The 113,835-nt window shown below is 63.7% G+C and carries 120 protein-coding genes and 3 pseudogenes (1 of these 123 only partly in view); 61 read left to right on the forward strand and 62 right to left on the reverse strand.

The features are described 5' to 3' along the window. The 4 genes from ACWEO2_RS17255 to ACWEO2_RS17270 form a co-directional block, all read left to right on the forward strand. Nucleotides 1–265: hypothetical protein (locus tag ACWEO2_RS17255; protein ID WP_452406197.1), on the forward strand; the 265-nt coding region annotated here is incomplete at its 5' end. Between the two features lie 185 nt (nt 266–450). After that, complete coding sequence (locus ACWEO2_RS17260; RefSeq protein WP_452406198.1) at nt 451–759, forward strand: PadR family transcriptional regulator; 309 nt, start codon at nt 451–453, stop codon at nt 757–759. Continuing rightward, entirely contained in the window at nt 756–1,112 is a 357-nt protein-coding gene (locus tag ACWEO2_RS17265; RefSeq protein WP_452406199.1) for a DUF1048 domain-containing protein, read from the forward strand. Before ACWEO2_RS17260 ends, ACWEO2_RS17265 begins: the two co-directional genes overlap by 4 nt. 1 nt (nt 1,113) lies before the next feature. Further along, the gene (locus tag ACWEO2_RS17270; protein ID WP_452406200.1) at nt 1,114–1,440 is read left to right on the forward strand and encodes a DUF1048 domain-containing protein; all 327 of its coding nucleotides are present in this window, start codon (nt 1,114–1,116) and stop codon (nt 1,438–1,440) included. Between the two features lie 179 nt (nt 1,441–1,619). Here ACWEO2_RS17270 and ACWEO2_RS17275 read toward each other — a convergent pair whose 3' ends face one another. Both ACWEO2_RS17275 and ACWEO2_RS17280 read right to left on the reverse strand, forming a co-directional pair. Continuing rightward, the gene (locus ACWEO2_RS17275) at nt 1,620–3,059 is read right to left on the reverse strand and encodes a carboxylesterase/lipase family protein (RefSeq protein WP_452406201.1); all 1,440 of its coding nucleotides are present in this window, start codon (nt 3,057–3,059) and stop codon (nt 1,620–1,622) included. A gap of 21 nt (nt 3,060–3,080) precedes the next feature. Continuing rightward, nucleotides 3,081–3,986: an MBL fold metallo-hydrolase gene (locus tag ACWEO2_RS17280; protein ID WP_452406202.1), complete on the reverse strand. Its 906-nt coding sequence runs from the start codon at nt 3,984–3,986 to the stop codon at nt 3,081–3,083. 99 nt (nt 3,987–4,085) lie between these two features. Here ACWEO2_RS17280 and ACWEO2_RS17285 point away from each other — a divergent pair. The 3 genes and pseudogenes from ACWEO2_RS17285 to ACWEO2_RS17295 all read left to right on the forward strand — a co-directional run bounded on the left by ACWEO2_RS17285 (nt 4,086) and on the right by ACWEO2_RS17295 (nt 6,942). Continuing rightward, nucleotides 4,086–5,014 (forward strand): annotated as a pseudogene (locus ACWEO2_RS17285) (helix-turn-helix domain-containing protein). 101 nt (nt 5,015–5,115) lie between these two features. Then, nucleotides 5,116–5,898 carry a hypothetical protein gene (locus tag ACWEO2_RS17290; protein ID WP_452406203.1) on the forward strand — a complete coding sequence of 261 codons (783 nt, stop codon included), beginning with the start codon at nt 5,116–5,118 and terminating at the stop codon, nt 5,896–5,898. A gap of 57 nt (nt 5,899–5,955) precedes the next feature. Further along, the gene (locus ACWEO2_RS17295; RefSeq protein ID WP_452406204.1) at nt 5,956–6,942 is read left to right on the forward strand and encodes a potassium channel family protein; all 987 of its coding nucleotides are present in this window, start codon (nt 5,956–5,958) and stop codon (nt 6,940–6,942) included. 219 nt (nt 6,943–7,161) lie between these two features. Here ACWEO2_RS17295 and ACWEO2_RS17300 read toward each other — a convergent pair whose 3' ends face one another. After that, nucleotides 7,162–8,382: a cytochrome P450 family protein gene (locus ACWEO2_RS17300; RefSeq protein ID WP_452406205.1), complete on the reverse strand. Its 1,221-nt coding sequence runs from the start codon at nt 8,380–8,382 to the stop codon at nt 7,162–7,164. Between the two features lie 10 nt (nt 8,383–8,392). Next, the gene (locus tag ACWEO2_RS17305) at nt 8,393–9,655 is read right to left on the reverse strand and encodes a cytochrome P450 (protein WP_452406206.1); all 1,263 of its coding nucleotides are present in this window, start codon (nt 9,653–9,655) and stop codon (nt 8,393–8,395) included. Nucleotides 9,656–10,729: 1,074 nt separating this feature from the next. Between ACWEO2_RS17305 and ACWEO2_RS17310 the strand changes: the two genes are divergently transcribed. Beyond that, nucleotides 10,730–11,872: a lipase family protein gene (locus ACWEO2_RS17310; protein WP_452406207.1), complete on the forward strand. Its 1,143-nt coding sequence runs from the start codon at nt 10,730–10,732 to the stop codon at nt 11,870–11,872. 968 nt (nt 11,873–12,840) lie between these two features. Here ACWEO2_RS17310 and ACWEO2_RS17315 read toward each other — a convergent pair. Then, nucleotides 12,841–13,365, reverse strand: coding sequence for a hypothetical protein (locus ACWEO2_RS17315; RefSeq protein ID WP_452406443.1), 525 nt, complete (start codon nt 13,363–13,365; stop codon nt 12,841–12,843). On the opposite strand from ACWEO2_RS17315, the gene ACWEO2_RS17320 reads away from it, so the two are divergent. The 3 genes from ACWEO2_RS17320 to ACWEO2_RS17330 all read left to right on the forward strand — a co-directional run bounded on the left by ACWEO2_RS17320 (nt 13,326) and on the right by ACWEO2_RS17330 (nt 14,944). Next, a complete protein-coding gene (locus ACWEO2_RS17320) occupies nt 13,326–14,036 on the forward strand; it encodes a phosphotransferase family protein (RefSeq protein ID WP_452406208.1) in 711 nt (236 codons plus the stop codon). The two genes, ACWEO2_RS17315 and ACWEO2_RS17320, sit on opposite strands and share 40 nt — an antisense overlap. Before the next feature lie 102 nt (nt 14,037–14,138). Beyond that, nucleotides 14,139–14,297, forward strand: a complete 159-nt coding sequence (locus ACWEO2_RS17325; RefSeq protein WP_452406209.1) for an MmyB family transcriptional regulator — start codon at nt 14,139–14,141, stop codon at nt 14,295–14,297. A gap of 404 nt (nt 14,298–14,701) precedes the next feature. Next, the gene (locus tag ACWEO2_RS17330; protein ID WP_452406210.1) at nt 14,702–14,944 is read left to right on the forward strand and encodes a phosphopantetheine-binding protein; all 243 of its coding nucleotides are present in this window, start codon (nt 14,702–14,704) and stop codon (nt 14,942–14,944) included. Nucleotides 14,945–15,046: 102 nt separating this feature from the next. Here the strand turns inward: ACWEO2_RS17330 and ACWEO2_RS17335 are convergent, their stop codons facing one another. The 7 genes from ACWEO2_RS17335 to ACWEO2_RS17365 form a co-directional block, all read right to left on the reverse strand. Further along, complete coding sequence (locus ACWEO2_RS17335; protein ID WP_452406211.1) at nt 15,047–15,784, reverse strand: glutamine amidotransferase; 738 nt, start codon at nt 15,782–15,784, stop codon at nt 15,047–15,049. A gap of 25 nt (nt 15,785–15,809) precedes the next feature. Then, complete coding sequence (gene ehuA, locus ACWEO2_RS17340; protein WP_354953766.1) at nt 15,810–16,574, reverse strand: ectoine/hydroxyectoine ABC transporter ATP-binding protein EhuA; 765 nt, start codon at nt 16,572–16,574, stop codon at nt 15,810–15,812. 4 nt (nt 16,575–16,578) lie between these two features. Next, complete coding sequence (gene ehuD, locus ACWEO2_RS17345) at nt 16,579–17,247, reverse strand: ectoine/hydroxyectoine ABC transporter permease subunit EhuD (RefSeq protein ID WP_452406212.1); 669 nt, start codon at nt 17,245–17,247, stop codon at nt 16,579–16,581. Further along, the gene (locus tag ACWEO2_RS17350; protein ID WP_452406213.1) at nt 17,247–17,972 is read right to left on the reverse strand and encodes an amino acid ABC transporter permease; all 726 of its coding nucleotides are present in this window, start codon (nt 17,970–17,972) and stop codon (nt 17,247–17,249) included. Before ACWEO2_RS17350 ends, ehuD begins: the two co-directional genes overlap by 1 nt. Nucleotides 17,973–17,976: 4 nt before the next feature. After that, the gene (gene ehuB, locus ACWEO2_RS17355) at nt 17,977–18,864 is read right to left on the reverse strand and encodes an ectoine/hydroxyectoine ABC transporter substrate-binding protein EhuB (protein WP_452406214.1); all 888 of its coding nucleotides are present in this window, start codon (nt 18,862–18,864) and stop codon (nt 17,977–17,979) included. A gap of 178 nt (nt 18,865–19,042) precedes the next feature. Next, complete coding sequence (locus ACWEO2_RS17360; RefSeq protein ID WP_452406215.1) at nt 19,043–20,152, reverse strand: tartrate dehydrogenase; 1,110 nt, start codon at nt 20,150–20,152, stop codon at nt 19,043–19,045. Beyond that, a complete protein-coding gene (locus ACWEO2_RS17365) occupies nt 20,149–21,621 on the reverse strand; it encodes an NAD-dependent succinate-semialdehyde dehydrogenase (RefSeq protein WP_452406216.1) in 1,473 nt (490 codons plus the stop codon). Before ACWEO2_RS17365 ends, ACWEO2_RS17360 begins: the two co-directional genes overlap by 4 nt. A gap of 129 nt (nt 21,622–21,750) precedes the next feature. Here ACWEO2_RS17365 and ACWEO2_RS17370 point away from each other — a divergent pair, with 129 nt between their 5' ends. Together ACWEO2_RS17370 and ACWEO2_RS17375 are read left to right on the forward strand one after the other, a co-directional pair. Next, complete coding sequence (locus ACWEO2_RS17370) at nt 21,751–22,998, forward strand: aspartate aminotransferase family protein (RefSeq protein ID WP_452406217.1); 1,248 nt, start codon at nt 21,751–21,753, stop codon at nt 22,996–22,998. Between the two features lie 16 nt (nt 22,999–23,014). After that, on the forward strand, nt 23,015–23,509 hold the full coding sequence (locus ACWEO2_RS17375) for a DUF3830 family protein (protein WP_433679770.1): 495 nt from the start codon (nt 23,015–23,017) through the stop codon (nt 23,507–23,509). A gap of 3 nt (nt 23,510–23,512) precedes the next feature. On the opposite strand, the gene ACWEO2_RS17380 is transcribed toward ACWEO2_RS17375, so the two are convergent. Together ACWEO2_RS17380 and ACWEO2_RS17385 are read right to left on the reverse strand one after the other, a co-directional pair. Next, nucleotides 23,513–24,898 carry an amidase gene (locus ACWEO2_RS17380; RefSeq protein ID WP_452406433.1) on the reverse strand — a complete coding sequence of 462 codons (1,386 nt, stop codon included), beginning with the start codon at nt 24,896–24,898 and terminating at the stop codon, nt 23,513–23,515. Between the two features lie 28 nt (nt 24,899–24,926). Beyond that, nucleotides 24,927–25,892, reverse strand: coding sequence for a D-2-hydroxyacid dehydrogenase (locus ACWEO2_RS17385; RefSeq protein WP_452406218.1), 966 nt, complete (start codon nt 25,890–25,892; stop codon nt 24,927–24,929). An 85-nt stretch (nt 25,893–25,977) separates the two neighbouring features. Between ACWEO2_RS17385 and ACWEO2_RS17390 the strand changes: the two genes are divergently transcribed. From ACWEO2_RS17390 to ACWEO2_RS17400, 3 genes are read left to right on the forward strand one after another with little or no spacing between them, the layout of a single operon-like run. Continuing rightward, nucleotides 25,978–26,718, forward strand: coding sequence for a maleate cis-trans isomerase family protein (locus tag ACWEO2_RS17390; protein WP_354953770.1), 741 nt, complete (start codon nt 25,978–25,980; stop codon nt 26,716–26,718). A 14-nt stretch (nt 26,719–26,732) separates the two neighbouring features. Further along, complete coding sequence (locus tag ACWEO2_RS17395) at nt 26,733–27,464, forward strand: maleate cis-trans isomerase family protein (RefSeq protein ID WP_452406219.1); 732 nt, start codon at nt 26,733–26,735, stop codon at nt 27,462–27,464. Beyond that, a complete protein-coding gene (locus ACWEO2_RS17400; protein WP_452406220.1) occupies nt 27,451–28,122 on the forward strand; it encodes a GntR family transcriptional regulator in 672 nt (223 codons plus the stop codon). The genes ACWEO2_RS17395 and ACWEO2_RS17400 overlap by 14 nt, the downstream gene beginning before the upstream one ends. Before the next feature lie 463 nt (nt 28,123–28,585). On the opposite strand, the gene ACWEO2_RS17405 is transcribed toward ACWEO2_RS17400, so the two are convergent. After that, nucleotides 28,586–28,819 carry a hypothetical protein gene (locus tag ACWEO2_RS17405; RefSeq protein ID WP_452406221.1) on the reverse strand — a complete coding sequence of 78 codons (234 nt, stop codon included), beginning with the start codon at nt 28,817–28,819 and terminating at the stop codon, nt 28,586–28,588. A 397-nt stretch (nt 28,820–29,216) separates the two neighbouring features. Here ACWEO2_RS17405 and ACWEO2_RS17410 point away from each other — a divergent pair, with 397 nt between their 5' ends. Both ACWEO2_RS17410 and ACWEO2_RS17415 read left to right on the forward strand, forming a co-directional pair. Further along, nucleotides 29,217–29,990, forward strand: a complete 774-nt coding sequence (locus ACWEO2_RS17410) for a DUF5919 domain-containing protein (protein ID WP_452406222.1) — start codon at nt 29,217–29,219, stop codon at nt 29,988–29,990. Nucleotides 29,991–29,993: 3 nt separating this feature from the next. Next, nucleotides 29,994–30,464, forward strand: a complete 471-nt coding sequence (locus ACWEO2_RS17415; RefSeq protein WP_452406223.1) for an NUDIX hydrolase — start codon at nt 29,994–29,996, stop codon at nt 30,462–30,464. On the opposite strand, the gene ACWEO2_RS17420 is transcribed toward ACWEO2_RS17415, so the two are convergent. Beyond that, nucleotides 30,441–31,022, reverse strand: coding sequence for an HD domain-containing protein (locus ACWEO2_RS17420; protein WP_452406224.1), 582 nt, complete (start codon nt 31,020–31,022; stop codon nt 30,441–30,443). The two genes, ACWEO2_RS17415 and ACWEO2_RS17420, sit on opposite strands and share 24 nt — an antisense overlap. Before the next feature lie 17 nt (nt 31,023–31,039). On the opposite strand from ACWEO2_RS17420, the gene ACWEO2_RS17425 reads away from it, so the two are divergent. Next, nucleotides 31,040–31,600 carry a hypothetical protein gene (locus tag ACWEO2_RS17425; RefSeq protein WP_452406225.1) on the forward strand — a complete coding sequence of 187 codons (561 nt, stop codon included), beginning with the start codon at nt 31,040–31,042 and terminating at the stop codon, nt 31,598–31,600. Between the two features lie 167 nt (nt 31,601–31,767). Here the strand turns inward: ACWEO2_RS17425 and ACWEO2_RS17430 are convergent, their stop codons facing one another. Further along, nucleotides 31,768–32,148 carry a phage tail protein gene (locus ACWEO2_RS17430; RefSeq protein ID WP_452406226.1) on the reverse strand — a complete coding sequence of 127 codons (381 nt, stop codon included), beginning with the start codon at nt 32,146–32,148 and terminating at the stop codon, nt 31,768–31,770. Nucleotides 32,149–32,401: 253 nt separating this feature from the next. Continuing rightward, the gene (locus tag ACWEO2_RS17435) at nt 32,402–33,586 is read right to left on the reverse strand and encodes a lipase family protein (RefSeq protein ID WP_452406227.1); all 1,185 of its coding nucleotides are present in this window, start codon (nt 33,584–33,586) and stop codon (nt 32,402–32,404) included. 80 nt (nt 33,587–33,666) lie between these two features. On the opposite strand from ACWEO2_RS17435, the gene ACWEO2_RS17440 reads away from it, so the two are divergent. The 6 genes from ACWEO2_RS17440 (at nt 33,667) to ACWEO2_RS17465 (ending at nt 39,758) form a co-directional block, all read left to right on the forward strand. Continuing rightward, nucleotides 33,667–34,968: a TetR/AcrR family transcriptional regulator gene (locus ACWEO2_RS17440; protein WP_452406228.1), complete on the forward strand. Its 1,302-nt coding sequence runs from the start codon at nt 33,667–33,669 to the stop codon at nt 34,966–34,968. Beyond that, complete coding sequence (locus ACWEO2_RS17445; RefSeq protein WP_354961550.1) at nt 34,965–35,906, forward strand: SDR family NAD(P)-dependent oxidoreductase; 942 nt, start codon at nt 34,965–34,967, stop codon at nt 35,904–35,906. Before ACWEO2_RS17440 ends, ACWEO2_RS17445 begins: the two co-directional genes overlap by 4 nt. Continuing rightward, on the forward strand, nt 35,896–37,536 hold the full coding sequence (locus tag ACWEO2_RS17450) for an AMP-binding protein (RefSeq protein WP_452406229.1): 1,641 nt from the start codon (nt 35,896–35,898) through the stop codon (nt 37,534–37,536). Before ACWEO2_RS17445 ends, ACWEO2_RS17450 begins: the two co-directional genes overlap by 11 nt. Before the next feature lie 407 nt (nt 37,537–37,943). Continuing rightward, complete coding sequence (locus tag ACWEO2_RS17455; protein ID WP_452406230.1) at nt 37,944–38,312, forward strand: hypothetical protein; 369 nt, start codon at nt 37,944–37,946, stop codon at nt 38,310–38,312. A gap of 319 nt (nt 38,313–38,631) precedes the next feature. Then, nucleotides 38,632–39,117 (forward strand): hypothetical protein, encoded by a 486-nt coding sequence (locus ACWEO2_RS17460; protein WP_452406231.1) that lies wholly within the window; start codon nt 38,632–38,634, stop codon nt 39,115–39,117. Continuing rightward, on the forward strand, nt 39,114–39,758 hold the full coding sequence (locus ACWEO2_RS17465; protein WP_452406232.1) for a hypothetical protein: 645 nt from the start codon (nt 39,114–39,116) through the stop codon (nt 39,756–39,758). Before ACWEO2_RS17460 ends, ACWEO2_RS17465 begins: the two co-directional genes overlap by 4 nt. 35 nt (nt 39,759–39,793) lie before the next feature. Here the strand turns inward: ACWEO2_RS17465 and ACWEO2_RS17470 are convergent, their stop codons facing one another. From ACWEO2_RS17470 to ACWEO2_RS17490, 5 genes are all read right to left on the reverse strand, one after another. After that, on the reverse strand, nt 39,794–39,970 hold the full coding sequence (locus ACWEO2_RS17470; RefSeq protein WP_452406233.1) for a hypothetical protein: 177 nt from the start codon (nt 39,968–39,970) through the stop codon (nt 39,794–39,796). Continuing rightward, complete coding sequence (locus ACWEO2_RS17475; RefSeq protein WP_452406234.1) at nt 39,971–40,435, reverse strand: hypothetical protein; 465 nt, start codon at nt 40,433–40,435, stop codon at nt 39,971–39,973. 96 nt (nt 40,436–40,531) lie between these two features. Beyond that, nucleotides 40,532–42,073 (reverse strand): hypothetical protein, encoded by a 1,542-nt coding sequence (locus ACWEO2_RS17480; protein ID WP_452406235.1) that lies wholly within the window; start codon nt 42,071–42,073, stop codon nt 40,532–40,534. After that, nucleotides 42,064–42,690 (reverse strand): hypothetical protein, encoded by a 627-nt coding sequence (locus ACWEO2_RS17485; protein WP_452406236.1) that lies wholly within the window; start codon nt 42,688–42,690, stop codon nt 42,064–42,066. Before ACWEO2_RS17485 ends, ACWEO2_RS17480 begins: the two co-directional genes overlap by 10 nt. A 450-nt stretch (nt 42,691–43,140) precedes the next feature. Continuing rightward, nucleotides 43,141–44,277 carry an FAD-dependent oxidoreductase gene (locus ACWEO2_RS17490; protein ID WP_452406237.1) on the reverse strand — a complete coding sequence of 379 codons (1,137 nt, stop codon included), beginning with the start codon at nt 44,275–44,277 and terminating at the stop codon, nt 43,141–43,143. Nucleotides 44,278–44,398: 121 nt separating this feature from the next. Between ACWEO2_RS17490 and ACWEO2_RS17495 the strand changes: the two genes are divergently transcribed. Beyond that, a complete protein-coding gene (locus ACWEO2_RS17495) occupies nt 44,399–45,124 on the forward strand; it encodes a TetR/AcrR family transcriptional regulator (RefSeq protein WP_452406238.1) in 726 nt (241 codons plus the stop codon). A 558-nt stretch (nt 45,125–45,682) separates the two neighbouring features. On the opposite strand, the gene ACWEO2_RS17500 is transcribed toward ACWEO2_RS17495, so the two are convergent. Then, nucleotides 45,683–46,633 (reverse strand): helix-turn-helix transcriptional regulator, encoded by a 951-nt coding sequence (locus ACWEO2_RS17500; RefSeq protein ID WP_452406239.1) that lies wholly within the window; start codon nt 46,631–46,633, stop codon nt 45,683–45,685. A 223-nt stretch (nt 46,634–46,856) separates the two neighbouring features. Between ACWEO2_RS17500 and ACWEO2_RS17505 the strand changes: the two are divergent. From ACWEO2_RS17505 to ACWEO2_RS17555, 11 genes and pseudogenes are all read left to right on the forward strand, one after another. Next, nucleotides 46,857–47,320 (forward strand): annotated as a pseudogene (locus ACWEO2_RS17505) (alpha/beta hydrolase); the annotation flags it as partial. 57 nt (nt 47,321–47,377) lie between these two features. Next, nucleotides 47,378–48,220 (forward strand): alpha/beta hydrolase, encoded by an 843-nt coding sequence (locus tag ACWEO2_RS17510; protein WP_452406240.1) that lies wholly within the window; start codon nt 47,378–47,380, stop codon nt 48,218–48,220. Between the two features lie 188 nt (nt 48,221–48,408). Beyond that, on the forward strand, nt 48,409–49,071 hold the full coding sequence (locus tag ACWEO2_RS17515; protein ID WP_452406241.1) for a class I SAM-dependent methyltransferase: 663 nt from the start codon (nt 48,409–48,411) through the stop codon (nt 49,069–49,071). 342 nt (nt 49,072–49,413) lie between these two features. Continuing rightward, nucleotides 49,414–50,295, forward strand: a complete 882-nt coding sequence (locus tag ACWEO2_RS17520; protein ID WP_452406242.1) for an alpha/beta fold hydrolase — start codon at nt 49,414–49,416, stop codon at nt 50,293–50,295. A gap of 140 nt (nt 50,296–50,435) precedes the next feature. Beyond that, on the forward strand, nt 50,436–51,449 hold the full coding sequence (locus ACWEO2_RS17525) for a GlxA family transcriptional regulator (RefSeq protein ID WP_452406243.1): 1,014 nt from the start codon (nt 50,436–50,438) through the stop codon (nt 51,447–51,449). Nucleotides 51,450–51,875: 426 nt separating this feature from the next. Further along, on the forward strand, nt 51,876–52,163 hold the full coding sequence (locus tag ACWEO2_RS17530) for a WXG100 family type VII secretion target (protein WP_452406244.1): 288 nt from the start codon (nt 51,876–51,878) through the stop codon (nt 52,161–52,163). Continuing rightward, on the forward strand, nt 52,160–52,465 hold the full coding sequence (locus tag ACWEO2_RS17535) for a WXG100 family type VII secretion target (protein WP_452406245.1): 306 nt from the start codon (nt 52,160–52,162) through the stop codon (nt 52,463–52,465). Before ACWEO2_RS17530 ends, ACWEO2_RS17535 begins: the two co-directional genes overlap by 4 nt. 103 nt (nt 52,466–52,568) lie before the next feature. Beyond that, nucleotides 52,569–53,069, forward strand: a complete 501-nt coding sequence (locus ACWEO2_RS17540; protein ID WP_452406246.1) for a hypothetical protein — start codon at nt 52,569–52,571, stop codon at nt 53,067–53,069. Next, on the forward strand, nt 53,018–53,752 hold the full coding sequence (locus ACWEO2_RS17545; protein ID WP_452406247.1) for a hypothetical protein: 735 nt from the start codon (nt 53,018–53,020) through the stop codon (nt 53,750–53,752). The genes ACWEO2_RS17540 and ACWEO2_RS17545 overlap by 52 nt, the downstream gene beginning before the upstream one ends. Nucleotide 53,753: 1 nt before the next feature. Continuing rightward, nucleotides 53,754–54,221 carry a hypothetical protein gene (locus ACWEO2_RS17550; protein ID WP_452406248.1) on the forward strand — a complete coding sequence of 156 codons (468 nt, stop codon included), beginning with the start codon at nt 53,754–53,756 and terminating at the stop codon, nt 54,219–54,221. A 2,719-nt stretch (nt 54,222–56,940) separates the two neighbouring features. Beyond that, nucleotides 56,941–57,084: a hypothetical protein gene (locus ACWEO2_RS17555; RefSeq protein WP_452406249.1), complete on the forward strand. Its 144-nt coding sequence runs from the start codon at nt 56,941–56,943 to the stop codon at nt 57,082–57,084. Nucleotides 57,085–57,149: 65 nt separating this feature from the next. Here the strand turns inward: ACWEO2_RS17555 and ACWEO2_RS17560 are convergent, their stop codons facing one another. Then, the gene (locus tag ACWEO2_RS17560; protein ID WP_452406250.1) at nt 57,150–58,184 is read right to left on the reverse strand and encodes a hypothetical protein; all 1,035 of its coding nucleotides are present in this window, start codon (nt 58,182–58,184) and stop codon (nt 57,150–57,152) included. 318 nt (nt 58,185–58,502) lie between these two features. Between ACWEO2_RS17560 and ACWEO2_RS17565 the strand changes: the two genes are divergently transcribed. Beyond that, on the forward strand, nt 58,503–58,823 hold the full coding sequence (locus ACWEO2_RS17565; protein ID WP_452406251.1) for a hypothetical protein: 321 nt from the start codon (nt 58,503–58,505) through the stop codon (nt 58,821–58,823). Between the two features lie 503 nt (nt 58,824–59,326). Beyond that, nucleotides 59,327–59,863, forward strand: a complete 537-nt coding sequence (locus ACWEO2_RS17570; protein WP_452406252.1) for a hypothetical protein — start codon at nt 59,327–59,329, stop codon at nt 59,861–59,863. Nucleotides 59,864–60,353: 490 nt separating this feature from the next. Here ACWEO2_RS17570 and ACWEO2_RS17575 read toward each other — a convergent pair whose 3' ends face one another. Next, entirely contained in the window at nt 60,354–60,755 is a 402-nt protein-coding gene (locus tag ACWEO2_RS17575; protein ID WP_452406253.1) for a hypothetical protein, read from the reverse strand. Nucleotides 60,756–61,153: 398 nt separating this feature from the next. Between ACWEO2_RS17575 and ACWEO2_RS17580 the strand changes: the two genes are divergently transcribed. Beyond that, nucleotides 61,154–61,720, forward strand: coding sequence for a DUF4236 domain-containing protein (locus ACWEO2_RS17580; protein WP_452406434.1), 567 nt, complete (start codon nt 61,154–61,156; stop codon nt 61,718–61,720). A gap of 120 nt (nt 61,721–61,840) precedes the next feature. After that, the gene (locus tag ACWEO2_RS17585) at nt 61,841–63,289 is read left to right on the forward strand and encodes a hypothetical protein (RefSeq protein ID WP_452406254.1); all 1,449 of its coding nucleotides are present in this window, start codon (nt 61,841–61,843) and stop codon (nt 63,287–63,289) included. Between the two features lie 351 nt (nt 63,290–63,640). Here ACWEO2_RS17585 and ACWEO2_RS17590 read toward each other — a convergent pair whose 3' ends face one another. Continuing rightward, nucleotides 63,641–66,352, reverse strand: coding sequence for an ATP-dependent DNA helicase (locus ACWEO2_RS17590; protein ID WP_452406255.1), 2,712 nt, complete (start codon nt 66,350–66,352; stop codon nt 63,641–63,643). Between the two features lie 492 nt (nt 66,353–66,844). On the opposite strand from ACWEO2_RS17590, the gene ACWEO2_RS17595 reads away from it, so the two are divergent. The 3 genes from ACWEO2_RS17595 to ACWEO2_RS17605 all read left to right on the forward strand — a co-directional run bounded on the left by ACWEO2_RS17595 (nt 66,845) and on the right by ACWEO2_RS17605 (nt 72,154). After that, the gene (locus tag ACWEO2_RS17595; protein ID WP_452406256.1) at nt 66,845–67,696 is read left to right on the forward strand and encodes a hypothetical protein; all 852 of its coding nucleotides are present in this window, start codon (nt 66,845–66,847) and stop codon (nt 67,694–67,696) included. A 1,872-nt stretch (nt 67,697–69,568) separates the two neighbouring features. Further along, the gene (locus ACWEO2_RS17600) at nt 69,569–70,771 is read left to right on the forward strand and encodes a DNA cytosine methyltransferase (RefSeq protein ID WP_452406257.1); all 1,203 of its coding nucleotides are present in this window, start codon (nt 69,569–69,571) and stop codon (nt 70,769–70,771) included. Then, entirely contained in the window at nt 70,772–72,154 is a 1,383-nt protein-coding gene (locus ACWEO2_RS17605; protein WP_452406258.1) for a hypothetical protein, read from the forward strand. Between the two features lie 114 nt (nt 72,155–72,268). On the opposite strand, the gene ACWEO2_RS17610 is transcribed toward ACWEO2_RS17605, so the two are convergent. From ACWEO2_RS17610 to ACWEO2_RS17750, 29 genes and pseudogenes are all read right to left on the reverse strand, one after another. Beyond that, complete coding sequence (locus tag ACWEO2_RS17610) at nt 72,269–72,709, reverse strand: very short patch repair endonuclease (RefSeq protein WP_452406259.1); 441 nt, start codon at nt 72,707–72,709, stop codon at nt 72,269–72,271. Between the two features lie 135 nt (nt 72,710–72,844). Next, nucleotides 72,845–73,168, reverse strand: a complete 324-nt coding sequence (locus tag ACWEO2_RS17615; protein ID WP_452406260.1) for an LtfC-like domain-containing protein — start codon at nt 73,166–73,168, stop codon at nt 72,845–72,847. A 12-nt stretch (nt 73,169–73,180) separates the two neighbouring features. Beyond that, a complete protein-coding gene (locus ACWEO2_RS17620) occupies nt 73,181–73,981 on the reverse strand; it encodes a hypothetical protein (RefSeq protein WP_452406261.1) in 801 nt (266 codons plus the stop codon). A 9-nt stretch (nt 73,982–73,990) separates the two neighbouring features. Next, on the reverse strand, nt 73,991–74,281 hold the full coding sequence (locus ACWEO2_RS17625) for a hypothetical protein (protein WP_452406262.1): 291 nt from the start codon (nt 74,279–74,281) through the stop codon (nt 73,991–73,993). A 3-nt stretch (nt 74,282–74,284) separates the two neighbouring features. Then, on the reverse strand, nt 74,285–75,235 hold the full coding sequence (locus ACWEO2_RS17630; RefSeq protein ID WP_452406263.1) for a glycoside hydrolase family 25 protein: 951 nt from the start codon (nt 75,233–75,235) through the stop codon (nt 74,285–74,287). An 82-nt stretch (nt 75,236–75,317) separates the two neighbouring features. Next, nucleotides 75,318–75,911, reverse strand: a complete 594-nt coding sequence (locus ACWEO2_RS17635) for a phage gene 29 protein family protein (protein ID WP_452406264.1) — start codon at nt 75,909–75,911, stop codon at nt 75,318–75,320. Nucleotides 75,912–76,211: 300 nt separating this feature from the next. Next, a complete protein-coding gene (locus ACWEO2_RS17640; RefSeq protein ID WP_452406265.1) occupies nt 76,212–77,135 on the reverse strand; it encodes a hypothetical protein in 924 nt (307 codons plus the stop codon). A 546-nt stretch (nt 77,136–77,681) separates the two neighbouring features. Next, on the reverse strand, nt 77,682–77,972 hold the full coding sequence (locus ACWEO2_RS17645) for a hypothetical protein (protein ID WP_452406266.1): 291 nt from the start codon (nt 77,970–77,972) through the stop codon (nt 77,682–77,684). 460 nt (nt 77,973–78,432) lie between these two features. After that, complete coding sequence (locus ACWEO2_RS17650) at nt 78,433–78,936, reverse strand: Gp37-like protein (protein ID WP_452406435.1); 504 nt, start codon at nt 78,934–78,936, stop codon at nt 78,433–78,435. Further along, on the reverse strand, nt 78,827–80,197 hold the full coding sequence (locus tag ACWEO2_RS17655; protein WP_452406267.1) for a Gp37-like protein: 1,371 nt from the start codon (nt 80,195–80,197) through the stop codon (nt 78,827–78,829). The genes ACWEO2_RS17650 and ACWEO2_RS17655 overlap by 110 nt, the downstream gene beginning before the upstream one ends. Continuing rightward, nucleotides 80,182–81,111: a hypothetical protein gene (locus ACWEO2_RS17660; protein ID WP_452406268.1), complete on the reverse strand. Its 930-nt coding sequence runs from the start codon at nt 81,109–81,111 to the stop codon at nt 80,182–80,184. The genes ACWEO2_RS17655 and ACWEO2_RS17660 overlap by 16 nt, the downstream gene beginning before the upstream one ends. Beyond that, nucleotides 81,108–81,722 carry a hypothetical protein gene (locus ACWEO2_RS17665; protein WP_452406444.1) on the reverse strand — a complete coding sequence of 205 codons (615 nt, stop codon included), beginning with the start codon at nt 81,720–81,722 and terminating at the stop codon, nt 81,108–81,110. The genes ACWEO2_RS17660 and ACWEO2_RS17665 overlap by 4 nt, the downstream gene beginning before the upstream one ends. A gap of 12 nt (nt 81,723–81,734) precedes the next feature. Beyond that, nucleotides 81,735–81,938 (reverse strand): annotated as a pseudogene (locus tag ACWEO2_RS17670) (transglycosylase SLT domain-containing protein); the annotation flags it as partial. Nucleotides 81,939–84,692: 2,754 nt separating this feature from the next. Further along, complete coding sequence (locus ACWEO2_RS17675) at nt 84,693–85,136, reverse strand: hypothetical protein (RefSeq protein WP_452406269.1); 444 nt, start codon at nt 85,134–85,136, stop codon at nt 84,693–84,695. An 8-nt stretch (nt 85,137–85,144) separates the two neighbouring features. Next, nucleotides 85,145–85,468 (reverse strand): hypothetical protein, encoded by a 324-nt coding sequence (locus tag ACWEO2_RS17680; RefSeq protein ID WP_452406270.1) that lies wholly within the window; start codon nt 85,466–85,468, stop codon nt 85,145–85,147. 81 nt (nt 85,469–85,549) lie between these two features. Next, nucleotides 85,550–86,278, reverse strand: a complete 729-nt coding sequence (locus tag ACWEO2_RS17685; protein ID WP_452406271.1) for a phage tail tube protein — start codon at nt 86,276–86,278, stop codon at nt 85,550–85,552. A 72-nt stretch (nt 86,279–86,350) separates the two neighbouring features. After that, nucleotides 86,351–86,695 (reverse strand): hypothetical protein, encoded by a 345-nt coding sequence (locus ACWEO2_RS17690; RefSeq protein WP_452406272.1) that lies wholly within the window; start codon nt 86,693–86,695, stop codon nt 86,351–86,353. 74 nt (nt 86,696–86,769) lie between these two features. Next, nucleotides 86,770–87,135, reverse strand: coding sequence for a phage tail termination protein (locus tag ACWEO2_RS17695; protein ID WP_452406273.1), 366 nt, complete (start codon nt 87,133–87,135; stop codon nt 86,770–86,772). Beyond that, nucleotides 87,135–87,431 carry a hypothetical protein gene (locus ACWEO2_RS17700; protein WP_452406274.1) on the reverse strand — a complete coding sequence of 99 codons (297 nt, stop codon included), beginning with the start codon at nt 87,429–87,431 and terminating at the stop codon, nt 87,135–87,137. Before ACWEO2_RS17700 ends, ACWEO2_RS17695 begins: the two co-directional genes overlap by 1 nt. Nucleotides 87,432–87,450: 19 nt before the next feature. Beyond that, nucleotides 87,451–87,807, reverse strand: coding sequence for a hypothetical protein (locus tag ACWEO2_RS17705; protein ID WP_452406275.1), 357 nt, complete (start codon nt 87,805–87,807; stop codon nt 87,451–87,453). Further along, nucleotides 87,807–88,211, reverse strand: a complete 405-nt coding sequence (locus tag ACWEO2_RS17710) for a hypothetical protein (RefSeq protein ID WP_452406276.1) — start codon at nt 88,209–88,211, stop codon at nt 87,807–87,809. The genes ACWEO2_RS17705 and ACWEO2_RS17710 overlap by 1 nt, the downstream gene beginning before the upstream one ends. Next, nucleotides 88,208–89,281, reverse strand: coding sequence for a P22 phage major capsid protein family protein (locus ACWEO2_RS17715; protein WP_452406277.1), 1,074 nt, complete (start codon nt 89,279–89,281; stop codon nt 88,208–88,210). Before ACWEO2_RS17715 ends, ACWEO2_RS17710 begins: the two co-directional genes overlap by 4 nt. A gap of 9 nt (nt 89,282–89,290) precedes the next feature. Further along, nucleotides 89,291–89,953, reverse strand: a complete 663-nt coding sequence (locus ACWEO2_RS17720; RefSeq protein ID WP_452406278.1) for a hypothetical protein — start codon at nt 89,951–89,953, stop codon at nt 89,291–89,293. Nucleotides 89,954–90,037: 84 nt separating this feature from the next. Beyond that, nucleotides 90,038–91,609 carry a hypothetical protein gene (locus tag ACWEO2_RS17725; RefSeq protein ID WP_452406279.1) on the reverse strand — a complete coding sequence of 524 codons (1,572 nt, stop codon included), beginning with the start codon at nt 91,607–91,609 and terminating at the stop codon, nt 90,038–90,040. Next, nucleotides 91,599–92,906, reverse strand: a complete 1,308-nt coding sequence (locus tag ACWEO2_RS17730; RefSeq protein ID WP_452406280.1) for a PBSX family phage terminase large subunit — start codon at nt 92,904–92,906, stop codon at nt 91,599–91,601. The genes ACWEO2_RS17725 and ACWEO2_RS17730 overlap by 11 nt, the downstream gene beginning before the upstream one ends. Continuing rightward, a complete protein-coding gene (locus tag ACWEO2_RS17735; RefSeq protein ID WP_452406281.1) occupies nt 92,903–93,559 on the reverse strand; it encodes a helix-turn-helix domain-containing protein in 657 nt (218 codons plus the stop codon). Before ACWEO2_RS17735 ends, ACWEO2_RS17730 begins: the two co-directional genes overlap by 4 nt. Further along, nucleotides 93,535–93,876 carry a P27 family phage terminase small subunit gene (locus ACWEO2_RS17740; protein ID WP_452406282.1) on the reverse strand — a complete coding sequence of 114 codons (342 nt, stop codon included), beginning with the start codon at nt 93,874–93,876 and terminating at the stop codon, nt 93,535–93,537. Before ACWEO2_RS17740 ends, ACWEO2_RS17735 begins: the two co-directional genes overlap by 25 nt. A gap of 272 nt (nt 93,877–94,148) precedes the next feature. Continuing rightward, on the reverse strand, nt 94,149–94,535 hold the full coding sequence (locus ACWEO2_RS17745) for a hypothetical protein (protein WP_452406283.1): 387 nt from the start codon (nt 94,533–94,535) through the stop codon (nt 94,149–94,151). Continuing rightward, on the reverse strand, nt 94,522–95,232 hold the full coding sequence (locus ACWEO2_RS17750; RefSeq protein WP_452406284.1) for a hypothetical protein: 711 nt from the start codon (nt 95,230–95,232) through the stop codon (nt 94,522–94,524). The genes ACWEO2_RS17745 and ACWEO2_RS17750 overlap by 14 nt, the downstream gene beginning before the upstream one ends. 625 nt (nt 95,233–95,857) lie before the next feature. Here ACWEO2_RS17750 and ACWEO2_RS17755 point away from each other — a divergent pair. The 3 genes from ACWEO2_RS17755 to ACWEO2_RS17765 all read left to right on the forward strand — a co-directional run bounded on the left by ACWEO2_RS17755 (nt 95,858) and on the right by ACWEO2_RS17765 (nt 98,038). After that, complete coding sequence (locus ACWEO2_RS17755; protein ID WP_452406285.1) at nt 95,858–96,703, forward strand: hypothetical protein; 846 nt, start codon at nt 95,858–95,860, stop codon at nt 96,701–96,703. A gap of 96 nt (nt 96,704–96,799) precedes the next feature. Then, on the forward strand, nt 96,800–97,537 hold the full coding sequence (locus ACWEO2_RS17760; RefSeq protein WP_452406286.1) for a DUF2786 domain-containing protein: 738 nt from the start codon (nt 96,800–96,802) through the stop codon (nt 97,535–97,537). 66 nt (nt 97,538–97,603) lie between these two features. Beyond that, nucleotides 97,604–98,038: a hypothetical protein gene (locus tag ACWEO2_RS17765; RefSeq protein WP_452406287.1), complete on the forward strand. Its 435-nt coding sequence runs from the start codon at nt 97,604–97,606 to the stop codon at nt 98,036–98,038. Between the two features lie 74 nt (nt 98,039–98,112). Here ACWEO2_RS17765 and ACWEO2_RS17770 read toward each other — a convergent pair whose 3' ends face one another. Then, on the reverse strand, nt 98,113–98,865 hold the full coding sequence (locus ACWEO2_RS17770; RefSeq protein WP_452406288.1) for an HD domain-containing protein: 753 nt from the start codon (nt 98,863–98,865) through the stop codon (nt 98,113–98,115). Nucleotides 98,866–99,103: 238 nt separating this feature from the next. Here ACWEO2_RS17770 and ACWEO2_RS17775 point away from each other — a divergent pair, with 238 nt between their 5' ends. The 9 genes from ACWEO2_RS17775 to ACWEO2_RS17815 all read left to right on the forward strand — a co-directional run bounded on the left by ACWEO2_RS17775 (nt 99,104) and on the right by ACWEO2_RS17815 (nt 105,126). Beyond that, nucleotides 99,104–99,538, forward strand: a complete 435-nt coding sequence (locus ACWEO2_RS17775) for a hypothetical protein (protein ID WP_452406289.1) — start codon at nt 99,104–99,106, stop codon at nt 99,536–99,538. After that, complete coding sequence (locus ACWEO2_RS17780) at nt 99,535–100,224, forward strand: hypothetical protein (protein WP_452406290.1); 690 nt, start codon at nt 99,535–99,537, stop codon at nt 100,222–100,224. Before ACWEO2_RS17775 ends, ACWEO2_RS17780 begins: the two co-directional genes overlap by 4 nt. A 285-nt stretch (nt 100,225–100,509) precedes the next feature. After that, entirely contained in the window at nt 100,510–101,862 is a 1,353-nt protein-coding gene (locus ACWEO2_RS17785) for a hypothetical protein (RefSeq protein WP_452406291.1), read from the forward strand. A gap of 10 nt (nt 101,863–101,872) precedes the next feature. Further along, nucleotides 101,873–102,778, forward strand: a complete 906-nt coding sequence (locus ACWEO2_RS17790) for a phosphotransferase family protein (protein ID WP_452406292.1) — start codon at nt 101,873–101,875, stop codon at nt 102,776–102,778. A gap of 87 nt (nt 102,779–102,865) precedes the next feature. Beyond that, nucleotides 102,866–103,036, forward strand: a complete 171-nt coding sequence (locus ACWEO2_RS17795) for a hypothetical protein (protein ID WP_452406293.1) — start codon at nt 102,866–102,868, stop codon at nt 103,034–103,036. Further along, nucleotides 103,033–103,575, forward strand: a complete 543-nt coding sequence (locus ACWEO2_RS17800) for a DNA-directed RNA polymerase subunit beta (RefSeq protein ID WP_452406294.1) — start codon at nt 103,033–103,035, stop codon at nt 103,573–103,575. Before ACWEO2_RS17795 ends, ACWEO2_RS17800 begins: the two co-directional genes overlap by 4 nt. Nucleotides 103,576–103,849: 274 nt before the next feature. Next, nucleotides 103,850–104,197, forward strand: a complete 348-nt coding sequence (locus ACWEO2_RS17805) for a hypothetical protein (protein WP_452406295.1) — start codon at nt 103,850–103,852, stop codon at nt 104,195–104,197. 144 nt (nt 104,198–104,341) lie between these two features. Further along, nucleotides 104,342–104,692 (forward strand): DUF4254 domain-containing protein, encoded by a 351-nt coding sequence (locus tag ACWEO2_RS17810; RefSeq protein WP_452406296.1) that lies wholly within the window; start codon nt 104,342–104,344, stop codon nt 104,690–104,692. Next, nucleotides 104,689–105,126: a hypothetical protein gene (locus ACWEO2_RS17815; RefSeq protein WP_452406297.1), complete on the forward strand. Its 438-nt coding sequence runs from the start codon at nt 104,689–104,691 to the stop codon at nt 105,124–105,126. Before ACWEO2_RS17810 ends, ACWEO2_RS17815 begins: the two co-directional genes overlap by 4 nt. A gap of 228 nt (nt 105,127–105,354) precedes the next feature. Here the strand turns inward: ACWEO2_RS17815 and ACWEO2_RS17820 are convergent, their stop codons facing one another. Continuing rightward, on the reverse strand, nt 105,355–105,891 hold the full coding sequence (locus tag ACWEO2_RS17820) for a hypothetical protein (RefSeq protein ID WP_452406298.1): 537 nt from the start codon (nt 105,889–105,891) through the stop codon (nt 105,355–105,357). 235 nt (nt 105,892–106,126) lie between these two features. Between ACWEO2_RS17820 and ACWEO2_RS17825 the strand changes: the two genes are divergently transcribed. Together ACWEO2_RS17825 and ACWEO2_RS17830 are read left to right on the forward strand one after the other, a co-directional pair. Further along, nucleotides 106,127–106,603 (forward strand): DUF4254 domain-containing protein, encoded by a 477-nt coding sequence (locus tag ACWEO2_RS17825; protein ID WP_452406299.1) that lies wholly within the window; start codon nt 106,127–106,129, stop codon nt 106,601–106,603. A 51-nt stretch (nt 106,604–106,654) separates the two neighbouring features. Next, nucleotides 106,655–107,185 carry a hypothetical protein gene (locus ACWEO2_RS17830; protein ID WP_452406300.1) on the forward strand — a complete coding sequence of 177 codons (531 nt, stop codon included), beginning with the start codon at nt 106,655–106,657 and terminating at the stop codon, nt 107,183–107,185. 129 nt (nt 107,186–107,314) lie between these two features. Here the strand turns inward: ACWEO2_RS17830 and ACWEO2_RS17835 are convergent, their stop codons facing one another. Beyond that, the gene (locus ACWEO2_RS17835; protein ID WP_452406301.1) at nt 107,315–108,076 is read right to left on the reverse strand and encodes an ESX secretion-associated protein EspG; all 762 of its coding nucleotides are present in this window, start codon (nt 108,074–108,076) and stop codon (nt 107,315–107,317) included. Continuing rightward, nucleotides 108,073–109,836, reverse strand: coding sequence for a hypothetical protein (locus tag ACWEO2_RS17840; protein ID WP_452406302.1), 1,764 nt, complete (start codon nt 109,834–109,836; stop codon nt 108,073–108,075). Before ACWEO2_RS17840 ends, ACWEO2_RS17835 begins: the two co-directional genes overlap by 4 nt. 197 nt (nt 109,837–110,033) lie before the next feature. Between ACWEO2_RS17840 and ACWEO2_RS17845 the strand changes: the two genes are divergently transcribed. The 3 genes from ACWEO2_RS17845 to ACWEO2_RS17855 all read left to right on the forward strand — a co-directional run bounded on the left by ACWEO2_RS17845 (nt 110,034) and on the right by ACWEO2_RS17855 (nt 113,215). Beyond that, complete coding sequence (locus ACWEO2_RS17845; protein ID WP_452406303.1) at nt 110,034–110,354, forward strand: hypothetical protein; 321 nt, start codon at nt 110,034–110,036, stop codon at nt 110,352–110,354. A 10-nt stretch (nt 110,355–110,364) separates the two neighbouring features. Next, nucleotides 110,365–112,638, forward strand: coding sequence for a TPR repeat region-containing protein (locus tag ACWEO2_RS17850; RefSeq protein ID WP_452406304.1), 2,274 nt, complete (start codon nt 110,365–110,367; stop codon nt 112,636–112,638). 175 nt (nt 112,639–112,813) lie between these two features. Continuing rightward, complete coding sequence (locus tag ACWEO2_RS17855) at nt 112,814–113,215, forward strand: hypothetical protein (RefSeq protein WP_452406305.1); 402 nt, start codon at nt 112,814–112,816, stop codon at nt 113,213–113,215. A 4-nt stretch (nt 113,216–113,219) separates the two neighbouring features. On the opposite strand, the gene ACWEO2_RS17860 is transcribed toward ACWEO2_RS17855, so the two are convergent. Then, entirely contained in the window at nt 113,220–113,828 is a 609-nt protein-coding gene (locus ACWEO2_RS17860) for a DUF3558 domain-containing protein (RefSeq protein WP_452406306.1), read from the reverse strand. Beyond that, on the reverse strand, nt 113,825–113,835 hold the final stretch of the coding sequence (locus ACWEO2_RS17865; RefSeq protein WP_452406307.1) for a hypothetical protein. The gene runs 388 nt beyond the window's last position; the window shows 11 of its 399 coding nt (coding positions 389–399); its start codon lies beyond the right edge, outside the window — the gene reads right to left on this strand; it ends in the stop codon at nt 113,825–113,827. Before ACWEO2_RS17865 ends, ACWEO2_RS17860 begins: the two co-directional genes overlap by 4 nt.

A 113,835-nucleotide genomic window follows, 5' to 3' on the forward strand; every position in this document is an offset into this window, starting at 1 on the left:
GTGCGGTAGCTACCGCACAGGGCCGAGTCGTATTCGGGGTCGGTCGACTCTGCAGGCCGCGCCCCGCTCCAACCGCCTGGTCAGCACCCTGCGGCAACTCTCCGAACGCCCGCAGGAACTACCGGCTGAAATGCGCGTGCGAAAGCCCGACCGCCCGTTCCATATCGACGCGGCTCGCGGTGATCCCGACGGCCTCGCCGCGCCGCGGGTCCTACACGCAATGGGCCTGGCTCGAATCGATGAGCTCGCCGCTGATGCCCGATGAGCGCGAACCCCACGACCGTCGTGAGCACCGCTGCCCACGCCCGACCGGACCCATGGCCGCTCCGTGACGACCTCTACGAGAGGGGTCTCTCGACATCTACTCTGTGATACAGTCTAGTGGTAGTCAGTAGCACTGAATAGTGCGTCTTCGATCGAAAGAGGCCCGCTACGGACAATTTGACGGAAATGCTGAAAGGTACGCTCGAAGGCTGCGTCCTCGAGATCATCGACACCGAGGAGACATATGGTTACGCCATCACGCGCCGACTGAATGGACTCGGTTTCGCAGACGTCATCGAAGGGACGGTCTACACCATTCTGGTGCGGTTGGAGAAGAACGGGTTGGTCGATGTTTCAAAACGACCGTCCGAAGTCGGCCCGCCGCGCAAGTTTTACACACTCAACGATGCTGGACGCAAAGAACTCGCGACATTCTGGACGAAATGGGAATACGTATCATCACGCATCAATGATCTCAAGGAAAGCAACAAATGAATTTCTGGGAGACAATCACAGGCAGCGATCTCACCAGGGACTTCAGAGCCTTCGAAGCTCGAGCCAAGGCCCTCCCGACCGAGTATCAAGCGGCGTGGGAAGAGATCGTGACCCATCTCTTCCCCTACGGAGACTTCACGGGTCGCAATTTGATGCCGATTCTCGACGGCGCTCTGGGGCTGCTCGAGGAAACAGCGTCGGATGGTCAGAGTGTCCGCGAAGCACTGGGCGACGACATCAAAGGCTTCTGTGCGGCGATTGCTGGCGAAGAAGGAGCCAAAAGTCATTGCGACAAGTGGCGCGAGCAGCTGAACAAGAACGTCGCAAGGAAACTGGGCCGGCTAGGAGGATAAGGTGGGCATCCACGACATCATCGAAGGTAAGAGACAGTGGCGGGCGCATATGGCGCGGGTCAAGGCCCTCCCGCCCGATTACCAGATCGTTTACAAGGAGCTTCAAAAGTACTTTTTCAAGATCGGTCCGGTCGAACTGCTCGACGGGAGCTTGCTCTCGGGGATTGTCGATTTCTTCGAGGAAGGGGTCGCGGCCGACAAAGGAGTCATGGAACTCATCGGCAATGATGTCGCGGCTTTTGCCGATGATCTGGTAAAAGACTCACGGACCTACGCCGACATCTATCAGGAGTCCGTGGCAGCAAAGAAGTCCAAGGGAACGAGATGATCTTCATCGTCTCGCACGGACTGAATCGGTCGCCCACTACTTCCACTTCGACCTGCAACGATTCACCGTCCTCCGCAAGGTGAGTTCGGCGCGAACCGTCCTCTATAACCACAGCCGAACAGTGACGGCGTGACCGGTTTGTCCAGGCGTCGGCAACAGGTTGGGCACCTGTCGCAAGCTCAGCATCCGAGGGTCTGCACCACTGGTCGTTGCGGATCGTAGGTGGCCCACCCCGGGTTTCCGGTTCCGGCGAACGCAACCCAGGCAGTGTGTATCTGAGCCGCGAGGCCGGCCAGGGCGGGGTTGGGGCCGAGCAGGGCCGTGTCGCTGTGCAGCCACGGCTTGTCGGCAATGTCGAACACGAAAGGCAGCTCGACGGTGTGGGCGGCACCGAGTCGTCCGTGCAGGGCCGTCGAGCGGTACCCGAACGAATAGACGTGTGTGCGGCCGCCCGAGATCCGCGCGTGGGCCTGCGCCATGCGCGCCGTTCCGGCCCCGAACAGAGCCTCCCCGAGCATGGCGGAGCGTAGTTCGCCCGTTGTCGCATCGGGCCGTGCTGCGCGGTGCGCGGCGATGGCGGTGATCGGGTCCGCGTGCACCCGTGCGGCGATGGCGAGTACGTCGGCCTCCGTAGCGGACTCCAGGTTGCCCTGCGGCACGAGGTAGAGGTGCCCCTCCTCGGTGTTGGTGCCGATGAGCAGGTCGACGTCGGCGGCGGAGCCGTCGGCGAGACCGTCGGCGGGCTGGACCGGCAGGACCAGGCTGAACGAGCTGAGCCCGACCAGCGGGTCCGTGGCGGTGCTGGTGCGAAGATCGAGGCCGCCCAATGCGGGCAGGATCTCCAGGAAGCGCTCGTCCGGGATCGCGGCGAACGCCTCGGCGGTCGGTTCGACCCCCAGCGCGGCGGCCGCCGCAGCGGTGATCCGCTGCGCCTGTTCCGGAATGAAAGCACCTGTGCCGCTGCCACTTTGGATGATCGCCCGGCGGAACAGACCTTTCGCCTCCGGTGTCGCGAGTAGCGCACCGGTGAGCGTGGCTCCCGCGGACTGGCCGAAGATCGTGACATTTTCCGGGTCACCGCCGAACGCTGCGACCGTGTCCCGCACCCAGTTGAGTGCGGCGAGCACGTCGAGCAGCCCGCGGTTGGGAGGCGCGCCCGCCAGGTCGAGGAAACCGGGGATGCCGAGGCGGTAGTTCACGGTCACGAGGACGACGCCGTCGCGGGCGAAGGCGCTGCCGTCGTAGAGCGCGGCGCGAGTCGAGCCGCTGACGAACCCACCGCCGTGCACGAACACCATGACGGGGCGTCTGCCGGTGTCGGCGGCAGGGGTATGGACGTCGACGGTCAGATACTCCTCGCCTCGTATCCAGCCGGGCCCGAAGTAAGGGGTCATGTCGAGGCGGCCGAAGTCACGGGCCGGCTGGGGGGCTGTGGGCGAGGGCAGGGTGCCGTCGCGGACCCCGAGCCAGCCCGGGTGCGGCGCGGGTGGAGCGAAGCGAGCCGGGCCGGTCGGGGCCGCCGCGTAGGGGATGGCGCGGTAAAGCTCACCGAATCCGTCGCGGCGCCCGCGTACGGGACCCGCCGGTGTTTCGACAACCGGGTATGTGTGCTGGGACACGGGAACGCTTCCTTTCTGGGATCAGGCGATGAGGGAGAAGCCCGCCCAGCCCTTGATCGCGAACTTCGACCCATTGCGCTCGACCTCCACAGCGCCCGAGCCGCCGAAATGCGCGGGGAAGACGAGCGCGTTGCTTTCGGCGGCGCGGCCGAGCAGCTTGTGCCGGGTAGCCCGGGACTCGGCCGGGTCCTCACAGAAGCAGGAGTTGGTCTCCGGCTCCACGATCTGCAGCGCGGTGTGCACCAGATCCCCGACGAACAGGGCCCGATCGCCGCCGGACTGCAAGGTGAGCACGGACGAGCCGGGGGTGTGACCAGGAGCCAGATCGAGCCGCAGGTTCTTGTCGATCCGGTACGACCCGTCCCACAGGTGGGTCTGCCTCGCCTGGTGGACCGGAGTGACGCTGTCCTCGAAAACGTTCTGGTTGCCGCGGCCCAGCACGGGTTGGTATCCGTTGGCCGGGTCCCAGAACTCGAAGTCCCGTCGCGTCATCAGATAGGTGGCGTTCGGGAAGGTCGGCACCCAGGTTCGGCCGTCGAGTCGGGTGTTCCAGCCGACATGGTCGATGTGCAGGTGTGTGTTGACCACGATGTCGACATCTTCGGGCCGAACGCCGGCGGCCGCGAGATTGTCGAGATAGTTCGTATCCAGGCGGCTCCACACCGGCGCGTAGGGCCGATCCTTGTGGTTGCCCACGCCGGTGTCGATGAGGATCGTGCGGCCCTCGCTGCGCAGCAGCCAGGACTGGACGGCCGAGTGACACTCGTCGGTCTCCGGGTTCCAGAAGTCCGGAGCCAGCTCGCCGCGGTGCTCGTCCCACGAGCCATCGGGGCTGTCCGGAAAGAACTGGCCCGGAGTCATCTCGACCGAGCCGTAGAACTCTTTGATGCGGGTGACGGTGACGTCGCCCAGGGTGATCTGCTCCATGTGATCCGTCCTCGGATTCGGGGCACGTGGCCCGATGTGATCGAGTCTGTCCACGAGGTTTTGCACGAACCACTCCCGCGTTGTCCTACCCCTGGCAGGGTGTGGCTGCGGTCGGGCCGCCCTCCGGATACTGGAGAAATGGACGGACCCGGACCACTCGGCGATTTCCTCCAAGCCCGACGGGCGCGGCTGCGACCGGAGGACGTCGGCTTGCGCGAAACCGGACCTCGCAGGCGGGTGGCCGGGCTGCGTCGCGAGGAGCTGGCCCAGCTGGCGGGCGTCAGCGTCTCGTACTACACGCGGTTGGAGCAAGGACTGTCCCGCGGGGCCTCGGCCGAGGTACTCGACGCGATCGCCCGCGCTCTGCTGCTCGACGACCATGAGCGCCAACACCTCGACCGGCTCGCCAATGCCACCCGCCGCACGCCCCGGGGGCGCCGTCCACGGCCCGAGAAACTCGCCGACGACACGCGCGATCTGTTGCGCGTCGTCGACGGCGTCCCGGCGATGGTGCTCGGCCGGCGTACCGACGTGCTGGCATGGAATACGCTCGGGCATGCCCTGCTGGCCGGGCACCTGGACTTCCACAGCCCGCAGGACCCGGCGCTGCGGCCGAATATGAGCCGGATGCTGTTTCTGGACCCGCACTGCCGCGAGCTGTACGCGGACTGGAAGCGCAAGGCCCGCGCGGTGGTCGGCAACCTGCGCATCGCCGTCGGCAAGCACCCGGAGGACCCGCTGCTCGCGGAACTGATCGGCGAGCTGACGATGAAAAGCCCAGAGTCGTCGCGCTCTGGGGTGACCACCGCGTAATACCCTGCGACGCCGCGTCCTACCAACTGCACCATCCCGTCGTCGGCACGGTGACGGTGACACAGCAGACCCTGTCGATCGCCCGTGCACCGGACCAGGTCCTGATCGTGTGCACAACCCCCATCAGGTCCCCCGCCGAGGAAGCCCTCACACTGCTCCGACAGGCCAACGGCCTCCGGGCTCGCCCTACACCGACAGCGTCACCGATTGCATGAAGCCAGACCGGCCACAGCGCCTCGAAATTCGTATTCATCCGAAAGGCGGACTGTTCCGAATGTAGGTAAGTAACCAACCGATGTTCGGAATGAGGTAGCCCATGGGCCAACATCAGCCCGCCGTTCAGGTTCATCCCATCCGTCGACGCACAGCCGCACTGATCCTAGCCAGTGCGCTCCCCCTGTCCGTCGCCCTGACCAGCACCGCATCTGCCAGTGCCGAGTCGCAATCACTCGGTACCGCGACGCTGTCGCGGACTCCCTATGGACTGGCGCTCATCGCCGATCCATCGGCTCCGGTCGACGACCCGGCCGCCTTCACACCCTTGCCGCTGCACTACGCCGCCGCGCCCGTGGCCGATCCGGACTCCGCGGTGCCGGACAGTCCGAACGCGGCACTGCCGGACCAAGTCCCGCAGGCACCCTTCGCTGCCCCCGCCAATCGCATCCGGATCGGCAAAGTCCAGGTCGATCGCCCGGACTTCCTGCCGCCCGAAGTGGCCGCCCAGATCAATGACGCTTCCGCGGGCACCGAATCCGCACTGTCCCAGGCCATGCAGTCGGGAGGTGTCGAACGCGCTCGTGCCGACCAGATCGCCAGTGCTGTGGTGGGTGACGCGGTCATCGGCGCGTCGGTGGGCTCCACCCTGGCGAGCCCGATCGCCAGCACCAGTGCCGCCGTCGGTGCGGTCGCAGGCTTCATCGCCGGAATCCCGTTCCTCCCGGCGGGCCTGGTGGTCGTCCCCATTATCGGCGCGGCCATCGGCTATGCGGTGATCGCCGCCCCGGCCGCCGCCGCGGGCGCCGCCGTCGGCGCGGCCGTCGGAGTTGTCGAGGGTTCGATCTCCCCGATACCGACCGAGGAGCAACCGACAATCGCATAACGCGCGTCGCGCGGCAATTGCCGGATACGACCGTTGCCGCGGGTGGACAATCCTCGCGTGAGCCCGTTACGACGTATCAGCCGAGCGCTTTTGGCGTTCTTGCTGATGCTGCTGGTCGGAACCATCGGGTATGGCCTGCTCGGTTTCGGGTTGCTCGATGCGCTCTATCAGACGGTGACCACGATAACCACCGTCGGCTTTCGCGAGGTCCACCCGCTCAACGCGGTGGGCATGGTGTTCACGATGCTGCTCATCCTGGTCGGTGCGGGCACCGCGCTGTATCTGTTCGGTGTCGTGCTCGAGGCGCTCATCGAGGGACATCTGCGCCAACAAATGGAGAGGCGACGCATGGACCGCCGGATCGACCGGATGTCCGGTCATGTCATCGTGTGCGGCTGGGGCCGCGTCGGCCGCTCCTGCGTGCAATATCTCAGCGGACTCGGTAAGCAGATCGTGATCGTCGATCGCGACCCGGCGCGCCTGCAGGATCTCGAATACCCCAATGTGCTCGGCGATGTCACCGACGACAGCATTCTGCAGGCCGCCGGAATCGGCCGCGCCCAAGCCTTGATCGCCGCGCTCGACAGCGACGCCGACAACGTCTACGTGACCTTGTCGAGCCGTGCACTGCGCCAAGACCTGGTCATCATCGCCCGCGCCCGGACCGAGGATTCGAAGTCGAAACTGCTGCGGGCCGGTGCGAATCGAGCCGTGAACCCGCAGCTGATCGGCGGCCGCCGGATGGCCGCATTCGCCCTGCAGCCCAATGTGGCCGAATTCCTCGACGTCGTCATGCACGACGACACACTCGACTACCGAATCGAAGAAGTCGAGATCATCCCCGGATCCTCCTTGGTCGGCCGTTCCCTGAAGGATTCGGCACTGCGCCAAACAACCGGCGCGCTGGTACTGGCCATCCGAACGGCGACCGGCCAGTTCATCGCGAATCCCACCGGCGAAACCACGCTGAAGGCCGATACGATTCTGATCGTCCTCGGGACACCGGCCCAACTCGACGCGATCCGAACCCTGGGCGGCAAGTAGGTCGCACAGCGGTACCCGAGGCAGCGCTGCCAGGTGGGGCGCCGATACGGCACCCCACTCGGCGTCCGAACTAATACCCGGCCCAGACAAATCGCTGCGCCACCCACTTCGACTCCTCGCCGAGCGTAGTCCTAAGGCGGTCAAATACCGCCTGGGCGACCACCGTTCGACGACCTTCGACCGACCCCTGGATACGGCAGGAGCTATCTGGACCCGGTCCTAGTCCAGGAACACCGGCAGTGTGCGGTGTCCGTTGGAGATGAAGCTGCCGACCGGAGCCAATTCCGACGGGTCGACGGCCAAGCGCAGATTCGGGAAGCGCTCGAAGATAGCCGGGAGCGCGATGGTCGCCTCGAGCCGGGCGAGCGGCGCGCCGATGCAGTGATGGGCGCCGTGACCGAAGGACAGATGTTCCTTATTGGCCCGGTGCACGTCGAATGCGGCGGCAGTGGCGCCGTGCAGGTTCGGGTCGCGGCCCGCCGCGGCGTAGGAGGCGAGGATGGCCTCGCCCTTGGGGATTCGAATATCGCCGATCTCGATATCGTCGACGGCATAGCGCAGCGGCAGATGCGCGACCGGCGCCTGGTAGCGCAGTGTCTCCTCGACCAGATCCGACCAGGGCACCCGGCCCTCGACCAGGTCCGCGCGCTGCTGCGGATGGGTGAGCAGTGCGAAGATCGCCTGGTCGAGCAGGTTGACCGTGGTCTCGTGCCCGGCATTGATGACCAGCATCAGCGTATCGACGAGTTCCTTCTCGCTCAGCTGCGAACCGTCATCCTCATCGCGGGTGGCGATCAGCACACTGGTCACATCGTCGCCGGGCGTCTCGCGCCGGTAGGCCACGAGTTCGCTGACGAGACGGTACATCTCGAGGTAATTGGCCTGTGCTTCCTCGGGCCCGAACGAGGTGTCGAAGAACCCGTCGACGCATTTGCGCATGCCGGGGCCGAGATGTTCCGGCACGCCCATCATTTCGGTGATGATCTCGATCGGTACCGGATACGCGAATCCCTCGCGCAGGTCCGCGGTTTCGCCCGGTGGAGTGGCCGCGAGCGCGTTGAGCAGCCCCTCGACGATGGCCTCGATGCGCGGACGCAGCGCGGTGGTGCGTCGGTGGGTGAACGCGGGCGAGACCAGCCTGCGCAGGCGGCGGTGGTCGGCACCGTAGGCGGTGAACATATTGTCCACCGCGACCCACGGGTGCAGCGGCCACTCCTGGGCGATCTCGCCGTTGATGAACGAAGTCCAGTGCTGCCGAGCATCTTTCGACACCCGGGGGTCGGCCAGCAGGCTCTTGAGCACGGTGGCATCGGTCACCGACCACGCGGGCACGCCGCCGGGCAATGCGACCAGCGCGACCGGCCCACGCGCCCTGATCCGCTCGCTCTCGCCTTGGATATCGGCGCCGGTCAGGTCCAGGGCTATTGGTTCATGCTCCATCGTTATCTCCTTAGAACACTGGCAACAGAGGGGACTTCGGGAATTCGACCGGCAGCGCCGCCAAGGCCCGGTGGAACGGACCGGGCCGCCAGGTCAATTCGTCCGCTGGCACGGCCAGTTCCATTTCCGGGAGTGCGTCGAGCAGCTGATCGATGGCGTCCTGCACCACCAGGTAGGCAACGGATTTGGCGGGGCAGGCATGCGGTCCGGCGCCCCACGCCAGATGGGAGCGGTTGCCGGTGCGATCCCCGCCGCGGATCGCGGGATCGTTATTGCAGCCGGACAGGCTGACGACGACCGGCTGATGGGCTGGCAGCCAGGTGTTGTCGATGAGGATCGGCTGGCGCGGGTAGGTAATGCTGAAGTTCGCCATCGGCGGGTCGTTGAAAAGCACCTCGTCGAGCGCATCGCGGGTCGACAGGCTGCCGCCGAGCATATCGCCGCCGAACCGGTCGTCGGTGAGCATCAGCAACAGGGTGTTGGTGATCAGGTTCTGCATCGGTTCGATACCGGCGCCATAGAAACTGATCAGCTGGCACAGCATTTCGGTGTCGTCGAGCTTGGACGGGTGATGCGCCATCCGGGAGGTGACATCGTCACCGGGCTCCGCCCGCCGCAGCTGTACCAGCTCCATCAGCGCCGCGCTGAGCATCTCCATACCGGCGGCGGCCTCGACGGTATCGAAGAGCATCGCCATACCGGTCGCGACCCGCTGCCCCAGTTCCGCCGAGCAGCCGACCATCTGATTGAGCACCTCGAATACGACCGGCAGCGCGTATTGGGTGACCAGGTCGGCCGCACCGGAGGCACAGAAGGAATTGATCACCGGCACGGCGATCTTCTCGACCGTGAAATGCAGTGCGTGCAGATCGATTCCGTCGATACTCCCGGTGTAGGCCTGCCGATAGCGGGCATGCGCCGCACCGGCATTGCGCAGTGCGTTCGGATACCACATCATCATCGGCTTGATCGGCGAATCGTCGGGAACCCCCTTTTCCCAGTGCCGCGGATCGGCCGGAAAGTGTTCCGGATCGTTGAGAATTCGCAGCGCGGTCTGATATCCGACCACGAGGGTGGCCGACACCCCGGGCGCCAACTCCATCGGAACCAGCGAACCGTACTGAGTGCGCGCGTCCCGGTAGGCGCGATGCGGATCGGCGGCGAACTCCGGAGTGTGCAACAACACTCGCGGTTCGCCGCCATCGGTGGGTGAACCCTGCTGGACGGGGCAGACCCCGATCGCCGTGGTGTGGACAGACGGTGGCGTGGTCAAAGACGTGACTCCAGACGTTGAATCAGGAAGGGGGCCAGGATCGATGAAAGCACCGCGGCGATAACACAGCCTGCGGCCACAGCACTCAGTTCAGCCCTCCTTGCGACGCCGACCATAAGTGACCCCGGCCATGAGGTCCGCGTCGAGAACCGGAACCCTGGCCGGGCCACCGCAGGTCACTGGAGTCACCTCACGGCAGCTGTAAGACAGGCGATTTCGACACGTAATCACCGGATGCCCTACCAGCCGCCCAGAACTCGACGACTCGCCAACGTTAGCAGTATCAACTAAAACTCTCTCTCGATCGGCCACCAACGCTCGCGGCATCCGCCCGCGCTGCCTGCAAACTTGCCGCAACCGGCAAATATGTTGAGCTGCTATTGATCACGGCGCTTACAGGAGCGGGCTCCAGAGTCAGTCGGCACTCGGGAGCCTGGCTTCCCCTGCGGGTGGGCGGACCGCGGTTTCGATAAGTTGGGCGACTCGCGTTGCGGGGACGGGGATGCCGGGGTTTCGGCTGGTCCAGCGGAGGAAGTCTTCGACGTCCATAGTGAGGACGTCGCGGGATGGCCACTACCTGTCGCCTGCCAGCGTGAAGGGACATCACGTTGCCAGTCGTGGGACCACTGGCACCAGGCGATCCTTTCGGGGAACATGTTCCAGATTTGCTGCGCGGTCCGATCGTGGCGACGGCACCCGGGCATCCCATAATGCCGATGAGCGAGCGCGATAGAGATCGTCGGGCGAGTGTTGGTGACTGAGGCGCATGGCGAGCTGGGCGGGCGGCAGCCGTGATTTTCGTTGTCGGTTCGGGTATCGAACTCGGTCGAGGAATGTAATCTGACTGCCCTCAGGGGGATTCGCGGGAGTCGGTCCCCTCCAGGGAGGGAAGTCCGAATGTTGGGTAGTGGCGTATTGTCTTGTGGCGCAGCGTGTTCAGTGGTCACACGCGGTCAGCTGCGCTCGGTTCTGATCGCGGTTTCGGCTGTGTTGTGCTTTACCGGTACTGCCATCGCGGTCGGTGGTGCGGAGCCGATCCCGATTCCGCAGAACGACCCGTTCTACACCCCGCCGTTGGGCTGGGACTCGAAGGCGCCGGGCACCGTGCTGAATTCGCGGCCCATCGAGGTGGCCTCGCTGGGTCCGCAGGCGCAGGACGCCGATGCCTGGCAGTTGCTGTATCGAACGACCGATACCGCCGGTCAGCCCATCACGACCGTGACAACGGTGCTGCGGCCACGAACCGGGCAGGTCAAAGGCTTGATCAGTTATCAGGCTGCCGAAGATGCCTCGGCCCCGCAGTGCGCTCCCTCGTTCGCGCTCCGGCAAGGAGCGGTCCCGATGGACCACAAGTACGACGCCTCGCTGGATTTCATTTCGATCAACCAGATGTTGTCGTCAGGTCATGCGATTTCCGTACCCGACTGGGAGGGGGCGAACGGGGCGTTGCTCACCCCGAATCAGCCGGGTTATACCGCGCTCGACGGATTGCGCGCAGCCGAGGCGTTCGCACCACTCGGCCTGTCGGGCACCGATACTCTGGTTGCTGCGTTCGGCTACTCCGGCGGCTCGTACGGCAGCGCTTGGCTCTCACAGGTTCAACCGACCTACGCCCCCGAATTACGACTGGTGGGTGTTGCTCGGGGCGGTGGAGCAGGCGGTCCGTTGGAGCCCATGAGTGAGTACCTGCGGTCGCTCGACGGCGGCCCATTCTCCGGTTTCCTGCTGGCGCTCCTGCCGGGCATGATGCGCGCCGATCCGCGGATCGCAGCGGTGTTCGACACGTATCTGACGCCTGCCGGGAAAGCGCTGATGGCGGCGGGTGGCGGCGAATGCTCGGTGCCCGCCGTGGAAAAGTACGCGTTCCTGCACATGAACGACTACCTGACGATCCCTTTTTCGCAACTGTTGGAGCAGCTACAAGCGTCGTTCGACGAGATCGACGGCATCACGGCACCGACCGTGCCGCTCTTCCTCTTTCACGCTGTGAACGACGAGATCGTCGCCATCGCGCCGGTCGACCAGACGGTGGCGCAGTGGTGCGCATCGGGGGCGCCGGTGACCTATACGCGGGACCAATTGAGCGAACACGCCATTCTCGCGATCAGTGCGTTGCCCGCAGCCCTGCTTTGGATCGATGAACGTCTGGCGGGGCAGGCCGCACCAGACGGCTGCTCGACGCGCACGGTGCCGTCTATGGCGATCGGTGGTGCGTAGTACTCGAGCATATCTCCGTGACCGGCTGTCCCGGGGACGCACTCATCTGCCGCTGGGCGGGCGTTCGGAAACAGACGTCCGCCGCTCAGCAGCGCGATAACCCGTTCCACTTCCGCACAGCTGTCGGTGGTCCCAAGACTGGCAACGTGATGGTCCCTCGACGGTGGCAAACGACACACTACCACCAGGTCTGCGGCGCGCGACGCTTCGGTCGGTGCGGCCGGCCGAGCTCCGCCGCCCAGGTCGGCGACGAGGTCAGCGGGGTCTCGGGGTCTCGCGATTTGCTGAGCACCACCTCGAGCCCGGCCGAGATGGCCAGGCGGGCAATTGCATCTTGGTTACGCACTCCTTGTGCGCCGATGTCAGCTCCGGCCGATGCGGTGCAGCGGCCTGGAACTTCACCACAATGAACCAGCCGCCCATGCCACCGGCGAAGTAGATAGCGAAGAAGGCCCAACGGTGTTCGTTGGGGGACACCGACCCCGCCCGGCCTCCTCACCCCCGGGCGGGGTCTTCGCTATGCGCCGAGCGGTCACGGTCGTATACGAATGTCATTGCCCGGGTGCATGGTTCGACAATATGTTCGACTATCATGGGTCACGTCCCGCCGCCACTAGGGGGTGTATTGCCGCCGCGATGAACCGAATGACCACCTGGCTTACGGGATGGTGTAACGGTTAGCCGACCTACTTTCAGGTCAAAGATATCGGCAAAGGACGTTGCCGCGAACCGGCCCTTCGGAGCGCGGAGTTGGGCGGCGGCGCAAGTGGATCGCACCGCCGCCCTCCTACGCGACCAGCCGGATCGGACCACCACCCACACCCGTCCCGACCGGCGGGGGTGACATCTCGGTTGCGCATTCCTTAGTGCCCACCTTGGGCCGGTGAGCAGCGGCGCGTGAGCAGCTGCGAGGTCGGCACCCTGAGGCTTCCGGCTCCCCCGCGAATCGACGTGGTCGGTCGCAAGTTTCAGGGGCCTAGATCGACCTGTGCATCGATGCCCACGGCCTTCAGCGTCCGTAGGCATTTCTTGAATCGTTGGATCGCTTCGACGTCATCAGCGCGAAGTCCGCTGTCCTGGTGCAGCTTCGCAATATTCTTGCCGATCTCGATGACGTGCCATTCGACCGCATCGTGCAGGACAAGGATAGCCTCGGCGTACTTTGCCCTCCGAAGAACCTCCGCTCCAGTCGCAAGCCGCTCGAATCCCCAGAGCAGCACGTAGTAGCTCTGCATCACTTGGTCTTGAACCCGAGACCTTGCGTCAGAGTTCCCGTAGAGGCTTGTGCCGACGACGTGGCGCGCGGCGGCCACAGCACCGGTCGTTAGGTCCTGATGTAGATCCGCAGCGAACCGAAACGCATCACGGCGGGCAACCGCACGTGCATTGCGGTACGCCTGGACGGCGACCAGTGCACTTCCCAGAGAAATTGCGGGGGCGATCCATACTCCGTGTGCAAACCATCCCGCCACCTGGTGCGTCAGACCAACCACCTGCCCGAAGATACCGGTACACGGTTGGATTCTGGCAGTACTACGGACAAGCGGCCGATACCCCGGAGCTGACCTCGAGGGAGCTTGGCTGTCTTCTGCGATCGCTGCATGACTTGCCTACGCCGACAATCGAACTTCAACAGTGGACGCCGTTGGAATCGCTACACGGAGCGCTACTCGCGGACAGCACAGTGAGCTCCATTAGCGAGGACGAACGCGCCTGGTTACTGAGTCGAATCGACCAGGTTCGCAAGCAACTGACCGAACTGGATCGGCCATTAGGCGGCGGGCTGATCCATGGTGACGCCTGGGCGGGAAATCTTCTGTGGGACAACAGAATCAATCCAGCTCAACCGATCCTCGGAGATTGGGACTGGGTCGGCATCGGCCCACGAGAAGTGGACTTGATACCGACATGGCATGCCGCGGTGCGATACGGACGTGACGAGACTTGGGTTCGGAATTTCATCGAGGAGTACGGCTACGACTTGTCGGAGTGGTCTGGGTACCGGGTGCTGCTGGACATGCGTGACCTTGTTCAGGTCACTGGCCCACTCCGACGAGCGACGACTTCAGTTGAGCATGCCCACAGGTTGCGGCAACGAATCGATGACATCCGTGTAGGCAACCGGCAATCGTCGTGGAGCCATTACGCTCCGGGCGGACTTTAGGTTTGGATTTCCTACAAAGGTGCCCGAACGCAGGCACTCCCCACTCACGGCAGACCACATGCGGGAGCTGAGCGCGGACTTCACGGATGTGGCCAACACCCAGTGGCGCAGGTCCGTGACCGAACGAACGGGCTGCACCACCCGCTGGTGGGCGAACTGCCCCTGCACGGCGAGCGCATCGCACTCCCCGACGCACCATCATGCTGCGGACTCGACCTTTTCGCGGCAGAACCGGGTTCGGCATCGGAGCAGGCACTATAGAGACTGCGGACCCAGCATTGTTAACCGAGTCCGAACACGCCGAACCTTGATTATCGGCCGATCTGTAACACAAGATCGGTAATAGTTCGATCGAAAGTTGAACGTAGTTGGGCTCCGTCCGCACAGGGCGGGCGCCTGGGTCCGGTTGGGGATAGCCAACCCCCTCGGAGCACCATGCCGACATCGGGGTCGGTATGGGATGCGCGTGAGAACTGAATGCTGCGATTGCGGGAGTGTGGTGTCCGCACCCGGTGGTCTGCGGCCAGGAAGAGCTCGAGCGAGGAACAATGCAGGACCGATTTGCACAGGCAGCCACTGACCGCACAGCAAGTACAGATCACCGCGCAGGAGCTGCGGCGCCCACTACACGGGTGCGTCCTGTCCAGGTGAAGTTCCGTCCACCGGTGACGTGGACCGAGCGAGTCGTCGCCGCCGCATACGCGGATGTGCTCGGGCTGCCCGCCGATCACATCGGGCTGAACGACGACTTCTTCGCCCTCGGCGGCAACTCAGTGAGCGCGGCACGGGTGGTCCGGCTGCTCGGCGAGGCGCTGGACGCCGATGTCGCGGTACCGGCGATTTTCGCCGATCCGACCGTTGCTGGGCTGGCCGAGCGCATTGCGGGCAGCACCGCGGGTTCACCGTAACCGAGCGTCGCGATACGCAGCTCGCCGCCACCCGCGATCAGATGATCACGCCCGAGGTGCTCCAAGAGATCGGACGAATGTTGACGGAGCAGGTGGTGAGCTCTAGCCGTGGCAGTATCGTGCGCTGAATCGGTGCAGGATCTCGCCGGGGACGGTGACCGATTCCTGGTGACCGAGCGCGATCAGGTCTTCGGCCTCATGCGGTTCGAAATAGCCAGCATGCCGGTAGATTTCGATGCGCAGTGCGAGTCCGTCACCGTCCAGCTCGGGATGGAATTGGGTGGCGTACACATGTTGGCCGACGCGGATCATCTGGACCGGGCAATCGGCGGATCCGGCCAGCAGCACCGCACCGGGTGGGACGTCCTGGCAGGCCTCCTTATGCCCGACGAACGCCCGGAACGACTGCCCGACACCCTGTAGCAGCGGGTCGACGCGGCCCTGCGCGGTCACTTCGATGGTCTGCGCCCCGACCGGCTCGCCGTATCGCTGCTCGCTCACCCGGCCGCCGAGCACATCCGCCAGGATGCCCAATCCATAGCAGGCGCCCAGATACGGGAAATCGCGGCCGACGATCTCGGTCATCAGTTTCTTCAGCCTGGGCTCGAATTTCCGCTGGTACCCGTATTTCTCGGCATCGGGGCTGCTGACATTGCTCGGCCCGCCGCCGACGATGACCGCCGAGAAATCGTCCAGCTCGATATCGGGCATATCCTGATCCATCAGCACCCGCACCGTGTCACCCACATCGAGGTCGGCGGCGCGCAGCATGGCGCGGTATTCATCGTCCGCGGCGGCTCGCTCGGGTCGTAGCTGCAGGACTAGACACGGCTTGGTCATGTATCAGATTGTGGAAGATCGGGTGTCAGTTTTCATCCAACACCGCCTGTAAGAATTCACGGGTTCGGTCCTGCTCGGGATCGGTGAAGATCTTCTCCGGCTCGCCGTCCTCGAGTACCCGACCGGCGTCGAACATCATGACGCGATCGGAAACCCTACGAGCGAAACGCATTTCGTGGGTGACGCAGAGGAATGTGATCTCGGTATCGGCCGCGATATCCGCCAGCAGGTGCAGTACTCCGGTCACCAGTTCCGGATCGAGCGCCGAGGTCACCTCGTCGAGCAGGAGCACCTCCGGTTCCATGGCCAGTGCCCGCGCAATGGCGACTCGCTGCTGCTGGCCGCCCGATAGGTGGGCGGGGCGGGCATCGATTTTGTCGGTGAGCCCGACCAGTTCGAGTAGCTTCCGCGCCCGCTCCTCGGCGGCGTCCTTCGATTCACCGAGACCGCGGATCGGCCCCTCGGTGATATTGCGCAGGACGGTCATATTCGGGAAGAGATTGAACTGCTGGAATACCATGCCGATCTTGCGCCGCATCCGGCGTAGGTGCGCCGTACCGGCGGGCACCAGTTTGCCGCCGCGCTGCTGGTGGCTCAGGAACTCTCCGCCGACCTCGATGGTCCCGGCGTCTATTCGTTCGAGCGCCATCAGCAGGCGCAGAATTGTGGTTTTGCCCGAGCCGGACGGTCCGATCAAGGTGACGAATTCGCCTGGTGCAATGGAGAAATCGAGTCCGTCCAGGCACACCGTCGCGCCATAGCGCTTTTCCACACCGGTGAACCGGATCATCGGTTCAGACACGTCGTTCCAACTTTCGTACCAGGATCGAGCACGGATAGCTCAGTGCGAGGAAGGTCAGACCGGCCGCGAACCAGGCCTCGGGCCCGGCACCACCGGTATCGGCGGCATACTCGGTTTTGACCTGATAGACCATGTCGAGGATGACGATCGAGGACAGCAGCGGCACCTCTTTGAACATGGCGATCGTGTAATTGCCGAGCGCGGGCAGCACCCGCGGCACCGCCTGCGGCAGAATCACATCGATCCAGGTGCGGGTGCGGGGCAGATTCAAGGCGGTGGCCGCCTCCCACTGCGCTGCGGGCACTGCGTCGATGCCAGCGCGGAATACCTCCGAGGTGTAGCAGGCATAGTGCACGCCGAGGGCGGTCACACCGACCACCAGACGTTGGGTGTCGATGGACAGCCCACCGAGCAGATCCGGCCGCACCACCCAGTAGAGCACGAAGATCTGCACCAAAAGCGGTGTGCTGCGAATGAATTCGATGAACGCCCACAACAGCTGATCGACCACCGGAATCCGCAGCCGCCGCAGCACCGCGAAAATCAGACCGAGCACATATGCGACCACCGATCCGAGCAGGGTGTACTCGATGGTGACGAGCAGCCCGTCCCAGATGAAGGGAAAGGCATCGAAAAAGCGGTCCCACCGCCATTTCTCCATCAGACCCCCACCCGCGTCGAAAGTCCGATGCTCGACCGCTTCGGCCGCCGCCCGACCCGCCGCGCCGCCAGTCGCTCCAGCACCCGCATGATCACCGTGACGACCACCGCGATGAGCAGATACACCACCAACTGAATCGCGTAGATGACACCGAGCTCGCGGGAGAACGCGGGCACCGCACGCAGTTCATCGGCCTTTTTGAACACCTCGGGCACCGCGATGAAGCTGAGCAGCGCAGTCGCTTTCACCAACTGGATGAACAGATTATTGAACGACGGCAACATCTCCACTACCGCCTGCGGCAGGATCACCCGCCACATGCGTTGCGCCGGTGACAGATTCAGCGCGATCGCGGCCTCGACCTGTGACTTGGGCACGGATCCGATAGCGCCCCGCACGATTTCGGCGCCGTAAGCACCGTGGTTGAGACCGAGCACGATAATGCCGATGACCAGCAGCCCCTTCGCCGTCGCGCCCAGCGATACCCCGAAGAAGATCGGTATCGCCACCGCGAAGAAGAACAGCTGCACCACTTCCGAGCTGCCCCGGAATCCCTCGACATAAATGCGCGTGACGAACCGCACCGGCAGTGACGGCGACAGCATCGCGATACCGGCGGCGAAGGACAGCACGACGGTCAGCGCGATACCGCCGACCGCCGCCCACAGCGTAAAAGGAAGACCCTGGAGTACCCGCTCGAGGTAGGTCGAGAAATGCGACGACACGAGGTCAAGCCGTGCAGTACTGTTCGGCGGTCGCGGCCGGGTCCGCCTCGTTCGCCTTGGTCAGACCGAACGGCTCGACCAGCTTCAGCCATTCGCCGCTTTCGTGCAGTGCGCGCAGTTCGCGGTTGAAGTCCTCGCGGAATTTATCGTCGCCGATGCGGAAGTTGAAGGTGCCCACATCCGGACGGCTGCCGAATCGGAAGGACGGGCCGACCTGCAATTTGGCGTCCGGATTGTTCTTCACCAGCCAGGAGGCGGTGACGTCGAGCATCGCCGCACCGTAGACGTCCTTATTGCGCACCGCACGCAGGATGTCGTCCTGTTTGGCCATCGGCTCGACGAGTTGCGATGGCACGCCGGAGCTTTGGGCATAGCCGTTCTCGACCGCACCACCGAGGGTGGCGATCCGGACGTTCTCCCGCGTGATGTCCTCGAAGCGGGTGATATTGCGCGGATTGCCCTCCGGCACCAGGAAAGAAGAACCCACCTGATAGTCGGGCGTGGCGAACGCCGAGCTCTGGCACCGCTTCGGGTTGATGAACATCCCGGCCGCGACGAATGCGTAGTTCTTCGCCCGGACGCCGTCGATCAGTCCATCGAAATCGGTGACCACGCCCTCGATTTCATTGATACCGAGCTTCTGCAATACCGCGCGGGCGACGGTCGGCGCATATCCGGTCAGCTGACCGTCCGCGCCGAGGAAGGCCCACGGCGCCTCATTGGCGAAGCCGACCTTGATCTTGCCGGACGATTTCGCGTCCTCATAGGTCACCGCCGCGGCATCGTCGCCGCCCAGACCACAGCCCGCGACCACCACCAGGCTGGCCGCGGCCACCGCAGCTGCCATGGCGCGACGCAACCGGCTGCGCGCACCCCCGAATTCGATCCTCATGACCCCGTCCTTCCGCAGACACGCGAGTCGATCCATGGTTGCGAATGAACTTTGCGATCGTCCGGTCGACTTCTTTGCGGTCACATGACGAATCCGGTGAAGTTCTACTTGCTTCAGGCCGGGTATTTCCGAAAACCGTTGCCGTACACCAGGACAGAACCATATCCGCAGGACAGATCTAGGGTTCCGCCAGCACCGAACCGGCCTTCACCAATTCCGCCGCACGGCGCGCGATCACACTGCCGAACTCGCTGGTCGTCGCGGTGCCCCCGAGATCCGGTGTGCGAATGCGACCTTCGCGCAACACATCGCAGACCGCGCGATCCACCGCGGCGGCGGCGCTATGCTCACCCAAATGCTCCAGCAGCATTGCCCCGGCAAGGATCTGCGCGACCGGATTCGCGATGCCCTGCCCGGCAATATCGGGCGCGCTGCCGTGCACCGCCTCGAACATCGACGGCGCCGTCCGCTCGGGATTGATATTGCCCGATGGCGCGAGGCCGAGCCCACCGGTCACCGCGGCGGCGAGATCGGACAGGATATCGCCGAACAGATTCGACCCGACGATCACATCGAGCCGATCCGGATGCAGCACGATTTCGGCGGCCAGCGCGTCGACATGCATCTGCCTGGTCGCCACCTGCGGAAACTCGGCGGCGATTCGCTCGAATATGCTGTCCCAGTACGGCATCGAATGCAGTAGGCCATTCGATTTGGTGGCCGAGCACAATCGGCCGTCGCGCTCGGCGGCGCGTTCGAAGGCGTAGCGAATGATCCGTTCACAGCCGACCCGCGTGAAAATGGCTTCCTGCCGTACGAATTCGTCCCGGCGACCCGGATGGTGCATGCCCCCGATCGCGGAGTATTCGCCCTCGGAGTTCTCGCGCACGATCAGAATGTCCAGATCCTCCGCGCTACGGTCGCGCAAGGCCGATTCGGTGCCGGGCAGCAGCCGCACCGGACGCAGGTTGACGTACTGGCCGAACGCTCGGCGCAGCGGAATGAGCAACCCCCACAGCGAAATATGGTCGGGCACACCGGGAAAGCCGACCGCACCGAGCAGAATCGCGTCGAATCCGGCCAGTTGCTCGGGCGCATCCGCGGGCATCATCGTTCCGGTGCGCAGGTAGTTCGCACAGGACCAGTCGAATTCGGTCCATTCGATACCCGGCAGCACCGCGTCGAGCACCCCGACGGCCTCGGCGGTGACATCGACGCCGATGCCGTCACCGGGAATGGTCGCGATGCGATACCGCCCACCGCCGTCGCGCAGCGATTCCGCCGTCACAACCGCACTCCGATGTACTTGGTCTCCAGGAATTCATCGATTCCGATCAGTCCGCCCTCCCGGCCCAACCCCGATTCCTTCACACCGCCGAATGGCGCTGCGGGATTCGATACGACCCCCTGATTCAGCCCGACCATGCCGGTTTCCAGCGCCTCACACACCCGCAGTCCGCGCCGCAGATTCTCGGTGAAGACATAGCCCACCAATCCATACGGTGTGTTGTTGGCCCGCGCGATGACCTCGGCCTCGGTATCGAAGGTACCGATCGCCGCTACCGGTCCGAAGATTTCGGTCCGGCACATCTCGGCGTCATCCGACACTCCGGTCAATACCGTCGCGGGATAGAAGTTCCCCGGCCCGTCCAGCGGCTCCCCGCCGATGCGCACCGTGGCGCCGCGGCGGACGGCGTCGGCGACCAAACGCACCACCTTCGCCACCGCGTCGGCATCGATCAGCGGACCGACGACGACTCCCGGCTCGGTTCCCCGCCCCATCGGCAGCGCCGCCAGCCGGTCGGTGAGCCGGGCGGCGAATTCGTCAGCGATGCTGCGCTGCACGAAGATTCGATTCGCCGCGGTGCACGCCTGCCCGATATTGCGCATCTTCGCGGCGAGCGCGCCCGCGACGGCCTCGTCGAGATCCGCGTCGTCGAACACGATGAACGGCGCATTGCCACCGAGTTCCATCGACGTGCGCATGACCGTCCGCGCGCACTGTTCGAGCAGTAGCTTGCCGACGGCGGTGGAACCGGTGAACGACAGCTTGCGCGAACGGCTGTCCAGAATCAGCGGTGTCATCACCGCCCCCGGGTCGGCGGTGGTGATCACATTGACGACACCGGCTGGCACACCGGCCTGGTCCAGGATGTCGGCCAGCGCCAGCATCGAAAGTGGCGTCTGCTCAGCGGGTTTCACCACACAGGTGCATCCGGCGGCCAGTGCGGGACCGATCTTGCGGGTGCCCATGGCCAGCGGGAAGTTCCACGGCGTGATGAGCAGGCTGGGACCGACCGGCGCTCTGGTCACCAGGAAGCGCGAATCGCCCGCCGGGGCGGGCATATACCCGCCGTCGAGGCGTACCGCCTCCTCGGCGAACCAGCGGAAAAACTCTGCCGCATAGGCGATCTCACCGCGCGCCTCGGCCAGTGGCTTACCCATTTCCAGCGTCATGATCAGCGCGAGTCGTTCGGTATCGGCGAGCAGCGCCCGGTGCGCGCGCATGAGAATGTCGCTGCGCTGCCTCGGCGACGTCCGCGCCCAGTCCGCCTGCGCCCGATCGGCCGCGGCCAGGGCGTCCAGCCCGGCATCCGGATCGGCATCGGCCACCGCACAGAGCAACTGCCCGGTCGCCGGATCGGTCACCGGCAGCGTGCCCGACGCGGCGCGCCACCGTCCATCGATGAACAGACCCGTCGGCACCGTATCGATCGCGGCGCGTTCGGCCGCGGTCAGGGTGGTCTCGATGAGCATGGCGCGGGCTCCTTTTCCGTCATGACGCAGCCTCCGGCCATTGCTGCGACCCCCGCGCCCATGTTATGCATATTGTCAACAATCCGACAATAGACATCAGCGGATGCACGCCCCGGGAGGCGGATCACCATGACCGAGCTATCCCCCGTTCTCAAGCAGGCCACCCCGGTAGTCGTCGACCACGGATCGGGCTGCTATCTCTACGGCACCGACGGCCGCCGCTATCTCGACTTCACCGCGGGTATCGGCGTGACCAGCACCGGACATTGCCACCCCCATGTGGTCGCGGCGGCCCAGGCACAGGTGGCCAGCCTGATCCACGGCCAATACACCACCGTCATGCACCGTCCGCTGCTCGAACTCACCGAGCGGCTGGCCACCGTACTGCCGGAGGGCCTGGATACGCTGTTCTTCGCCAACTCGGGCAGCGAGGCGGTCGAGGCCGCGCTGCGCCTGGTCCGTCAGGCGACCGGACGACCGAATCTCATTGTCTTCCAGGGCGGATTCCACGGGCGCACCGTCGCGGCCGCGACCATGACGACCTCGGGCACCCGCTTCTCCGCCGGATTCAGTCCGCTCATGTCCGGTGTGCACATCGCACCGTTCCCGACCGCGTTCCGCTACGGCTGGACCGAGGCCGAGGCCACCGCCTTCGCGCTGCGCGAACTGGACTACCTCTTCGCCACCGTCACCTCCCCCGCCGATACCGCCGCGTTCGTCGTCGAACCGATGCTCGGCGAGGGCGGATACGTCCCCGGCAATAGCACGTTCTTCCGCGGACTGCGCGAGCGCGCGGACCGGCACGGCATCCTGCTCGTCTTCGACGAGATCCAGACCGGTTTCGGCCGGACCGGAAAGTTCTTCGGACATCAGCACTTCGGCGTCCGCCCCGATGTCATCACCATTGCGAAGGGCCTGGCCAGCGGATTCCCGCTATCCGGCATCGCGGCGTCACGGGAGCTGATGAGCAAGGCATGGCCGGGATCCCAGGGCGGAACCTACGGCGGCAATGCGGTGTCCTGTGCGGCGGCGATCGCCACACTCGAGGTGATCGAATCGGAGCATCTGGTGGACAACGCCGCCGCACGCGGTGCGCAACTGCTGGCCGGACTGCGCGCCAGCGCCACCAAGGCGATCGGCGATGTACGCGGCCTCGGACTGCTCTGCGCCGCCGAATTCACTACCGCGACAGGCGAACCCGATACCGCGACGGCCGCAGCGGCGCAACGGCTCGCGGTCGACAAGGGCCTGCTGCTGCTCACCTGCGGTGCACATATGAATGTGGTGCGAATGATTCCGCCGCTGATCGTGACCGATACTCAGATCGACGATGCGCTCGCGATCTGGTCCACCGTTCTCGCCGAACTCCCCGGATGACCAGGAGACCACACCGATGCCCCGCTACATCACCATCACACTGACCAAGGCGGGCGTGAGCTGCCGCGCCCGACTGCTCGACGCCGAGGCGCCGCAGACCTGCGCCGCGGTCTGGGATGCCCTGCCGCGGGAGGGCGACGCGTTCCACGCCAAGTACGCCCGCAATGAGGTGTACACGCTGGTGCCACGGATCGCCGCGGCACCACATCGGGAAAACCCCACCGTCACACCCATTCCGGGCGATGTCTGCCTATTCGATTTCGAACCGTGGGAGATCGGCAACCCGGCCTACGGCTACGAGCCGGGCACGGCGGCGCACCACGAGCAGGGCGCCACCGATCTCGCGCTGTTCTACGGCCGCAACAATCTGCTCATCAATGGCGACCTCGGCTGGGTACCCGGAAATGTCTTCGCCACCATCGAGACGGGGCTGACCGATATCGCGGACGCCTGCAACACCCTCTGGCTGCACGGCGTCCAAGGCGAAACCCTGGCATTCGCCCGCGCCTGACGGCTACGACCCCAGGACGTACTCGGCGTAGCGGGCGACAGCCAGGACCAGATCGTCGGAATGGCGCGGCCCGACGATCTGCAGTCCGACCGGCAGCCCGGCGGCGGTGGTGCCCGCGGGAATGCTGATCGCGGGTTGCTGGGTCATATTGAACGGATAAGTGAACGGCGTCCACTGCGGCCAACTGTCCAGGCCGCTGCCCGGCGGGACGTCGTGGCCCGCCTCGAATGCGGTGATCGGCATCGTCGGCGTGATCAGCACATCGTAGGTGCTGTGGAACGCGCCCATGGCGATGCCGAGTCGGGCGGCGACATCGCGGGCGTCGAGATAGTCGACGGCACTGATGGATTCGCCGCGCCCCCAGACCGCGCGCAGCCCCTGGTCCACCTGTTCGCGCGCACCGTCCGGGAACTTGGCCAGCATGGTGGCCGCACCGGCGGCCCACAGCACCTCGAACGCCTCGCGCGGATCCGCGAAGTCCGGATCCGTCTCGACGACCCGTAGCTCGGCCTCGGCCAATCGCCGCACCGCCGCATCCACCACCGCGGCGACCTCCGGATCGACCTGGGCATAGCCAAGGGTCGGCGAATAGGCGACGGTGAGCCCGCGCACCTCGCGCGACATCTGGCCGCGGAAGGTGGTCACCGTGGGCGGCAGCGCGGTCGGATCGCGCGGATCGGGCAGCGACAGAATATCCATCAGCAGTGCCGCATCCTCGACCGTCCTGGTCATCGGCCCCGCATGCGCGAGCGGACCGAACGGACTCGCCGGGTACAGCGGCACCCGGCCGTGCGTCGGTTTGAAGCCGACAATGCCGCAGAACGCGGCCGGAATGCGGATGCTGCCGCCGCCATCGGTGCCGACCGAAACCGGCCCCAGGCCCGCCGCCACCGCGGCCGCACTGCCACCCGAGGAGCCGCCCGAGGTGGTCGCGGGATCGGCGGGGTTGCGGGTGATACCGGTCAGCGGGCTGTCGGTGACCGCCTTCCAGGCGATCTCGGGCGTTGTCGTCTTTCCGAGGAAGACCATGCCGTCCTCGCGCAGCCGGGCCACGACCGGGCTGTCCACCTGCCATGGCCCCCGCGGATCGACCGAGGTGCTGCCGCGCCGGGTGGGCCAGCCCTCGGTCAGGAAGATGTCCTTGATCGAGATCGGCACACCGTCGAGCAGCCCGCGGGCGTAGCCCGAATTCCAGCGCGCCTGTGAATCTTTGGCCTGTACCAGTGCACGATCGGGATCGACCAGGCAGAAGGCATTCAGCTCGCCGTCACGCGCCGCGATCGCGTCGAGGATCGCCTCGGTCGCCTCGACCGGCGAGAGGGTGCCGGCCGCGTAGGCCGAGACCAACTCGACGGCGGTCATCTCGGCCGGTCGGGTGCTGCTGTTGATACGGGGGTGACTCATGGCATTGGCTCCTTCAGCCGGGCACGTACCCCAGCGCTTTATCGACCACGTTGTCCAACGGCCGACCGGCGATCCAATTATCGAAGTTGGCGGTGAATGCGGTGACCACCTCGGTTCGCCAGCCGCTGAAATCACCCGAATTGTGCGGAGTGATAAGCACATTCGGCAGATCCCAGAGCGGATGCCGCGCCGGTAGCGGCTCCGGATCCACCACGTCGAGTGCCGCCCCGGCGATCGATCCGGAACTGAGCGCGGCGACGAGGTCGTCGGTCACAACGAGTTCCCCACGGCCGACATTGACAAACCTGGCATGCGGTTTCATCGCCGCGAATGCCTTGGCGTCGAACATTTCCCGGGTCCGCGGCGTCAACGGTGCGACCGCGACGACGTAGTCGGCAATGGGAAGTTCCGCGATCAGGTCGGTGCTCACCGCCCCGAAATCCGGGTCGGTGGTCCGCGCACGCCGACCCACCGCCCGCACCTGCATGCCGGCGGCACGCAGCAATCGCGCGATGGATCGGCCGATCGAACCGGTGCCGACGATCAAGACGGTGGCACCTGCGATGCGTTCGGATTCGCGATGCCGCCATTGCTGCCGTTGCTGCAGCCGCAGCGATCCGGACAGATCCTTGGCGAAACCGAGGATCTGCCCCAGCACGTATTCCGCTATGGCAGTGTCGAATACGCCGCGGGTATTGGTGACCACGACCGCGCTTTCCCGCAGTTCCGGGAACATCACCGGATCCACCCCGGTCGAACCCATGTGCAGCCAGCGCAGCCGGTCGGTCGCATGCCAGGCGCCGGGAACCGCGCGAGTCAGGAAGTCGTAGACGAATAGCACCTCGGCGCCGCGCAGCGCGTCGGCGAGTCCGGATGCCTGCGTGTAGCGCACTTCGGCTCGTTCGGCCACGGTGGCCATGAGGTCCGCGTCGGGCACACTGTCACTGTGCAGGACGGTGACAATCGGGCCCTGTTCCACATTGACACACTAAAATCGCATCGTATGATTGTCAACAATCCGATCGTTCTCGGAGGTCTAACGGCTGAGCGCGAGAGGGGCCGCATTGGAACTCGGCTTTCCCGATATCGAAGGGCCCGTAGCACAACGGGGTATCGGGATCATCGCACCGTTCGACCTCGCACTCGAACGTGAGCTCTGGCGCTGGGCGCCGTTGGACGTCAGCCTGCATCTGGCCCGCACCCCCTACGAACCCGTCCCGGTTTCGCTGGCGATGGCCGAACTGGTCTCCAACCCGGTGCATCTGACGGCCGCGACCCGCGATGTACTGCACGTGGAGCCGGAAGTTGTTGCCTACCTGTGCACTTCGGGCAGTTTCATCAGAGGTCTTGCCTACGAGAAGTCATTGCGCGACACCATCTGTCGCGCCGGAGCGCAGGAGGCCGTCACCACCTCCGGCGCGCTCGTCGAGGCGATTCGGCATCTGGACATCAGCAGGGTTTCGGTGCTCACCCCCTACGACGAAATCCTCACCGGCAAGCTGCACGACTTCCTCGCCGAGGCGGGCTGCACGGTCATCCGGTCCGACCACCTCGGATTGGGCGGCGGCATCTGGAAAGTGAACTACCGCACCATCGCCGAACGCATTGTCGGCGCGGACGATCCGCGCGCCCAGGCCATCTTCGTCAGCTGCACCAACCTGCCGACCTACGACGTCATCGAGCCGCTCGAACAGGCACTCGGCAAACCCGTACTCACCGCCAATCAGCTCACCATGTGGGCCTGCCTGGGCCGGATGAAACTGCCGATGATGGGTCCGGGAAAGTGGCTACTCAACGTTTTCTGAACGGAAGAACAGGCATGCAGGCACCCACCGTCGGCTTCATCTATCCCGACCACGCGGCCGAGGACGACTACCCGCTGGCCGCCGCGGTCCTCGGCACGCGACTGCCGGTGGCCCATATCTACGGCACCGATCTGCACGCCATTGCGGAACTGCTCGATCTGGGCAGTCCCGACAAGCTGCGCCACGGGGCCGAATTGCTCGCGCCCGAGCGGCCCGCGGCGGTCGTGTGGGCGTGCACTTCGGGCAGCTTCGTGTACGGGCCGCAGGGCGCACGCGATCAGGTGCGGGCGCTGGCCGAAGCGGCGGGGGTACCGGCATCCAGCACCAGCCTCGCCTTCGTCGGGGCCGCGCGGGCGCTCGGCGTGCGGCGCGTCGCGGTCGCCGCGAGCTATCCGGACGATGTCGCGCGACTGTTCGTCGACTTCCTGGCCGACGCCGGGATCGAGGTGGTCGCCCAGTCCAGCGCCGGAATCGATACCGCCGCCGAGGTCGGCACGCTGACCGCCGCGCAGGTGCGCGACCTGACGCTCGCCAACGATCACCCCGACGCACAGGCCCTGCTGATTCCCGACACCGCCATGCACACCATCGCGGTGCTCCCGGAACTCGAGGCCGCGCTCGGCAAGACCGTGTTGACCGCCAATCAGGTCACCATCTGGGAGGGTCTGCGGCTCATCGGCGAGGTGCCGACAGCTGCGGCGCTCGGCTCCCTCTTCTCGGAAAGGCACACCTATGTCGGTCGTTGATTTCGAGCCGGTGAACCGGCAGTCGACGGCGGAGATGATCGCCGACCGGCTGCGCGAGGCGATCATGCGCGGCAATCTCGCGCCCGGTGCGCAACTCGGGGAAGCCGATCTCGCAACGCGATTCGGGGTATCGCGCGGTCCGGTGCGCGAGGCCATGCAGCGACTGCTCACCGAGGGCCTGCTCTACAGCATCCGCAACCGCGGCATCTTCGTCATCGAACTCACCATCGACGACGTCGTCGATATCTACCGAGCCAGAACCGCCATCGAAGGCGGCGCGCTCGCGCTGATCCTCGACGGCCGCCGCGATATCGCCCACACCGCCCTCGAACCCAGCGTGACCACCATGCGCGCATGCGCCGAAACCGGCGACGCCGCAGGAGTTTCCGACGCCGACCAAGCCTTCCACGAGGCCCTTGTCGAGAGCACAGGCAGCCCGCGCCTCGTCCGCGCCGCCCGCACCCTGCTCATCGAGACCCGAATGTGCCTGGGCGCCTTACAGACAACCTATCCAGACCTGCGCGAGCAGGCCCAAGAGCACGTCGAGTTGCGCGACGCGATCGGGTCGGGCCCGGTGCGCCGAGCGCGAACCCTACTGGTCGAGCACATGGACGACGCGGTCCAGCGCCTGCGCAGCCAGATCGCGACAAGAATGTGATGCCGATCCTGTTGCGTCACTGATCGTTTCGCGGGCGACCTCATCCGGGCGGCGAACAATCAAGCCATCCAGTGCGAATCGCGCTCGCGGGACCCCCGGTAATTCGCCGAAGACAGCTGGCGAGACTGGTGCCGCTACCACCCCGGCCCTCGTCAGCTGCTTCCCGATCAACACGCAAACCAGCCCGTGGCCCTGCGCGATGACCGATCCCGTGGCGCATCGCGAGGTTCAGGTCAGCACGAAGATGCCGATCATGGACCGCCTGCTACGTGGTCCGCGACATATTCAGGCGTTCTCGACCTTCGTGTCCGCATAGGCGATCGTCACTGCTTCGGCCGCCGGACAGTCCGGCAGCGCTTGCCGCCGTTGGTGTTTCAGTCGTAGTCGGATGGCCAGAAGATCATTGCGACGACGATCGCGAGCGGCAGGGCAATCACGAACACGAGTCCAACCCGATCCGCGCTCACCGATGCACCCCGCCGAGAGCGGACCAGCGGCTGAATGACACACGCGGCGCGGCACATTCGACGTCGGCGACCCCCATCACCCGATCCAGCGTCACCGCGTCCACATGCGCCGACGACGGGAGCAACACCACCTCGGCCCCAGACGCTGTGACCTGTTCGACCAGACCGAGCACTGAACCCGCATCAGCCCAACACAACACATACCCCAACCGCCGTGCCAAGCGGCGCACCTGAGCCTCGTCCCATTCCAGTGTCGGCGAACACGGGTCTATCGAGTGCGTCCATTCCCCTTGCGCCTTTCGTCCCCTGTCATCGGCAAGCTCCCGCGGACCTCGGCGATAATCACTCAGCAGATCGGAGCCAATCCAGCGACGGATGGTTTGGAATAACCCCCCAGCTGCAGACTCCGGTGCATCCCCCAGCGCGATCAAGTCGTTCGGGAGCGGGCGAAATTGGCCCTGAAACTGCGAACTTCCCATGTGTCTCTCCTTTGGATCAAACATCTGAAGCCTTTGGGACACACGCAGATTCACAGAATTACGTGGACGACATCACCTCACAGATGGACTCGTGAGGACGTCCCTAGATGCCTAAGATGTCCATAGACGTCCCGCAAGGAGGCACGGCATGCCGAACGATCGATTGCGCGACGCACTCCTCCGGAGCGGACTCACCCCCGAGTGCGCCGCGCAATCACTCGGCGTGAGCACCAAAACCGTTGAGCGGTGGGTGAGAAATGGACGAATCCCCTATCCGCGACACCGATACGAATTGGCGACCCTCGTCAAGGAATCCGAACAATTTCTATGGCCGGATGCGATGACGCCTGAGCGCGCCGCGGAGGTCGCAACATCCGAAGTGGTGGCGATATATCCACACCGCCATGAGATCCCGCGAGCATTGTGGCTCAAGTTGTTTGACAGCACCGAGAATAAGCTCGACATCCTGGTGTACGCCGGAATGTTTTTGACCGATGACACCGCCCTCTTGAAGAAGCTGCAAAAGAAGGCCCACGGCGGCGCGGCGATTCGAATCCTCCTCGGCGACCCGGAAAGCCGAGAGGTGGTGCGGCGGACGGCAGAGGAACAAATCGGCAAGGGCGCTATCGCCGCGAAGATCCGCAACGTTCTGGCATTCTTCCGCCCAGTAATCGGAGAGTCCGGCATCGAATTCCGCCTGCACAAGACGAACCTGTACAACTCGATATACCGATTCGATGACGAGATGATCGTTAACATGCACGTGTACCGCCGAATGGCGCCGCAAGCCCCAGCGATGCACCTTCGTCAACTGTCCGGCGGTAGCTTGTTCGCCGTCTACGCCGAGAGCTTCGAAGAGGTTTGGAAGTCGTCCAAGACCGTATCAGTGCCGCTGGAGAACGACGAAGATGAGGAGGATTGAGCATTGGCACGTACGGAGTTCTTCAATGACCCGAACGCCCCCAGGGCCAACAGCATTGTTGTGGCGGCCACCGCATTCATTCTGGATGACGACGATCGGATCTTGCTGCTGCAGCGCAGTGACAATGGTCTCTGGGCGCCACCTGGAGGCGCGCAAGATTTCGGAGAGTACATCGCCGATACGGCAGTCAGGGAGACGCGCGAGGAAACCGGCATCGATGTCCAAATAACCGGCTTGGTTGGCATTTATACAAATCCTCATCACGTCATGGCATATTCGGACGGAGAGGTCCGACAGCAGTTCGCAATCTGTTTCCGAGCGGTGCCGATTTCCGGCGCACTGCACACAAGTCCGGAGTCACCTCGCGTACGGTGGGTACGCCAAGACGAGCTCGACAGCCTGGACATTCACCCGTCGATTCGCCTTCGAATCGATCACGGATACGCGAACCTACCGGAGCCTTACATCGGTTGAGTAAGATTTTCGAACTCGACTCTCGGTTCTGATTACGGAATCAAGTAGATCTGCACGGGCCTCCTCGATGAATTCAAAGACCACACTTCCCTTTCCGTACCTTGCAAGAATCTCGGACAGCCGATGCTCGACCGTCACTTCGTCGCCATCTGGACTGGTGGTCATGTCGCAATACCAGAGTGCATCTCGCAGTGGCGACAGCCCTTCGTCAGGAAATCGCCCGAGAAGGTCCTCGTCGAGTCCACGAAGCCGTGCTTCACGGATCGCACAGGAGTGATGGGCGACCAACCCACAGAGACGATCACTCCAGCCTGTGGCGTGAAGGAATTCAGCCCCGTCCAGCGGGTGGAATCTTGTCGTTGCAAGCGGAGGCGCGTAGCCAATGTCGTGAAGCCAACAGGCCGCTTCTAGCAATTCACCCTCGACACCGAATGCCGGTGCGACGCGAGCACCCTGCCGCGCGTAACAATGCGTCGTGGTGCGAGGCGATGTGCCGGTCGCATGGGATAGCAGGCAAGCTCGACGCCACCATGTGGGCGAGTGGATGTCGGACGCCACCGCTGTATCCGGATGCAGTGACGCTCAGTCCGCATGCGTCCGCCGAGGACATCCTGGCGCGGATCGACCGCGAGATGCCCGGCGCCTCGGTCAAGGATAGCTTTGGCTGCCTGGACCTGAGCGATGCCGGATTCGGCGTGCTGTTCGAGGCGCAGTGGATGTATCGACCGGCCGATCGGCCGCTGCCCACCTCACCGAAGCAGGTGTGGACCCCGGTGAACGACCACGATGAGCTGGCAGTCTGGGCAACGGCTTGGGATCGGAACCAGTTGGCCGACAGTGTATTCCGGCCGGAACTGCTGGTCGAAGATTCGGTCTCGGTACTCGGCAGATGGAATGGTGACCGAGTCGTGGCCGGGGCGGTTGTGCATCGCAGCGAGACGATGGCGGGTCTGTCCAATATGTTCTATTCGGGTATTGCGGCTCAGGACGCGTGGGCCGAGTGTTTGACCACGGTCGCCCGGCTGTGGCCAGGTCGCAGCATTGTCGGATATGAGCGGGGACAGGACTTGGCTGCCGCCGTTCGCAACGGGTGCTCGTCTATCGGAGCGCTGCGGGTCTGGCTCGCCTTGGCCTAGACCGGAAATGGACGGTTCTGTCGGGCCGTATCATCGTCTGCTGCGGTACAGCGGCTGCGCCGCCAATACTCCGGCGGTGCGCCCACTACATGGCCAGCTGGGGTCGAGCTGGCGAGGGTGGTGCGTCATTGCGCACCTCGACCCCCGTCAGCTGCTCGCGACGAAATTCAGGCGTTCTCGACCTCGACGCCCTCGTAGGTGATCGTCACCGCTTCGGTCGCCAACTCGTCCGCTCCGCCCTGCCGCGACTGTCCATGCCAATCCGACGCCCATGCGCGCGATAAGCGAATCCGCTTGACCGGATTCTTGTTCGGGTCCATCACCGTCACCGTGATGTCCTGACGAGCGTCATCCGCGGCACCCGCGGTAAAGGTCGTGTGGATCCAGTCGGTGAACACCCTGCTGCGGTCCAACCCGCGAATGATCGTGATCTCACCACCGCGCACGGGCGCCGACTGCAGCTCACTGATCTGCTGAACCGTTTCCACCGGGAACATTCCCAGATCGATAACGAAGGTGGATCCACTCATGGTGTCGCCGATAGCCATGGAAACTCCTTGCCTGTCGGGGCGCTACGCAGACCTCGCTACGAGACCCGCGCGTACTGTCGCGCCATCGTCTACGTCATGGAGAACACAACGAACTCGGCCGGGACCGCAGGTGCGATACCGATGCCACATATCATCTGGCTATGACTGGCGGCTCCGCAGCCAAACGGGCAGATCCTCGCCGGGTATAGCCCCCTCGGCTGCCTGCCGAATCAGCGGGGGTGGCACGCTGGCACCCTCGCATGACCCATCGTCACGCGGTTTCGAAGCCCGTAATCGGGGGCGTCCCTGTGTCGTTCGCGCGATGGTCAGCTATGTGCGCGCTGAGCCACGGCAGCGCGGTGCGGGTGTGCGCGACCGCGGCGGTGAGGTGTTCGAGTCCGCGATAGCCCCGGAAAGTCACATCGACGCCGAGGCGCGACCAGTCATCATGCAACTGAATTGCCTGCTCGTAGCCGACCGCCTGGTCGGCGCTGCCGTGGGTTAGCAGCACCGGCGCGGCCGGTGCCAGTGCACCGAGCCGGTTCTCGCGCATCCGGGCCAGCCAGTCGGGGTCGGTGAGCGGATCGGTGACGACATAGCGCGCCCGGTCGAATCTGTATGGCATGCGGGCGATTATCTGGCCGACGATGTGGGTGTCGATCAGCCTCGGGTACATGCGATGGCCGTGATCGTTGAGGTAGCGCGCCAGCCTCAGCTCGGGATAGGCGATATCGAGACCGGCCGCCGCATACGCCTGCAACCAGGCGAAGCGGCCGCCGGTCAGGAAGTCGGCGCTGTATTCGAGGTCGGCGCACACACCGCCCACCGCGGCCGCGACCAGCAGAATGTCGGGCGCGTAGGTGGGCTGTAACTGTGCGGCCCACGCGGCGGCGGTGCCCCCCTCGGAGTATCCGAACAGCGCGGCAGGGCCATCCTCGGCAAGTCCCGTATCGGCGAGATTGCGCGCGGCCCGCATCGAATCGAGGACGGCGGGACCGAGGGCGCGGCCCACGATATAGGGGTGACCGCCGCCGGTACCGAGTCCGGGGTAGTCCGTCAGCGCGACCGCCCAGCCGCGCCGCAATATCCTTGTGATCAGCGGGGTTTCGTATTCCAGACCGGCCACGAGCTGCAGCGAAGGCGCACAGCGCTGCGCATGTCCCTGAGTGCCGATGGCATAGCCGATCAACGGCCGCGGCCCCTGGTACGTCCCGTGCGGCACGAGCACGATCCCGGACACCGCGATCGGCGCCCGATTTGCCGAGCTGCTGCGATACAGCACTCGCCAAGCCCGCACCCGCAGCTGCACACCCGGCAGCAATTTCACCCGGACGGGCTCGGCCCGAAGCAGGCCACCGGGCTCGCCATCGATCGACGACGGCGAGCGGTAGAACTCCTGGTGCTTGCGCGCTGATCCACGCAGGCTCAACGGGTTCGGGATCGTCGAGAGTCGCATCGTTGCACCTCTTGATCGGGATTTCCGGAGTTGTGTTGTGCAGACTATCAGAATCCAGATACCAATGGTATCTTGAATTCATGTCAAGGATGACGCGACCGGAAAGCCAGGCGCGAACGCGCGCCGACCTGGCCCGAACCGCCCGCGATCTGTTCATCGCCGACGGCATGGCGAATACCTCACTGGCACGGGTCGCCGAGGCGGCGGGCTACTCCAAGGGCGCGGTCTACTCCAACTTCCGCAATAAGAACGAGCTGTGCCAGGAAGTTCTCGAGCTGATCCACACCGAGGCGCTCGCGGAGATCACCGCAGTGGCCGAGCTGCGGGGTTCGGCCGAGGACCGCATCGCCGCACTGACGCAATGGGCACGCAAGCGCATCGACGATGTCGGGTTCACCCAGTTCGAGTTCGAACTGACGCTGACCAGCCGTACCGATCCCCGGCTGCGCGACCAGATCGCGGCGAACCTGGCCGCGGTGCGATCGGCTATCGCCGATCTGCTGGCCGGTGTGACCGGCAGCGGCTCGTCCGACTTCTTGGCCGGTACCGCACAGGCGGTGTTCAGCATGGGTTTGGGGCTGAGCATCCAACGGACCATCGATCCGACGATCTCGACCGGTCCGGTCGCGAGGCTATTGCCTGCTCTGCTCGCCGCGTCCGAAGCCACCGAGTTGAAAACTGTTCAACCAAGCGAGCGGCTGCCCACCGATATTGAAAAGCGTTCAAAGCGTCGCGGCGGAACCTCCCGCAGCGACGAATCACGCACCGCCCTGCTGGACGCCGCAATCGAAGTGTTCGGCTCGAAGCGTTTCGACGAGGTATCGACCACCGAGATCGCGCAGCGGGCAGGCACCGCGATAGGCCTGATCAACTACCACTTCGGTGGTAAACGCGGCCTCTATCTCGCCGCGGCCGACGCCGTCTACAGCGACTTCTGGGACCAGCTCCAAGCGCTGCGCGGTCCGGCCGTTCCCCGGCTCATTCGCGGTCTCGACCTCTACATCGATCAGGCCCAGGCCAGAGAGGGCTCACCGCTCGCGCTGTCGACACAGGTGACCGACGAAGAGCTGCGTGCGATGCACCATCGACACATCGATCGCTTCGTCACGGCGATGATGCAGGAGCTCACCGGCGGTGCCGGCACCGCACTCGCGCGCACCGCCATGGCAGGTTGGATGGCCTTCGTCGAAGGCGCCGTTGCCGATTGGCTGCGAACCCGCGACATCAGCCGAGTGCAATTGCGCGAACTACTCGTCGCGAGCCTGTACACCACCGGACAGTCGGTGCTGACGCTCGATCCCGGCACCCCACTTTCCTCCCGCGCGATCAATGCGCTGCTGGAGCACGCCCAACCCATGACGAAGACGGAGCACTCCGAGTGAGCACATCTCTGGACAATGGACCGAACAACTGGCTGGCGGCCGGACCGATAGGGCGGGGCGTCGCCTGGCTGATCGGCCCGCGCGGCCTGCGCAACGCGGACCGGTTGCGCCGCGAGGTCGCGGGCAAGATCGCGGTGGTGACCGGCGCCTCCTACGGTCTCGGCGAAGCCACCGCCCGAATGCTCGGCGATGCGGGCGCCACCGTCGTCCTCGGCGCGCGGTCGGCGGAGCAGCTGCAGACCATCGTCACCGAGATCAAGGCCGCGGGCGGTAGCGCCATCGCCATCCCACTGGACCTGGCATCCGAGGATTCCATCAAATCCTTCGCCGAGGAGGTGCTGACTCAGTTCGGCCACATCGACTACCTCGTGCACAACGCGGGCAAATCGCTGCGGCGGTCGATCCATCTGTCCTATGACCGACCCAAGGACCTGAACACCACAACTTCGGCCAACTACCTCGGACCGATGCGGCTGACGCTGGCGCTGCTGCCGAGCATGCGGGAACGCGGATCCGGCCATATCGTCAACGTCTCCACCGTGGCCGTCATGTTTCCGGTCGCGCCGAAGTGGGGGTTCTATGTGTCATCGAAGGCGGCCTTCGATATCTGGATGCGTGCGGTCGGCATGGAAGCGCGCCCGGACGGCGTCACGCTGACGACCTTCTACGCAGGTTCGATGTTCACCCGAATGAGCGCACCCAGCGGCTGGATTTCCGCACTACCCGGGCAGTCCGCCCGCCAGGCGGGGCGTGTCATCGCCAAGGCGATCGTCAAGAAGCCGCGCACACTGACCCCCGCCTATGGCTGGCCACTCGCAGTGCTGGTGCCATTGCTGCGCACCCCGATCGAACTGCTGACCACTTTCACCTACCGCTTCCTCGGCGATACCGCGGCCTCGCTGGCCAGCGTCGAGAAGGGAGACGACAATGTCGGGTAACCACACCGGCTTCCAATGGCGGAATGCGGTTGTCCCACTGGCGACTTCGGGTGCGTTGCACCCGGTCGGCATCACCACGGCGGTCCGGATCACCGATGCGGTCCGGCAATTCGGGCCGTCGATCGCCACCGTCATGGCCATATCGGCAGCCCGCTACGGCGATCGCCCGGCCGTCATCGATGAGCGCGGTGTGATCACCTACCGCCAATTGCAGCGTCGTGCCGAAGCAATCGCCGCGGCGCTGCACGCCCGCCATCCGGGCGCGGAGACGATGGCCATTCTGTGCCGCAACCACCGTGGCTTCATCGAGGCGTCGGCGGTCGGCGCCCAACTCGGTTGCGAACTCGTCTTTCTCAATACCGATCTACCGCGAGCCCAGCTCGCGCAGATTCTCGAGCGGCACCGTCCCGATATCCTGGTCCACGACCAGGAGTACGACGAAGCGATCGACGCCTCCGGATTTCCGGGTACCCGGGTCCGGGCCTGGCAGGACACCGAGGCGCCGCTATCGCTGGATTCCCTTGCCCAGCAGTCACATCCGGCCCCACCGCCGGTGCGTCATCCGGTGCGGATCACCCTGCTCACCTCGGGCACCACCGGACTCGCCAAAGGCGTCTCCCGGCCGCTGCGCCAGCGCACGGTGCTGGAGATGGTAGCCACCGCGATGGCGGCGACCCGATTCAACTCCCGCGACGTGATAGTGATGGCCCCACCGTTCTTTCACGGTTTCGGACTGGCCATCATGATGGGCGCGCTGGCCCTCGGCACGACGGTGATCACACGCCGGCGCTTCGACGCCGAGCAGGCACTCGCCGATGTGCAACGCCATCACGCAACGGTGTTCGTCGGGGTACCGGTGATGGTGCAGCGCCTGGTGGCGATACCGGAGCAGCGGCGTCGCGAATTCCGTACCGGCTCACTGCGTTTGGCGGTCACCGGAGCGGCGCCGATCGCGCCCGCGACGATCAGCCGGTTCATCGATGCCTTCGGTCCGATCCTGGTGAACGGTTACGGCTCCACCGAGGCCGGTGTGGTCTCGATCGCCACCACCGAGGATCTGGCCGGATCACCGAAGACCGCGGGACGTCCCGCCATCGGCGTCTCGGTGCGCATCCTGCGCGCGGACCGCACACCCGCCGCGGTCGGTGAGACCGGCAGCATCTTCGTGCGCGGCGGACTCGGCTACCACGGTTATGTATCCGACGGAAGGTCGACGACCCCCACGAAGGAAGTGGTCGACGGCTACGTGAACACCGGGGATATGGGACATCTCGACGCCCGAGGCCGGATCTACGTCGACGGCCGCGACGACGACATGATCGTCTCCGGCGGCGAGAACATCTACCCCAAGGAGGTCGAGGATGTCATCGCCGAACACCCCGCCGTCACCGACGTAGTCGTAATCGGTGTTCCGCACCCCGAATTCGGCCAGGCACTATGCGCCTACTTCGTCACCACCGCCGGTCGCACCCCACCGACCGCCGAGGAACTCAAAACGCATATCCGCGAACGACTCGAACGCTACAAGGTGCCCAAGGAATTCATTGCGCTCGAACAGATTCCACGCAATCCGAGCGGCAAGATCCTGCGCCGCGAGCTGGAAAGTCACAAGAGGACCATCGCTGGATAACAGTGCGTGCGAGATGGCGGTTGTCGCGATCGACTGCTTCGGTCTCGGCACACCGGCCGTGCACGATGGTTGATCGATAAATCGACCGCCCATCGCGGTGCTCGACGCCGCGGGAGCCACGAAGAGCCTGTCCGGCACCTCGCTCACATCGCACTCACCATTCCGATCATCGGCCACTCACACGGCATCTATCGCCTTGCCTGAGCACCAGTCGCGACCGCGTGCGGTTCGTGAGCGCGGCTGGTCGCGGATGCGATTGTTTTCGGGACGCTCATAGGTTGCTGTACGGCTGAATCAGATGTGCTGATGCCTACATGCCTCGCGAAACAGGTAGTCGGTTACTCACGTCGGCGGGGCGGGATCAGCGAAGACTCGATTCCGAAGTGCGGACCGATCCTCGATGATCCGTGTTTCGGGAAGGTAGCCATGGGAAGCGGGGCGGGAGCGTTCCTGGTCGCGGTGGCCGCGGCGGGGGTGTTCGGTGCGGTGACGGTGCCGATCGCGGTGTCGGCGCCTACACCAACCGCGCCGGACTGGCCTACCACGCCAGTCTCGACAACCGCGCCAGTCTGGCCTACCACGCCGATCTCAACAACCACGCCGGACTGGCCTACCACGCCCGTCTCGACAACCATGCCGGGCTGGCCAACCACGCCAGTCTCGACAACCACGCCGGGCTGGCCAACCACGCCGATCTCGACAACCACGCCGGACTGGCCAAGCTCGACAACGGCACCGATCTCTACAACGGCGCCAAGCTCGACAACAGCGCCTAGCTCGACAACCGCACCGATCTCTACAGCCGCACCGATCTCTACAGCCGCGCCAAGCTCGACAACAGCGCCTAGCTCGACAACCGCACCGATCTCGACAACCACAAAGTCGGGGTCGTGCCCAACGACCTCCACATCGTCGGGGGATTCGTGTGAGCATTTCGATCCCACTTTCGACGTGCCATCCACCGCCGAACGCGGCACACAGATCACCGTCCAAGGCGATCACTGGCCCTGTTCCGACGTCCAGATCTCTCCGAGTTGGTCTGATTCGGGGACGCCTGCGAAGGTTCAGCAGGGTTCGTTCAAAACTCAACTCGCCGTGTCCGATCAGGTCGAACCCAACTCGTATTCGGTCCACGCAGCCTGCGGCGAGACATCGGCTGACCGGAGGGTCACGATCGCCGCGCGTCTCGTCACAACCACGACCACAACCACCAAGCCGATTACCACGACCACCACACAGCCATCTGTCCAGGAAACGTCCACCACGAAAGGGTCGATCGCGGCCCCATCGCGCGATGATCCTCAGCCGAACAGCCACATCCGCGATCTGCTCGGCATCGGCGCATTCCTCCTCGCCGTCGGGGTGGCGGCGCTCGTACTGCGTCAGCGGCGCAGGCACCCGGTCGATGCCCCGCGCGAGCACAACCGTGATCCGCGCCCGCCGCAGGTGCACGTGCAGGTGGTCGGGGATCCGAGCCCGTCGATCCATCTTCGCGAGTTCACCCACCCCACCGCTCCGGCCGTGCACATTCGGGTGAGCGTCGGTGAGCCGCAGCTACACGTCAGGGAGGTTTCGCGATGACGAGTCCACTATCGATCACGGCTCGTGCGGTGCTGTTCGGACACGCCGCACGTGAGATGGTCGAGACCGAGTTGGCCGAGCACCTACACGACAGCGGTGTCGAGGAGCTGGCGCTGCGGCGCGCGCCGGTCGCTACCGCGGTCCTGCGGTCGGCGGCACTGCGCGAGATCGCCAGGGTGGTCGACGGACTGCTCCAGGTCGATATCGGCGGGGTCGCGGTCGCGGGGTGGCGCCGCTACGACCGGCTGCACACCGCGGCAATGCGAACCCGCTCCGGCGGAGTCGAACAGGTCGAATTGTTCGAACACGAAGTCACCCAGAGCTACAGCCCTCGCCTCGAGGTCACCGCCGATGGAATTCGAGTGGGTGAATTCGAACTCGAACTCACCATCGCAATGCTGCTCCAGCCCCTCGCGGCAACCGTTCGCGATGGCATGCTGGCGGCACTGGGTCCTGGCGACTGCACCGTGACGGTCTCGATCGCCACACCGGAACTCGGACCGGTCATGGAGAGCAAACACACCTTCCCCGTGGCGATCATGGTCGACCTCCGACGGCCGATCCCCCTCGTCCGGCACGAACCGGCCCCACCACCCACCCCACCGCCCCGTCGCATACCCGGGCCGCAACCGCACCGTTGAACAAATATCGTTGTTCCGCAGCAGTACTCGTCGAATCAGGCCATGCCGCTGACGAACCACGTTGCGGGCCAGCCGAACTGGCTGCCCTGATTCGACAGCTCAAGGTCTTCTGAAATGCTCAGCCCGCGCTGAATCTTACCGACCCGGCATCGGCGAAAAGTGGCGTCGCGGACCAACGTGTTCCGCTGGCCGGTGGTGACTGCCGAAAGCATTCACCAATCGTGCTTCGGTATCAGCTCTGCCTTCGCTTCGGCGAGGAGGTCGCTTTGGAGCGACGAACAATGAGCCCACCAATCAGGGTAGGTCACCGGGTCCCGAACGACGTCGTGCAATCCCCGTGCATGGGCAACTACCCTGTCTCGCAATGCGTCCGAGCAGATGATCTCGACCCGCTTCTCTGCTAGCCACACACTTTCGATCAGTCGCTTCAGTTCGGCGGGGGTACCTCCATGCTCTCGAATATCGAGTTCTCCCTGCAGTCGCTGTGCCACCTCGAGGTAGTCGATGATCGCTGACTTCACCTCCTCTCTGCGGGCAAGGCGACTCTCCGCGAGGAACTTGAGCATCGCTGCACGCGCCGAACTCCGTTGCACCATCAGCGTTGCCGATGCGCCGAGCCCCGCGCCGAGTAGTGGCAGCAGACCCGTAACCAACGTTGAGACAACCCCTGTCGACATGACTCAATTCTCGCGATCGGCTGCTGATCTTGATCCTGATTGCCCACTATTGCTCAGGACGCGGCTGGACCGACAACAACCAGGTTGGCGACGACGTCACTGGTGGGTCATGATGAGCCCGATTTCGCTGATTCGGAACTCACTGGTGGTGACCTCAACGGCGGTGTCGGTGAATCGGCGTGCACCGAGTGTGGTCGTCAGGAATTCGCGCACCGAAACAGGTTCGGCGGCAATCGAATTCAGTATCTGCTCGGGAACTTCGATGGTGCCGTCGAAATGCCTCGGCTGGGTGCTGATTCCCGATTGCTGCGATGACTGCCGCAACCCGTCGACGGTGTGCAGAACGAGATCCAAGTGTGAGCCGTCGGTGAAACTCAGCCGCAGCGGGGTGGGAGTGACCGCGACGTCGAAGGATTCGATATGGGCGGTCCAACCGGCAACCGACGTTCCCCCATACGAATCGCCTGCGGGCGAGGCGGACTCGTCGATACTTCGGTCCGCGGCGATATTGTCGAGCCGATGCCCGGTCAGCGGCTGATCGGTGGGGACGAAGGTCCACGCGGCGGCGGTGAGCATTTTCGTCCAATAGCCCGTGCGATTGCCGCTGACTCCCTCGACGCGTAGTTCCCGTGCGTCCGATCCGATGCCGGTTTTGTGCACGGAGACGCGGTCGGTGATGTCGCCGGGGATCTTGGGTTGGCGTACCCACTCGGGAGCCGGTAGCTGGATCGCGGCGTAATGGGTGTCGACGCGTTCGGACAACATGTCCGCGGCCGGGGGCAGCCCCCGCTGATCGTCGTAGGAGTAGCGGAAGAAGACCTTGTCCGCGCCGGAGATGTCGAAATCGTACAGCCGGGTGTACAGGTCGCCGAAGCGGTTGACCACCAATGTTGTTGATCCGCTTGTGGACAGCGCGACAGCCCGGAACCGTCCGCGGGCCGGGGTGGCCATTTCGTAGCTGTGGTCGGCGGGCAGCCATGGGTCGATATAGCGGATCCGGCGGCCACCATCGGTCAGCGCGAAGACATGTGAGACCTTCGCGCCGCCGACGGAATGATCGTTGTCGGCAGTGTCACGCCAGTGCCGGTCCTCATTCGGCGACAGCACCGACCAACTCCAGTCGAGGGTGTCCGCAGGCAGCGCATTGCCCGGACCGGTCCACAATGGGTTGCCGTAGCGGCTGCTCCAGTTCCACTCTTTCGGTGCGCTCAGCGCGTGGTCCATGGTGAAGAATCGGCCGTCGCGATCGATGGCCATGACCTCGTCGTCATCGGCGGAGACGCCCGAGATTCGGCCCTCGAGGCAGCCGGGCAGCGGCAGCTGCCGCCACCCGCCGCGCACCGCGGCTTCTTTCACATAGATGTGACCATCGCGAGCCGCGAAAGCCCAACGGCGATTGAACGATTCGCTGGAACTGCGAAGGTATACCTCGGCGGGCGGTGCGGTCTCCGCAGCAGGCATCGCATCGAGTCCGGCGTTGCTGTCGTCCTCGGTCACTTCGGGTGTGCCCACCGTGCCGAGCAGCGCACAACTCCCGGTATCGGCGCTCGCGCCAGGATTCGCCGTGAGACTCGCGACTATCAGTCCCGCAACAGCGGCGAGAACAGTCTTGTTGTTCGCGCGCACCTTCACAGCCACCCCAGTGCTCCAAAAACGATGATCGCCGCGGCATCCACACCCAAGATCGCGGCTACGGCAAGTATTTTGGCGCGCACCGTGGCCAGGTCGTGCACCCGGAAGCAGACGACGAAGAACGGAACATATCCGATCAAGAAGATGAGCAGCGGAAAGCTCGCCTGCCACCAGGACCAATCCCAGGTGAGCACACCGATCTTGTTGAGCAGCACCTCAACCAGCACGGCACCGGCCGAGTTCACCGCGATGAGCACCGGCCTGTTCGGCACTCCGAGAATGCGGGTCTGCTTGGGCGGCAACATCTTCGCCGCGGCCACGCCCATGATCGCGAACATAAAACAGATCTCGATATTGAGGCCGATCAGCAACTGATAGGCGGTCGGCCCCGTCGCGCCCCAGACCGGTGCGCGACCGGTGGCATGGAAGACCAGGGCGTTCCAAATCTCGTTGAACCCGTCCATACCCCACAGCGCGAGCCCGGCGAAGAACACATTCCAATTCCGCCGTTCGACCTCGGTGGCGTACACGTAGATCACAACGAGCAGCAGCGGAATCACATACCACTTGAACTGGCTACTGTCTCGAACCAACTGGAGCGCCGCTTGGGCATGCTCGGTCATCGGCGTCGGTCACCTTCCTGAACCACGAACGCCCGAAGCATGTTACAACTCGACATGGAATGTCAACCTGTAATGCCAGCCAGCGCAGATTGCTGCAACACCGTCTGCCATTGCCAGCCGTTGAGACTTACTGACACTGCCGCGTTCGGTGTCGACCATGCCGCGACTGCGCCCTCGCACTGCACCATTGCCGGGCCACGCGAGGGCGGTGTAGGTCTTGCCCGATCCAGTTGGTCCGGCTAACGCCATGCGCGCCTTACTTTTTCGTCGGACCGCGGGCTCGAACTCGATCGCCATCACCACCACCGGACCGGTGGATGGACAGCGAGCCCGGCCACCGACACATCGGTGGCCGGGTTTCCGAAGGTCGAGTTCGAGCACTAGATGACGTCAGGCCCTACCAACCCTGGCCGGTTCTTCAATGTCTATGGGCCCACACGACGCAGCGGCTCAGGGGGTCTGCTCGTGTCCAGTGAACATGTTGACCAGACTGTGGGGCGCATTGTCGCCGAACATGAACTCGTGGAGCAGCTCGGCACCGTCGGTGGCGGCTTCGGCGCTGCGCGGGAACAGATCTCGCTCGTATTCGGCGAGCGCGGCTTCGATGTCGTCGGGGTGCGCGGCGAGGGCCTTGCCGAGTTCGGCGCCGTCCTGCATGGCCAGGTTGGCGCCTTCGCCGTTCGGGGGCGCGAGGTGGGCGGCGTCGCCGACCAGAGTCACCCCCGGCACCCGGTCCCACCGGTGTTCGATCGGCAGCGCGTAATGGGGGCGCAGGACCGGCGAGGTGTCACTGTCGGTGATCAGCGCGGTGAACTCGGGTGCCCAGCCGTCGAACTCCTGCGCGATGCGCGCGGTCGCCGCGGCGGAATCGGTGAAGTCGATGGCGGTGAACCAGTCCCGCGGCTCGGTGAGCGCCACGTAGGCGTGCAGGGTGCCGCCATGCTCGCGGTGGGCCTGAATCCCCTTTCCCGGCGCGAGCGCCCAGAACGACCCGCCACCAACAGCCCGGGCGGCGGCGGGGTGGCGAGTGTCGCTGTCGAACAGCCAGGTCTCGACGAACGACATGCCGGTGTACTCAGGTGTGGCGGTGGACAGCAGTGGCCGAACCTTCGACCACGCGCCGTCTGCGCCGACCAGCAGGCTCGTAACTGCGGTGGCACCGTTGGCGAAGCTCACCTCGTAGCGGCCCGCGCTGAGGGCGCGCACGCTACTGACCTTGTGTCCCCACCGAACGGTGCCAGGCGGCAGTGAATCGAGCAGCATTCGCCGCAGCTCACTGCGCTGCACCTCCGGGCGGCCGCCCGTGCCGTCATCGGCCTTGTCGAACAGGACGGTCCCGTCCCGGTCGAGGACCCGGTACTGCTGGCGGCCCTCGAGGATGAGACTGCGGAACTCGTCGGTGAGGTCGGCCGCCTCGAGTGCCGGTTGGCCGTTGCAGTCGTGGATGTCGAGCATGCCGCCCTGCGCGCGTGCGGTCGGGGAGTCTTCGGCCTCGTAGACCGTGGACGGGATTCCGTGGACGTGCAGAACGCGGGCCAGCGTGAGGCCGCCGAGTCCGGCGCCGATGATCGTGACGTGGGTATTCATGGTGGCTCCTGCGGAGGTCGAGGCCGCCCGGAGAGCTCCGGCCAACCTTCTGGTACGCCATTCCAGTGTTGGAATGATGTTCCATCGTGGAATAGCGTTCCAAATGTGTCAAGATGGCAGCATGGCAACGCGGACGCGCCGGACACAGCGGCGCACAGAGGCGCTCTCCCGGGAGACCATCGTCGAAGCCGCCGTCGAGCTGCTCGACGCGACCGGCACGGGCGGGCTGACGTTCCGAACGCTGACCGAACGCCTCGCCACCGGGCCCGGGGCGATCTACTGGCATGTGGCGAACAAGGACGAGCTACTCGGCGCCGCCACCGATGCCGTCGTTACCGCCGCTCTGGCCATCGCGCCCACCGAGTCCCCGGGCTCGCCGCAGGACGAGATCCGCACCGTCGCGCTCGGCCTGTTCGACGCCATCGAGGACCACCCCTGGCTCGCCACACAACTCGCCACGCAGCTCTCCCGCAGCCCCTGGGGGCCGGTGACGCAACGGATCGTCGAAAGCATCGGTCGCCGGGTCCGCGTGCTCGGCGTACCCGAGAGCAGTTGGTTCACGGCGACCTCAGCGCTAGTGCACTACATCCTCGGCGCCGCCGGCCAGAACGCCGCGAACTCCCGCGTCGGCGCACTCCACGCGGACCGCGGCGAGTTCCTCGACAACACGGCGACGACATGGGAAGAACTCGACCCCGATGACTACCCGTTCATCCGGGCCGTCGCGCACCAGCTCCGCGAGCACGACGACCGCGAGCAGTTCCTCGCCGGGATCGATTTCATCCTCACCGGCGTCACCGCAACCCCCCGACCCAAAGGACGGGCGTCCACCTCACCCACCACCTGAGTCGGAGGACACCCACGACTTCGGCCACCAGCGTGGACGCCAGCCGGGCTGAGGCCAAGCAGCTCATCAGCGTTCGATTCGCACTCCGCGAATGCGAGTGAGCGACTGCACCCGCCGCGCGCACCAGCGCGGCCACGCCGCGGCTGCGGGAGCGCTCCGGCCAGGAGATGACCAGCGCGGCGGGAGGGCAGTCGACGATCGGGAGGTATGCCACCGCCGGTCGCGGATCCACGAAACATCCGAAACGCCACCTCCGCAGTCGAACTCGGGGACCGCCCGTGCGGCCGCGGCGAGATCCCTGAGCGACGCACCGAACGCCATCGACTCGAGGTCGCCCTCGCGATCCGGCGCGCACCCTAGCAGCACGAAGCCGCGTCACTCGAGACTCGACCTACAGGGGAGCCATAAGTGGATGCTGTCCGACCGTCGTGCGGGATGCAGCCACATCCCCGGCGCCAGCCCGGCGGTCTACTTCGGTGGCTCACTGGCCTACATGTCCCTCTGGCGCCGTGCCTCGCTTGCACCGCTGTAGTGCCGAAATCGGGTGTCGGAGCGGCGTCATGGCCGATTGTGCGTTCGTTGCCATTCGCGTGGCGAAATTCCGAACGCATCACGGAATCGGCGGGTGAAGTGCGCGGCATTGACGAACCCCCACTGGCGCGCGACGGCGCTCACGGTCACTGCGGTGCCGTGACGGGCGAGGTCCGCGCGGGCGCCCTCGAGCCGTGATGTCATGATCCACTGTCGGGGAGATACGCCCTGCGCGGCCCAGATGCTGTACAGCTGCCGTAGCGAGATGTGGTGTGCCCGAGCGATTTTCTCTGCATCGAGCGTCGGGTCGCCCAGGTGCTGCTGCGCAAAATTGGTCATGCGCAGGTACAGCGTGTCGTGGAGGTCATCGCGCTGCTGTCGTGCGTCGGCAGCGGTGGTGATGAGCGCGCGCACGAGTTGGGTGGTCGCCGAGCCGAGCATGAGCTGTGCGGGACCGGCGGGGATATCGCCTTCCTCGCCGAGCGCGGCGATATGGGCGATCACCAATCCGTACAGCGGGCTTGCCTCGAGTCTGGTGACCGCCGCCCGGACGGTGTCGACCCGCAGTCCGAGCTGCTCGTAATCGATGATCACCAGTTTGGTGCCGCCGATACCGCGGCACGCGTAGTCCGAGGCGCTGGTGCCGTCGGTCAGCCCTAGCTTGCCCACCCCGAGTATCGCGTCCATGCCACAGTGCGAGAACCTGCCGCGCACGCCCAGCTGCAGTCCAAGTCCGACTCGCTCGGGCGCGGCGGCGCGGATGTGCTTCGGTCCGCGGGTGACACTCAGACCAGTGCCCTCGACACGGGTGGCGTGCACTCCAGCGCCGAGATCCCACACGCTGAGCCGATGCCACAACTCGCCGTGATGCGCACCGAACCGATTGATCGCGGGTATCTCGGTGTTGGCCACCGCGTCCTGCACGGCGTCCACCCGTTCGGCGACCGGAAGCGACCCGGTGTCCAGTACGACAACCACCTCGCACCTCCTGCCCGGAATTCTAGGGTCGGACTGTGCTGCATGTGCGGATCCGCGGGCAAGACTGTTCCGGCTGTGCACAGGTTGTCCGGTCGAGACGCCGCGGACCGGTCGCGGCCCTACCTTGCGAGACAGATCCGGTGACGGATCAGGGACACTGGCCCGCACGTCGCGCGATTGCGGCCGATCATCTGGAGGGATTAGGTGGTGAACGCGGAAGCTGTTGTCCCAGTGGCGGTTCGAGCTCTCGCTCGAACCGGCGGCGCAGGCCTTCGTCGATGCCACCTCCGAGCCGCCGTTCCTGTACCAGCTGCCGCCGGAGGAGGGCCGCAAAATCGTTGACAGCGTCCAGGATTCCCCGATCTTCAAACCGGAGGTCGACGAAGAATGGGTGACCGTGGACGGAGGGCCGACCGGCTCGGTGCGCGCCCGCATCGTCAAGCCGCGGGGCGCCACCGACACGCTGCCGGTGATCGTCTACACCCACGGAGCGGGCTGGGTATTCGACGACGCGCACACCCACGATCGGCTCGTCCGTGATCTGGCGACGGGCGTCGGCGCGGCGTTGTGTTCCCCGAATACGACCGGCCACCCGAGGTGCGCTACCTGGTGGCCAACGAGCAGTCCTACCGCGTGGCGCAGTGGGTTTCGCAGCAGGGCGGGGCCGATGGCCTCGACGCGTCCCGCACGGATAGGAAGCCGAGCATGCAGATTCCCAAGACCGCTCACGGATAAGGACCACCCATGACCACCATCGACGCCCACACCCTCGACCAGATCGCCGCCGCCAACACCGGCGGTCGCACCCCGGTCGTATTCATCCACGGCCTGTGGCTATTGGCCAGCAGTTGGGATCGTTGGGCCGCGCTGTTCGCCGACGCCGGGTACGCGCCGGTCACCGCGAACTGGCCCGACGATCCGGAAACTGTCGAACAGGCCCACGAACATCCGGAAGTGTTCGCGGGCAAAACCGTCGGGCAGGTCGCCGACCACGTCGCCACCATCATCGAACGCCTGGAACGCAAACCCGCGGTCATCGGACACTCCTTCGGCGGCCTGCTCACCCAGATCATCGCAGGACGCGGCCTGTCGGTCGCTTCGGTGGCCATCGACCCCGCCCCCTTCCGCGGGGTGCTGCCGCTGCCGATCAGCTCGCTGCGCGCCGCCGCACCGGTGCTGACCAATCCGGCCAACCGGCATCGCGCGGTCCCGCTGACCTACGGGCAGTTCCGCTACAGCTTCGCCAACGCCGTCAGCGAGGACGAAGCCGAGCAACTGTTCGCCACCTTCGCCGTCGCCGCTCCCGGCGCACCGCTCTTCCAGGCCGCAGCCGCCAACCTCAACCCGTGGTCGGAGGCCAAGGTGGACACCGACAATCCCGCACGCGGCCCCCTGCTGATCATCTCCGGCGAGCAGGACCACACCGTTCCCCGAGTCATCTCCGAGGCCGCCTTCCACCAGCAGCGTAAGAACTCCGACGTCACCGAATTCGTCGAGATCCCCGGTCGCGGACATGCCCTGACCATCGACAGTGGGTGGCGCGACGTCGCCGAGACCAGCCTGAAGTTCATCCAGCGCTTCGCCTGAAAGACCGAGTGCTCCTGATCTATCGATCAGGAGCACTCGTTGCGGCACGTCGAAGCTCGGATCCGGCCGCATACCCGCCTCATCTACGGCTATCGGCTCCACGGCCCTGCCGAACCTCCGGCGGCTGCCCGCCCTGCTCGACGAGCTGGACATACGCGATGGATGCGCATCGGCGTACCGTTGAGTCTGTGAGCAGCGGCGCGGTAGCGGTGCAGGGCTCGGACCTCTGGGCCCGGGCGTTCGCGGCGCTGTACGACCCTCTGCTGTGGCTGGGCGAGAGGGCGGGTATGGCCGCTCGTCGGCGAAATTTGCTCGGCCGTGCGAGGGGGCGGACTGTCGAACTCGGCAGCGGTACCGGCCTCAACCTGGAGTACTACCCGGACGGCCTCGACGAGCTGATCTTGACCGAACCGGAGGCCGCGATGCGCACGCGGTTGGCGCGGAGGCTGCATCGCAGTCGACGTCGGGCACGCGTGCTCGACGCATCGGCGGAACAACTGCCGTTCGCTGATGGAACCGTGGATACGGTCGTCTCAACACTCGTGTTGTGCACTGTCGACGACCCTGATCCGGTGTTGCGGGAGATCGAGCGCGTGTTACGCCCCGGCGGCCAGCTGCTGTTTCTCGAGCACGTACGTTCCGAGTCGCCACGACTTGCCCATTGGCAAGACCGCCTCGCCGGCCCGTGGCGCCGATTCGCGGAGGGCTGCCACTGCAACCGTGCCACGCTCGAGCTGATCCGGGCGTCCGGGCTGGAACTCAAAGACGTACAGGAAGCGTCGTGGCGGGGAGAGCCCCCGATTGTCCGACCGCTGATCCAGGGTATGGCCACCAAGGTGGTATCCGACTGAAACTGCGCCGCACTCGGCCGCATACACGCGAGCTGCCTCAACGGCCTGCCAGTAGTACCAACCTCACGAGACAGCACAGCTACGTGCCGACGCACATCCACATTGGGCGGATGCTGCTGTCGAGCACATGGACGATGCGATACAGCGGCGGCGCCGCCAATACGCCGGTGAAAACTGCGGTCAGTGACTGTCGTTTCGCGGTGACACTGTCAGGATCTGACGAAATCGGCCGTGCGGCTGATCCTTCCGGCCTTCGGTATCGGCCGCGCCGATTTCCCGGCGTTCAATTCCCAGCAGGTCGCAGCCGCGGCCACCGGATGATTCCGCTGGAAGGAAACGACAATGACCGAGTATGTGACGCTCGAACACGGACAGCTCGCCTGCGATGTGGTCGGTGACGGACCGCTCGTGGTGCTGTCGCACGGCATGGGCACTGTGCGGCACGACTTCCGCCACCTCGTCGGCCCCCTGGCCGCCGTGGGCTATCGAGTGGTCAACGTGGACATGCGCGGGCACGGCGAATCGAGCCCCGACTGGCCGTCGGTGACCGGGAAAGCTGCTATCAGCCGTGCCGATGTAGCGGAGGACCTGCTGGGGGTCATCCGGCACTTCGGCGGCCCGGCGGTGATCGTCGGACACTCACTGTCGGGCGGCTCGGCAACGATCGCCGCGGCGCGGGCCCCGGAGTTGGTGACCGCGATCGTTGAGATCGCCCCCTTCACCCTCACCCAGAGCCTGCACGCCGGAGCCCTGCTCACCAACCGCCGATACCGCCGCGGCCTGGTCCGCCTCACCCTCACCTCGATGATGAATTCGCTGCCCTGGTGGCGGCGGTACCTGGACATTGCCTATCCGACCAAACCCGCCGACTACGACCGATACCTCGCCGGCCTCGAGAACATCCTGCGGCACCCCGAGCGCTGGGCGGAATTCATGAAAACCGGACAGACCACCCCTGCGGACGCGCACGCCCGGTTGGCGGACGTCCGCTGCCCCGCGCTGGTGATCATGGGTTCGGCGGACCCGGATTTCGCCGATCCCGAGGCCGAGGCGAATGCGATCGTGGCCGCTATGCCGGACGGTGTGGGCCGGGTCGTAATGGTCGACAACGGTGGACACTATCCGCACGCCCAGTTCTCGGATCGTGTTGCCGCAGTCATCATCCCGTTCCTCGACCAGCACGCGGAGCGCGGCGAGAGGGTCGGCGTCGGGCGCGCCGGCTGATGTGGATGCCCGGGCGGGTCTCTCGAGCGCCATTGCACGCGGCGATATTCCCGCCGCGTGCGGCGATGCGGGAGCCCGACTGCCGTCACGGTCACGCACTGATCGTGGCGGCCACCTGTCCCGACTGCGATGATGGCGGAATGCCCGCGCCGCGCACCATCGTTTTCGTCGCCTACGAGGGCATGCAGCTGGTCGAATTGGCCGGGCCGATGGATGTTTTCGGATTCGTCAACGCGGTCGCCGAGGAGACGAGGTACCGGCTCGTGACGGCCTCGCCGCAGGGCCGGTCGATCAAGGCCGACGGCGGTCTGACCATCGCGGTCGAACACTCGCTGCACGACCTGGCCAACTCCACTGACGAGATCGACACCCTGATGGTTGTCGGCGGCTGGATATCCGGGCCGGTATCCGCGGAAGTGGTCCGCGAACTACCTGCCCTGGCCCGCAAATCCCGCCGAGTGACCTCGGTGTGCTCCGGCGCGCTGCTGCTCGCCGCCGCCGGCCTGCTCGACGGCTACCGAGCCACCACCCACTGGGGTACGACCGATCGACTGGCCCGCACCTACCCTCGCGTCACCGTCGAGCCCGACCGCATCTACGTCCACGATCGCAACCGCTGGACCTCCGCGGGCGTCTCCGCCGGCATCGACCTCGCCCTGGCCCTCGTCGAGGACGATCACGGCCGCGAAATGGCCCAGCAGATCGCCCGCGCCTTCGTCGTCTTCACCCGCCGCTCCGGCGGCCAAGCCCAAGTCAGCGCCCAACTACGCGCCCAGCCCGCCCGCACCCCCGCCATCCGCGCCGTCCAACAGTGGCTCCCCGACCACCTCGACGACGACCTGGCAGTCTCCGCGCTGGCTCAGCGCGCCGGCATGAGCGCACGACATTTCGCCCGCGCCTTCCGCATCGAAACCGGAACCACCCCGGCCGCATTCGTAGAAGACCTCCGCATCGAAGCGGCCCGCCGCCTCCTGGAATCCACCGAACTCACCATCACCGCTATCGCCCGCGCGGTCGGCTACCGCCACGGTGAAACCCTCCACCGAGTCTTCACCCGCCGCCTCTCCACCACCCCCGAGCGCTACCGCCAGCACTTCACCACCGGCGCAAGCCGCACCGAAGACCGCACCGTGAGCCCGATGCACAACAGCTGATCCTTCAGCGACCCGTCGCACTCCTCGGGGTTGTCCCAGCGCCTATCGCGGTGTGTGTACAACTCGATTCCCTGGCAGGGCAAGGCGTTTCGTGGGAGAAGTCAATATGCCTCAGCGGAGGCCGATCGCCAGTCGTCACTGCCTGTCGGCTGGCCGCGAGATCAGTACGACCCACGATCTACCTGCCCCAACCGCACCGCCAGGCTGGTACCCATTGCCCAATGACCCCGCGCGCCAACAATGGTGGGACGGCCAGGGCTGGACTCAACCCCGGGTCCGAATAGCGCTGCGACCATATCGGGTTGACGTACGTGCGGAGCGACCGCGCAGCCGACAGCGTATGGACGCCCGGGGCAGATCGCCATTATCGTCGTGTGCATGGGAGATAGTGGGGGCCCTACCGGAGCTGGCCAGAATCTGTCAGTCATGCCTGATGATGTGCAGGCGATCGGCCAGTACGTCTACAACATCGCCGACACCATGAAACAGGCGCTCGATTCCGCTGCCCGCGAGGTCGAGACGCTGCTCACGTCCGACTGGACCGGCGACGCAGCCGACGAGTTCTCCACCGGGTGGACCGAAACCCGTGACGGCGGAACACAACTCATGCAAGCGTTGACCTCGCTTGCCGAAAAGCTGGGCGTCACCGCAGCCAACTACAAGAGCACCGACACCGGCAACGCGTCCGGTATCTCCAGCCTGGATCTGCCATGAGCTCCCAATTCAGCGTCGATCTCGACCAACTCGACCAGATCGTGTCCCGTCTCAACGGTTTGGCCGGGTTCTTGCACGATCACCTCAACGAACTCGACCACAAGGTCGCCGCCCTCCACAGCGGCAGCTGGGAATCCGCCGCAGCCAGCGCCTACGCCGACGCCCACACCCAATGGCTCACGGCCGCACGAGAATTCGCCGAAGGCATCGCCGCCGTGAGCGACGCCGCGCAGAAAGCGCACGGCCGCTACACCCGCGCCATCGACATCAACCGCCGCATGCTCCAGTCGGGGCAGGCATGATCGTCGACTGGCAGACCTACTACGACGCCGCCAAGAAATGCCACGACCTCGCCGACGACCTCCGCAAGGCCGACAAACCGGTCCACGATGCGGTCAAAGGTGAATGCGTCGGGATGGCCGGGACGCCCCCGGCTGCCAACGATGGGGTGAGGCCTACGACAAAGCCGCCCAGCAGACCATGCAGGCATGCTCCAGCCTGGCCAACGCACTCACCAACTACGGTGCCGTGCTGTACGCCAACGGCTACAACTACGCCATCGCCAACAAGAGCAACCCCGCCCCGCCCCGCATCCACGCCCAGGAAGTCGGCGAATACAAAGTCACCATCCCGTCTTCGGTGCACGATAACGGGATCGGCTTCACCGACCATGGCGGGCTGAAGAAGTTCTTGGACAAACTCGTCGCCAAAGTCCTCGCTGCCTTCGGCAAACTCCCCAACGGCGACCACACCAAACTCGACAAAGCCCACACCACCTGGAACACCTTCGCCAACCACGACACCATCGCCGGCGCCGCCGCCCGCATCTCCGCCATCTCGGCCCTGTTCGCGACATGGACGACCCCACCAACCGGCAACTACTCCAAGACCACTTCACCACCCTGAAAACCGGCGCCGACACCGTCGCTACCGCCTCTCAGGAGATGGCCGCACCGATCAAGGACTACCACGACGCGACCGTCGCCCTCGGCAACGACAACACCACAGCGATCAACGCACTGGAACTGTCCATCAGCCTGATCGCCATCACCGCCGGTGTCGCATTCCTGTTCAGCCTCGGCTCCTCCGCCGTCGCCGCAGCCACCGCCATCGACGCCGACGTCGCCCTCACCATCAACGCGATCCAAACCTCCTACCGCGCCAGCCAAATGGTCCGAATCATCGGCCTCACCAGCCTCGCGGCAGGCGCCGTCGGCACCATCGACGCCTTCCACGCGCTGCCCGCAGTCGACCTCGACAAAGCCGTCGCCGGTCTCGCCGCCATCATCGGCATGACCTCGACCATCGACGACGACCACGCCGGTGATTCCGATGAACCGGACTTCCGTCACAGCGAATACACTCAAGCCGAGATAGAAGAATTCATCAACGGCCATACCGGGGACGGGAATCCAGCGATGAAAGGGCCAACTGCCGCTGAAGTACATGACGCCCCGATCAATGGCACACCGGAACCGATGGGCGACGGACGTACCGCGGAGCAGGCCGAGCAATTTGTCTACAAGGGAATCAAGGTGGTTGTGAACTACGAAATGCCCTGGAAATCCACTGCCTGGAAGCTGCCGTGAGGTGATGGCGCCGAAGCCCGAGGATCGTGCACGTCTTTATTTTTCCGACGATGATATAGCCGATATCAACAGTAGCCCAGTTAGGTGGGGATCCGGCGAGGAAGTCAACGCGATCAGCCTGACGGACGCATGGGACGCTCATGTTGAGAAGATCGATCAAGACAGAGCGCTGCCCTGGACGGACCGCACCGTCTGGAACGAATACGATCTCAATGCCGCTTTCATTATCCGAGATCTCCTGGAAAGTGCCATCAATAGCCTGCCTGCCCCACTAGGCGCCAAGATGAATAGTTACGTCTCTGAAGCAGACGATAGATTCATGTCTATCACGGTCGAAGATTCAGGTAAGCGCATGGCAGCGGTCGCGAACATTGACACAACCGGACGCGGGTGGTGGTGGTTCCGCGTACCCGACTCCGGTCCGATCGTTGAAGACCTGGCTCGCTGGAGCCGATTCGAGAACGAATAGCGGGCGATGTCATGCCGCGCGATCGGCACCGAATTCGAAGACTGGACCCGCGACGCGAACGACCAGTGGTACGACAAGGACGGCCACCCCACCAGCCACGACCGCGACGCCAACCCCGGCAACTGATCCGCAATCAGCGCCGAGCACAGCACGGCGGACCGTTCGGCCCGCCGTTTTCGCGTCCTGACTAGGGCGACCGCGGCGGTGCCCCAGTCACCTCGTCCGGCACGAACCGCAGCCGCAGCAGCATGCACGAGACTACCTGTCGACACTGTCGGCAAGACCGAGCCGAAAGTCCATCAAGCGCTGCGGTTTTCGGGATCGCGAACGCGTAATACCGCAATCCGTCCGGAGCCTCGGCCGCTACCCGCACCGCTGCCCGGGTGATCGCGATGATCTCCTCGGCCGCGGCGACACCCGGCGGAAAGTCACGGAACGCTATCTCGCCACCCTCTATGGTCTCCACCCGGCTGCGCGTCGCCTCGAACCACCCCTGAGCGATGAAACCCTGCTCGTCCGCCGGAACTCGTGTTGAACAACGCCTCGAGGAAGTACGCAACGAGCACCAGGCCGAGATCGAAGAACTGGAGCATCAAGCTGCCAAAGCAGAGAAAACCCTTGCCAAGGAACTTCACGGGCCGCTCGAAGCAAGTCCAGAGCACTGGCCTGCGCGGTCGAGATGTTCAACTCCTCGAGCACGGCTTCGATGTTTTCCCTGAACTTCGGATCGGCCTTCAAGTGATCCCAAAAATCTTGTGCAGTAATCGATTCCAACTCCGCGAGCTCATCACGCCGCCGAGAACGAGCAGACTCGATCTCGTCGTGAATATGATCTCGCGCCGCTAGAGTCTCCTCGACCTCGACCTTTGCTTCCACAACAGCATCTTTGATCTCGGCGATATGGCGATTTGCCTCGCATAGTTCACGGGTCACCCCATACACCATCGGTCTTCCGAGCCTGCCTAATGACTGCTCCCTCGCGGGTGAATTCCGTCCACAGTTGGATCTGAGCAACTATTCCGCCATATACGACCGTAATGCCGCCGACGTCGGATTTGGCCGGTATGGCTGTCCGGGCGGATCCGGTCGGGCCGAACCCGCAGCTACGCGAAGTGGGCACGTCCAGATCCATCCCCATGTCCGGATTCTACCGGCGAAATACATTGCTGTCGGAGCGTTGTTCTGGATCAACTCGATCGTCGAGTTCAGCATTTCCGCTGATAGAAGGGGGTTTGTGGGGCGGGCGGGGCTCGAACCCGCGACCAATGGATTCGCAGTCTACGGCTGACGAGCCGATTCGGATGGATTCGGCCACGTTCGATTTCATTGGTCTAGCTGCACGAACACTCCAAGTGGGCGAGAACCTGGAATGCGTTGGCGTTCGATCGATTTCGGTCGTATTCGGATGAAAATAGAGAGTAAATGGTGACCACCTGAGCGATAACCGTAGGGCGACCGCTCGCTCGCAGGATCAACCCGCCGTCGCCTCGGCCTAGCTCTGCACAGATGCAGCAATCACTGTGCTATCCAATCAGTCGCAGGGCTCGACGTGCAACGACCTTAAAGTATTTCCGAAACCCCGTCCGTCACACTCCAATCGATGACCATCGGACAGGATCATCACCGGTCAGTCTGCCGTCGGCTGCCGATCCCCCTTGCGCCGCTGATCCGCTCAGTGACACCGTTGAATTTCGCTTTCGTGCTGAACGCGGATAGTGCTGCCAGCTCGTAGGGGTCGGCCGATCCATTCTCCGACATTCCTCATATTCAGCGCATATGGAATCGATTCGCGCACAACCACTGACAGGCAACCTGCACGTATCGTACGGTGAGCCCGCGTCATTCCAGATGTATGGCGTAGCCGGAGTGACCGCTCAGTTGCAACCAGCCGCAGGTGTCAACCATCGACTGAACCCACCTGCGGCTGGTTGAAGCAGAACGATTCGCCGGCCGCCGCGCAGCTCCGATCAGCGATGAGCGTCCTAACGAACACAGTGAGGCGAGTGCCTACAATGAGCGATAACTCTGGCGAGGCCGATACGTCACACGGGACAAATCCGGACGCTGTATCACCAGACACGACGGTGCCCGTATCGGTAGGCGCCGAGCGCCTTGGGCAATCGACACGTTGGTATTTGGGGCAGCTACGAGCACGCAAGCTGCCGGGCCACAAGATCGGACGATCCTGGCGGTTGACCGAAGGAGACATTCGAGAAGCATTGCGGCTCACCGCCAGACCAGCAATCACTCCGCCGCCGGATCAAGCCGGACTAACGCCAACCAGCCACAGACGACGGCATCGCCGAAGGCAAATATACTAGGCATCAGCGACCCATGCCGCGCCTCAAATGGCTGCGCGCAACCAACATCCGCACTGCGTCGGCGACGCTAAAGCAACGCATCCGAGCCGCATTTGGGATGCGGACCACGGATAGGCCTATCGTGGCCAGAGAAGCATGCCAGCTCGTCCGCGACTAGATATCCGCACCAGTCGAGACTCATCGTCAACTGCTTCACTCCGCGCCGCACCCACCGAAAACGCCTCCCGAACCGGGATCTCAATGTCAGAACGTCTGCTTCTGCCCCGGCGGGATTCGACTCTCTGCGATTATCTTCGCTTACATACTTCTAACAGCACGAATAGCTCTTTGCTATCCTCCGCCGAATCATGCTGTTCTGTACGGGATTCGGTCGCATTCGGCTGAAAAGGTGGAGTTCCGTGTGGCCCTCTCCCAACTGCACCAAGCGGACCGTATCGGCGCCGCTGCGGGAGCGTGGCCCGTCTTCACTGACGGCGACATCGGGATTCGCCGACTGCGCGGACGCGGTAGCGGACCGCAACGAGGGCGATGACGACGAGTAGGTTGAGGGGCACTGTTTCGGTCGCGGGGTCGACATACGTCGGCCTCTCCGACGTCCACAGCGCAATCAGTGGTTGATCCCGTAGAGGCGCTCGGCCTCGTGGTCGGGGTCGAAGTCCGGACCGAGGTCATCGGGATCAATCATCAACCAGGAGGGCAGCCCCGCTGCTGAAAGTTCTTGCACGTTGTCCAGCATCAGGCGGCACACGTTACAGCCAAACCTATCCGGTGACATGGTTACCTTCCACCCTGAGGCGTGGGCACCGTCCGGGTCACCGGCGTAAATGATCGCGTCCAGGACGATAGGACCTGCCAGACGTCCGCGTCTGCCGCATTCTGGGCAGTCACGATCAACCGCCCAGACGCCCTCCACGGCGAGATCGTAGATCGCGTCGTCTTCCAGGCGTTCGGTCGTTTCCTGAAGCACTGCCTCGCTCAACCGATTCTCAAGCTGGGTGAGATTTCTTCGTGCACGTGCAAGTTTCGCTGCGACCCTGTGCTGGACCTCGGAATGCCCCTCCGCGACCAGGTGCTTGACGTTGGCCTGGTGATCGCCGTAGAACCATTCGGGGTCGTGCTTGAGCCATTCGAGGAACTGGTTGCACAGAGTCAGTGCATCGATGAGTACGTGACGCGACGTCGTCGGCACGGCGACATGCATCGCCCCGTTGCGGATCTCCACCATTCGGTTGCGCCGGTTGCTGGCGACCGAGATCGGGCCGATCACTGTCTCGAGTCTGGTCCACAGCTCTGCAAGGCCGACGGTCCGAAGCTTCGGATCGGCGAGGTTGGGCGCGGTTGCCAAATTCAGAAGACTAGCTTCCGCCTTGTTCGTCAGCGGCACGACGAGCACCGGATTCTTCTTCCACAGAACCGCTTTGCCGAGATGTTCGACCGCCAGAGGCGCGAGTAGGGCGACCTTCATGTAGTCGTCGTCGCTCCAAGCGTTCAGCGCTTCACCTATCCACACCGACGCCGAGTCGACCAGTTGCTCGACATCGCGCTGGCGTCTGTTCTCCTCGAAACGACGTTGTGCTTCAGCCTTGGTGATGTAGGGAGACCCGATCACAACTTGGAGGTTCGCCCAGTCTACTTCGGACATAGACGTATCGTCCCACCAGCGCGCAAGCCATTTGGCAGAAGCTGATCGCCTGGGACCTGAATAGGTTTGTCCGGTCTGATGTTTCGCCTATACCAGTGCGCGCGTCGGATGAGCGCCGCTTGCTACTCGTGGATGATCGGGCCGCGAAACCAGCAGTGCGGCAGGTTTGGTACTACGACCAAGAGACCGGGAGCATCCCCGTGCTCGCCCACATCGTCCGCATCCCGAAAAGGTCTGGTCCGCGGCACCTACGACGAGACCCTCGACAACCCGAAGAACCGCCGCTACGAGATCCAGCTACCTGATTTCGGCAGAGCGATGCTCGCGCGCCGTATCCCGACGCTCAAGCCGACGAAGGACGGCACGACACCGCCGTTCCAGTCCAGCACCGGAACCCTGCGCGACCCGACCAACTTCAACGACCAATGGCGACGAGTCCCCCTCGTACTCGGCATCCCGGACAGCATCACCGTACACTCGTTCCTCAAGCTGCTCATCGATCTCGGCTTCGACGCCAAACCCTCGGCGGTGATGGTCGCCGACCAGGTCGGGCACGCGAACCCGACCGAAACCTTGAACACGTACCCGACCCGAGGACGCGCCAGCAAGCACAAACGGCTCAGGCCAGAGAGATTTTAGCGGGGACAGGATTTGGACCTGCGATCTCTGGGTTATGACGGACCCCGATACAGGTTCCTTCGGATGGCTTCGGTTTCCTACGTCTACCTGCCCAGACTCAAGTCCTGACCATGCGCCTGACTGGCGTCGTCTTCGGGTGTATTCGGACCAAAAGATCCAGTAAAGATCCAGCAGGGCAATCTGTTTCAGCAACGACCTCAGCCACAGCTGTACTGGGTTGGCCTGCATTGTGATCCCGCGCCCATCACACCTCAAGGGTGCATTCGCGTCAGCTTCGCTGATGGCATTCGCCACCCTTGACCTGTGAGCCTCTGCGCGTGACAGGCAGGCATTATCGGGCAGGTGTCGTGACAGGCAGGCGGTGAGCCAGCCCCTGTGTGTACACCCCAACCCGGAACAGGGCCAATGAATCTGCTCGGCCGGAGCTTCCTCATGCTTGCGGGCGAAGCTATCTTGGTTCGCTGACCGAGAGAAGCAAGCGACCAAGCGAGGCTGGGCGAACGATGACGTCTTCTGAGGACACTGATATCAGGATTTTGGCGCTTGAACTGGTGGGGCGGTTTGCCAAATTGCAGGAAACCGTGGATGCCTTGGTCGCGCTGTACTTCCAGAAGCGCACTCCGGGGATGCTGTGGTATCTGAAGCAGAAGCGTGCTACCTCCAACATCTCGGATGCCGACCGACCGCAGCTTGTGTTGGCAATTGCAGCTGACTTGCAAGTCGCTGGCGACCGAGGGGCTTTCCGCGAAGTGTTCGTGAAGGTGAAGCAGGTACGGGATTACGTGGGCCACGGCAGCCGCATCGAGACCCCGAATCCTGACACGCTAGTCATAACCAAGAACTTCGTGACCGGTTTTGGAGGCAAGGAGGAACCGGCGCTGACAGTCACACGTGACGAACTAGCGGCCCGGCTACTCGACCTCGACTGGCTCTCTCAACACGTGTTGTACGTGATGTCTACAGGCGGTTTGGTCGAAAAAGTAGCGCTTGGTGATCGTGAGGTTCGCGCAGTGCTACCGGCGAGACTGCCTACGGACTGAGACGGTTCAACGTGGGAGTCCGTCCGTAGATGATGTGTTGCGGAGGACATGGGCTGAAACTTGCCGGCGCCCACTAACACCATCGGACCTGAGTCGGTGCCGCGCGGCACTGATCTCATGACCCACCTACTACTTTCCGACTACAAACGCCTGGTGATTAGGGCATACGATGCCGTACAGCGGCGTAGTGAATGTCGCGAAACACACTGGTACTAGGAGGTTCACAGAGACATCAGCGGACAGTCGTAGACCGCCGAAAGAACCGGCAGTTTCTGGTTCGAGTCCGACGACACTTCTGACGACAGTCGCGCACATTGACCGCATGACCGACATGTCGATCGATGCCCGATTGGCGCTGACCATCAAGCGTGCCCGTCCCTGGCAGGTGGGGTCAGGGTTCAAGTCCCCTACCTCCAGTCGAACATAGGCAGGCGGAGCCAGCCCGCATCGGCGTCCAGGCCAACCCATCTCAGGGCCACAAGCCGGTTACCTAGGCCGCAGCCGGACCCTCAACCTCGAACAGCAGCAAGCCACTGTTGGTCGCGTCGTCAGCCACGAACAGGACAAGACCATGAGTTCCCGGCTCATGGATGGTTAACGGGATCGAGTACGTCAGGCGACACGTCGAGAACCCGCGCCCGGGCACCGACGGCCAATCGTCAAGGAACTCGTGTGTCTCACTAATGCTCTTGTCCGGCCGCATGATCCCGATCCGAACCGCGGCTGTCGTGTACTCGCCCGGATCCGAGGAGAGCACTAGGACTACCCGAAGATCACCCGAGAAGGGGAACGACGGGAACCGGAACGCATCGCACCCCAAGTCACCCACGTCGAGATTCCCGCGCTCGTTGAAGAAGGCCGAGACTGCCAGCACGAAGGCGTTGACCATCACATCGCCAAGGGTAAACCGTTACCCCGGAATCATTCTCCGAAAGTCGGTACGGCTTCGGCTGACCCCACTGATTCGACGGACGCTCCGGAAACGACACAGGATCATCACGGGGCGACACGGCGTCGGCGGACGCGATCAGATCCAGGAAGATCCATTGCCCACCACTCTCCACCGGCACTTCGATACTCGCGATCCACCAGCCGATGCCAGGCCCGCTGACTCGCAGGCATCTGCCCAGACAACACCAACTGTTCGAATGTGGTTGGCGGCCATCAGCAATAGCAGCACCCCTTGGGCGCGTCGGTAGTACGATCAACCATAGCACCGGTTTGACGTACCAGAATCCTTCCGGTGCAACATCTTTCGAGTTCATCTGCCAGGGGCACCCGATGGTTCGTATGACGAGAAAGTTCGGTCCGGTGCGTGTCACTGCTTCGAAATCCGGGTTCGGCTTCAGTGCCGGTGCTGGCCCCGTCCGACTGACACGCCGTGCTGATGGTCGTGTCCAGCGGACGGTGCGGATACCTGGAACTGGCATCTACGACACCAAGACCATCGGTGCGCGAGCGAAGGGCCGCCCCAGGCAGGCACTCTCACCAGCTGCTCGGACGAGCCCGCCCGCTGCTGTCTCAGCGTCAACCGGCCGCGAGGCTGAGATCGGTGTCGCTTTCTTCGCGTTGATCGTCGGGGGCGGAGCCTGCGGGGCCACGGTAGGCGGACTGATCTGGCTGGCGATACCGCTTTGGCTGGTGACAGCCTTTCTCGTCTACAGCGCGCTGCTGGCGCGATCGGACAGACGAAAAGCCGCAGCGAACCGCGGTGCCGACCATGCCGACATCGGTACGACCCACGATCTACCTGCCCCAATCGCGCCACCAGGCTGGTACCCATCGCCCAATGACCCCGCGCGCCAACAATGGTGGGACGGCCAGGGCTGGACTCAACACGTATCCAGGGCCGAATAACGCTATGAATCCCCGGCATGGCGGGAGACTGCCGACATGTGCAGCCCGCTTGCGAATTATGGGCTAGCGGATCCGGCGAACTTCCAGACATCTGGTGACTTGCCGCCGCACCATGGGCATATGGTGCGGCGGAGTGATCAAATCAATGACCGGCAAGCCGATCTCCTGGAGCGGATCGCCGATGGCGACGATCTGAGCAAGCCGGATGCTGTGTCGCTACGCACGACGGCCCGCGCATTACAGGCTCGTGGCCTGATCGCCATCTCGAAACGCAAGGGCGTGTTCGCGGCCAGTGTCACCGATATCGGCAAGTACTACCTCAAGCATGGCCATCATCCCGAGGCTGAGCCAGGCTGGTACCCGCACAGCGATACGACGATAGCGGAGGAGCTGATCAACCGGCTTCGCCAGAGACCGGATGAGGCTGTGCGGGTTGCGGAACCGGACGAGCAGACGCGAGAGGCTTATCGCCGCGCCGTGTACGCAGCGCGGCGGGGACGGCTCGTACCGGAAGGCCGGATTCTCCGGTATACCGGACGATTCAGCGGCGAGGTTGTTGTGCGTCTATTGGACGTCGACGAAGACGGTGACACCGACTGGTACCGCATCCGGGCGGAGGCACGGAAGGCGAAGGCACAGAATCGGAAGTTCCCCGCACAGGATCTGCGACAGTTGCTGACCGAGAACCCTGCAGCGCTTCAGGTCAGCGACGAACAGCGGGAGCGTGCTGTGCGGTTCCTGCTCGAACTCAATGCTGCGGCAGCCAAGCACGATCAGGAGGTCCGGCTGACCCGCCGTGGCCAGTACGCCAGGCTGGGTTACCGGATCGGCTCCGTGCAATGGGACTTGACTCTCACTGAGGAGTACGTCAACTCTTACGGCCGTCCAGCAGACCCCTGGGAAATCAGATCTTCGTACAACCGCGCCAAACCCACGGGGAAGCTGCAGCTGAAGATCGGCTCACCCCACAGCAGCAGCACCGCCAACACCTGGCTGGACGAGAAACGTTCACCTCTGGAACGGCGAATCCGCCAGATCGTCACCGAGGTCAAGGCCAGCATCGCCGCTGCCGAACGCCGAGCCGAGGAAGCTCACCGAAAGCACTTGGCGGAGATGGCGGAACTGGATCGGAAGCGAGCAGAGGAGCGAGGGCAGTGGGAATCGGCAATGGGTGCCGCGCGGCCGAAGGCGGCGGCAATGCTGCAGCGTCGAACACTGGTCGCGGCGTTGCGCGCCTGGCGTGACGCACAGGACCTGCGCGAAATCTGCAGCGTCCTTGACGACACTGCCAGCGCCGCGGACCGTCAGGGCGACACCCGATTGGCAGAGAACCTGCGTAACTGGGGCGCGGGAGGACGTGAGCTGGCGGATCGGCTCGATCCCACAATGGGGCCGGAGTCGCTGGGGCACGTAACTTTCGACATCGAGCCCGGTGGTGACGACTTGCGCCCCTACCTTGGTGGGTGGAGCCCGGACGGTCCGCACCAGGACTACTACCAGAAAACCGTTGAGCAGCTGAAGTTGACCAAGCCTTGGCCCTCCGATTGGGAACTCGGAAAACTTCCCTGATCGTGACCGCGTTGCTGTGTATGGGCACGTCGATCAGCCCGGCGACGATATTGTCGAGCCTCCACATCTTTGCCAGAATCAGTTCGCCCGCAGGCCCGTATCGTGACGAGAGACCGTAGTTGTCATCAAGGTCGGCCGTCGACCACCGCTTCCGGCGCGTGTTACAGGCAACAGTTGTCACCAACTGCAAGTTGTTCTCGTCACCGAGAACGGTGACACGCTCGGTAGCCCGGTCGCGGACACCTATGACCGCCCGTTAGCCGATTTCCGGATGTGCCATCCACCGGACCCTTGTGGGCCGCCACCGGAAGTGCACCAGAGCCGTTATCTGGAGGCCAGGCCCGGGGATTGCTACCTGCCTGAGACCGGTGTAAGTGTGCGGCGTTTCGAGAGCAGCGCAACATCTTTCGAGCTGACGTGGTGTTGGAGGTGCGCGAGGACGGCTTGCTGTGTCTCCGGAGTCCAGAAGATCTGGAGGCGTTCACGTGCCCTCGTGACGGCGGTGTAGAAGATGCTGTGTGAGATGTCCTCTTCGTTGGCGTCGGTGATAACGATCTTGACTGAGTCGTATTCGAGGCCCTGTGCCTTGTGGATTGACACGGCGTAGGCGACCTGAAATGGCACATTCGTGTTTAGGGAGTCGTCGTCTTCGTCGCTGGTATCTCGCTCATAAACGTCGAAGCGCACGGTCGAGTCCCCTAGCCACTCGAGTTCTTCCTCCCCATCGACGTCGAACTCGCTGATCGTTCGATCGAGTTCGACGTCGAACTGCACCCGGTCGTCGAAGCGCTCGATGCCGACGATCTTCCCCTTCAGGTTGTTGTAGATGACGCGTCCGAAACGCTCTGTCTCGTTGAAGAGGATGGGGTCGCCCACCTTGAATGTCGTGGCACCCCACGTGGCGGCTTCGCCGAGATTGCTGCTCTGGAGGAAGCGGTTGATGTTGTTGATTCCGTAGAGCCCGTCGTAGTTCAGGCAGAGGATGATCTCGTCCTCGCGCTGCGCCTCGAACAGCGAGTCGTTGAGCCTCGTCGAGTACCCGTTACGGGCGATGACCTCCGTGATGTCGTCATCGACGTCTCGCACTTTATTCCAGAAGTCGAGGAGCGCCTGGTTCTTGGTGCGAAACGGCGTGGTCAGTTCGAACACAGACTCGCGCGGGATGAAGTTGCGGATGACATTGAACCAGTTGCCGAACTGGATCGACTCGATCTGATAGACGTCCCCAACGAGCACGAGCAGCTTGAACGATGTCTTGTCCAAGACCTTGATGAGGTCGGTGTTGCTGACCGTGCTGCACTCGTCGATGACCAACACGTCGTACTCGGGTTCGGAAGTATTTCGGTAGATCTGACTCGCGATCGTTCGGAACGTCGAATCCTGGACGGTGACGCGACGCTTGAGATTGTCGACTGCCGGGTTCGTGTGCGCGAGGAACAGCTTGCGCTTGTCGTTGAAGTAGTTGGCGATGTGGTTGACCATCGTCGACTTGCCCGTGCCGGCTGCCCCGTAGATCAGGGCGACGCGAGACTGGCTGAATAGGTCTTTCAGCGCGTCCCCCTTGGCGTCGTCATCGATCCCCCGAGGCGTTTCATCTAGCCATCGCTGCACGGCAGCCGCGTATCCATCGATGCCAGATGACGCGAACTCCTTGAGCTTCTCGATGATCGTGACGGTGTCGTCCTCGTACCCACGCATGAAGACGTGCCCCATATCCTGTTCGAGGCCCCGCGAGGCTCGGTGCTTGTAGTACAGCGCCCCGTTGTAGGTCACGATCAGCTGGTCCACATCGCCGAGATCCTCGAGGTCCGCCACCGGGGTGTACAGCACTCCTTGGTTCTCGACGTTGTTCTTCACACGGCGAGCCAACAACTCATGCGTCCGCTCCGTTGCATCGAGGCTCTCGACCAGGTCCCAGAACCGCGGGTTGTGCCCGCGAAGGGACGTACAGAACGGCATCGTGTCGAACGGGATACACCCGTAGTCCAGGTTTAGATTAGACAGGAGGCCACAGGTATCCCAGCTGTGCTGCAGCTTGAGGAACTGGTTGTGCATCGCCAGCATCACATAGCGGATAACGCTATGCCCCGGCGCATTACCCCGCACGATCCGACGAGCCTGATCCAGCGTCGGGAAGATCTGCGGCTTGGTCACCTTCGCCGTCCCGGCCGCCCGTACCTCCGCATACCGCGCATCTGGCATCTCCATGAGATCGAGGAGGCTCCCCGAGCTGGCGGTCAGCCCCTGCATGACGTAGCGGTACTCCGAGGTGCCAGTGTGCACGGTGGTGGAGAGTCCGAAGAGGCGTGCGAAGTTGTCGAACTCGCAAGGACGTATAGACACTTCCCAGTCGCGGATGATCGTGATCGGCATCGTCTTTCCAAGCACATCGATCGAGTCGCCATGTAGCGAAAGCAATGCGGCGTACTTGTCCGTCATCGCGATATCCGTGAAACCGATGATGCGATCGAACTTGCTCACCTTGTTGACTGCCCGATAAAAGGTGACCTCGTAGTAGATCCGGCCGCCAACAAAGAACGGCCGCGTCTTGTGGACGTAGTAGCGCCGCCCGCCACCACCCCGCAGCGGCGTCAGACGGAGCGCGTCAATCCGCGAGGCGATCTTCTCGTGGTACTCCCGTAGCGACGGGTCGAGGTCGATCGGAAACGACTCCAGGTTGGCAAGCGCCTCGATGCCACACACGTCACGAAGTAAGGTGCGCACGCGAAGGAGATACTCGTAGTACTTCAGCATCAGACGCTCGGATGCGTCGCCGTCCACGGTGTAGTGCGAGGCGCTGATCTGAACGAACTTGTGGAAGCGGTGCAGGAAGTTGATCTGCCTGTTGCCCGATCCGACGTGCACTAGAGCAGGCTTCGTCGCCTCGTAAGTGAACTCGATCGCGCCGTCACCACATTGGAGACGAACCGCGATCGCCTCGATCAGATTACGCACCTGCGACAAGAGGTTCTGCGACATGAGGGCACGGTTGTCTCCAAGCATGGCGATGTTGTCGCAGATGGCCTGATCTACGTTGCGGATCTGGGCATCAACCGTAGTCACTCGGGCACCCTTCATCGGAAGCGTCTATCGAAATGATTGCTCGCGCCGGAACCTAGGCCAGACCAACGCCTGTGTCGCCTAAGCGGTTGAGACATCATCAGATGAACATAAGTTGCTCGGTCCGGGTTGACGAACCCGAAAACATAACAGTGGGTACCGTTCTCGGCCACAGCCACCAACGACGTCTACGGGAACTCGTGCACCAGCGCGCGAGATGAAATGACCGCATGTCCGCTCCCCATCCCGAGCATGGCTGTCGAGCACCTCCCGAAGTCCCACGATCACAGGCACAATCACCTCACCCGCTCCCCGAAGACCCCGCCGCCGATCCTCGCACGGTTCGGCCATCCGGCGGTTCCGTCAGATGCACCGAACGCGCGCTCATGCCGCCAGGCGGGCGCTCGCGACGGTGACAGTGACCGCCTGCGGTGACAACTACAACCTGTCGTACGCGTATCAATGCTGGATGACGAACGGTGACAGGGAGTGTCGGTGGTTGTCGCTATCGTCGGTACGGTGAGTTGGTATGGCGCGGGACGATTTCTGAGACCCGGTGACAGTCCGCCTGGTGAGTCGGTTATTGAAGGCGATATCTTCGCGATCCTGAACTTTGTGCTCGGCAACGGCGTTCGCCACTACAGAGTGGCCGGACGCTACGAACTACGAGCCGACATGATGTTTCTGGTGGGCGCTCGCGAACACCCGCTCGTCATCGAATACGACGGCGGGTACTGGCATCAAGACCGCGAGGACACCGACCTCAGAAAGATCTGCGAAACTCTGGACCTTCGTGGCTTGCACGACATCATTCGCCTTCGCGTGCACCCACTGCGGCGCCTGCGACCTGCCGATATCAGCATCCCGCGGCGAGCCGATGCCATCACGTGCTCCCGCCTGGTGCTACTTCACATCGCGCATCGCCCCGAACCCTACGAGCTCGACGACGACACCTTGGACAGAATCCACGAGTTCCTCGCGTTCAGCGCCACCGAGCTCCCCGACGACGACATCCATTGTGACTTCTGTCTGGAACTGAACTTCGTTCTGCAAGAACGTCGTTCAACGACCGGTGGGAGGGTGCATCGCCTACACAATCCAGGCGGCATCTCCTTCAGGAAGTTGGCGGCCGAGCTCGCACAACGCAGCGAACAGTACGAGGGTGTGTGGTGTCCGGATAACCGCGAATGGGAGCAAGCAGAAGCTGCTGCCCATCAACGCCACGGTTTCAGAGGCTGGTTGCAACGACAGCGAGCGGTCGCGCAACACGTGGCGCAGTCCAGCGAGGTGGGCTCAACTATGCCTCTGCTTACGAAATATGAAACCGGTTGGATAGAAGCCAGCTGAACCGATGCGGACTGTGAGCCACGAATCGACAAGCAGGAGATCTGATGCCAGCAGATCCTCATGAATCGCGCATCCGGGAGTTCCTCGCGCACCGACTCGACATCCTGGAACCTGGCCTCCAGCTTGTCGATCAGGAGTACCGGCTGCCGAACTCCAACGGGACTGCCAGCAGGATCACCGCGACTAGCACGAGACGTGGGTAGTGATCGAGCTAACACGGGCGAACAGGTCAGCCCAGAGACAGCACAAGAGCTTACGAAGTAATGCCGAACTGCTGCGTCGCGAGAAAGGACTACCGCAGTATCGGGTTCGAGCGATGGCCGTCGCGCTGAAAGTCGCAATGGCGGAACTTTTGGCTCCCCTCAACAACCTTGTTTGAAAGTGCGACCACGATCTATGCGGCGTTGAAGCGCGTGACCAGCGGCGGCGCCGCCCGACGTCTCAGCACCGGCGTCTCTGCTTGGTCTTGACGTAGACGACCGGCATCTCCCACGACTCAAGCGGCCGATCGATCATCTCCTGATAGTGATATGGGTGCTCGTCCCCGGTCCGACCCAAGCAGCACACAATCTGCCCTTCTGGCAAACGGCGACGGCTGACCGGATCGTAGAACGGGCCGAGGGGCAACTGACGGGTCAAGTGAATCAGCACCTCATGTATACAGCCGCAATCCAGTTGGACGTGCCAGCGGCGGAACTCCTCTGGTGCAGGAACCAGAACCACCACAACACCTCCGGGCAATGCTCTCGCCACTGCGCCCGGTGGTCCACATACTCCTGTAAGGCTTCAGCGGCAGGCCGCGGGTTTGCCGGGAAGCTTTCGCTCGATCGCCTCCGTGGGGATTCGTCGCGAATCCGCTCAGGTAGCTCCAGGGCCGTTGACGGACGGCGTATGGCTCCTATCCGACTACCAGCCAGCCTGACTGGCGGGGACATCGTGCTGGTGGCTCGGATGCTGTCAACGGAGCCATCTCGCTCGCGCTGGCCGGCGCAGTGCGGTCTGGCAGAGACATACCGCCCACCGCCGGACCCAGCTGTGGCGACGTCTGCTGCGGGGATACCGCGTGGATGATGGGGGTGCGCGGAACGGCGGCGGCCAGGACTGGGACCGATGGTGGGTCCGCCCTTACATCCTGAACGGCGGGCGTGGCGGCGCGAGCGGTCCTCGTGACTGTGTGCATGGCCTTCCACCTCCATATCTGCCCTGTGACAATTGCTACCCGACGACAATTGGAGAGTTGGCCGACACCATCGCGCATGAGCACTACGGCCGCGAGCGCGGGACGCTCAGCCAGGAGGGACACCGAACGGCGAGCGCGTCCAGGGGAAGAGGGTACGCCGCGCACGGCAGACAACAAGCGTGGAACCTCAGCGATACGGGCCCCAGACACGCTGCTGGTAGTGATTTGCCACCAGGATTTCGGCCTAGCCGAATGACAACTCGCGAAGCCGCGGAGCTTGGCATGGTCACGTCAATGGGATCATTCCTCGCCTATCAAACGCGCCGCTGGCAGGAGAACCGACCACGAGAGGAACGAGCATCCGTCCCGAAACAGCCCCCATCGTGGACCGACTACTCACCCCATCCGAGATCTGCCGCCGCGCTCCGCGCGTCGGCAGCGTACCGCTCCGCCTTCGATTCCTCGTCAACTGCCTCCCAGCACGTGCCCCTGTGCGGCGTCGCCAGGGCTGCGGCATGCCTCTCGGCCGGTCGTGGCCGCCGACGCCCTTTCCGGTGAGCAACTGTCCGAGCGGCGCAGCGTTCCAATCAGCTTCGAGTCAAGCAACTCGACGGCTTTGCCCCCTAGTGGCTCGCTCGTGTCGTGCCGTTGTGTGGGTGGTCGCGCAGGACTTGGCAGTAGGATCCGCAGTTGTGAACGCAGACCGCATCGATAGTGAGGATCGCCCGAATCAACGTACGTTTGTCGAATACTTCGCGGGGATCGGACTGATCCACGAAGCTATCGGCCAATTTGGATGGACGTGCGCCATGGCGAATGACAACGATCCTCGGAAGACTCAAGCGTATCGTCGCAATTTTCCTGATGTGAATTTTGACGAACGCGACATAAAAGAAGTCCCCGTCGGAGACATTCCAGATGCGGAACTTGCAACGGCGTCTTTCCCGTGCATTGACCTAAGTCAGGCTGGAGGCCGGAAAGGAATTCATGCAGAACACAGCGGAATTGTCTGGTCATTCCTTGAGCATATTGAATCACTTGTAAAGCAAGGACGCCCGCCCAAATTTCTTCTGCTTGAAAACGTTGCAGGACTTCTAACCCTGCACGATGGCTCAAGTATCGATATTTTGCTTCATGAGATAGCACGATTGGGTTATGCGTTTGACCTCGTCCAGGTAGACGCGCGCCACTTCACGCCTCAAACGCGGAATCGTGTATTCATCATTGCTACGCGAGACCTGAGTTTGGCACAGGGCGAGGAGATGCCCGACGTATATATTCGACGGTACAAGGTTCGGCAGGTATTTGAGAGGAATCGGCAGCTTCCCTGGATGTTCTTCGACTTTCCCGCGCTACCCTCTCGAAGCATCACTTTGGACGATATTCTTATTGATTTGCCTGACGACGATCCCCGCTGGTGGAACGAACAGCGACTGCTTTACTTCTGGGACCATCTGGAGAAGGATCATAGGGTCCGCCTAAATGATCTCGTTAGCCGGAAGGTTGATACGCAGTTCACGGCAGTTCGCAGAGGGCGTCGGCGTGGGCTAAGGGAGCAGATATTCAACCTTCGGAATGACGGTTTGGCGAGTTGCCTCAGAACTCCAAAAGGTGGCTCCTCCATTCAATTTGTGGTTCGCGTCAAAAGTGGGAAGGTGCAGGTCCGCCGTATCCTTGGCATAGAAAGCGGCCGGTTGCAGGGGGTTGGAATTCCCGGTCTATCGCCTAATTTTTCTTTTCCTGAATCAGAGCAAGAAGCGCTGTACGGGTTCGGCGACGCGGTCTGCGTACCGGCCGTTCGTTGGGTATTTCAACATAGCATTGAGGCGTACCTCGCAGGTGAATCGATTAGGGGCGGTACGCAACTTGCGATGGATTTGAAGGTTGCAGTATAAATGATTGAGTTTCCGGACTCGTCCGATTCTTCTGCGCATGGAAAGATTCTGGATCTAAAACGATTGATGGATCGGAGTCTTACGAATACGCAATATATTGATGGGCTGTGCGCGAGCCGCCTCTTCGGAGTTGCACTCCGTGCGTACAAGGAAGCTGTATCCAGTGGAACCATAGAGGACTCTACGCTGCGGAATCGGAGTTCTACCGGCGAGCTCTTTGGTCTGACACTGGCGGCAATATTCGATCTTGTTTCTAACGCAGAATACCTGCACGGCCGCATAGTAAACTCGAAATGGATCTATTGCCATAGGCATAATGAAGGTATTCACGCATACTATTCCTTTCTGAAGCAATGTCCTAAGTGCTGCCTCGATCGAGGACTCGAGAAGCGACTCAGCGGGGCTCAGCATAAACCAACAAGTCATCACATCGGCGAAATCACTACTGTGATCACAGCCTTAGTTCTCGAACTGATTGCGACTGCAAATGATGAGCCTCTTGCGGTGGCAACAATTACCAAACAAAACCATGACGTTGATGCGATAGGATTTCGTGAGAATCTGCTAGTTCTCTTCGAAATAAAGGCATCGCCAATGGTGACCTACCCATTGGTGATCAATCTCGATGCCCCCTTGCTCACAGATTCGTCCGGAGAACTTGGCGAATATCCTCAACATTCTCTTGTAGATATGATGACGGACATTCATGAGGTTTCTTTGGCGATCCCTCATAGAAGCTGGCATATCCCTCTAGGTAAAGTTGGAAAAGGAAAGTGGCCATATGAGAGCCTAACCGAATTCATGAGCCATCCCGGAAACTTCATCGAATATCTGTCGGCCTGGGTAGAGCTGTATGACGCGTACTGCGTGCCAAAGACACGGAGGAATTCAAAGCAGATGGCGCTTTCCTACCTGGTTAACGGATGGGGCGATGAGATTGATTCCAACAAGACCAAGCCCGGTCTTGGCCGGACAGATGACATTAAGAAGGGGACCTATCAGCTTTTGAAATTCGGTTCCTATTATCGCGATGATTCGTCACGACTGAAAGTGCGCGGAGCCCTGGTTGCCAATCTGGACCCCGTCTTTCTTCGGCAGGGATATGTTGATCAGCTGGCCGATGTTCGGTGGGGTCGCGGAAGTGATTTCGTGCAAGATGGCGATGATTTTCGCATCAAGTCAGAGAGCCTGAGGTTTCTCTACGACGGGATAGTAGCCTTCAACAAGCCGCTAGTAAATGATCCACAGCTTTCGTCAATCTTCGACTTTGTCAGTGTTTCTAAGGCGTTACAAGCGGGTCGCCTTGACTCTCTTCTCGATGTTTGGTGCACCGAGGGGCCGGACGCAGCTGTCGAGGAGGTAGATAAGGGTACGCTCTTCTGATAGTTAAAGCGTACGTGCAACGAATGAGTGTAGGTCAAGGCTGTACTTTAGGCGGGGACCCACTGGGCGTGGACATTTATCCAGTGGGTCACCAGCCCTCGAGGGTTCATAATTTCAATATTTCGAAGCTGAGCTCGGGTGACGATTTCGTACTGCTGCAGCAATTTTCTCCGCTGCTTCTGATACGTCATCATGTTCCCACACTGTTATAAGCAACCATCCGGCGTCGGCAAGGGCTTGCTCGACAGCAATATCACGTATTCGATTTCTTTCGAGCTTTGATCGCCAAAATTCGACATTTCCAGCTGGTGCTCGGTAGTGCTGCGGACAACCGTGCCAGAAACAGCCCTGAACTTCAACAGCTACTTTGCTAGGCCCGAATACAATATCGATTCTTCTGCTGATGCTCTCAGTGGGCCTGGCTGCAACGCGATACCGCAAACCTTTATTCCACAGAATTCGACGTAGCGCAAGTTCGGGACGTGTATCTCGACTGCGATTAGAACGCATCGACCGGCGAACGGCTGGAGTCGATGCCCATGAGCTAAGCTCCATGATGCCAGCTTATACGCCTATGCGTGCCGTGGTGAGTGGCATCGAGCGTGCGCGCCACATCGGACAGCAGGCGGAATGAATCTCTCACCCGGATGACCAGCCCTGCCCTGCGCTGCAGCACATTGGCCGACTAGATTACTGCTCACGAACAATCGGGCCGCGGAACCAACAGTACGGCAACTGGTTTCCGGGATAGTTGAGGTAGAGGTCGTAGTTCGTCCGCGTTCCGGCTGAGATAGCGTCGATGCGACTCGGTTCGATGAGATACTCGACGGCGAACTCGCTGACGGTGGTGGCGTTCCAAGTTGTCAGAAGTTCGTCGTCGATGTCGAAGAAGTCGATCCAGGATGTTGTCCCATTTGGCAGTCGATCGACGGTTTCGAAACGTTGGATGAAGGCGGCACCGCGACTGAGCACAAGTGTGCAGCGGTTAGGGCGGTATCCCAGGTAGTCGGGCATCGGTGGGCTTTCCTATCCGAGGAGGAACCAGGGCCACCAGTGGTTGGTGCCGCAGTTGGCTGCGCTGATGAACGGGGGTGGGGCTCCGTAGCCGGGGCCATTGCCTCCGCCGTCGATGCCACGGCTCCAGTAGTAAGGATGGCCGGGCTGAGTTCCCCACGGTTGGTTGATGACCCAGCGGGCGACGGTGGCGAGTTTGTAGCCGCTGAGACCGATGTAGTTGGCGAGGAACCCGACGCCGTAGATGTCGCCTTGGTGGGCGTTGATGGTGGGGATGTCGAAGCGGTATTGGGTGGAAGCGGCGTTGAGGACGGTTTTGATGTCGCCGCTGTCCCAGATCAGCGTCAGGTCACCGGTGTTCTGATCGAGGCTGTAGATGGCGACGAAGGCGGAGTTGACGAACGACCATCCGGCCGGGCCGATGATGAGCCCGACTTGCCGGTATTCACGGTCGCGGATGGCGCGGATCATTCCGATTTCGATGGCGCCGGTGGCGGGTTGATAGAACGGTGGCTCGGACAAGACACCGTTGCCGTCGGGTTGGCGGGCGAGCAGCGCGAGGGGGAAGGTGGTGTCGTCGGTGGCGGTGAGGTTGGCCCACAGGGGGATGTCGGTGGGGATTTCGTCGTAGGTGGGTCGTTGTTGGATGGGTTGGCGGACCTCGCGACGGTGGATGTCTTGTGCGCCGGTGAACGCGCCGATAACTCCGGAGCGGATTGCAGCTTTGGCCTCTTCGGGTGATTGGTCTTGAAACCTGCGGAACGCCCCGAGGTTCCAGGAACCCTCGGGAGTCGGCTTGTCCGGAGTGGTCACCGGCCGCGGTCACAGTTCGTTTTCGAGCCATGCCGGAATCGCCGGGGTATCCGGTGGTTCCACGCCGGGCACATGCTGGCGCAGCTGTGAGGTGAGCTCGTCACTGTGGCGCAGCAACTGCCGGATCAACCGCAGCGCATCACGGAAACGCTCACCGTCGCTGCGAGATTGGCGTTCGAGCTCGGTGACCCGGGTACGAAGCTTGCGGACCTCCCCCGCCTGGCGGGCGGTCACGGCACCGATCACGGTGGCGACCGCTACGCCGAGGGCTTGGATGAGGTCTGCGGTGAGCCACGCCATCGGCTACTGCTTGCGGTGACGCCCGGCAGACGGGTCGGTGTCGAGGCGCTCGAGGACGGTCTGGATCTTGTCCTGGATTTCGCCGAGCACGGCGGCGACGGTGTCGATCTTGTCGTGTGCGGACGCGACCGAGTCGACCACCGACTTGCCGTCGAGCTGGGTCCAGCCGGTGGGGTCCAGGTTCGGGCCGGGCTGGCGTCGGGAGTCGGGTCCGGCGAGTTGGTCGACGACCCAGGAGGCGTGCAGGTCGATGCTGGCCAGTAGTTCGCCGACGGTGACTTCGTTGCCGTCTTTGTTGGTGATCATGTCGGTGAGCTGCATGTCGGGTTCCTTCCAGAACAGGTGAGCGAGCTGATCTCGCCCACCACGGATCGCGTTGACGTCGATGAGTTGGCCACCGATAGTGGCGGTGGCCGAGAACTGGAGGATGGCGATGTCTTTGCCGCCCATCGGTTTCCATCCGGGGTGGTCGTCGCCGGGGTAAAGCCGTGTGGCGGTGCCGGGTCCGTTGACGTAGGAGGAGTTCCAGATCGGCACCGGCAATTCGGTGAGGTCGGGTGAGCCCATGTAGTCGCGCCAGTACCAGCGCGGCAGATACACCGGCAGCAGTTGGAAGCCTCGGGCGGTTAGGGCGTCGACGCGGGCGCAGAGGTCTTCGATGCTGGGTGTGCCTTTGAGGTCTTCGTAGTCGATCTGGATCGGCACGTCGGTATCGCCGACATAGGCGAGGGCCGCGTCGGCTTCGACCGTGGGTGCGGTGTCGAGGCGGCAGTAGATGTAGCCGCCCCAGAACTGGAAGTGGGTGGCCATCTGTTCGCGGGCGCGGGGCCACAACGGATCCGGCCAGGTGCCTTCACAGATTTTGTGGGTAGCGAAGCTCATGCCCTCTGCGGCCGCGCGGGCGAAGTCGAATTCGCCTTGGTGGTTACTGATATCGATGCCGAATTCGGTCACTCGGCGTTCCTTTCGATCGGAGTGAAGACATGCGGGATGAACAGCGGCCAATGGATCAAGAACCTCAAGGGCCGAGGCCCTGTCAGGTGTGCTGGTAGCGCGACAGGATCGCCGGGCGGGCTTTGCCGAAGTGGCGTTCGATGGCCAACACCCGGTCGCGTTCGTCGGGGTCGGCGCGGCGCAGGTAGGCCAGGACGGCTTTGACGCTGCGGCGGGTCGGATCGAACAGCGGCGGCGGATCATTCGATGCCGATGCCTCGTCGGATACCGCTGTGGCGACTGGCAGCATCGGTGCGGGCGGCTCGTCAGCGACGGTGCCGGTCAACCCGAGCGCGACCGCCAGTTGCTGACGCTGGCGCAGCGGCAGTTCGGCCACGAACTGGCGGATGTCGAAAACGTCTTCGGGGTCGGGGTCATCGATATCGGCCCAAGTGCCGGGTGAGGCCAGCCAGTGCGGGTCACCGGCGCGTGGTGGCCGGTATTTGATGACGGGATTTTCGACGGGGCGTGCGCCGCAGTCCCATAGTCGGCGTGAGACCTGCCGGAGGTGCTGTACGGGCAGCAGCAGCGGCGCGCCTTTCACTCCGGGGAGTCCGACGAGCATCCAGAGGAAGGCTTCTTCGGGGTCGGTGGGGTCGCAGTTGTCGCGGGTAGGGAACTGTCCGTCGGTAGACACCGGTACATCACCCGACCTCAGTTCGCTGCGGAGGTGTGACCCCTTGGACAGGGCGTGTCGATCCCGGCGCCACTGCGCCGTGACTTGTTCGGCACCGCGAGATCTGGGCGCCAACCGGGCTCACTCTGCCGCGGATTTCCCGTAATGCCGACAATCAGACATCTGCGACACGGCATGGGGCTAGAGGGAAATCTGTTGCTACGGCCGGCTAATGGTCACGGCAGTCTTGTCAAGCGCCGCACATATTTTGGCGCTGGTGAGCTGATAGTTGGAAGGCGTCGGTTTAGCTTAGCTAACTATCTAGCCTATTTCCCACCGCACATCGAGTCGGGTCAATTTGCGCACGATATTCGATAGCGCATCCCGCTCGCTAGCATCTCGAAGGGCGCTGAGAGGCAAGTGTTGCGAGCTCAATGGACCGATGGAAGCCAGTGCATCATCGAATGCCGAGGAGGAGGCGATCGATATGAGCAAATCAGTGGCCTCGTCCTTATCAACAAACTCTACAGGCCAGAGATATTCATCGTTACCAACTCTCAGTACCGGCTTGAACCACCAAGCGCCATCTATCCCTGGGGTTGCTATGCGTATTCCATCAAGCTCAAAGAAGTTCAGTGCGAAATGGGATAACCGGTGCGGTTTCTCGCGCCTCTCTTTTATGAGCCGATCGGCGCAGGAAAATACCATATTAGATATGATATCGATACCGACCGTGCTATTCCGGACAACCTCTCTGGGGGTCCGTCCGGTTGACAGCTGAACATCGACGGTGCCAAGTCGTAGCCCTGTCATGCTGACCAAACGGCGATGAAGATCTGTCACCAACTCGGACGTCGGATGACTTCTCTCCAGCTCATGTAATTCCATGGCCAGCGCTTGGGCCGCACGCATGAACCGCATCGGAGGATACAATTCATCAAACCCAACAGACTTCACGCCAGCCGTCAAGCCTGGCACTGGCGGATTGAGTGCGAAATCGATCATCGCTAGAAGGAGAGCAGGATCGACTGGGCGCCCTATTACGATCTCCGCAAATCGGTCCGGAAACCCATACTCGCCCTCAAGGGTTAGGCGCAGCATCTTCAAATGGCCGACGAGGTCCGTACCGAGCTTGTCTGGAAATCCGGCAGATCGCCAAATTGACCCCAGGCTCATGAGGTACAGCTCATCGAAAACACTCGCGCATTCCAGCAAGAGGCGAGTGCTCAGGTGCACTCCATCCAAGGCTGGCAACCTTGTCTTACCGGTTACCGTCGGGTCACTATGCACATAGTCAAGCATTCCGGTGCCGGAAGCTGCAACCCAGGCAAGCCAGACGGCTCGATCTAGAAACTGAGCGGGCGCTAGCTCTGAATGAGACACAGAGCTTGGGTCCAACAAGAACTCATACGCACATCGGAGAGCTCGCCAGTCGTCGCCGAGCTCAGCTAGAGAAGGGTCAGTCATGCCGCGCAAGTTGTTGGACTGTCCCGACAGCAGATGCGCTCCGTCAGACCGCATCTTGTTACCCAGACGGACGGTCGTGGAGTCGAAGTTGCTGCACATATGAGCGGCTAAGTGGTCCCGCGCACGCCGGAGGTGAGTAAGTAGGATTCCGAATGTCGACCCATGGACACGGGTCCAGTGTCCGATTTCGTGGACATATCGGTTATTGAAACCTAACCAAGCGCTCAGCAGGTTGTTTGGATTGTCAGGGGTGGCATTCATAAAAAGAAGATGGCTACGCAAGTCGTACGCGGCACCACCATGAGATCTCAGCCGTGGCATCGTCTAGTTCTGTTCTGGCTCCTCGTTGTCCGTCTCCGAAGGGCCCTGGACATCACCCCGATCACGTGCACGATTGATGACGAGGCGTATGGCCTCCGAGATGGCAGTCGTCACCGCACCAGACGTGATAGTGATGGCCATCTCCGCAAGAACACCATGCCTGAGAGCGCTGCGCTCGCGCGAGACCTCTTTGACTGTTACACGGCAGACATCGCGAAGCACTGGGTCTTCGCCGAGCTCCCACTCCGCTACGCGAAGGTTCGCAAACTCACCCCGAAAGCTCATTGTGGTCATCGGATTCCTCCCCGAAACGGCTCAGCGTTGACTCGGTGTGAGATTACAACGTACACCCCGCAGGGGGACGAAATTGCTGGACCGAGGATGTGGCGTTGATCGCATCACTGATGGCTGAAATCCGCTGGGAGAGAAGGCTTTTTCTAGTCCACGTCACGCTGCAGACGTCGCGGCGGGCATCTGGAGCCAGTCCGTGCCGAGACCCGGCTTGCCAGCAATGTTCAAGAGGCCGCGTACGGCGCTGTTCGGACCGCTGCACGACAGCCAGCTGGCGTCCGCTAATCGCAGCCCGTCCGCACGCAGTCCTACCCAGATAACGGCAGCAGCGGCGGGGTGTCCGCTCATGGCTGCATACCGCTCATTGGTCAGTCGCGGCTTGGGGCATGGAGGAGTTGTTCGCGGTTGGATCAGATTGACGACCGGTTAGCGCACAGTGCTCGTGGCAATGTGGATGACGCTGTCAGGCAAGTACTCCGAGCTCGTGGACGCCGGAGACGAGGTCGGAGACCATGTCGAGGGTGCGTTGGCCGCGGTCGCGGTTGCTGGTGGGGTCGCCGATGATGGGTTTCCATTCGGGGAATTGGTCGCGGTCCCAGGCGAGGGTAAGTTCGCGGACGCGGTCGATGCGGATGGTGTAGGTGTCGTCGCCGGGTGCGGTGGCGCCGATGCGGTCGCCGAGGAACCAGTGCCCGGTCTCGCCGATGACGTAGGGTGCGCCGTCGCGGACGGTGATCTCGTGGGAGAACCAGGACCTGGTGTCGTGGAAGCCCTTGCGCAGGGCCATCATCGCGGCGATCGTGTAAGCGCGACCGGGTGAGTCGGCCATGTACTCGAAGAACCGCGACCAGCCCGAGTTATGTTCTCGTGCAGCGGATTTCACTGCATGCCAGGCGAGCAGCGTTCCCTGGTAGAGGGGGCGGAGCATGGCGTCGGTGGCTCCGCCGACTGGCGGGAGGCCGATGATTGCCCCGACGAGGTCGCCGGCCATCTGGATCCCGGCTGAGAGGGTTTCGTCGGCGGGTTCGGGTTGTGGGTGCCCCACCCCAACCGTGGGGTGGGGCACCCACAACCCCCGGCATCGAGGACCCTCCGGTCACGACTTGCACTGCGGTGGACGCGGTCTCGGTGAACTTGGAGGTTTCGATGCCGGTGTCGGGTCCGTCGAAGTACACCGCGAACGGTGTGGTGACGTGGGTGCGGCGCTCTCCGGGGATCAGGTAGTCGGCGGGGGTGACCGGGTCGGTGATGGGTTCTTCGATGCTGTCGATGAAGTCTTCGCTGAACCGGGCGACTGTGCGGACCAGGCCGTCGAAGGGGTTGCCTCCGTTGCTGGTGTCGCTGTAGTAGCCGGAGGTGTTGACGATGTCGATGACGAGGACCCCGTGGCGCAGCTGTGGTGCGTCGGGCCAGGGTGGTGGGTCGCCTTCGAGCCAGCGGCGGCAGCGTACCGAGAGTTCGGCGTCTTCGAGGATGTCGCGGGCCATGTCGTGCCAGTACTTGAACCGTGAATGCGGTGTCGCCCAGAGGGTTCCGGCGGCGAGGTCTTCGGCGAAGCTGGTCGGTGCGACGACCACCGACCACTGCGACATGTCCAGCCCGACCGCACCCAGCCAGGAGGCCGGATCTAGGGGATCGTCGGGCAGCTGCCAGCCGTGCTGCTGCACCTGTTCACGCAGAACGTTCAAAAACAGCGGCAGTTTCAATGCCCACCGTGCTGGACCGGGGACCGGGCCGAAGGATCTGGGGATCTGGACTGAGGCGTCGAAGAAGGGGTTTGCCCAGATCAGGTAGTGCTTGAGGTGCTGAAAATCGTGGACGAACCGCAGCGTGAGGACTTGGGTGCCGTCGGCGCGGCGTTCGATGGAGTGGTCGTGTAGGCGTCCGGACCAGCGGGCACCGGTCTTGTCGCAGGTGATGTGGATGTTGCGGCCTTCACCGGCCTCGACGCGGGCGCGGGTGCGCCACACCCATTTCGCGAGGGGGTCATCGAGGGGGATCTCTACGAGGGCGGTGCCTGTGTCGTTGTCGATCCAGGTGAACTCGGCGTGGTATTCCGAGCACACGACCCCGGCCAGCCGCCAGTGCCCGTCCCACAGCCGCACCAGTGGCAGCGTTTGGCGTTCGAGGTCGTCGGCGCGTTCGGCGGCGAGGGTGGCTTCCCAGATGGCCTCGCACTGCTCCGCGAGCGACATGTTGTCGAGGTCGGCGCTCACCGCAGCCCCCACGCCCGGCTCCACAACCGTGGCTGGCGCAGCTCAGCGCGCGCGCCACTGGCTGGGGCGTCTTCGACGCTGATCGGCAGCAGCGTGGGTGGTGTGCGTGGCGGGATGCGGTGCATGAAGTGCAGCCCGCCGAGGCGGCCGACGAGGTTGGTGCCGTTGAGGTCTCGCACGTACAGCTTTGCTGGGTCCAGGTCGATGCGGGCACCGCCTTCCCGATTGCCGAGCATCGGCAGGGTGATCATGCGGTTGGCGTAGGGCCCGGCGGGTGCGCGCCGGTACTTCTTGCCTCGCCAGGACACGTCCGGGACTCGCCAGCGCCCGCGGGTGAGCACCCATTTCTGCGCCATCTCGACATCGGTGGGGTTGCAGACCTCGATGAACCCTTCGCTCGTCCCTTCTCCGGTTTCCCAGGAGGTGACCTTGGTGGGTTCTTCCCACATCGGTTGCGCGGCGGTAACGGCCATCGGCACCACCGATTTCCGTAGTAGGTGCGGGTCACGTTCGGATTCGAACTCGATGCTCTTGTCCAGGGCCAGCCATAGCCAGCGGGTGGAGCGGTCGGTGCTGATCTGCAGTTTGGTGAGCGTGGCGTCGGGGTCCCAGGCGTCGAGTTCGTAGTCCCAGGCGTTGCGCCACGCCGAATCGCGTTGCTCCCATTCCTCGGGGTCGTCCCCGTGGATGTTGACCGCAAAGGTGATGTCGCGTTTCAAGTACCGTTTGCCCTGGTAGGTTGCGCCGCGCTGGTAGACCGACGACTTGTAGCTGGTGGTGACCGGGGCGTCGTTAATGCCTTTCGGGCTGGTCGCCAGGGTGATGACGTCGCGGTCGGCGTCGGGGCCGTTGATGATCCAGTGCGAGTCGTCGACCCCGAAGACCTCGACCATTACTGAATCCGGGTGCACCACAACCGATGTCACCTCCTGGCCGTGTGCTGCAGCGCGCGCAGGTCCGCGATCTGCAGGGCGCGCCGGTAGCCTTCGTCCACGTCGCGGGTCTGGACGGTGATGTGGGTGGAGTTGTCGATGTTCGATACCGGTGCCGCGGGTGGAGTGAGGGTCGGTGCTGGTGGCGGTGCGACCTGGTTCATCAGCGACTGGTAGTCGGCGGCCCCCGCGGTGCGGGCGGCCTTGGTGGCCTCGAACACCTCGTAAGCACGCTGGTAGTCCTCCAGCGCCCGGACCCGATCGGAATTCAGCAGGTTCGGAGCGCCGATCACCGACAGCGCGTCATCGACCTGGCTGTCGAGGAAGGTTTTGCCTGCGCTGGTGAATGCGACGGATGCTTTCTGTCCCAGCGATTCCCACGTATCCAGACCCAGGCCCTTGCGGGCTGGGTCAGCCAATCCCGGCTGTTGTTGGCCCGGCACGGGGAGAGCGAGGGAATCGATCAGCTCACGCAACCAGCGCCATTCCTCGTTGGTCAGGACCGCTTCGGGCTTGCCTGAGGTGTTCCAGCCGAGCGTGTCGGGTTCCCAGATGCCGCCGGTGTCGTAGCCGTGGCCGTGGCCCCACATCTGCGAGAGGTCCATGCCGTAGCGGGATTTGTAGTACCGCAGGGCGGCGACCATGTTCGCGAACGGGTCGCGCCGGTCGTTGGGAAGCGTTGGGTCTCGGTGTGCGGCAAAGGTTCCCGGAATGATCTGCAACAACCCGACGCCTGCGGATTCGCCGGTGCCGTTGATGTCGATGATCTGCTGGGCGATATCTGGGTTGCCACCGGATTCGGACTGGATTTGGGAGAGCATGATGTCGACTTGGCCGGGATCGAAGCCCTCCCGTTTGAGCGCTTCGATCGCCACCGCTGGACACTTTCTCCAGGCGGCAGCGCGGCTATCGGTTCACCGGTCCCGGCGCGCAAGCTGGCGGACTGCCCGGCGATGACCTGGGCGGCGGAGTTGGTGACTTGCTGGATCACTGCACGCGGTAGCTGCCCGATCCCGCCACCGAAGTCGGGGACGGCATCGGCCAGGGCCTGCACCGGGGTGAAGAATAGCTCCGCGATCTTGTCGCGTAATCCGCTGGTGACCGAGGCGAACCGGTCGCCTACCCAGTCGGCGACCGACCCGAACAGGCTGCCGCCGTCGCGGAAGTGCGGCAGCTGCCCGGCGAGTGCGGAGCGGCGTAGTCGCAGCATCGCGGCGTGTCCGCCGACCGCGTCGACTTCGGCGCCGGTCCAGACGTGCTCGTCACGAGACAGCAAGGCGGGCACCGAATCCGAGGTCCGCGATCCCGGCCCGGTAACTCTGCCCTCGGTCGTGGCCGGTCCACCGGTGGCACGCTTGGTGACCTGGATGAGTGGTACGTCTGCGGTCCATTCCGACAGTACTGGGATGACCGTGCGGATGGCGTTCCAGGCGTTGCGGAAGCCGCCGTTCACGACGTGCTCGATGACGAAGTTGATGGGTGTGGCCATCTTCTCCCGCAGCCCGTCCCAGGTATCCCCGATACCAGTGACGATTTCCGACACCCGGGTGCGCAGGGAATCCAGGGAGTCACCGAAACCGGTGAGACTCGATGTGCCGCCCGACAGTGCGCCGGGGAGGTGGTCGGCGAGCCATTCGTGGATCTTGTCGAATGCCTCGGGCACCTGGCTGAGTTTCTCGAGCAGGGTGAACAGTGCGCCCTGGAAGATGTTGATGCCGCTGATGTCTCGGATCAGATCCAAGAACTCATACAGTTTCTCGGCGGCACGTCCGATCCAGACTGCGAGGCTGGCGAGGTTGGTGACGGTGGTGCGGACGTCTTCCCAGAAATCCTTCATCGCTTGGCGGCCCTCGGGTGAGTTCAGCCAGGTCGAGAACCGGTCGAGGTTGCGCACCAGGGAATCGATCATCGACTCCCCCGACGGCTCGGCCGTGGTGATCAACCCGGCAAGGGCTTTACCGATCGATTTCGCCAGCTCCCAAATACGCCCAAGGGCATCCAGGGAATCCTTGAGGAAGTCCCGGAATTTCTGCTGCCCGTCGCTACTTTCGGCCCACGCACGGAAGCTCGCCATACTGTCGGCGAAGCCCTTGCTCGCATCCGGTAGGAATTCCGAACCGACTCCAGCCAGCGACAACAGCCCCTGCACGAGGTCGTTGACCCCGTCGATCAGCGGGCCGATCGCGGCCTCGGCGTTGACGAAGATCTTCTCGAGCTTGTCCCCCGTCGCCGGAGTGGACAGGTCATCGAGGACACGACGCAGGCCAGCGTTGATCACGGTCGCGATCCCCGCCAGACCGTCACGGACACGGCCTAGTTGAGTATCAGCGAGGTGGACGATCGAGTCTCCGAGCCCGTCGAATAGTGGCTGTTGTACCGCCATCCGGAACCCGGTCCACGCTGTGCCGAGTCCGCGGATCTTGGTGACGAAATCCTGGGCGGACGGGGACAGCTTCGCCATCGCCCGCTCGAACGCTTCTGTAGCAGACGATATTTGCGAGGTAGCCTCCGCGACGGCGGTCCGGGCGTCGGCGAGTTGGGTTTCGGCGTCGGTGAGGCGTTCGCGGGCGGTGACGACTTCGTCGCTGCCCTCGATGCCTTTGGCTTGGGCGTCGGCGAGTTGTTCGTCGATGTCCGCGCGCCGCGCTCGTGTCTCGAGGAGGTTTTGTTCGGCGTCGGCGATGCGTTTGTTGGCGCGCACATACTCGAGGGGGTCGGTTGATTGCAGCTGTGCGAGGTCGCGGCAGGCCTCGGCGATCGACAACAGGGCGTCGCCTTCGTTGAGGGCTGCGCCGCGGGCTTGAAGCTCCAAGTCCCGCAACCGTTTCGACGCTTCGCTGTAGGCGCTGTTGAGTGCCTTGCGAGCGGATTCGACTGCTTTGGTGGCTTGTTGCTCACTGCGCTGGGCGGCGGCTATGGCCTTCGTGCGGGTTTCGGCGTCTTGTCCCGCGGTGTCCGACATCTGCTTCGCGGCGGCGAACGCGTCCTTTACCCCGGACACACCGACCGCGATCGTCGCGATCCCGGCCGCCGCTGCGGCGGCGGCAGCGGGCAATAATCCGAGAGTGCCTGCGGCTTGCGCAGCAACCGCGACCAGCGGGAACAGCGATCCGAGGACCAGTCCGAGTAGTGCCACCTTCAGGGCACCGGCAGCTGCCGATGCCAGGGTCATCGCCGACCCGAGGCGTCCCATCGACATCCCGGCTGGTCCCGAAGCGCCGCGCAGTTGCGCCAGCAGTTGCAGTAACAGCAGCAGTTGGGATTGGTCGATCTCGATGCGGATGCGGATGACGCGGTTGTGGAACGGCGCGAGCGCGGTATTCAGGCGGGCGGCGAACCCGGTCAGGTCGGGTTCCACCTGCACCTTCACGGTGAGGTTGCGCATGCGTGACAGTCGGGTCCGCAGCTCGGTGGTGAACCCGCCCAGATCCGGGATCACTTGTACACCGAAGGTGGCGCGGATGCGTTGCAGCTGGGTGCGCAGACTGGTGAGGAAATCCCGCGCCAACTCGGGGACGACGCTCAGGCGGGCCGAGCCCGCGGAATAGGACTGCGCCACAGGTTCACCGCCCTTCCTACACCTGAACCCCCAACCGGGTAAGGACATCGAGGACCTGGTCACGGTCGGCACGGGCGCGGGCCTGGGCCTCGGCGGTGGTCGGGCGCGGCTCCGGCGGCAGCGGTGCGGCGGGGGTGTCGGCGAATACCGAGGCGACGACGCGGATGAGTTCCTTGGTGATGTCGATCTGCCGTAACGTCAACAACGCCGACAGGTCGTAGTGCAACGGTGAAAGCGGTTGGGGCGCAGCGTCCTCGTCGCGTTCCTGCTGGGCGCGCCGTGCACCGAGTTCGGGGTCCATCAGCAGTGCGGATTGGTAGTGCGACCACATCGGCAACCGCCGCAACAGCCGGATCAGTTGCGGCCACGGCCGCCTACCTCGGAAGTAATCCAGCAGGTCCCAACCGTGTTCGAACAGGTCGGCCTCGATTTCCTCACCGCGCTGCTCGATGAGGTACACGAGGCCGCTCAGCCCCCCGGCAGCTCACCCGCCTGCTGCGGGTCGGGCAGCGAATTGAAGTGGGTGTTGATGGCATCGAACAGCGGCCACATCACCTCGGCCGGTTCGTCTTTGACCACCGCCCACACCGCGTTGAACCCGTCCCCACACAGCGCCTCGAACAGTTCGCGGATCCTGCCCGCAGGCATGTCCTGCCCATCCAGCAACGCAGCCAGGGTCAGCACCTGCCAGACGGTGTCGGGCTCATGGATCGGCGTCGGTGGCAATGTTCCGTCGAACATGTAGGGGGCCTTGCGTTTCCGCTTGCGGGATGCGCGGGCGTCGTCGCGCATCTGCAACCACTGCGACTTCGGCTGCGCGGACGTCGTTTGTGTGCCGGGGCGGCGCTTGCGCCGTCGTGACGATGCGGCCATTTATGCGGCCTTCCCTTCTCCACCACCAGCAGCGGCGGCGGTGCCCGTAGGCGGCGGTGTTGGTGGCGGGGTGGCGATGGTGAAGCCCATCGGAATAACCAGGTCACCGACACCAGGACCGCACAAGACGTTGCGCATCGAGTAGCCGAGCTTGTCATCGACGGTGGCCTTGACCGTGACCGGCCACGACGCGACCTGTTCGGCGTTCCATTGCTGCTGACCGACCTCGGTCACCGAAGCGCGCGGCATCACCCGCAACACCCACTTCTCCCGCGCACCGACACCATCGACGAACAAGAAGATCACCCGGTAATGGATGGTGTCCGGCGAGACCGGCTCGTTCCACGACAGCTCCTTGGTCACCGCATCGGCCTGCACATCCGCCAGGCTGCGCCCCGAAACCAGCTCCAGCACAGGACGTTTGAACTCTTGGGCGGTGAACCCGACACTCATGTCGCGTTTGACGATGTCCGAACGTGTCGGCTCGAGCCAGCCCCAGCTCTCGGTCTCCGACAACTGCTGCTCCGGCTTGAACTGCGGACCACCCGACTTGTCGATCAACCCCAGCGACGAATACCCCTCCAGGGACTGAAATTTGGCGTCCGCGCCCGCGGTGAACTTGATCGGGACCTCGACACTCATCGGCGCGATCAGCACCGCACCCTTGAGCGGTTTGAACAGCAGGTCCTTGTTCGCGTTGACGATCTGCTCGAAGGTGGCTACCGCCATCGGTCTCGCTCCTTATCTCCGCTAGCGCGCCGCGCCTCCCGCTCGATTCGAGCGGGAGGCGCGGCATCGGGGTTAGGCCGTGGTCTGGCCGGTCTCAGGCGCAGGCGCAGGCTCGGGAGCGGGCTCGGTCGGCTCGGTCGGCTGAGTCGGGTCGGTCGGGTTTTCACCGCCGGGCACCTCCGCGACCACGTCATCGAGGGACTGAACGCGCTGCTTGAGCACGGTGAAATCGAGCTGCTCACCGCCACCGGAGGCGACCAGGTCTTCCAGTCGCGCAATTTCTTTGACGATCTCGCCACGCGCCTTGTCCAGCTGGGCGGCCAAGGCGTCGATGGTGTCCTGCTGTGCCATAACGGATCTCCTTATTTCTTCGAGGTGATCACCCTGGTTGGTGATCGTGATGTGCCATACGGACATGGCGGTCCCTCCTTTGTCGGTAGGGAGTACGTGCACCCTCGACCCGGTCAAACCGGTAGGGCGGGTAAGCGCAGTTACAGCGCCCGGAAACTGAGCTGGTAGACAGCGGTCTGCTTGCGGTCGCTGGGATCTGGGGCTGGCGTGTCATGGCCACCGCTGATCTCGCGGGCGGTGTCGATCAACACATCACCGACCAGGGTGCCGCCCGCTTCGGTGATGGCCTGGCGGCACGCCTCTTTCATCTCTTCGGCCTGCTCGTCAGTGGCGGCGTAATTGTCGACGCGCACGATCGGCCGGTCGGTGATGCCGTCCTCGGCTCCACCGATACGACGGACAACGTTGTAGGGCAACGGCTGTCCAGGATGCTTCGCCTTCACGGTCGAGGCGACCGGGGACAGTAGCGTGATCAGGACGGTGTGCACGTTGGGATATCTCGGCATCAGAGCACGCCGATCATGTGCAGGAAGTCCGCCATCAGGTGCTCAGCCCGGTTGTGGCGGGTGCCGGTTTCGCGGTAGCGGGCGTAGTGGCTGTAGGCGTAGACGACGCCGTACTGATGTCCCTCACCCGGATCGACATAACCGACCACGGCAGTGGCGTTGTACCCGGTGCGCCGATGCGATCGGGACCGCCAGTAATCGGCACCGACCTCCACGATCTGTTGCAGCATCTGCCGGGTGTCTTCACCAACGCCGATAGCCAACTCGAACTCGCTGCCGGTGGGGTCGTAGTCCACGAAACCTCCTGCCTGGCTTTCAGAAACCGCGTGCGATCCGAAACCGCACGCCGGGGCTCCAGCCGGTGAACGGGTTGCGGGGCCGAAGCACGTCCCCGACGATGCGAAACGGCTGGCCGTCGACTTTGACGCGGTCGGCGGGCAGGACATCCGAACCAGTGGGAGCGGTGACTTGTGCTGCGGTCTGGATGGTTTCGCCGTCGATGTATTCCTCGCTGGTGCTCCAGCTGATCGCACACGGGCCGATGCTGTGGCTGGGGGGTGCGTAGCGGTCCAGCAGTTGCCCGTCGGCGTCGCGGAGGTCTCCGTAGGCGTCGGACTGGCCTTCCCGGTAGATCTCGAGCATCACCCCGTGCGGGTAGTCGGGTGGGGTCATCAGCAGATGAGTGGCCGTCCACTAGCCAGGCCCGCATTACGCAGCACGAGATGGGCTTCGTGACAGAGCCGTTCGGCAGCGCGTTGAATTCGTTCGGGATCGGGCAGGTTGTAGGTGACCGACCCTCCGTCGGCGGATTGGCTGGCGACTGCTGGGCGCAGTGACCCGGTCGATGGGGCGATTCCGGCTGTAACCCATGCTTGAACTTGCAGGCAGGTTGCCTCACGCAGCGCGTCCCGCAGGTCCGGATCCGATGGCAATCCGGAAGGCGCGATGTCGTAGAGGTCGTTGCTGGTCGCGTCACGCACGAGAACCGAAGCAGAACGGATCAGGGCCTCAGCGTTGTCGGGCACCAGGTTGACTCGGCCGGTGAGGTCGTCGGTGCTGGCGTATACAAGCATCACGCTGCCGCCGATGCCGTAGTGGGCTTGGTCGCGTCCTTGGCTGCGGTGGTCCGTTTGCTGGTCGCCGGGCTCGCACTGCTGTCGGGTGCATTGCCACCCTCAGGCGCGGGGTTAGGGTTCGGGGCCGGTGCAGGCGCGGGTGCTGCTGCGGCGTTGGGGCCCTTGAGCAGCACGGCACGGGCGGGGTCGAGGCATTTGACGCCGTAGAGGGTGTCGACGGAGATCACGGTGGTCTTGTGCCGGATGTCGTAGTCCATAGCCACACGCATCGACAGGCCCTTGTATTCGACGGTGTAGACGTCGGCGCCCGGCGGCAATTCCATCGGTGCGGACGCGAAAGCGAAAGCGGTGGAATGGAAGGCAACCCCGACCTCGGTGCTGGGGTCGCCGGGGGCCGGGTTGGGTGCGGGCTGGCCGACGTTCTGGGTCCAGAAGGTGTCAAACCCGACGATCTGCTGCCCGATGGAGCCTTGCCGCAGCGCAGCGGTGGAATCGGACTTGTCCGCATGCAGCAGCAGCGGTTTGCCGAGCCAGCGGGCCTTCGTAGTCGGACCGACCACAGCGCGTCGCCCCGGTGCGGGGACACTGTTGATATCCAGCAGGCGTCCAGCTTCGATCAGGTTCTCCGGGTTCTCCCACATCCGTCCGGTGCCAGCCTCCATGGGTTCGGCTCCACAGTGCTGGGTGACCTGGCTGCGCAGCGACAGGATGTCGCGATCGACCTTCTGCGAGATCGCTTCCATGGCGGGACGCAGGATCTGTTCGTCAAAGTTCTCGATATCGAGGGTGAGTTCCTCGCTGGTGACTTCGACCGAGACGTCGGCGATGGTGTCGAGAACGACCGGGATTTTCGATTCGGTGGTGTCCTGGATGACGATGCCGCGCTCACGGTCGAATGTGGTGGCCTCGAACCGTGGGGGCCGTTTGACGTTGACGGTGTTACCGACCTTCTGCGGGCCGAAGTCGCTGGAGATATCGCGGTAGACCAACGGGAGCATGACGGTGAGCTCGTAAAGGTTGGCCAAGCTGCGACGTGCCAGGACGTCGGGGGTGAGGAAGATGTTGGGCACGACTGCCTCCTAAGTGCGTGCGTCGGCGATCGAGTCGCGGACTTTGCGGCGAACGGCCTCGATGTCGTCCTCAGTCGCGGCGGCAGGTGGCGTCGAGTTGCCTGCGCTGAACTCCCCGCCCGAGCGGGCAACCGCGGGGGTGTTGGCCAGTTTCGGGTTGGCGGTGATGGCGTCGGCGACCAGTGCGTCGACTCGGGTGGTGAAATCGGTTGCGTCCGGGTCGAGTTCGTCGAGGCTGCCGGTGCCGCGCAGGTACGGGACCAAGAGTTTGTGGTCGCCGTGATGAGTGTCGGCGGCTGCGGCGATGGCGTCTTTGATGCGGTAGTCGCGCAGCCTGCGGTCCGAGGCGCTGGCGCGGTCGGTGAGCTCGGCGATGACTTGCTCGGGATCGGTGTTCTCGTCGGCGACCAGGCCGAGGGCGCGGCCGATCTCTTGCACCATGGCGTCGCGGGCCTGCTGGGCGGCTTCCTCGACGGCGGCGGATGTACCGGTGCGCGCGCTGTCCAGATCGCGCCGCAACTCCGCGATGACCGCTGACAGTTGCACCGGGTCCTGGCCCTCGGTCTCGCCCGGCGCGGGCTGGGCCGGATCGGGCTCGGGCGGCAGGGGCGGTTCACTCGGTTCGGCGGGTGGTTCGGCCGGCTCGGCAGGCGTGGCGGGATCGTTGGACATAGGTTCCTTCCTCACTGGCTGGAGTGGCACAACGGGGCCGAAACGGTCGGGACTGCACAGGAATTCGGCCGTGGGGGATACGGGTCAGCGTGATTGATCCATTACTGCGGCAGCGCCGGGTACGGCGGGTTGAGTTGCCTGATTGCGGACGCGTTCGTCGATTTCGCTGCGGATGCGGGTGACTTCGTCGTTGACGTCGTCTCCGGACCAGTTCGGGTTGCGTTCGCGCACAGCCTGTTCAAGTGAGATCAGGTCCGCGGTCTTGAGAGCAGCGAGCCGCTGGGCGGTTTCCAGCGGCGGCGCCTGAGCGCGCACCGGCCAGCGCACTTCCGGGTTGGCCTTCAGGTCGATGCGGCTGCCGAAGTGGATGCGGTCGAGTTCGGTGATGGTGCGTGCGAACGGAGCGAGTTCGGCTTTCCAGTAGTTGATTTTCTGGTCGCGGGTGGCTTCGGAGAGTTTGTCGCGGGAGTTGACCTCGGTGGCGGTGATCAGTCCGGCCGTGCGTGCGTCGCCGAAGGTGGAGGCGGACAGGCCCGCGCCTCGCAGGACGAGTTCGGTGATCTCGGTGGCGGTTTCGCGGTGTTCTTGCCAGCGGATGGTGAACTGCTGCGGGATGATCGGCGGGCTGCCGTCCTTGAGGCTGCCCAACGCCGCCCCCGGCAGCGGGGTAAAGATCGCCTGCTCGGAGTCGAACACCGCGCCCGAGCCCGATCCGCGGGATTGGGTGAGCGATTTGTCGACGAACAACCGGCTGCGGCCGAGGTCGATATCGCGCATCCACGCCGAATATGTCTCGTCCAGGGCGTCGAGAAGTGGTTCTTGTCCTTCGAGGTCGGAACGGCCGAGAGACGCCAATCCTGGGGTGTGGCGCCAGATCCGGTTGAACCGCACGTTCGGGATGTAGCAGGCGGTCAATGTGTTGACGCCGGTGGCGATGGCAGAATCCGAATCGACCAGCGGTGCAGCCCAAGCGGTGTCGGGGTGTTCGCCCAGCGGTCGGCGTTTCCCGAGCTTGTCTCGGCTGCCGACATATAGGCCGTGGTAGATGCGGCCGGGGGCGTGATGTTCCAGGTGCCGCCACACCACACCGTTGGAGCTGTCCTCGGCGATGACCTGCCAGAACGTGACCCCGACCAGGCGGTCGTAGCGCCAGCGCGGGACCGCGCAGTCGGCGGCCATCTTCCCGAGGTTCACGCGGTCGCTGATCTCCCGGTCCCACCACGCCCGCAGATACACCCCACCCAGCACCGAGGCGAGTTCGCCGGCCTCCAACAGAGTCGCGGCGGTGTCGGCTCCCCCGAGCAGCAGCTCCAGCCCGGCTTGGGCGGTCTTGCGGTCCCCACGAGCGTCGTTTTCACCGATGACGAACCGTGGCGGTTGGGAGAACAGCAGGCTCGACGAGCCACGCGCGAGGTCAGCGGCGAGAGGGACATGAAGCCGCTTGGTGGCTTGCGGGTTGGGGCGGCCCCAGAAGAACCGGGCGATCCGGCCGACAAGACCACCGGAGAACTGGGCGGGCCGATACGCCGGAAACCGCCGATAGATATCGGCGAGACGGTCGGTGTCACCTGCATACCAGGCATCCCACACCGCCATCGCCTTCTGTGCTTGGTCGAATGGCGGTGGCGGCCAAGCAATATTCGCGTCAGGCAGCATCGGGCACCTCATCGAATCCGATCAACGGACGCCACAACCGCTCGGTGGTGATCACCGCATACCGCAGCGCGTCGATGCCGTGGTCGTTGACTTTGATCGGTGCGTCCTGGCCTTCCTCGGTGGCAGTAGTCGACCAGGAGTAGCCGGGGATCTCCAACAACAATGCCGGGCAGCGGGTCGAAACCCGAAGTAGGCCGCGGGCGAACAGCATCGCCAACACTCGTAGCCCGTAGAGGACGTCGTTGTCGGCGGCCGCGGTCTCGATGCCGTCTGCGTGCAGCTGCACCCGCAGCGACGCGGCGGCGGGGTCGACGATGACGTGTCCGGTGTCGATGCGGGACTGGCGCAGGTCGGGCAGATGCCCTTTGGAGCGCCAGGCCCGCAGGTCGGCTGATAGTTCGGCGTCGGTCTTGCGTCGGCTCATTGTTGATGGCTCATAGCGGTATTCATCGACGGCATAGAGCACCCCGTCGACACCGAGGCCCAGGAGCACGGCGTGGGTGGGGTTGGTAGTGCCATAGTCGATACCGATCGCGATCAGCTCCCGCATCAACGGCAGCCCCGCCCAGTCGATGACATGCCGGTCGGTCCACGAGTCGAACACCGAGCCGTCCGCGGCAACCCAATGCCCCAGAATGAAGCGGCGATACCACAGGCCCGAGTACTCCCGCTTGTACTGAAGCTTGCGTTTCTCCGACAGTGCCGGGTTGTCATCGAGCTCGAAATGCCATGTCCGCCAATCCGGCAACAACGCCTCACCGTCAGCGTCGAGCTTGCCGATGCGATCAAGGAACTCCCGTTTCAACCAGTGCACCGGGTTGTCGGGATTCGTACTGCCGAACAGGCGGGCGTCATCGAGGCTCATGCGACCGAGCAATTGGCGGAAGAAGTCCGGGCGGATGACGGTGATCTCATCGACGTAGGCCCCAGCCACCGTCAGGCCACGCAACGACATTTCGGCTTTGGCGTCACTGGCGCCGAGCATGTAGACGCGACGGCCCAGGATGGTCGCGGTCGGTGCGCCGAGGGTGTAGGACACTCGCCCCGCGAGATGCCCGAACAGGGCGGGATCACGCATGGGCTCGATGACGTTGCGGGCCAGTGATTCCCGCGTGCGCCCGACCATCACGAACTGCCCGCCGCTGGGTGGATTCGACAGGAAGATCAGCCAGCACAGAATCGACGCGATGGTCTTCCCGCTCCGGATCGCGCCCTCCCAGATGTTGCAGCGGGCGCTGGCCTGCACGATCGACGTTGCTTGTTTGCGGGAGATCGGCAGTTCATCGAGCACGCTCACCGCGGCGGCCCCAGCTCGCCATCCTCGCCCAGCACATCGACCAGGTCCTCATCGGCGGGTTCGTCCGTACGCGAGTCGGTGGCTTGATCCTGCTCGACGGCGGCCTTGAGTTTGCCGAACAGGTCCGACAGCATCGAACGGTCGCCTGCGACGGTGTCGTTGCTCTGGCTGGTCACCAACTCCGAGAGGCTACGCAGAGCCAGCGACAGCGCGGTGTAGCCGTCGCGGACATCACGTAGCGGTGGTAGCGGCAATGTCACCGGGATCAGGGAATCGGTGCCGCGCTCGTAGGTGGTGACCGGGCTCCACAACCGTTCATGCAGTGCCGGTATCTGTTCTTCGATCATCTCCGCCAGATCCAGGCGGCGACGTTTGAGCTGCTCGAGACGGGCGGCGGTCGCCTCTGCGGTCTGGGACTCATCGAAGCGCAGCTCGAGCTTGCGGGCCCAATAGGTGATGGCGCTGCGGGTGACCCCGAGGGCGTCGGCGATCTCGTTGCGGCCCTTGCCTTGTGCGTGCAGCTCGACGATGCGTTGCCGGTCGGCGGCGGTGATCTTGCCCGGTCGCGCTCCGCCACCACGCATTGCGCCGCGGGATCGGGGCGGATCGGTCTTCTTTGGTCGGGCCATCAGGTGCGGAACCGGGCCGCCCATGCGGCGACCTTGCGGTCGGCGCGGTCGCGTACCGCGCTGATCGGGTTGGGTACCGGGGCGCCGGAGGCTGCGTCGATCACCAGCAACCCGGTCTCGCCGAGGATGACCGTCGCTTCCTGGAACTCCGCCAATGCCTCGCAATAGCAAGCGAACTCGACCACATTGGCCGGATTCAGCTCCGTATGAGGTGCGAGCTGCTCCCACAGGGTGCGGGCCTGCTCGGTGAGCCATGGTGGCGGGTCGGTCTTCCACGCCGACACCGACAGCGGTTGCGTTCGGTGACGCAGCGGGATGACCGGATAGTCCGGTGCAGCCATATCAGGTCACCTCCTCGGTGCGATATCGCCCTGGTGGCCCCGGCTGGCGGGACCACCAGGGTCGGGGTTACGAGCCGGATGTCGAGGCCGCAGCACGTGACCCGGCGATCCGGCTGCGGGCACGCTGTCCGGTGGCCCGGATCACCGTGCCGAGGCGGCGGCCTGCCGCTGCGAAGCGATTCAATTTCCTACCTCCTTCCCGAGAATTGATTGCGGCACAAGAAAACCCCGACAGAAAGCTGTCGGGGCTCTCGTGCGGTCATTGGCTGTTGCTAGTGACCGTCGAGGTCAATGCCGAGGATTCGGGATACTTTTTCGCCGTCGAGATACTTGTCGCCGAGTTCGACCAGCTCCGCCTTTCGAAGGAACTCGTCTTTCTGCTCGCGGGACCGGAAGCAGACGGCGACCCAGAATTCGGAGTCGTTCATCGCGGCGAATTTCTCGGCCCACTGCTTACTCGCGCCGGATAAGCCCTTGCCGAGGGCGTCGAGTTCGGCTTTCACATCAGCCTCGAGGTTGCCGGTGGAGGAATCTCGGACCTCGGCGAGTGGGTCAGGGTGGGGCTGGCGTCGCAGCGCGTCGGCGATATCTTCGCGGGAGGCTTTGACTTTCGATTTTCCGGCTTTCAGGATGGCGAGGACTTCGTCAGGGAGCGGCATGCATGACCTCCGCGCGGAAGATTTCGAGATCGGCGAGTGGGAACCACGACAGAATTGTTTGGTAGTCGTCGGGGTAGCGGGTGCGGATCGGGCCCAGGTAGTCGTAGCGGATGCCGTCGAGGGACCGTTTGAACATCCGGTAATCGGGGCCGAGCTCGAGTCCCGCTTGTTTGATGCGTGCCCACACCTCTTTGGTTTCCCAGTCCCAGATCGGGGATTGGCGGCGCGTGCGGTGCTTGACCGCGCCCCACCGTTTGATCGCCAGCATCCGGGTCGCGGAGTCGGCGGCGCGGACACCGTCGAGGATCCAGGTGTCCGGGGCAGCGAATGCCTCGCGCATCAACTGGTCCCATTCCTCGCGGGTGGGGACCCACAGGTCGGCGGCCTCGATGATCGCGCATCGCTCGGGTGGTTGAAACACCAGGTTGGACAGCATCCTCCAGAACGCGTCGGCTGGTAGGTCGATGATTCTGGTGCCGAAGTGCTGCTCGTAGCGGTCGAGGTCGGCCCGGATGAAGCCCAGGCCCGGGACGATGGACTTGTGGATCGGGATCACCTGGATATCGCGGTCGGCGAGTTCGAGCCATACCGCGACGGAGTCCTTGCCGCGGCTGAAGTTGAGGATCACCGGCTTACCGGCCTCGGCGAGCCCATCCAGCAGCTGGGTAGAGGTGGGATATCCGGGAAGGCTGATCACCTGGGCTCCCCTCTCCTGGATAGATCAGGCGGTCGGCCGGCACTGTGCCAGGGTGAACCTGATGTCATATGAAATCCTCACTGTGCATGATTTCCTGTGCAGCCCTAAAGGTAGGACCCAATGGGCAGGCTAGATGCCACCCACCACAGCCTCAGCACTCCCCCATATTCAGCCCTGTGAGCCATTCTGAGGACCCAAACCAGCTCAGGGAAACTTAGCCCACCCCCGAGTGCTTCCAAGGCTCCACAGTCCAATTATCAGGCAATTTCAACTGATTTGAATTCGCCACTTGCATATCAGGGGTGAGTGTGATTTCTTGGGTATGGAAGTGCTTTATCAGGCTTCATTCACCACTGAGTACCTGCTTCTGACTTGCGGCAGGGTCGCCCCAACAATCAGCCTATTGGTACGGCTTATTCATATCGTCTTCTGGGTGAATTCGGCATTCCGGTGACAGCGGAGCCATGCCAAATTACGGGGGAAGTCGCACGCAGTTTTACCCGCTCGCGTGACTCCCGCATGCCGTTTGACAATTCCACAGTGTGAACTCATGCAAGACAGGATATTTCTGTCTTTCCGTTTCTGTGGCCAATTATTGGCCATTGTTGTTCAACTGGGAGAATTCATGTCCACTCGCAAGAGCACCCGCACGCGCAGCACCGGACCTACCAAGGCCGCGCCGACCAAAGCTCAGCCCACCAAGGCCGAGCCGAAGAAAGCCGACCCGACGCCGGAACAGGTGCAGGGCAAGCAGAATCCGTTCTGCACCATGTGCGGTACCCGACTCGCGCCGGAGGAGAACGACCCGTTCCTGGGCTCGGCTCTGCTCTACGACGATCCGGGTTACTCGAATCTGGTGGGAGCTTTGTTCCTGTGTGGCTGGCAGTCGCAGACCTTGCAGAAGGTCGTCGACGGTCGGCCGACGGTCACCGTCGTCGGCACCCCCGTCGATGCGGACGGGCAGGGGCTGCGCAACCGCAAGATCGTCACCGCGACATGGCATCACCGCACCGACATCGGGTGGGTGCAGCTCGCCGAGCTGTGCGGCTACAGCCGCCCCGATGGCACCGGATTCCAGAACCGCACCGCCGAGCAGCTGAAAGAGTACGTCGCTCGCAACTCCGCCGAATGGGTCCTCGCACCCATCGACGACGAGGACGAAGCTGCGCCCAAGCCTGCTGGCAAGGGCAAACGGAGCACCGGCAAGACCAACGGGAAAGCGTCGGCCGAGCCGACATCGGAGGAGGGCACCGAGAACAAGCCGGAAACGGCTACCCCGGAACCCACCATCGACCCGGAATCCAAGGGCCTGCCCAGCGGCTCGACACCCCCACCGCAGGACGAGCCTGCCCCCGACGGCGATCAGGAGCAGGAATCGGTGGAACCCGATCCCGGCGGCAGTGGCCTCGACACCGAGGACGCCGCCGCTGGCGTGGAGGAAGAAGTGATCGACGAAGGCGCGGCCGCCTAGATACCGGCCTTGCCGGTCGAAGGCTCGGTTTGAGGCAGTTCGTAGCTGCCTCAAACCGGGCCTCACTCATCCAATCAGCTCCGGGAGAGGAAAACCATGGAATCCGAGCAGGATTCGATATCCACCGAGAAGATCATGCGGCGGGTGCGCGGGCTTTTCGCCAAGGCGGACGGCACCGACAACCAGGCCGAGGCCGACACGTTCCGGGCGAAAGCCTACGAACTGCTGGCCAAACACAACCTCGATGAAATGCGGGTACGGGCATCCGGTCAGCAGACCGGGCAGTCGGCGCGCGACAACCAGATCATCGTCGTGCGCTTCGACCTCCCGATCCGCTACCGCGAACAGCGCATCCTGTTGCTCACCGCGGTCATCAAAGCCCTGCACAATAGGGGCGTCGACTGCGGTAGCGGTGTGCAGCGGATCATCGGGGTGCGCCGCAACGTCGAACGAGCACGGTTCCTCTACAGCTTGCTCTCGCCGCAAATGCTTTCCGCGACAAGCAAGTACGTACCGGATGACCCGTTCGACCACGCGGCTGTCGTTCGTGAACGTCAGTCGTTCATGAACGGGTTCGCTGCCATGGTCTATAAGCGGCTCGCCGAGGCCGAAGCCAACGCGATCCGCGATGCGGGCAAGCCCGCCGAGGTGGCGATCCGCGAGGACGAGGAACGCACGCAGGCCGCGTTCACCAAGAAGTGGCCGAAATCGGTCAAACGCGCTGTCGCGCACCGCAATAGCGGTGCCGGGTTCGACGCCGGTATCCGCAGCGCCAACGCCGCCGATGTCGGACACACCCGCGTCGGCGGAAGCCGACGAGCCCTCGACTCATAACCAGCGAAGTCCCCGGTCGCCTCGCGCGGCCGGGGACTTCGTGCACTCACAGACAGGAAACACGCAATGAGTAAAGAACACGTCCCGTGCCCGAAGAGCATCGAGCTACGGTGTGCGGGCTGTGATCAGGTCGTCTCCTGCGACGGGCATGGTGTCTCGTCCATAGTGGCCGAGCTGCTGGCCGATGAGGGTCTCGGTTTTGGGACGCTGGTCTCAGCGCTGCTGTTGTCGGGATGGGAGATAACCGTCAGCCAGCTCGTGGTCGACGGCTATCCGCGGATCACCCTGCTGGGCACCCCGCTCAACCAGTACGGACGACCGCGCCTGGACAAACGAGATGTGACCGCGATCTGGGAACGCCAACCCACGGGCTGGAAAGCCGGACAGCGCATGACCGGCTACCAGGCGATCGGCGGCGGACTGTTCACCCCAGCATCGGCGACCGAACTCGCCAAGCTTGTCATCGCCGACCCCGCCACCTGGGTGTACATCCCACGCTGAGCGAGGTGAGTGTGTGACGGCGAGAGCGCCGACCCTGCTAGCACGGGTCGGCCCTCTCGCCGTCACTCCCCCGGCTATTCCGGGAAGGCCGCAGCGGTGATCAGCAGCTCGAATCCCCATGACGCCATCCATGCCGTCCGGCCTGCGGGCACGGCGGCGGCCTCGGCTCGAATCGCCTCGACCGCAGCATGTTTGAACCCTAACCGTGGGTGCAGCAACAGCAGCTCTCGCACCCAGGCGGGATCGAATTCCGACAGGCGCGCACCGAACAAATCCAGAGATGTTCCGGCCGCGACGAACCCTGCCGGGTCCGACAGGTCGGCGCTCACCCCGAGGGTCATATGCTCGGCCACCGCCGCCCCGAGATCCTGCGCCCGCTCCGGTGTCTCACCGGCCGCCAACGCGAGCGCGATAGCGCGGCGAGCACCGACGACGGCGAAACAGCAACCGGGCGTGGGATGTTCGAGCGCCAGATCGTGCAGCAGGCACGACACGTAGGCCAGCTCATCATCGTAATCCGCCCCGTCGACGGCCGCGAGCACGCGAGCGAACCAGTATGTGCGATAGGAGTGCTCGAGCAGCGTCGGTGACAACACCGCGCGGGCCTCCCGTTCGGCTTCGCGCACGAGCTTGGTATCGGGTAGCCGTGCGTCGGCCAACTCGAGTTGCGCGGTGCCGTGGTAGCCGGTCCGTGCCTGCACCGCGTCGATGACCAGCCCCGGCATCATGCCGAACATCACCCTGGTCAGCTGACGGCGCTGCGCGCCGGTCAGGTTGCCGCCGGTGTTCTGCGCCCACGCCCAGTCGAGCCCCGCTGGAGCAGCCATGTGCGCCTCCTCGAGGTAGCAGGCGAGCTCGCGCGCTCGCAGGTCTGATGGCCACGAATCGGCCGGAGAGCCGGACTCCTCCGGCGGATGACCGCCGCCACATCGGGCGGCATGTTTTTGACTCCTGCTGCACCGCAGCAGGTTCCGCGAACCCACTGGTTCGCGGGCTGGGTCCCGGCCAGCTAGCACCTGGCCGGGCACCGGATCTTGGTTCACCACATCTACGGGAGACACAACAATGAGTGACCCCTGCATCGTGGGCAGACTCGGCGGCGAGAAAGCCACCGGCGTCTACATCCACGTCGAGGGCAACCCGCAAGAGATGCTGCCGCGCCTGGGGCAGCTGGTGGCCCGCGACGGTATCGAGACCGTCCTGGCCACCCTTGCGCGACAGCGCTACGGGTGGGCGTATCTGTGGCCCGAGCTCGACGAGGGAGACGCCGAAACCAACCTCTACCTGCCCTTGCACAAGGGCCGGGTGATCGAGGGCTACGGCTTCTCCTACACCATCGGACCGCGCATGCACGGCTACAACCTCGCCGATGCTCGCGCGCATCCGCTGATCGGATGGGCGTACTTCATCGACGCGGCAGGCGGAGACATCCACTGGTGGGACACCCGCCCTGCCGCACCCGACACCTGCCACGTCGCGACGGTTTGGGGCCGCGCATGAGCGTCGATGAATTACCTGAGGGGGTGTGGCGGCGCGACCGGATCGAACGCGGCTGGCGGTACTGGGGAACTGGATACCGCCGCTACAGCGAACCGGATGCCTTCCGCGCCAACCTCAACACCGCGATCCGTGAAATGACCTGGCACCCGGCCGTGAACACGGCCCTGCCGTTGTGGCCGAGCCTCGGTCTGCAGGAGATCCGTCGACGAGGCAAGTTCGACTTCGTCGCAGGTCTCGGAATCAGTGAGACACCCCTGGAATACCCCGAGGACACCGACCTGGCGGCCTATCTCGAGCGGGACATCGACCCACAGTGGTCGACCTACTCGATCCTGGGGATCAAAGAGTTGACCCGCGAGGGATGGAAGCTGTCCTACTTCCTGGATCGAGGAATCGAGATCGGCGGTGTCGCTTTCGATCTCATCCACGAAACAAGACCCGAAGGCCTGAGCCTGTTGTGCGCGCTGGACCGGCACGACGAATGCCCGGGATCGGTTCGCCCGCGCCGGTGGATGCTGACCCCCAAGCCGACACCGTGCACATGCGACTGCGGATGCCAGCAACGATCACGGCGGCGGAGTGCCGATGATCGAACCGAACAGGTTGCCGAGAAACTCGATGACCTGAAGCCAGATGACAAGGCTGGGACCGTAACTCACGAGGAACCTCCGAACACGGAGCAGTAAGGACGGGAGTACGACAGAACCCCCGACGATGGCGAGGGGTGGAAAGACCAAGCCGTCGGGGGTCCTGTTGAACGAAACGTCAGCAGCGGAAGGGGATTTCGGCACACTACTGGCGCGAAACCGACGCTAGCTGTCCACAATCATCCCGCGCAAGGGCCACAATCGCCCATGGGCGCCGATCTGCACGGTCCGGCTACGAAACAATGTGCACGTTTGTTAGGTCCTCGCGATGTTCGTCTGCCATGCTGCGGATTCACGTGGGAGGACGTTGACGGGAGTGGCTACATGGAGTTGATTCGAGATCAGCCGTGGCCGGTGCGACTGCGGTGGTTTCGCGACACTATCCGGCGCGAGTCGCGGGCGGAGTTCGCGGCGGCGCTGACCAAGGTTGCCACGGATGCCGGTGAGAACGTCATGTGCGATGCGCGGCGGGTAGCGAGGTGGGAAGACGGGGAGGTTTCCTGTCCTCGTCCGGTGTATCTGCGATTGCTGGCAAAGCTGGGTGCTCCGTTGCCGCCTTCGGTTGCCGCCGCTCGTACTGTGGGTGGTGGCGTCGAGGTGACGGAGGATGAGGAAGTGTTGCGTCGCAATTTTCTCAGTGCGGTGGCGTCCGCCGTTGTCGGGGTGACGTCCGGGCTCGACCGCTGGCTGCCCGAACTTGTACCCGGCGTGGGGACGCTGCCGTCCAAGGCCGGGTCGGCTGACGTGGCACGGCTTCGCGCCATCACCGATGACTTGGGCGAGCAGCAAAACCGGTACGGCGGTAGCGCGACCGTCGATGCCACGTGCGCGGCGCTTGGCTGGAGTGCAGGACTGCTTCGCGCAGATTGCAGCGACTCGACCCGCAACGAGCTGCTCCTTGCGTTGACTGACTTGGCCAACATAGCTGGCTGGGCCTGCCACGACTCGGGCCAACAGACACTCGCCCAGCGGTATTTGAGTCGCGCTCTGATGTGGGCGAAGGCTGTCGAGGCACCGGAGGCCGATAGCCGGGCTGCCGATGTTCTGTTCGGGATGGGTCGTGTCGCCCTGCACCAACGCCAGCCCAAAGATGCCTTGCGGCTGGCACAGCTGGGCCAGATCGCCGCGCAGGACGCGGGCGATCTCGGCGAGTCCGCCCAACTGCACGCGACGGCAGCGTGGGCGTACGGACTGATGGGACAGCGCCAACGAGTCGAGGACAGCCTCGCCCGCGCCCAGCACGAGATGAGCCGCATCAATCTCGACCAGTTGGAGCCGTGGCACAAGGTGTTCTTCACGGCCGGAGACTTCGCAGGGCATAGGGCGCTGGTGAACGGCGTGCTAGCGGCTGCGCTGGACGATCAGACTGCCGCCGTTGAATTGGCCGAAGAATCGGTCGCACTTACCCGATCGTCGCTGTCGGCTGCCGATGCGGACCGCCCGGCCCGGAGCCTGCTCTACGATCGAATTGTGTTGTCCACTGCGCTGTTTCGTGTCGGCGAGGTCGACAGCGGTGTCCGCGAGGCGACCGTGGTCTTGGAGCAGATGCAGACCATCCGAAGCGGTCGGGCGATGGAGCGGCTGGCCGAGATCGAGGCCGCAGCAACTCCATTCGCCGCAAGCTATGCGGATGTGCGCGATCTGACGCATGAGCTGGTGTTGGCGAGGGCGTCATAGCCGCGGTCCGATGACTAATCTGGACCCGGTTCGCGCACGAGAGTTGCAGGCGGTACTTCACACTGCCTGCGCACAGGCGAAGCTCCATGGTTCCGCTGACGCCGAGTTGATCAAATACACCAATAACGCAACCTATCGGCTTTCCGGCACCGGAGTGATCGCGCGGATAGGCATCGGTGTCCTGGGGCGCACACGGGCACCGCGCCTGGTCAGGATGGCTCGTTGGCTGGCCGAGCGGGACGCCCCCACCGTCCGACTCCTCGAACTGGACCAGCCAATCTACGTCGACGACCACGCCATCACGTTCTGGCATGAGATCCCTGCCACCGCGATGAAACCGGACTTCCGCGCCTCTGACCTCGCCGTACCCGTGCGAGCAATGCACCGCCTGCCTATATCCGATGCGTCGGACTTGCCGAAATGGAACCCTTTCGCCGCTGCGGCATTGCGTCTCGATGCTGCCGACCCGATGCTAGACCCGGACGCACTCGATTGGCTCCGAGAACAGTGGGCGCTGGCGGAACAGGAATACCAGCGTCTTCCGACGATGCAGACGGGTGTAATCCACGGTGACGTGCACACAGGCAACTTGCTGCGCACACCGACGGGCATGATGGTGCTCGCAGATCTCGACAGCGCTGGTATCGGCCCTGTCGCCTGGGATCTCGCTGTTGTCGCCGTCGACGGTGTTCGATTCGGACACCGCGAATTCTATGACGATTTCGCCGCAGCCTACGGCGCCGACGTCACCTCATGGGCATGGTGGCAAGCTCTGCGACGCATCCGAGAGCTGCTATTGGTCACCTCTGCGATCCCTGACCTGGGCCGACGGCCCGAGATCGCGGCCGAACACGCATACCGGATGCGCACTCTCCGTACCGATCATCAGCAGGCTGCCTGGCGTCCCTACCAGTGAGCGACAGGGTTGCCCTTTCTCCTCACGCAGACCGAAGGCCATCGAAAAGCCATTGGGAGGGTCAACTGTTCTGCGTTGACTAAGGGCATGCACTCGATGGAAATCACCATGACCAAACGGGTCACCAAGCGCTCGGCGGTGATGGCCACATATTTCGCCACCCTCGACATATGGGATGGCCCGCACAAGCTCAACGCTGTGTGGTGGCTGAAAGCGCTTGTCGCCGAACAGGTTGCCGATGCAAGGGGGCAATCGTGATCGACGGCGGTGAAGCGACCGAAGTGCTGCCGGTTGTTGCTGCCGACACACCGGTGTCTCGGTGTCGGTTCTATCGGCAGATCTGCGGGTTGGCGGCGGTGGTGCAGCCGGAGCTCGGACGGATCATCGTGCCCGCAAGCAGCGATGTCGGCGCGGTCACGTTGCCCGCCGCATTGGCTGCGCGAGTGAAGATCTACCTGCAGAGCCGCAGTGAGCGGCTAGGCCCGGTCCTTTCGCATCCTCGCTCGAAGCGCTGGACCTACCTTGTGGTGCCGGACATCCCGGACGAGGTGGGGTTGTTCGCGGAGTTGTTCCGCCACAACGTCTCGGTGGTCCGGTGGGGCGCGCAGATCGCGCTGCCGTCCCCAACCGCCCGCGACGCCGGGTTCCGGGCGTGGGTTGTGCCGCCACAGGACACCTTCCGCCCCTCGGGGCGGGTGATCGTCGATGCCATCCGAGCCGTGGTCGGTACACACGTGACAGCTCGCGCACTCCGAGGCGGATTGCGTGCCTGTCTCTTGAGGGGGAATTCACGATGATGCACGGGCGAGTTCCGCTGCGCGCATCAGTGATCGTGGAGTTCAGCGCTGGTGCCGCGCAGGGTCGCCGTGTGGCGGCGGCGCGGCTGAGGTCGCGATCCCACCTCTCGGTGGTGTCAGAACCTGCTGGCCATCGTCGGAAGGGGCGGTGATGTTCGAAAGCTGCCACAGCGTGGGCGAGGTGGCCCACGTGTATCGAGGGTTGGGGTTCGCGGTGTCGTGTGCGTTCGAGCGTGTGTCGTTGATTGCGACTCCGGCTTTGGGTGCAGTGGGGATGCCCGCGGGTCTGGGCAAGCAGGTGCGTGAGGTGCTTCGAGAGGAGACCCGGTGCGTGTCGGTGCCGATCATCAGCCACTCGCGACCGAATCGCGAGTGGGTCTTCCTCGTCGGGCCGGCGTGGGGCGGCAGGCTCGGCGTGCACACGCTGGCCCAACTGGAGGAACGCGGTGTGCGGATCCTGGAATCCGGCGAGCGAGTCTGGCTTCCGATGACCGACCATCGGACCGGGTGGTACTGGGTATCGCAGCCTTCGACAGCGCATTCGTTGCCGTCGCGTACCAGCGTGATCACCGCTGCTCGTCGGCTCCTCGGCCCGGTCCGGTCTTCTGCGGTGTGGCGGTGAGCTGTGCACGCTATTTCAGGTCCGGATACCAGCACAACGGTCTCGGGCGGTTCCGAACCCGAGTTGGTAGCGCTGTTCCCCTCGGGTGAGGCGCTGCTGTCGGCGATCCGGGGACATTTCGTAGAAATCCATCCGCTGGCAACGATGGCGCACGAGTTCGGTGTCATGTACCAGCGGCGTCTGCCCACCTTCAGCAGTGAGTGCGGTTGCCGTGCAGATGAACTCGCGCTCGCGGTGGATGTGTGGGTCGCCGACCACGTGCCGATCCCGCATCCGGGGGCGAGGATGCACACCGAGACATTGGGAGCGGTGATTGCCCGGTTGGCCCAGGCCCAGGTTTACGCCTACCACCTGCTGATGACGATCGATCCTGCCGACCCTCTCGTGCATGCGGCCTGGTACCGGCTAGCGGAACTGGTCGATGGCTACACCGATCTAACCACCGACATCGCCCGGCGGGCACGGCGACTTCCAACCTTGGGGGATCGCCGGTGACCCTCACCGGACTCCCCGACAAAGATGCCGTGCTGGCCGCCTGCCGAGGCTTCCCCAACATGACCGACCATCCAATGCTGGACGCGGCCGGGGAACTCGCGATACTGCATCAGACCCGCGAACACACGCGGCTGTGCTGCCTCAAGGACATCGACCGGCAGCGCATCCGTGTGATGTCGGGCATCGACCAATGGGTGGCGGCGGCCATCCCGATCCCGTTCCCCGCCGCGCGCCTGGCCGCTCACACCATGGGCCAGGTCATCGACCAGCTCGCGCAGCTGACCGTGCACACCCATATCGCGCTCGCCGCCGCCCCGGACGGACTGTTCTACGACGCCTCGCTGCGGCTGGTCGAGGCCGCGAGCGCTTATCAGGACCTCGCCGACGAACTCGCCTGCGGCATCCGCCGACTACCCCAACACGCCAGCCCGTAGTGGACAGCACTGTCCCTCAAAGCATTTCCACCCACCATCGACGATCGTCCCGTGAAAGGGAGTGCGCTGCCCCGTGTTCAATGACCGATACTGCGACAAGACGCACGTCTCACACTACTTCCATACAGATCCCGTGTCGGCGGGCGTCGTGCTTCACCTGAACTGGCGACGCTGGATTCAACCACGTCCACCACAGATGCTCGATATCTCGGGTCGTGCCACACCTCGCTACCACGAGGCCACACCCAGATACACCAAAGCGGTCGATGGCTTCGTACGGCTGTATGCCGATTGCGTGCGCGCGAAGTTCGACGGCGAGAACCGATTGATCAGCGTGACGTGCCCCGCCGTACTGTGCGGCTCGGTCCCGGTGTCCGACAACTGGATCGGCGAACACCGCGCATGGGACGCCCAACCGTGCCGGTGGGTCCGAACGATGATCATCGACGACACCGTCCCTGCGGCACGGGCGATCTCATGAACACGCCAACAGCCGTCGATCCTGACGACGGTGCGTACCTGCACGACTGCCTCACAGACCCGGGCGTGCTCGACGAGAACGACGCGATACGCGCCATGAGCATCCACCACATCTGCCCACCCCAATGTCTGGTTCTCGGACGAGCGCTGGATGCCCTCAGCACGGAATACACCTCGATCGCCGGACCGTGCCGCCAGTCCGGCGTCGTCGAACCTGCACAAGGATTCGCGACCCCGCCTCTGCGATCGGAGGAATTCAGCGAACTCGACCACCACCTCGCCCACCGCCTCCGGAAACTGCAGAAAATCCGAGCCCATATCGAGGAAACGAAATGATCACCCCGGCAACGATCTTCGAGCGCACACCGATGCGGATCGCGAATCGGCCCACACTGGATACAGCCTGCACCCGTGGAACCGCGATTCCATCCGACCGTCGACAAGGACAGCGGCGGCCACCGGGAGCACAGGGTTCGGTGACCGCAGATTCCGGGCGGCTTGCCCACGCGGTGAGTCAGTCATGAGGACACCGCTGCCGTCCAAGGACATGATCTTGCAAGCCTGCGTTGGCACAGTGGCCATCCAGCATCCGATCTTGCAAGGCGCCTACGAACTGGCCAGCTTGCATGAGGCTCGTCTGGACGAGAACGCCGATATCGGGGCGATCGACCGCGAGCGCGATCGACTGGTGTCCCGCATCGACAGCTGGGTGAGCGCCGATCAGCCACCAGCCTTTGATGCCGCGTACCAACACACCGAGACAGTCGGCATGGTGATCGACCGGCTCGCTCAGTTCTCGGTCGACGCCCGAATTGCCTCCCAGCAGGGCACATCGACACTGCAATTTCGCTACACCAAGCATCGCCTCACCGAGCTCGCGCTGGGCTACAGCGATCTGTGCTTCGAGATCGCGGCCGGAACCCGCCGACTGCCGGACTTCTCATTCCCTGCGGCGGAAGGAGATTCGGCCGAGCCGGATCGGAAGTGCGGGCTGTAGTCGGAGCCGGAGCTGTCGTCTCAGCGCGACTGCTGTCTACGCTGGGTAACCGTGACCGTCGATGAGACACCAAAGCAGCGTTTCCTCGTGTGCCACGACTATGGGATGGGCGGTCTCTGGTGGTGGGTTCACGCACGTTCGGCCCGCGAGATCGCCGAAACCTTCGCGGAGACCTTGGTCATCGAGGATCCAGAACGGTTGGCGGATGCCCGGGAATGGGACCTGGACAAGGTCGATATCGACGATCCCGCCAACTCGGTACTGCGAGATCTCCGGGCTCGGCGGGACGTCCAGCGGAACCTAGCGGGTTTCGGGATGATGGCAGATCGCAGTTTGCTGTACATCCGCCGGCGCTGGGACGGCGGTGACGGCGTTCCAACCGCCGACTATCTGACCGAGATCACTAACGGCTACCGCACTCGCCAGGTCGAAGTGCGCAGCACCGGCGAGGCGGTCCGCGCCGGTCTCGACGACTTCCCTCTCAACCCGCCGATCGACTTATGGGATCCAGATCTGCCCGACCGCGAGATCACAACGATGGAGTTCGAAAAGGCTTGGGACACTGCGGCTCCCGCGCCGTAGGAGTGATACCGCCTACTGGTTCCTGATCACCAGAACCGTCCGATACACCTTCGAGGATGTTGGCCTGGACGATCCGCGCCATCCGCCCAGCGATTCATGTGAGTGCTGGAGATGTGGGGCGAGTTGTAGTCAGATGTGATCGAGCGCAGCGCGGTTTTGTAGCTCGTTGGCTATGACCTCTGCTGATGCCGGGATGACGAGGGTGTCGTTGTCGTCGACGGTGATCAGGTAACGGCCGGCAGCTGGATGGTCTTGGCGGATGTCGATCCAGCTCAGGTACTCGGGTGGATGTGGTCGCGGTTCATGAAGAAAACGTTCGATGCGTAGGTGCCCCTCGGCATTACGGGGTAGCCGCAGCAAGGTGCGGATGCGTTCTTCGACGGGGCGGTCGCCGCTGGAGGTGTTCTTCCACGAACTGGGTGGCTGCTGTCCCCGGACTCGTGGTGTGTAACCGATCATCGTTCCGACGGTGCCGACCGGTGCGGGTGGCATCGTGGCGGCGATGTGTTTGCCGAGGTTCTGACGCCGAGTGACCACCACCTTGATATCGCCGCCGAAATCGGCTGTCGCGCCCGGCTTCTGGAACAGCACGACGCCGAGGTCGGCGACGGCCGCTGCAAGGGATCGGATTCGCTTGTGCGAGTTGATGGATCGACCTTTGCACACGATCCGCAGATCGGGGTTGGCGAGGACCCTTAGCGGTCCGGTGAGATCCGGGTCGCCGCTGTGTGGGTATCGAGCGCTGATCTGGGCGAGCAGCCGCCGGTATTCGTCGTGGGTGGTGACTGATTCGATGATGCTGATGGGGTCCGGGTACTCATCGAGCCCGGTTTCGGCCCACACCCAGGCGAATTCGTCCGGAGTGAAGGTCCAGACAGTCTGTGTTTTCACTGGCTCGAGCCTGGGCCCGCTGTCTCGGATCGCTCGGGTGTCCGATCATCGGCGGCGGTGGCGTCCACGCCAGAGTCGGCGTTGTCCGCGGTAGTGTCCATGTCCCAACCGTATTCGGAGAGAAGATCATCCAGCGAGGGGCCCGCGCCGGAGAATCCGGCGGACTTCGCCCTGCTGGAAGCGGTTGCTGGGTTCACGGCGGCAGTGTTGTCCCCGGGCGCGGGTACCGTCTCTGCCTGCGGGCCACCCGCGCTCATGCTGGGCGGGGCCTCGGTTTGTGCTCCACGACCTGGTGTGCTCGGTGTCGAGGATCCCTGCTCTGTTCGGACCTCAGCCGGTGTGTATCCAGTTGGCGCGGTGTTCATCTCGGCGGGTGACGCGCTGAAGTCGTGAGGGCGTGAGGGCGGTGTCCACGTCGGCTCGGCGGTGAACAGCGGATCGCCATCGGGAACGAAGCCCTCGCCGATTACCTCGACCGGTGTGTCCAAACCCTCGGTCCAATCCGGTGCGACGCCGCGCAGGTAGTCCGGTGAGTGGTGGGTTTCGTCGTCTTCCCCGTCTTTGCGCCGACCTGCCGCGCCGGGCGCTCCCGCCGAGCCGATGCCGGAACGCGCAGACGACCCGCCTGCGGCTCGTGAGGTTCCCGCTGCGGGTGCTGCCACACCGGGTACCCCGGGAACCGAACTACCAGGCCCGCCGGCACGAGATGTGGTGCCCGGCCCGCCGAGCGTATTACGGTTCGTGCCGTGTCCGGCATCGGCGGGCGTGCCCGATCCCGGCCCACTACCCGTCAACGTCGGAGCACTTCCGAGGCCGGTAGGTGTGGTTGTTGTACTGGGACTGTTCGGAATCCCGGAAGCGCTGGCGGTGTTGGTGCCCGCGGGTGTTGTCGTGGTCGGACTGGAGTCGGAGGGTGCCGCGGCGCTCGGCGTTGTCGGCTGTTGGGAACCGGTGTCCTCTACCCCTATCGTGCTCGGCACGTTCGCTCCGGTGCTACCGGTGTTGGAACCACCCACACCCTGGCCTGGATCGCCACCGACCTCGGGCACTGTCGCATATGTCGGCACTCCCGAACCGGCTGGCGGGAAGTTGCCCTTGTAGACGCTGTTCAGAGCGCGGATGGCGGCCTGCCGTGCCTCTTCTCTCGCATTATCGAGCTGATCGGAGTAGCTGGGGTTAACCAAGCCCGGCAGCACGGACTGCTGGGTGTTATCAGGATCTGCACCGACCGTCACCGTTGTCGGGGGCGCGGGCACCGCCAACCGCACCGCTTCGGCCGCCCACGCCAGCGACTCGAGCCGCCCGCTCAGCGACTCGAACACCCGCGCAACCTGATTGGCGACCTTCGAATACTGCTCCGACGCCGTCTGCGCGGCCGAACCACTTGCACCCTGCCACAGGCCATTGCCGAAGATCCGATTCATCCCCATCAGGTTGAACGTCGAGGCGTTCGCCAGCTCCGAATAGCAGTCGAACAAGGTCTGCCGCAGGGTTTTCAACCCCGCTGCGTCCATGCCGCCGCCATCGAAACCGCCATGTACCGCGGCATACATGGCCTCGAGGGTCATCCCTTCGAAGTGCTCTTCGCTGCGCACGAAATCCGGGTCGGTACCCGCACCGAGGTCACCCAGCTCGGTGTCCGCGCGCCCGGTCCTGGCCTGAGCGTCCGAGGCCTTCTGCACAGCGGCCTGGGTATCGCGCTGATCCAGCAGGTCTTGAATGCCGGGGATTGCTTGCGCGGGCTTGTCGCTATCGCTCATTTTGGTTCCCCCTGGATGAGCCCCCGAGGCCGATGGTCTGAGGCGAGCCAGCCTAACACGCACTGCCAGTCATCGTGGCCGAGGCATCAACCGAAAACCGAACTGGGCAAGGCGTTCTCGACACGCATCAGGTGCTGGTGCAGGTGTTAGTGTGGCCTGGTCGTGAGTCGGTTCGAGTCGCCACCACCGGGGGACATATGGGAACGTTGAAAGCCGATCTGGAAATCCTCGAGCAGCTCGCAGCCAGACTGCACAACCTCGCCGACGAAGCCGCGAAAGTGCGACCCAAGCGACCCATCGGCCCCCACACGAGCCCAGTCCTGGTGTCGGTCACCGTCGGTGAACAGATCACCACCGACCTGCTCATGCACACGCTGCTGCCCACCGTGAAAGAACGGCTCAGCGAAACCGGCGATGTCATGGCCAACGTCGCGCGCGAATACAAGAACGCCGACGACAACAACGCCGACCAGATCATGGACATCTACCGCCAAGCCACCGGCGACTGGACCCCGTAAGGCGGCAAGCATGGACCCGCGGACCTTCATCAACACCGCCAAACCGGAAATGCTCACCGAGCTCGGCGACGCCTGGATCGCCCTGGGTGCCGACTTCGAGGAACTCTTCGCCCAATACGTCGACGCCGTCACCAAAGTCAACGGAACCCACTGGGAAGGCCGCTGCGCCGACGCCGCCCAAGCCCGCGCGCTCGCTGACCAGAAGACAATGCAAACCCTCGCCGACAAACTCGACACCCTCGGTCAACGCGCCAAACAAGGCTACGACGAAATCAACGCCCCGCTACGCCGCGCCCGCGGAGCCCTCACCGAAGCCCAGAACCGCCGCTACCTCATGGGCCGAACCCTCTCCCTCACCCACCCAGACGCGAACCCCTCCGCCGAGGAATCCCAGAAACTGCTGGACCTGCAAGCCGAACTCAACGACGCCGTCCGCGCCACCATGCAAGCCGACATCGCCGTCCGCAACGACCTCGACACAGCACGCGCCGACCTGCGCGCATCGTTCATCTCCGCCGCCGCGCTCGGCGGAGACCAAGCCTACGGTGACGGCAAGCAACTCGCCGACGACCCGTCGAAGCTGAGTCCCGAAGCAGTACAACGCATTACCGAAGCCGGACACCTCACGCCCGAGCAGATCGCCGCACTCCAGCGGGGAGACACCACAACCATCCCCGCATCCCAAATGGAGTACCTGAACCAGATCAGCCGATCCCTCGACGGCAAGAGCACGACCGAAATCCAGCAGATCATGAGCAAGCTGCCACCAGACACGCAAAAGGCACTGGCGAACTCGTTCCAAATCATCTCCAACCCGTCGGTCAGCGCAGGCCCCGTCGCCGCTGACGACAAGCAACTTCCGAACGGCGGCAAGGGCGGGCTCAGCCAAATACCGAAATCCATGCAGAACGTGCTCACCAACCACTACGACGTGTCACAGGGCAAGCCCGCGCCCAACATCGGCGGCCTCGGCCTGTCGAACGTGACCGAGATGATGAGCCAGGCCGACATGGGATCGATGCCCGGTAGTGAGATCAACAAATCCCTGCTGCAACGGGCCGCGGAGATAGCCCCCCAAGTCGACTCACACACGCTGATATCGACCGTCCACCGTGATGGCTCGGCTGATGGACTCGTTCAGCGTATGGTCGAGGTCGCCGGCCAGGACAAGGGGGCCGTGCACGACATCCTGCACGGTGACGGGCTCGAACCGGGCAACACCACGAACAAGATCCTCGACCCGCTGATGCGCCATCACTGGAACGACGATGGCACGGCCGTCGGAAAGATGCTGTCCTGGATCGAAACCGACGCAACCTCTCCCGATCACAACACCTCCATGCGCGCCGGAGAGGCCGCCTCCGGTCTCGCGGAATACATCGCGAAGGGACCGGCGGACCTGCTCCACGTCGACGGAGACAAGTCCCACTCCCTCGGTGACATCAATCCCCATGCGGTGCAAGGGATCTCCTCCGCCCTGAGTCCATATATCGCGAACTTGGCTGGCGTAGACGGCGAAAAGTACCTCAACACACCGGGATTCAAGGCTCCCGACGATGCCAATGACGTCTACCGTGCAGGCGCTCAGAAGATCTTTGCGGTCATCGATTCCGACAAGGACGCCGCAATACAGTTCAACGCCCGAGCACTCCATACCGCCGGACAGCTGCAAACATTGTGGACCCAGTCGGTCCTGGCGGACCCAGACAATGCGGCCAACGGTTTAGCAACCGGTTCTGGAATTCTCTTGGGGCTCGTCGACAAAGGAATCGACACCGAACTCAACGCACGCAGCGTCACCGGAGTCGGCGATGCGATACACGATTTCGCCGACAAGGGTGCAGCCTACGACGGGTTCAAGGGGGCAGTGACGAGCGGCGTCAAAATGATACCGGTAGTGAAAGACGTCTTCGGCCCCGTAATAGACATCAGCAACAGCTACGCGAAAATGAACCTCATCGGAATGTCGTACACTCCACCCGATATAGGCAGCTCACACGTCGACAATTCTCACGAATTCTTCCCAGCACGCCAGTTCTATCAGGTCGCCCAGGTGATACAGGCACAAGATGGTCTCCTCCCACACGATCCTCGATACAGCAACCTATTCGAGTCCGACGGCAGCCTGAAGGACTATCAGCACAGCGTCGGCGCTGCTGGCAGCGGAGTCGAACTCCACAGCGATTTGATGAACATCTTGAAGACCTACAAAGGCGGGGTCTTGAAAGACGAGCTCCAAAACATGTCGACCCTGGTTCTCGAGGGGCGAAACGGCGTCAGATGAACACGCAACATCTAATTCCTAGAGAATCCCATGGCGGAAGGTGCGACACAAAGTGAATCGGATCACGCCAGTCATGCTAGCGCTTATGGCAGCGGCTCTCATCGCGGGCTGTAGCAATGGCGATAACACACCACCGACACCCAGTCACACTTTAAAGGATTTTTGCGATCCGTTAGTGAACTTCTTCACCACCGAGCTACACATCGACGGTCTTCGAACCACGGATGGCCCTGCACCAGATAAAGTGATCGAGAAGGGAAGCTCTTGCATCTTCTCCTCGAAAACCACATGGACCGGAGGGGCGTGGATCACCCCCCTGAGTGATGACGGGCATGCCGCCGAAAGCGATTACCGCGAACAGCACGGCTACAAGCCTCTCGTCGGACATTCTGCTGAGGTATGGATCAGCGATGGCCGTTTGAAGGCGAGCAGCGCGCTGGGCATCACTACAGAGGTCGGTAAATGGAATGGCTCGATTGAAATTGCGAATGCGGCAGAGCCGCTGACGATTACCGACGAACAAATCGGAGCTCTTGCCGACCTTCTTGTCGGCGTCACCCGCCATATGGGCAACTAACGATCTACCTGTTAGGCGGCAGTGCTGACTCGATGATCAAAGCGATCTCTTGGGCATGGTCGCACGCGTTCCAGCGCGTAAGCGCAAGAGTGCTACTCACGGAAACGTCAATGGTCGCATCCGGGCCGGTCATGACGACGTAGCATGCTTCCGCCGCTGGCTCACGGTATGTAATTGCCTCGCGGCCGTTGACCTTTGCTTCTGTTGCCGCAGTGCCTTCACGTTTACGGAACTCATCCAGTGTCACGTTGGTCGACGAAATTGTTAGGGAACCCACCCTGCCCATTTTGCCGCGCACATCTTCTTGGCGTTCGAAGGTGCAACTAATGAACGCGTAACCATCATGAACCTGATCGGCGCGCTCACGGCTTTTCGGGACGAACCCCGCTTTGGCGATCGTGTCATCACCGATTTCGAAACACGGATCGAAATTGACCGGACTACGGGAGTTACGTGGTTGCTCCGGAGCGGGCTTGACCGATACGGCGATACTCGGTTTCACCGCAGTCGATGTTGCCGTCTCTGTCGGCTCGCCCGAACTGTCGCGACCCGAACAACCGGCAGCGGCGAGAGCGATCAGGACCAAAGCAGCTGAGATACCAGTGTGTTTCATTGAGCAC

The organism is Nocardia sp. NPDC004278 (genome assembly GCF_053602975.1).

Bases quoted from the DNA above. Each gene is read 5' to 3' on its own strand.
- ACWEO2_RS17260 (WP_452406198.1), top strand. From the start codon at position 451: ATGCTGAAAGGTACGCTCGAAGGCTGCGTCCTCGAGATCATCGACACC.
- ACWEO2_RS17265 (WP_452406199.1), top strand. From the start codon at position 756: ATGAATTTCTGGGAGACAATCACAGGCAGCGATCTCACCAGGGACTTC.
- ACWEO2_RS17280 (WP_452406202.1), bottom strand. From the start codon at position 3,986: ATGGAGCAGATCACCCTGGGCGACGTCACCGTCACCCGCATCAAAGAG.
- ACWEO2_RS17290 (WP_452406203.1), top strand. From the start codon at position 5,116: ATGGGCCAACATCAGCCCGCCGTTCAGGTTCATCCCATCCGTCGACGC.
- ACWEO2_RS17300 (WP_452406205.1), bottom strand. From the start codon at position 8,382: ATGGAGCATGAACCAATAGCCCTGGACCTGACCGGCGCCGATATCCAA.
- ACWEO2_RS17335 (WP_452406211.1), bottom strand. From the start codon at position 15,784: ATGACCAAGCCGTGTCTAGTCCTGCAGCTACGACCCGAGCGAGCCGCC.
- ehuA (WP_354953766.1), bottom strand. From the start codon at position 16,574: ATGATCCGGTTCACCGGTGTGGAAAAGCGCTATGGCGCGACGGTGTGC.
- ehuD (WP_452406212.1), bottom strand. From the start codon at position 17,247: ATGGAGAAATGGCGGTGGGACCGCTTTTTCGATGCCTTTCCCTTCATC.
- ehuB (WP_452406214.1), bottom strand. From the start codon at position 18,864: ATGAGGATCGAATTCGGGGGTGCGCGCAGCCGGTTGCGTCGCGCCATG.
- ACWEO2_RS17365 (WP_452406216.1), bottom strand. From the start codon at position 21,621: ATGCTCATCGAGACCACCCTGACCGCGGCCGAACGCGCCGCGATCGAT.
- ACWEO2_RS17370 (WP_452406217.1), top strand. From the start codon at position 21,751: ATGACCGAGCTATCCCCCGTTCTCAAGCAGGCCACCCCGGTAGTCGTC.
- ACWEO2_RS17375 (WP_433679770.1), top strand. From the start codon at position 23,015: ATGCCCCGCTACATCACCATCACACTGACCAAGGCGGGCGTGAGCTGC.
- ACWEO2_RS17395 (WP_452406219.1), top strand. From the start codon at position 26,733: ATGCAGGCACCCACCGTCGGCTTCATCTATCCCGACCACGCGGCCGAG.
- ACWEO2_RS17400 (WP_452406220.1), top strand. From the start codon at position 27,451: ATGTCGGTCGTTGATTTCGAGCCGGTGAACCGGCAGTCGACGGCGGAG.
- ACWEO2_RS17410 (WP_452406222.1), top strand. From the start codon at position 29,217: ATGCCGAACGATCGATTGCGCGACGCACTCCTCCGGAGCGGACTCACC.
- ACWEO2_RS17430 (WP_452406226.1), bottom strand. From the start codon at position 32,148: ATGGCTATCGGCGACACCATGAGTGGATCCACCTTCGTTATCGATCTG.
- ACWEO2_RS17435 (WP_452406227.1), bottom strand. From the start codon at position 33,586: ATGCGACTCTCGACGATCCCGAACCCGTTGAGCCTGCGTGGATCAGCG.
- ACWEO2_RS17440 (WP_452406228.1), top strand. From the start codon at position 33,667: ATGTCAAGGATGACGCGACCGGAAAGCCAGGCGCGAACGCGCGCCGAC.
- ACWEO2_RS17450 (WP_452406229.1), top strand. From the start codon at position 35,896: ATGTCGGGTAACCACACCGGCTTCCAATGGCGGAATGCGGTTGTCCCA.
- ACWEO2_RS17465 (WP_452406232.1), top strand. From the start codon at position 39,114: ATGACGAGTCCACTATCGATCACGGCTCGTGCGGTGCTGTTCGGACAC.
- ACWEO2_RS17470 (WP_452406233.1), bottom strand. From the start codon at position 39,970: ATGCTTTCGGCAGTCACCACCGGCCAGCGGAACACGTTGGTCCGCGAC.
- ACWEO2_RS17475 (WP_452406234.1), bottom strand. From the start codon at position 40,435: ATGTCGACAGGGGTTGTCTCAACGTTGGTTACGGGTCTGCTGCCACTA.
- ACWEO2_RS17485 (WP_452406236.1), bottom strand. From the start codon at position 42,690: ATGACCGAGCATGCCCAAGCGGCGCTCCAGTTGGTTCGAGACAGTAGC.
- ACWEO2_RS17490 (WP_452406237.1), bottom strand. From the start codon at position 44,277: ATGAATACCCACGTCACGATCATCGGCGCCGGACTCGGCGGCCTCACG.
- ACWEO2_RS17495 (WP_452406238.1), top strand. From the start codon at position 44,399: ATGGCAACGCGGACGCGCCGGACACAGCGGCGCACAGAGGCGCTCTCC.
- ACWEO2_RS17510 (WP_452406240.1), top strand. From the start codon at position 47,378: ATGACCACCATCGACGCCCACACCCTCGACCAGATCGCCGCCGCCAAC.
- ACWEO2_RS17520 (WP_452406242.1), top strand. From the start codon at position 49,414: ATGACCGAGTATGTGACGCTCGAACACGGACAGCTCGCCTGCGATGTG.
- ACWEO2_RS17525 (WP_452406243.1), top strand. From the start codon at position 50,436: ATGCCCGCGCCGCGCACCATCGTTTTCGTCGCCTACGAGGGCATGCAG.
- ACWEO2_RS17530 (WP_452406244.1), top strand. From the start codon at position 51,876: ATGCCTGATGATGTGCAGGCGATCGGCCAGTACGTCTACAACATCGCC.
- ACWEO2_RS17535 (WP_452406245.1), top strand. From the start codon at position 52,160: ATGAGCTCCCAATTCAGCGTCGATCTCGACCAACTCGACCAGATCGTG.
- ACWEO2_RS17540 (WP_452406246.1), top strand. From the start codon at position 52,569: ATGCGTCGGGATGGCCGGGACGCCCCCGGCTGCCAACGATGGGGTGAG.
- ACWEO2_RS17545 (WP_452406247.1), top strand. From the start codon at position 53,018: ATGGACGACCCCACCAACCGGCAACTACTCCAAGACCACTTCACCACC.
- ACWEO2_RS17560 (WP_452406250.1), bottom strand. From the start codon at position 58,184: ATGTCCGAAGTAGACTGGGCGAACCTCCAAGTTGTGATCGGGTCTCCC.
- ACWEO2_RS17565 (WP_452406251.1), top strand. From the start codon at position 58,503: ATGCTCGCGCGCCGTATCCCGACGCTCAAGCCGACGAAGGACGGCACG.
- ACWEO2_RS17570 (WP_452406252.1), top strand. From the start codon at position 59,327: ATGACGTCTTCTGAGGACACTGATATCAGGATTTTGGCGCTTGAACTG.
- ACWEO2_RS17580 (WP_452406434.1), top strand. From the start codon at position 61,154: ATGACGAGAAAGTTCGGTCCGGTGCGTGTCACTGCTTCGAAATCCGGG.
- ACWEO2_RS17585 (WP_452406254.1), top strand. From the start codon at position 61,841: ATGGTGCGGCGGAGTGATCAAATCAATGACCGGCAAGCCGATCTCCTG.
- ACWEO2_RS17605 (WP_452406258.1), top strand. From the start codon at position 70,772: ATGATTGAGTTTCCGGACTCGTCCGATTCTTCTGCGCATGGAAAGATT.
- ACWEO2_RS17610 (WP_452406259.1), bottom strand. From the start codon at position 72,709: ATGGAGCTTAGCTCATGGGCATCGACTCCAGCCGTTCGCCGGTCGATG.
- ACWEO2_RS17615 (WP_452406260.1), bottom strand. From the start codon at position 73,168: ATGCCCGACTACCTGGGATACCGCCCTAACCGCTGCACACTTGTGCTC.
- ACWEO2_RS17625 (WP_452406262.1), bottom strand. From the start codon at position 74,281: ATGGCGTGGCTCACCGCAGACCTCATCCAAGCCCTCGGCGTAGCGGTC.
- ACWEO2_RS17645 (WP_452406266.1), bottom strand. From the start codon at position 77,972: ATGACCACAATGAGCTTTCGGGGTGAGTTTGCGAACCTTCGCGTAGCG.
- ACWEO2_RS17665 (WP_452406444.1), bottom strand. From the start codon at position 81,722: ATGGACCTCTCGCAGATGTGGGGCCACGGCCACGGCTACGACACCGGC.
- ACWEO2_RS17680 (WP_452406270.1), bottom strand. From the start codon at position 85,468: ATGCGCGACGACGCCCGCGCATCCCGCAAGCGGAAACGCAAGGCCCCC.
- ACWEO2_RS17685 (WP_452406271.1), bottom strand. From the start codon at position 86,278: ATGGCGGTAGCCACCTTCGAGCAGATCGTCAACGCGAACAAGGACCTG.
- ACWEO2_RS17690 (WP_452406272.1), bottom strand. From the start codon at position 86,695: ATGTCCGTATGGCACATCACGATCACCAACCAGGGTGATCACCTCGAA.
- ACWEO2_RS17695 (WP_452406273.1), bottom strand. From the start codon at position 87,135: ATGCCGAGATATCCCAACGTGCACACCGTCCTGATCACGCTACTGTCC.
- ACWEO2_RS17705 (WP_452406275.1), bottom strand. From the start codon at position 87,807: ATGACCCCACCCGACTACCCGCACGGGGTGATGCTCGAGATCTACCGG.
- ACWEO2_RS17720 (WP_452406278.1), bottom strand. From the start codon at position 89,953: ATGTCCAACGATCCCGCCACGCCTGCCGAGCCGGCCGAACCACCCGCC.
- ACWEO2_RS17725 (WP_452406279.1), bottom strand. From the start codon at position 91,609: ATGCTGCCTGACGCGAATATTGCTTGGCCGCCACCGCCATTCGACCAA.
- ACWEO2_RS17735 (WP_452406281.1), bottom strand. From the start codon at position 93,559: ATGGGCGGCCCGGTTCCGCACCTGATGGCCCGACCAAAGAAGACCGAT.
- ACWEO2_RS17740 (WP_452406282.1), bottom strand. From the start codon at position 93,876: ATGGCTGCACCGGACTATCCGGTCATCCCGCTGCGTCACCGAACGCAA.
- ACWEO2_RS17745 (WP_452406283.1), bottom strand. From the start codon at position 94,535: ATGCCGCTCCCTGACGAAGTCCTCGCCATCCTGAAAGCCGGAAAATCG.
- ACWEO2_RS17755 (WP_452406285.1), top strand. From the start codon at position 95,858: ATGTCCACTCGCAAGAGCACCCGCACGCGCAGCACCGGACCTACCAAG.
- ACWEO2_RS17760 (WP_452406286.1), top strand. From the start codon at position 96,800: ATGGAATCCGAGCAGGATTCGATATCCACCGAGAAGATCATGCGGCGG.
- ACWEO2_RS17765 (WP_452406287.1), top strand. From the start codon at position 97,604: ATGAGTAAAGAACACGTCCCGTGCCCGAAGAGCATCGAGCTACGGTGT.
- ACWEO2_RS17770 (WP_452406288.1), bottom strand. From the start codon at position 98,865: ATGGCTGCTCCAGCGGGGCTCGACTGGGCGTGGGCGCAGAACACCGGC.
- ACWEO2_RS17775 (WP_452406289.1), top strand. From the start codon at position 99,104: ATGAGTGACCCCTGCATCGTGGGCAGACTCGGCGGCGAGAAAGCCACC.
- ACWEO2_RS17780 (WP_452406290.1), top strand. From the start codon at position 99,535: ATGAGCGTCGATGAATTACCTGAGGGGGTGTGGCGGCGCGACCGGATC.
- ACWEO2_RS17785 (WP_452406291.1), top strand. From the start codon at position 100,510: ATGGAGTTGATTCGAGATCAGCCGTGGCCGGTGCGACTGCGGTGGTTT.
- ACWEO2_RS17790 (WP_452406292.1), top strand. From the start codon at position 101,873: ATGACTAATCTGGACCCGGTTCGCGCACGAGAGTTGCAGGCGGTACTT.
- ACWEO2_RS17795 (WP_452406293.1), top strand. From the start codon at position 102,866: ATGCACTCGATGGAAATCACCATGACCAAACGGGTCACCAAGCGCTCG.
- ACWEO2_RS17805 (WP_452406295.1), top strand. From the start codon at position 103,850: ATGCCCGCGGGTCTGGGCAAGCAGGTGCGTGAGGTGCTTCGAGAGGAG.
- ACWEO2_RS17810 (WP_452406296.1), top strand. From the start codon at position 104,342: ATGGCGCACGAGTTCGGTGTCATGTACCAGCGGCGTCTGCCCACCTTC.
- ACWEO2_RS17825 (WP_452406299.1), top strand. From the start codon at position 106,127: ATGAGGACACCGCTGCCGTCCAAGGACATGATCTTGCAAGCCTGCGTT.
- ACWEO2_RS17840 (WP_452406302.1), bottom strand. From the start codon at position 109,836: ATGAGCGATAGCGACAAGCCCGCGCAAGCAATCCCCGGCATTCAAGAC.
- ACWEO2_RS17845 (WP_452406303.1), top strand. From the start codon at position 110,034: ATGGGAACGTTGAAAGCCGATCTGGAAATCCTCGAGCAGCTCGCAGCC.
- ACWEO2_RS17850 (WP_452406304.1), top strand. From the start codon at position 110,365: ATGGACCCGCGGACCTTCATCAACACCGCCAAACCGGAAATGCTCACC.
- ACWEO2_RS17860 (WP_452406306.1), bottom strand. From the start codon at position 113,828: ATGAAACACACTGGTATCTCAGCTGCTTTGGTCCTGATCGCTCTCGCC.